We start from the raw sequence: 109,875 nt of genomic DNA, 5'->3' as shown, positions 1-109,875 counted from the left end.
CCCCATGCTTTTCATGGTTGAAATGGACGTCAACATTCCCCTCGACTTCGACGCCGAGGAAGCCGCGCGCCTCAAGGCCGAGGAAAAGGCCTACTCGCAGAAGCTGCAGGCCGATGGCACCTGGCGCCACATCTGGCGCAAGACCGGGCTCTATTCGAACGTCAGCATCTTCGATGTCGCAAGCAATGAAGCGCTTCACGACGTGCTCATGGCGCTGCCGCTCTACCCCTTCATGGCGATGAAGGTGACGCCGCTCAACCGCCACCCCTCGGCCATTCGCGAAGACGACACCTGAGGGCGCCAAAAGCCCAATCAATTTCTATAATCGGGAGAGTTCACCATGGATGTGACCTTTGTAAAAACACCGGAAATTCAGAAGCTGCTCGATACCGCGGCGGGCATCGGCCAGGAGGGCGGCGACACGCGCCTCAAGGGCATCGTGCGCGACCTGACCGAGTCGATCATGGAAGTGATCGTCAAGCACGACGTGTCGGAAGACGAATTCTGGGGCGCCATCAAGTTCTTCGCCGATGGCGCGGGTGAACTCGGTCTGATTGCTCCGGGCTCGGGCCTTGAGCACTTCATGGACCTCTACATGGACGCCAAGGATGCCGAAGCGGGCCTTTCGGGCGGCACGCCGCGTACCATCGAGGGCCCGCTCTACGTCTCGGGAGCCCCGCTCGTCGAGAACGGCGCGAACCTCACCAGCGACCCCGATCCCGAAGCGGACAACCTCACCATGACGGGCGCCATCACCGGCCCCGACGGTGAGCCGGTCAAGGACGCCATCGTCCACGTGTGGCACGCCAACTCGCAGGGGTGGTACTCGCACTTCGACCCCACCACCGAGCAGACGCCGTTCAACAACCGTCGCCGCATCAAGCTGGGTGACGACGGCAAGTACGTCTTCCACTCGAAGATGCCGAGCGGCTACTCGTGCCCTCCGGGCGGCGCGACCGAAACGCTCATGTTCGCGCTGGGCCGCCACGGCAGCCGTCCCGCGCACGTCCACTTCTTCGTGGAAGCGCCGGGCTACCGTACGCTGACCACGCAGATCAACTTTGGCGATGATCCCTTCGCCAAGGACGACTTCGCCTTCGGGACCCGCGAAGGCCTGCTGCCGGTGCCGAGCCGCCAGGGCGACCGTGTCGACCTTGCCTTCGACTTCCAGCTGCAGAAGGCGACTTCGCAGGACGACGAGCAGCTCTCGACCCGCCGCCGCGCCAGCGCCGAGGCGGAAACCGAAGCCGCCTGAGAATAGCCCGTACACGGGCACCACGATCACGGGAGACAGGATCATGACGCATCATTTGAAAGAGAAGGTGGCGACCGCTGTCGTCGACAACCCGGAAACCGGCGAGTTTCGCTGCCGCCGGGATGTCTTCACCGACCCGGAACTGTTCGAACTGGAGATGAAGTACATCTTCGAGAGCAACTGGGTCTATCTCGCCCATGAAAGCCAGGTCGAAAAGAAGAACGACTACTTCACGACCTTCATCGGCCGCGTGCCCGTGATCCTGACCCGGGGCAAGGAGGACGCGCTCCACTGCGTCGTCAACGCCTGTGCCCACCGTGGTGCCCAGCTGTGCCGCAAGAAGCGCGGCAACCAGCCGCTCTTCGTGTGCCCCTTCCACGGCTGGAGCTTCAAGAACGACGGCTCGCTGCTGCGCGCCAAGGACGCCAGCACCGGCGCCTATCCCGAGAGCTTCAACCTGGATGGTTCGCACGACCTTACCCGCGTGAAGATCGAGAGCTACCGCGGCTTCATCTTCGGCTCGCTCAACCACGACGTGCTCCCGCTTGAAGAGCACCTGGGCGAGGCCAAGGTCATCATCGACCAGATGGTCGACCAGGCGCCCGAAGGCCTGGAAGTCCTCGTCGGCAATTCCAGCTACACCTTCGATGGCAACTGGAAGATGCAGATGGAGAACGGGTGTGACGGCTACCACGTCAGCTCGGTCCACGAGAACTACCAGTCGACCATGGGCCGCCGCGCCGAAGGTGGCACCAAGGCGGTCGACGCCAATGGCTGGTCCAAGGCCCCGGCCAGCGGCGTCTACGGTTTCGAGCATGGCCACATCCTGCTCTGGACGCAGACGCTCAACCCTGAAGTGCGTCCGGTCTGGAACCGCAAGGACGACCTGGAAGCCCGGCTTGGCGAACAGAAGGCCAAGTTCATCCTGGAGCAGACGCGCAACTTGGCGCTCTATCCCAATGTCTTCCTGATGGACCAGTTCTCCACCCAGATCCGCGTCGTGCGTCCGCTCGACGTGCACACCACCGAGGTGACGATCTACTGCTACGCCCCCAAGGGCGAGAGCGCCGAGGACCGTGCGCACCGCATCCGCCAGTACGAGGACTTCTTCAACGTCTCCGGAATGGGGACGCCCGATGACCTCGAGGAATTCCGCAGCTGTCAGCACGCCTACGAAGGCGCCGGTTCGCTCTGGAACGACCTCAGCCGCGGCGCGACCCGCTGGATCGAGGGCCCTGATGCGAACGCGAAGGCGATGGGCATGAACCCGCTCCTGTCCAGCGAACGCTCGGAAGACGAAGGTCTCTTCGTGCGCCAGCACGAGTTCTGGGCCCAGATCATGCTGGACGGGATCGAGAAGGATGCAACGCCCGCAGAAATGATGGAGGCGGCAGAATGACCATGACGCTCGAAAAGGACACCACCGCGCTTTCCTACCAGGATATCTGCGCATTCCTCTACCGCGAGGCGCGCCTGCTCGATGACCGCGAGTACGAGGAATGGCTCGAATGCTATTCGCCCGACGTCGAGTACTGGATGCCGGCCTGGACCGACGACGATGAGCTGTGCACCGATCCCCAGACGCAGATCTCGCTGATCTATTACCCCAACCGCAATGGCCTGGAAGACCGCGTCTACCGCATCCGCACCGAGCGCTCGTCGGCCTCGATGCCCCAGCCGCGCACGGCCCATTCGGTGAACAACGTCGAGGTGCTGGAGACGCGCGAGGGCGCGATCGATCTGCGCTACAACTGGCACACGCTCAGCCACCGCTCGAAGACGACGCTGCAGTTCTTCGGCACCACCTTCCTCACCCTGGATGTCTCGGGCGAGGCCCCGAAGATCGTGAAGAAGAAGATCGTCCTCAAGGACGATTACATTCATCAGATCATCGACATCTACCACGTCTGAGGAGGCCCCCCCGTGATTTTCGAAGGACGTTTTGCCGATAAGGTCATGATCGTGACCGGGGCTGCGCAGGGCATCGGGGCGGGGGTCGCCACCCGCGCCGCGGCCGAAGGCGCGCGCGTGGTGCTTGTCGACCGCGCCGAGTTCGTGGCGGACGTCGAGGCGGAAATCACGCAGGCGGGCGGCACCGCGATCTCGGTCGTGTGCGACCTTGAAACCTACGAGGGCGCACGTTCGGCGGCCGAGGCGGCGGTGGCCGCGTTCGGCCGCATCGACATCCTCGTCAACAACGTGGGCGGTGCGATCCGCATGCGCCCCTACGCCGAGTTCGAGCCTGCGCAGATCGACGCGGAAATCCGCCGCTCGCTCATGCCCACGCTCTATGGCTGCCACGCGGTCCTGCCCGCGATGCTGGAGCAGGGGGCGGGCACCATCGTCAATGTCTCGTCCAATGCAACGCGCGGCATTCGCCGGGTGCCCTATTCGGCGGCCAAGGGCGGGGTCAACGGCCTCACCATGAGCCTCGCCATGGAATATGGCGAACAGGGCATCCGCGTCGTTGCCACTGCGCCGGGCGGGACCTCTGCGCCGCCGCGCAAGGTGCCGCGCAACGCCTCGGGCGACACCGCGCAGGAGCAGGCCTGGATGGCCGAGGCGGTCGAACAGGTGACGACCTCCACCTTCGTGAAACGCTACGGCACGCTCGAAGAGCAGATCGCCCCGATCCTGTTCCTGGCCTCCGACGAGGCCAGCTACATGACCGGCTCCGTCCTGCCCGTTGCGGGCGGTGACCTGGGATAAGGAAGACCATGAGCAAGATTTACGAGAGCCCCGCAGCCGCGCTCGACGGCGTGCTGTTCGACGGGATGACGATCATGTCGGGAGGCTTTGGCCTCTCGGGCAACCCGGAGAGCCTGATCCCCGAGATCCGCAAGTCGGGCGTGAAGGACCTCACCGTCGTCTCGAACAACGCGGGCGCCGACGGCTTTGGCCTCTGGATGCTTCTGGAAAGCCGCCAGGTGAAGAAGATGATCTCCTCCTACGTGGGCGAGAACAAGCTCTTCGAAAGCCAGTACCTTTCGGGCGAACTGGAGCTGGAACTGAACCCGCAAGGGACGCTCGCCGAGCGCATCCGCGCAGGCGGCGCCGGGATCCCGGCCTTCTACACCAAGACGGGCGTGGGCACCGTGGTCGCCGAAGGCAAGCCGGTCGAGACCTTCGAGGGCGAGGACTACGTGCGCGAGACCTGGCTGCGCAGCGACCTTTCGATCATCAAGGCCTGGCGCGCGGACCCGGAGGGCAACCTCATGTTCCGCAAGACCGCGCGCAACTTCAACCCGAACATGGCGACCGCGGGCAAGGTGACCGTCGTCGAGGTGGAAGAGATCGTGCCCGAGGGCACCTTCGATCCCGACTGCATCCACACGCCCGGCATCTACGTCGACCGCGTGGTGCTCTCCACCATCAACGAGAAGCGCATCGAGAAGAAGACCGTGCGCGAAAGGGAGGCCGTTTAATGACCCAGGAAAGCAAGGGCTGGGACCGCAACCAGATGGCCGCGCGCGCGGCCAAGGAACTCAAGGACGGTTTCTACGTGAACCTGGGCATCGGCATCCCGACGCTCGTCGCCAACTACGTGCCCGAGGGCATGAAGGTGACGCTCCAGTCGGAGAACGGGATGCTGGGCATTGGCCCGTTCCCCTATGACGGCGAGGAAGACCCCGACCTCATCAACGCGGGCAAGCAGACCGTCACCGCGCTGCCGACCTCCAGCTTCTTCTCCAGCGCCGACAGCTTCTCGATGATCCGCGGCGGCCACATCGACATGGCCGTTCTGGGCGCCATGGAAGTGAGCGCGAACGGCGATCTTGCGAACTGGATGATCCCGGGCAAGATGGTCAAAGGCATGGGCGGCGCGATGGACCTTGTCGCGGGCGTCAAGAAGATCGTCGTGGTCATGGATCACTGCACCAAGAAGGGCGAATCCAAGATCCTGCCCGAATGCACCCTGCCGCTGACCGGCAAGGCGGTGGTCGACATGATCATCACCGACCTGTGCGTCTTTGCCGTCGACCGCGCCGAAGGTGGCCTTAGCCTGATCGAACTGGCGCCGGGCGTCACCCTCGACGAAGTGCGCGAAAAGACCGCCGTGCCTTTCGATACTTCCGCGCTGGAAGAGGTGGCCTGATGCCCTTTACCAAGGTTTCGGGCGCGCAGATCTACTGGAAGATGGACGGGCGCGAAGGCGCGCCGGTCCTTGTCCTCCTCAATTCCATCGGTTCGGACATGGACCTGTGGGACCCCGCGCTGGCGCATCTGCGCGATCAGTTTCGCCTGCTGCGCATCGACACGCGCGGCCACGGCGCCTCGCAGGCCGAACCGGGCGACTATACGCTCTCGCTGCTGGCCGAGGACATCCTGGCGGTCGCCAGGGATGCGGGCGTCGAGAGCTTTGCGCTCGCGGGCGTCTCGCTGGGCGGTATGATCGGCATGGAGATCGCGCTCGCCCACCCCGGCGTGCTGGAGAAGCTGGTGCTCGTCTGCACCTCGGCCACCATGGACGCGGCCTCGTGGGACCAGCGCATTGCGACGGTGCGCGAAAAGGGCATGGTCGCGATTGCCGAGATGGCGATGGGCCGCTTCCTCTCGCCCGAATTCCGTGCCGAAGAGCCTGCTGTCTACGACGCCGTGCTGCGCCAGCTTATCGCGACCGACGCGCAAGGCTACGCGGGCTGCGGCGCAGCGATCCGCGACATGGACCTGGCGGGCCGTATTTCCGCCATCACCTGCCCGACGCTGGTCGTCACCGGCACGCGCGACACCTCGACCCCGCTCGAGGGCCACGGTGAAAACCTCCTCGAGACGATCCCCGGCGCGCAGCATCTCGCGCTCGAGGCCGCGCACCTGGCGCCCCTCGAAGCGCCCGAGGCGCTGGCCGCGGGCATGACGTCCTTCCTTACGAACTGAAGCCGAGACCTGACGTGACCCAAGCCTTCATCTGCGATGCCATCCGTACCCCCGTCGGCAAGCTCGGCGGCTCGCTCTCGGGCATCCGCGCCGACGATCTGGCCGCCGTGCCACTGGCCGCACTGGTTGCGCGCAACCCGGACGTCGACTGGGCGCGCGTCGACGACGTGATCCTGGGCTGTGCGAACCAGGCGGGTGAGGACAACCGCAATGTTGCGCGCATGGGAGCGCTGCTGGCTGGCCTGCCCGAGAACGTGCCGGGCGTCACCGTCAACCGCCTGTGCGCGTCCGGCCTCAACGCGCTGGGCATGGCCGCGCAGGCGATCAAGGCAGGCGATGCAGACCTGATGATCGCGGGCGGGGTCGAGCACATGACCCGCAGCCCCTACGTTCTGGGCAAGGCGGGCAGCGCGTTCGGGCGCGACCAGAAGATCGAGGACACGACGCTGGGCTGGCGCTTCGTCAACCCGAAGATGAAGGAACTCTACGGCGTCGAATCGATGCCGCAGACCGGCGAGAACGTGGCCGAGGACTACAACGTCAGCCGCGAGGACCAGGACCTCTTCGCCTTCAACAGCCAGGAAAAGGCCGCCGCCGCGCAGGCCAGCGGGCGTCTGGCAAAGGAGATCGTCCCGGTCACGATCCCGCAGCGCAAGGCCGACCCGATCGTCTTCGACACCGACGAGCATCCCCGCCGCTCCAGCCTCGACGTGCTTGCCAAGCTCAAGAGCGTGGTAAAGCCGGGCGGCACGGTGACGGCGGGCAACGCGTCGGGCCTCAACGACGGCGCGGCCGCCATGCTGGTCGCCTCCGAAGAGGCCGCCAAGGTTCACGGGCTGACCCCGCGCGCGCGCGTCCTGGGCATGTCGGCGGCGGGTATCGCGCCGCGCGTCATGGGCGTTGGCCCCATCGAGGCCGCGCGCCGCGTTCTCGCGCGTCAGGGCATGACCATGGACCAGGTCGGCGTGATCGAACTCAACGAGGCGTTCGCCAGCCAGGCCATCGCCACGCTGCGCGCGCTCGACATCGACCCGCTTACCGACACGCGCGTCAACCGCAACGGCGGCGCCATTGCGCTGGGCCATCCGCTCGGCATGTCGGGCGCGCGCATCGCGATGAGCGCCGTGGAGGAACTGCACGTGACGGGCGGCAGGTACGCGCTCGTCTTCCTGTGCATCGGCGTCGGGCAGGGCCTTGCGCTCCTGCTCGAGCGCGTCTGAGCGCCGCCCACCCGAATACCACGCGAAAACAAGAAGGAGAGGTCGCATGACGGATCAGTCGTCTGTCGTTATCGTCGGAGCCGGACACGGGGGCGCCCAGTGCGCCATTGCGCTGCGGCAGAACGGTTTTGAAGGCGCGATCACCGTCATCGGCCGCGAACCCGAACTCCCCTATGAGCGCCCGCCGCTCTCCAAGGAGTACTTCGCGCGCGAAAGGACCTTTGACCGTCTCTACATCCGCCCCGAGACCTTCTGGGCCGAGAAGGACGTGACCTTCCGCCTCTCCACCGAAGTCACCGGGGTCGACCCGGAGGCGAAGACGGTGGCGCTCTCGGATGGCGGGACGCTGGGCTACACGCACCTCGTCTGGGCGACCGGCGGCGATCCGCGCCGCCTGACCTGTGCGGGCGCGGACCTGGCGGGCGTTCACGCCGTGCGCACCCGCGAGGACTGCGACCGCCTCATGTCCGAAGTCGACGCAGGGATACGCCGCGTGGTCGTGATCGGCGGCGGCTATATTGGTCTGGAGGCCGCCGCGGTCCTCTCCAAGCTCGACCTGGAAGTTACGCTTCTCGAAGCGCAGGACAGAGTGCTCGCGCGTGTTGCAGGGGAAGAACTTTCCGCCTTCTACGAGGCCGAGCACCGCGCGCACGGCGTGGACCTGCGTACCGGGACCCTGGTCGAGTGCCTCGAAGGCGATGGGCACAAGGTGACGGGCGTGCGCCTGGCCGACGGTTCGGTCCTCCCCGCCGACGCGGTCATCGTGGGCATCGGTATCGTGCCTGCCGTCGCGCCGCTGCTGAGCGCAGGCGCCAAGGGTGCGAACGGGGTCGCGGTCGATGACCACTGCCAGACGAACCTGCCCGGCGTTTACGCCATCGGCGACTGCGCGCAGTTCGCCTGCGCCTATGCAGGCGGCGCGGATATGCGCGTGGAATCGGTCCAGAACGCAACCGACATGGCGACCTGCGTGGCCAAGGCCATCTGCGGCAATCCCGCCCCCTACAAGGCCTTCCCCTGGTTCTGGTCGAACCAGTACGATCTGCGGCTGCAGACGGCGGGGATCAACGCGGGCTACGATGAAACCGTGCTGCGCGGCGATCCCGAAGCGCGCAAGTTCTCGGTCGTGTACCTGCGCGAAGGCACCGTCGTTGCGGTCGATTGCGTGAACAACGCCAAGGACTTCGTGCAGGGGCGCAAGCTGGTCGAAGCGGGCGCCAAGGTCCCGGTGGAATTCCTGGCCGATCCGGCAAAGCCGCTGAAGGAACTGCTGCCGGCCTGATCGGACAGGGCTATCGAAAAGATGGCGATCCGCTTGCGCCTGTTATAGCTTCTCTCGATCATTCGGGAGGAGCGCAGGCGCGATGGATATTCGGCAACTGGAACGCTTCGTGGAAGTCGCGAGCCTTGGCAGCGTGAACCGCGCGGCCGAGGCCCTCAGTGTGTCGCAGCCTTCGCTTTCGCGCAGCCTGCAGATGCTGGAGGAGAGCCTGGGAGCGCCGCTCTTCACGCGGGGGGCACGCGGGGTGGAATTGACGCCGCACGGTATCGAACTCCTGCCGCGCGCGCGGCTGATCCTCGCCGAGCGCGACCGGGCGGTCGAGGCGGTGCGGGCCGGGGCCGGGCAGGGCCGCGAGACCCTGCACATCGGCACCGATGCGGCCTTTGCCATGCTGCGCCTGCCGCGCGCGCTTGCCGCGCTGGCGCGCAGCCATCCCCAGGTCCAGGTCCAGGTGCGCGAGGGGCCGCTCGGCGCGCTGCTCGATGCCTTGCGCGAAGGGGCGGTGCGCCTCGTCTTCGGCGCGCGCGGGCCCTATGTCGATCTGGAAGGTCTGGCGTTCGAGACGCTGGCGATGGAGAGCGCGGGCGTCATCATGCGCGCCGACCATCCGCTGGCGGGTCGGGCGCGGGTGGGGCTAGCCGACCTAGTGCAGGAACGCTGGATCGTGCCCGACCACCCGGCGCTGGTCGCCGGCTGGCGCGAGATGTTTGCGCGCGCCGAGCTGATCGAGCCGCCCATCGCGCTGCGCACCTCTTCGCTCCACGTGGTCAAGGGATGCCTGCTTGAAGGGCCCTTCGTCTCGCTGGGCGATCGCAGCAGTTTTGCCGCCGAGATTGCTTCGGGCCAGTTGGTCTCGCTCGACCTCGGGCTCTCCCGCTACGAACGCCCGACCGGCCTCTTCACGCGGCCCGAGGGGCGCCTTTCAACGGCCGAACACGCGCTGGTCGCGGCGCTGCGCGAAGCCTGATTACAGGCCTGGAATCGCGACGGCGCTGGGCGTTTCGGCCTCGAAGCTGGCAATCGGATAGGCGCAGTAATCAGCCGCGTAGTAGGCGCTCGGACGGTGGTTGCCCGAATCGCCAAGGCCTCCGAAGGGCATGTTGGCCGCCGCGCCCGTGGTCGGGCGATTGCGGTTGACGACGCCGGCGCGGCTCTCTTCCACGAAGCGCTGCCACAGGTCTGCATCGGCGCTGACAAGTCCGGCGGACAGCCCGAAGCGCGTGGCGTTGGCCTCGGCCAGCGCCGCGTCGAAATCGGGTACGCGGCGCACCTGCAGGACCGGGGCGAAGATCTCCTCGTCGGGGACCTCGATCCCGGTGACATCGAGGATCGCGGGCGCGACGAAGGCAGGCGTGCGGCCCTCGATGCCATGAAAGGCGCGGATCGAGGTGGCGCCATGGTCGATCAGCGCGCCAACCTGGCGGTGGGCCTGCTGCGCGGCCGCGGTGGAGGCGAGCGGGCCCATGAAGGCCGCTTGCGCAGGCTCCTCGTTCCAGGCCGCGATGCCCAGCTTGTCAGTCAGCGCGTCGAGCGCCTCGATGATGGCATCGCCCTTGGGGCCCTCGGGCACGATCAGGCGGCGCGCGCATGAGCAGCGCTGGCCCGAGGTGACGAAGGCGGACTGGACGATGATCGAGGCGGCTTCCTCGGGGCTGTCCCAGGCGATCAGCGGGTTGTTGCCGCCCAGCTCCAGCGCAAGGATCAGGTGGGGGCGCTCGATGGTGGCGTGCTTGAGCGCGCGGCCCGCATGGGCCGAACCTGTGAAGAGGAGGCCGTCGATGTCGCCCGCCACCAGCGCTTCGCCAGTCTCGCGACCGCCCTGGACGAGGTTGAAGACGCCTTCGGGAAGTCCGGCCTTGTCCCAGGCCGCGGCCATGCGTGCGCCGGTGGCAGGCGCGATTTCGCTGGGCTTGAAGACCACCGTGTTGCCCGCGAGCAGGGCGGGCACGATGTGGCCGTTGGGGAGGTGCCCGGGGAAGTTGTAGGGGCCCAGGACCGCCATCACGCCGTGGCCGCGATGGCGCAGCACCGCTTCGCCAAAGGGCATGTCCTGGCGACGCTCGCCCGCCCGTTCGGCCTGCGCGCGGATCGAGACGGCGACCTTGCCGACCATGCCCTTGGCCTCGGTGCGGGTCTCCCACAGGAGCTTGCCGGTCTCGCGCGAGATCGTTTCGGCAAGGCCCTCTTCGTCTTCGCCGATGGCGCTCGCAAAGCGCTCCACGGCGGCGATCCGTTCGCTGAGCGGCGCGGCGCGCCAGCCGCCAAGAGCCTTGCGGGCCTTGGCGATGGCGGCCTCACAATCGGCAGGCGTGGCGCTCGCGCCCTCCCAGACCACCTCCCCGGTGGCCGGATCGAGCGAGGTGAAGGCGGAGCCGTTGTGGGGCGTTGTCATGTGCTCTCTCTCCCGGAAAATTCAGCGCGTGGGGCCAAAGCGCACCCGGCCCATCGGGCGCGGGGCGATCAGGTCCTGGATCTGTCCGGACAGCGCGCGCACGTCTTGGGGAATGAAGCGCGCGTACCAGTCCGCGTTGGCCGGCCCCACGCCGTGTTCGGCGCTGAAGCTGCCCTGGTAGTCCTCGACGACGGCGGCGAAGATGGTCTCGCGCGCGGCGTCGGCAACGGCGGGATCGAAGGCGCCTGCGCTTTCGGGCCAGACGCTGTTGCAGTGCAGGCCTCCGTCGCCGATGTGGCCGAAGTCGCACAGCTCAAGCTGCGGGGCCACCTTGGCAAGGCGGGCGGCAATGTCGGTGCGAAAGCGCATGACATCGCCGCGCTTCATCGCGATGTCGCAGGCGACGACCTTGCCCGACTTGCGCAGGCCCTCGGGCACCGCGTGGCGCACGGCCCAGAGCGCGGTGCCGCGGTCGATGCGGGTGTCGGCGATGGTGCCGTCCTCGAACAGGGGCTCGAGCGTCTCGGCAAGCTTTTCCTCCAGCCATTCGGCCTCGATCGCCGCGCCGCCCGAGAGTTCAAGCAGCACGCAGTATCCCGGGATCTCGCCCGCGAAGGGATCGCGCAGCGAGGACACGTGGGTGATGGCTGCGGTCAGTGCGGGCTTGGAGATCCCCTCAAACGCGGTCAGCAGTGTGCCAAAGGCGCTTTCCATGCGCGCGAGGACGTCGAGCGCGGCCTCGGGATGTGGGAGGGCGAGGAGCGCGGTCACGGTGTTGACCGGCTTCGGGCTGAGCGCAAGCGTCGCGCCCGTCACGACGCCGAGCGTCCCCGAACTGCCCGCGACAAGATCCTGAAGCGCGAGCGCGCTGTTGTTCTTCCAGAGTTCGGAGCCGAGCGAGAGGATACGGGGGGCATCCTCGGACGTGACGAGTTCGAGGCCCATCAGGTTCTGGCGCACATCGCCGTAACGCAAGAGACGCGCGCCGCCGGTGTTGGCCGCAACCATGCCGCCGATGGACGGATCGGCGCCCAGATCGATGGGGAAGAACAGGCCATGTTCCTCGGCCGCCGCGTTGAGCTCGGAGAGGAGCACGCCTGCGCCCACGCGCGCCGAGCGGTTGACCGGATCGATGGCGATCTCGCCCTTCAGCCGTTCGAGGCTGAGCACGATCTGATCCTCGGCGCTGGCGGCAAGCCCGGCCGCGACAAGGCCGGTGCGCGCGCCCTGCGGGATGACGGTCACGCCATGGGCATGGGCCGCTTCCAGAACGTCGCGCACATCCTCGGCACTGGCGGGGCGCACCACGCAGGCCGCAGCCCCGCGCGTGCCGCGTCCATCTTCGGCGTAGGCGTCGATGTCGGTTTCGGCGCTGAGGACATTGGCCTCGCCGACAATCGTCTCAAGAGCAATCCGGGCGTCGCTGGAAAGGGTCATGGGGTCCGTGTCATGGCAAAGATGCCCGTGGCATTGCCGCTGTCGAAACCGAGGTCGAGGGCCTCGCTGCCGGGCAGGGTGTCGCGGGTGATGAATTCGAAGAACGAGCCGGGCACTGTGCGGGTGACCGGCGTACCGTCGGCGCGGCGGAAGGGACGCTCGACCATGTCGGCGCGAAAGGCGGTCTGGTGGACGCGGCCCGAGGCGGAGTGCTCGACCGTGTCCTTGATCGGCTTGCCCGCCGCGCGCAGGGCCTCGGCCAGCGCGGCGACATCGGCCACGCGGTCGGTCGCGTGGTTGAAGGCGTTGCCCTCGGTGGCGATCCAGGCGGCTTCCTTGGACTGGGCCAGCAGCGTCTCGTAGTCGTCTTCGAAGGCGGGCTCGTGCGCGCGGTCGAAGGCGGAGACGAGGACGGGGAGAAGCGCCTCGGCTTCGGCAAAGGGCACGCTGCCCTCGGCCGCAAAACGGTCGAGCGCGGCCTTGGCCTGTGCGCTCAGCGGATCGGCCGACGTGTCAAAGACGCGGTGCGCGGCGGCTGCAAATTCGGCGTCGAACTGGTCGACATGAAGTTCGCTGACGAAGTATTGGAGGATGTCCTCGGGATAGTCGAGGTGGCACCAGGCGTGGCCGGTCATCCGGAGGCGCGGCAGCGGATACTGCGCGGCCTCGACATAGCCGAGCGGGTGCAGGATGCGCGCGAAGGCCTCCTGCCCGCCGGGAAGGGCGCCGGTGGGGCCCTCGGGAAAGAGGATCGTGCGCAAGGCGCCGTGGTCGAGCGTGATGCGCTGATCGATTTCCAGGCGCTCGCCGACATATGCGGACGCGCTCGGCACGCCGTCGAGAACGGTGCGGAACAGCGCCGCGCCTAGCGCGGTGGCCATGCTGGCCCGCGAGACGCGCTCGCCTTCCTCGCTCAGCAGCGCAGGCGCGATGTTAAGTGCGGCGAGCGTGACCGCGCCGATCTCGTCACCCAGGTGCGCGCGAACTAGGCGTGCAACGGTCGATGTGTGCAGATCCTGCATCGATTGTCTCCTCTGCCCTTGCGCTTACCACGCGAAATTCTTGCCCTGCAAACGACAAGCTATCATCAATGCATGATGAAATGGAATGATCTCGCCGGCGTGCATCTGCCTTCCTCGCAATCCTTGCGCAGCTTTCTGGCCGCCGCCCGCCACGGCAGCTTTTCCGAGGCCGGGCGCGCGGTCGGGCTGACCCAGAGCGCGATCAGCCGTCAGATATCCCAACTCGAGGCGCGGCTGGGTGTTCCCTTGTTCGTGCGGACAGGGCGGCGGGTGGAGCTGAACGCGGCCGGGCGCGCCTATGCCGAGGCGGTGGAGCCTGCGCTCGCGCAGATCGTCCGGGCCAGCGCGCGGCTGGGCGAACAGCGCGGGGACAACAGCCTCACGATTGCCTGCCTGCCCAGCCTGGGCATGCGCTGGCTGGCGCCGCGCCTGCCCCGCCTCTCGGCCCGGCACCCTGAACTTGTCATCAATATCGCGGCCCGCAGCTGGCCTTTCGGCGAGGATGAGGAGGCAGGCGAGTTCGATGCCGCCTTCGATTTCGGACAGCCGCCCTGGCCCGGAATGAACCACGCGTTCCTGTTTCGCGAGGAAGCGGTCCCGGTCTGCGCGCCAGGCTGGCTGGAGGCCAACCCGCTGGAACGTCCGGCGGATCTGGCGGACAAGCCGCTGCTCTTCCAGTCCTCGCGCCCCAGGGCCTGGGACCAGTGGTTCGCGGCGTGCGGCGTGGAACTGGCGCGCCCTTGCGAGGGGCCTCGCATCGGGCACTTCCTGATGCTGGCGCAGGCCGCGGCGGCGGGCGCCGGTGTGGCGCTCATCCCCAGCTTCCTGATCAAGCCCGAACTGGCCGCGGGAACCCTGGTCATCCCTTTCGAGACCGCGCTGTCGACCCGCGAGGCCTACCATCTTGTCTGGCGCGGCGACCCTGAGGGCGGATCGCCGCTCGGCCGGTTCGTGGCCTGGGTGCGTGACGAGGCTGACGCGCCGACGCCAGGCTGAGGCGCGTCAGTCCCCCGTGAGTTCCCCGTGGCAGGCCGTTTCGGGCCTCAGGCGCCTTCGGGAATGAGCATGCGCAAGGTGCGCTTGCACAATTCCATGCCCCGCTCGCGCGAGAGGCGGTTGGGCGAGAGGCAGTACTCGAACCACAGACCGTCCATGGTGGCGGCCATGATCGCGACGGCATCGTCCATCGACGAGCCCAGCGGGCGCTCGGAAAGGCGTGACATCGCATCGGCCAGCAGGCGCCGGACTTCATTATTGAGGGCATCGTTGCGCGCTGCAAATTCGGGATCGCTGCGCACCAGCGACCAGAAGGCGAGCCAGGCGCCGAGATTCTGGGTGTTGGCCCATTCGTCGGAGAACAGCTTGTCGAAGAAGGCGTCGAGCGAGGCCCAAGCGTCGCGATCGGGCACTGTCAGTTCGGCAGCAAGGCCCGTGATGACCTGGTTGCAGAGCTCTTCGTAGGTTTCGAGCAGCAGGTTCTGCGGATTGGTGAAGTAGTGGCGCAAGAGACCATGCGAGACCCCGGCCTGTCGGCAGATTTCGCGTCCCGTGGTGCCCCGTGGCCCCAATCTGGCAAGGCATTCGAGGGTCACTTGCAGCAGATCCTGCCGCCGCACGCCGGGTTGCTGGCGCTTGATAGTGCGACGTGGCCGCTGTGCCCCGGCCTGCGGCGTCTCCGTCGGACGAGTGTTCATTTTTATGGTCCCGCTTCTTCTTGTTCTGTTTCGTATCGCGCCCAAAGGCCCCAGTGTTATATTGCAATCGATTCAACGCTAGGCAAGTGGCCATTTGTTGCGCGCCAGAGTGTCTCTTAGTGGTACAGACAAGTGTTCCAACGCGCTTTGCAGCGGTGGCTTGCCACGCGGATAGATCCGGGCCAAGACGGGCGGATGAGCCAGAGCGCACCAGTCTTGAAGATCAAGTTGCAGATCTATTCAGGGGATGAGATCGCCATGGGGCCGGGCAAGGCGGACCTGCTCGATGCCATTGGCGAGGAAGGTTCGATCTCGGCCGCCGCGCGCAAGATCGGCATGAGTTACCGCCGGGCCTGGCTCTTGGTCGATACGATGAACCGCTGCTGGCACGAACCGCTGGTGGAAACCGCACCGGGCGGTTCGGCGCGCGGCGGTGCGCGGATGACCCCCTATGGACGGGGCATCCTTCAACTCTACCGCAGCCTCCAGGAGGAGAGCCGCGGCCTCAGGGACTGTGCGGAGTGGACGGAACTGGGCGCAGCGCTGCGCGACGCGCCGCTGGCCCATCAGAAGTCCTGATCCCGGGGGTGACCCGCGCTCCATCCGGGCCCAGCGTCACGACATGATCGGCAAGCCGGTCCACCTCGCGCCGGTCGTGGCTGACGTAGAGGATGGGCAGGGCCAGTTCGTCGCGGATGCGCTCGATCACCTGCATCACCCCGCCGCGCCGTTCCTCGTCGAGCGAGGAGAGCGGCTCGTCCATGAGCAGGAAGCGGGGCCCGGAAAGGAGCGCGCGGCCGATTGCGACACGCTGCATTTCGCCGCCCGACAGCGTGCGCGGCATGCGCTTCAGCAGATGCGCGATGCCGAGGAACTCGCTCGCTTCCTCCAGCGCCATCCAGCGCCGCGCGGCGGGCGCGAGCTTCCAGCCGAACAGCAGGTTGTCGCGCACGTTCTTGTGGGGGAACAGGCGGCTGTCCTGGAAGACGTAGCCGCAGGCGCGCTTCTCGGGCGCAAGGTGCAGGCGCGCGGCGCCGTCGTAGAGAATGTCCCCGCCCACCGCGATGCGGCCGCTCTGTGGGCGGATGAGCCCGGCAACGGCGTTGAGCACGCTCGTTTTGCCCGCGCCCGAGGTGCCGAACAGGGCGGTGAGGCCCGGCCCGACGCGGAAGCGGGCCGCGATGTGCGCGCTGCCGCGCTGGAGAGCGATGTCGACGTCAAAGGGCATGGCCGGCCTTCCTCTGCCCGGAGCGCCGGGTCAGTGTCTCGGAAATCACCAGCGCGGCAAGCGAAAGCAGTACCGAGATGATCGCGAGGCGCGCCACGTCGCCTTCGCTGCCCGGGATCTGCAGCGCGGTATAGATCGCGAGCGGCAGCGTGCGGGTCTCACCCGGAATGTTCGAGGCAAAGGTGATCGTCGCGCCAAACTCACCGATGGAACGCGCAAAGCCCAGGACTAGCGCGGCCATCACGCCGGGAAGGGCAAGGGGCAGGGTGACACTGGCGAAGGTGCGCCAGGGGCCAGCGCCCAGCGTGCGCGCGGCACTTTCCAGGCGCCGGTCGACTTCCTCCAGCGAGAGCCGGATCGCGCGCACCATCAGCGGCAGGGCCATGATCGCGGCGGCAAGCGCCGCGCCGGTCCAGCGGAAGATGAGGCCAAGCCCGAAGGTGTCGAGCAGGAAGCGCCCGACCGGCCCGTTGCTGCCGAACGCGAGCAGCAGCATCCAGCCTGTCACCACCGGCGGCAGGACGAGCGGGAGGTGGACGATGGCATCGAGCAGCACCTTGCCGGGAAAGCGCCCGCGCGCGAGCAGCCAGGCCAGCGCAAAGGCCAGCGGCAGGTCGATCAGGATCGCCACGCCGCTCACCTTGAGCGAGAGGACGACGACCTGCCATTCCTCGGGGGAGAGGAGGCCTGCCATGCTCAGTTCGTGCGGAACCCGAAGCGGGCGAAGACGGCCTTGCCCTGGCGGGAAATCAAGAACTTGCGGAAGGCCTCGGCCTCCCGGTTGGCGGCCTTTGCGGTCAGCGCGACGGGGTAGCTGATCGGGGTGTGGCTGGCGCGCGGGAAGGTGCCGACGACGCGCACGCCCGGATCGGCCTTGGCGTCGGTGGCATAGACGACACCCAGCGGGGTCTCGCCCCGGCTGACGAAGGCGAGGGCGACGCGCACGTTCTCGGCGCTGGCGACCTTGCCCGAAACGCTGTTCCACACGCCCAGCTTCTGGAGCGCTTCCTTCCCGTAGCGCCCGGCGGGCACGGCGTTGGTGTCGGCCATGGCGAGACGGCGGTTGCCAAGCGTGCGGGCGAGCGGGAAGCCGGGCTTGATCGCCAGCTTCACCGGGCTGGCCTTGGGTGCGATGAGGACGATGTCGTTGGCAAGAAAGGACGTGCGCGTCGCGGTGCGGATCAGCTTGCGGGCCTGGAGGTAGTCCATCCACTTCTCATCGGCCGAGACAAAGATGTCGGCAGGCGCCCCGGCCTCGATCTGGCGGGCGAGCGCGGAGGAGCCGGCAAAGGAGATCACCGGGCGTGCATGGCCCTTGGCGGCCCAGGCATTGGCGGCCGCGTTCATCGATTCGCGCAGGCTTGCGGCTGCGAGCACAGTGGGCCCCGCGGCCCATGCGGCCTGGCCGGGAAGGCCGAGGGCCAGCAGCAGCGCGAGGGCCGCGCACCAGCGGCCGATTCGGTTCAACATGATCCCTCCGGAAATTGCTATATCCATCTGTATATTGAAATGCGGCTGCGGGAAAGATGCGAAACCCGTGATCGCTGCGTTGCAGCATGGGGCGAAGACTATCCGCTGCCCGGATGTCAGGCCAAGAAATGCGGATAAGTCGCGAGGAAAGCGGGTGTTCCCTTTCCGCTCGTCCGCGGATGAAAAATGCTCTTCGCACCGGCGAGCCGTACCCGGTCTGGACTTTCCGTACCATCTATATACCATAAGATATAGAAAATAGCGCCGCGACCGAAGCGGTTGTCCCGTGCTAGGCACAGGAACATGTCGCGCGCATTCTCCAGGGAGTTTCCGATGACGATGATGGTGCGGGGCGCGCGCGGCGCCCGATACGCGGGCCTGTTCCATGCGCTGGCCCTGAGCCTTCTGCCGGGCGTGGCCCAGGCCGGAGAGGAGGACGCGCCGAGCCTCCAGAAGGCTCTCGGCAATCCCGAGGGGCTGACGGTCGAGGGCCATGTGCGGGCCCGCTACGAGGCGATCGACAACCAGTTTCGTCCCGGCCGCGCGCGCAGCAGCGACGCGCTCCTTTTGCGCAGCGATCTGCAGGTGACTTATGACGCTGGGCCGGTGGAGGTGGGCGGGGAGATCACCGATTCGCGCGCCTATGGCGGGGGCGAGGGCAGCTCGCTCGGCACCACCGAGGTCAACGCGCTGGCGGTGACGCAGGCCTATGTCGCCTTCGATTTCGGCGCGGCGCTGGGCAAGGGAACCTCCGCGCGCCTCCAGGCCGGGCGCTTCACCATGGACCTGGGCTCGCGCCGACTTGTCGCGCGCAATCGCTTTCGCAACACGATCAACGCTTTCACAGGCTTCCGTGCGGACTGGACGGGCACGGGCGGAGAGGCCGTCTCGGCCTTCTACACGATGCCCGTACGGCGCCTGCCGGGGGACCGGGACGGCATTCTGGACAACCAGGTGCACGCCGATAGCCAGGGGTTCGATCAAACCTTCTGGGGCGCTTTCGCGCGCACGCCCATCGGCCTTCGCGGGGCGGCACTGGAGGGCTATTTCTACGGCCTCGACGAGGACGACACCCCATCGCGTGCAACGCGCAACCGGCACCTGCGCACAGCCGGAGCGCGGCTTTCGCGCAAGAGCACGCCGGGGCGCATGGATTTCGACGTGGAAGGAGCCTACCAGTTCGGCAACACGCGTGTGACGGGCACGCCGGATGCCTCCAAACGCGACGTCTCGGCCTACTTTGCGCATGCCGAGGTGGGCTATCGCTTTGCTGGTGGCTGGAGTCCGCGCGTGGCGCTCGAACTCGATCTCGTCTCGGGCGATAAGGGGGAAGGTTCCTACAACCGCTTCGACACACTGTTCGGCGCGCGCCGCTTCGAGTTCGGCCCGACCTCGCTCTACGGTGCGCTGGGCCGTGCCAATATCCGATCGGTGGGGGCGCTGGTTCAGGCCAGCCCGGCCAAGCGGCTCACCCTTGCGGCGATGGGCCGGGCGAACTGGGCCGACAGCCACGAGGACAGTTTTTCCGCGACCGGCGTCTCGGACGCCGAGGGGAACGCGGGCCGTTTCGCGGGTTACCAGCTGGAGGCACGCGCGGGCTATTGGCTGGTGCCCCGGGTGCTGGAAGTCGATACCGGCGGGGCGGTGCTGTTTCGCGGCGATTTCCTGAAGAATGCGAGCGGTGCCAACGGCTGGGGCGATACGCTCTATGGCTATACCAGCGCGACGGTCCACTTCTGACACGCGCCTGCACGATGGGGGAAAGCGGACACGTTTGTCGGGTCCCTGACATCCTGATGTAGTTCCAACGCGCTATAAGTCCTCGACTTTCTGGCTGGCACGCTTCCTGCTTTCACTCGAGCGGACACAGGCAGGAGGACAACCATGGCCTACAAGATCATCGCCTCGCAGTGCACCGGGTGCAGCGCGTGCGAATTCGAATGCCCCAACGCGGCGATCTCGATGAAGGGCGACACCTTCATCATCGATCCCGCCAAGTGCACCGAGTGCGCGGGCGAGTACGACCATCCGCAGTGCGACACCGTCTGCCCCGTCCCCAAGACCTGCGTGCCGGCCTGACCGGCGCGCAAGGGGCATGGGACGGGCCGTGGCCTTCGAGGACAACGCCTTCGAGGACAATCTGGGCGCCGCGCTCGACTGGAAGGGGCGTCCGGTGCGCTGCCGTGAGTGCGACCACCAGGCCATCAACGCGATGGGTCTGTGCGCCAAGGGCCGCGCCTGCATCCGCGACCGCCGCGCGCGCCGGGTGGAGACGTTCCTGCGCGCCAACCCCGAGCTTGCCGACCAGTATCTCGACCATCCCTATTTCGAGGTGCGCGCAGGCGCCGCGCGCCACGCCACGGTGTTCCGCCTCGTGCCCCTGCTGGACGATCCCGAACCCGAGGTCCGCGCGATGGCAACGCTGCGCCTGCCTGTGGAGAGGATCCGCAACATGATCCACGACGAGGATATCGACGTGCGCATCGCGGCGGCCTCGCGGCTGACCGGGGCGGACCTGGTGCCCGCGATCCGCGACGAGGCCTACATGGTGCGCATCACCGCAGTGCGGCGCATGCCGGTCGAAATGCTGCCGCTGGTGCGCCACGACCCTGACCCCGAGGTGCGCGCCTGGGTGGCCCGGCGGATCGATCTGCGCGCGCTGCCCGACATGGCCTTCGACCCCGACCCGCTGGTGCGCCGCGAGGTCGCCGGGCGGCTGCCGCCCGATCCCTTGCGCTTGCTGGTCGAGGACAGCGACATGCGCGTGCGCTTCACCGTTGCCGAGCGGCTGGCCGAGGAGGACCTTGTCGCGCTGCTCGATGACGAGGAACCCGCCATCCGCGAACTTGCGCGCACGCGCATCGAGGCCGTGCCCGAACTGGCGCGCCGGCTCGAGGAGGAGGCGCAGGACGAGGGCGCCGCAGTCGTCGCCTTTCCCGCGCCCCATGATCCCGCAAAGGAGACCTAGCCTGTGAAAGTCATGATCCGCCGCGCCGAGGGACAGCTCTCGGCCTACGTGCCCAAGAAAGACCTGGAGGAGCCGATCGTGGAGGTCGAGAAGGAAAGCCTGTGGGGCGGCTGGGTGCGCCTTGCCAATGGATGGGTGCTCGAGCTGCCCTGGCTGGCCGAGGACACGCGCCTGCCGATCACCGTCGAGGCGAAGAAACGCGCCACCGTGGAAGAGGACTGAGCCCATGGCGACACATGTTCTGGACAATCCCGAGGTGCTGCTCGACGAAGTGGGCGAGGGGTTGCGGGCCGGGCAACTGGTGCCTTTCGTGGGGCCCGGCATCTCGGCGCTGGGCGCGCATGCCGTGCCGCTCTCGACCGAGGCTCTGGCGGAGTTCTTCGCGACCAAGACCACGCTTCCGCGCCGCGCAAAAGGCAATTGCTGGGCCGCCGCGCAGTACATTGAGAGCACGCGCTTTCGCGACACCGTGACGGCCTGGATGAAGGAGGCCTTTTCCCAGGGCGTGCTGCCTTCGGCCTTTCACCGCTGGCTTGCTGGCCTGCCGCTGCCGCTCGTCGTCGATGCCTGGTATGCGGGCGAGATGCGCACCGCGCTCCTTGCCGCGGGCCGCGAGGACTGGGCCGAAGTGCAGGGGATCACCCGCGCGCACATCGGCGAGGACCGCTGGTTCCGCTTCTACACGCCCGGCGGCGATCCGGCGAAGGCGCAGGAGGCCGAGGCCGCAACGACGCTGCTCTACACGCCCCATGGCGGTATCGCGCCCGATGCGAACTTTCTCATCACCGATGCGGACTATGTCGAGGTCCTCACCGAGATCGACATCCAGACCCCGATCCCCGAGGAGGTCCGCCATCGCCGGACAGGTCTTGGCTTCGTCTTCCTGGGCTGCCGCTTCGACGACCAGCTTCTGCGCACCTACGCGCGCCAGATCATGAAGCGCTCGGCCGCGCGGCACTATGCCGTGCTCGACGTGGAAACACTTACCCGCAACGAGCGGCGCTTTCTGGAGGAACAGAACATTGTGCCCATCGCCAAGCCTCTGGGCGAGGCGCTGGGGCAGCTGATGGGCTGACGGGCGGGCGCTCTCAGTCGCGCGCGGCGCGGCGTTCGGGCGCGGCGGCGGGCGCGGGGGTCTTCATCCGCGTTGCGGCCTCGGCGCGTCGGCGCGAGAGTTCGCGGGCGTATTCCTGCAGATCGTCGACCGCGTCGAGTTCGTCCACGATCTCGAAGCCGAAGATCGTCTCCAGCACGTCCTCCAGCGTCACCAGGCCCAGGAAGCTGCCGTATTCGTCGACCACCATCAGGATGTGGTGGTGCTCGGAGATGAAGCGGTGGAACAGCCGGTCGACGCTCAGCTGGTCGAGCACGCTGGGCAGCGGGCGGATCAGTTCAGCAAAGCCCTGCTCGTCGCAGTCCTCGTCCATGAGCAGGTCGAGCACGTCGTGCTTGATGACGAAGCCGCGGATCTCGTCGACACCCTCGCCCGAGACGGGAATGCGGGTGAAGGGGGACTTGCGCACCTTCTCGGTCAACTCGTCCAGCGCGATGTCCTGCGACAGGCTGAAGACCACCGTGCGCGGCGTCATCACGTCGGCCGTCTTGATCCGGTCGAGCTGGAGCATGTTGTTGAGAAAGCGCGCTTCGGCGGTGTCGATCTGGCCCGAGGCCTGGCCCAGGCTGGTGACCGCGAGAAGCTCTTCGCGGTGGCGCGGGGTTTCGGCGGTGCGGCCCAGCGCAATGACCTTGGTGATCTGGCGCGAAACCCACACCAGGGGCGCCAGCAACGCGATCATCGGCGGCAGGATCCAGGCGCAGAACGGGGCTAGACCCGTGGCGTAGCGCGCGCCGATGGTCTTGGGGATGATTTCGGTGACGATCAGGATCGCGACGGTCAGCAGCGCGGCGAACACCGCCTCGCTGCCACTGCCGTAGAGCTTGGCGTACTGCGCGCCCGCACCCGCGGCACCCATCGTGTGGGCAATCGTGTTGAGAGTGAGGATCGCGGCCAGCGGGCGGTCGACATCGTCCTTCAACCGCTTGAGCTTGCGCGCCCAGGGCGCGCCGCGCTGCTCGAAGGTGCGTACCTGCGAGGGCGTGAGCGTCAGCATCGAGGATTCGAGCAGCGAACACAGGAACGAGACGCACAGCGCCAGGGCGACATAAAAGACCAGCAAGGCCATGCGGCTATTCGTACTCCGTTGCGCGAGTGTGCGCGAACCCGTTCTGGTAACGGGGATTCTCCGCCTTGCCTAGGTGCCTGATCGTGCACGACCTGCACCTTGTCGTGTCGCGAGCCGGACAAAGTCGGCGTACCAAGCCTGACAATCGCGACAGGGACCTTCGTGTACGGCGTGCTGCGGTGCGGCATGAAACGCCTGCAAATCGGTAGTTTCCGATATTTGGCACGCAGTTTGCTGAGCCTCTCCCATCAGCAGAAAGCCGGTGGTGCCCCCTCCGCCGGCTGCGACTTGGGGAGTTTTCCATGACCGACACCCTTTTCAGCCAGGATCCGGACAGCACACGTGAGGCCAGTTCCGCAGACGGCGTCGTCGATATTTCCGACGTCATGCAGAAGGTGGCCGAGCACAAGGGCTGCGGGACCGAAGGCGGTTCGGGCAAGGCGAGCTGCGGATCGAGCGCAGGGCCGGCCGACATGCCGCCCGAGATCTGGGAGAAGGTGAAGAACCACCCGTGCTATTCCGAAGAAGCCCACCACCATTACGCACGCATGCACGTGGCGGTCGCGCCTGCCTGCAACATCCAGTGCAACTACTGTAACCGCAAGTACGACTGCGCGAACGAGAGCCGGCCGGGCGTCGTCTCGGAGCGCCTGACGCCCGAGCAGGCGTCGAAGAAGGTGCTCGCGGTCGCCTCCACCATTCCGCAGATGACCGTGCTGGGCATTGCCGGGCCGGGCGATCCGCTCGCCAACCCGCAAAAGACCTTCGAGACCTTCCGCCTCATCAGCGAGGTCGCCCCCGACATCAAGCTGTGCCTTTCGACCAACGGCCTCGCGCTGCCCGATTGGGTCGACGAGATCGCCAAGTACAAGGTCGACCACGTCACCATCACCATCAACATGGTGGACCCCGAAGTGGGCCAGCACATCTACCCCTGGATCTTCTGGGAGAACAAGCGCCTGCAGGGCTATGAAGCCGCGAAGATCCTGACCGAGCGACAGCTGCTGGGCCTCGAAATGCTCACCGAGCGGGGCATCCTTGCCAAGATCAACTCGGTGATGATCCCGGGTATCAACGATGCGCACCTTGTCGAGGTGAACAAGGCGGTGAAGAGCCGCGGCGCGTTCCTGCACAACATCATGCCGCTCATTTCCGCGCCCGAGCACGGCACCGTGTTCGGCCTCAACGGTCAGCGCGGTCCTTCCGCGCAGGAACTGAAGGCACTTCAGGATGCCTGCGAGGGCGACATGAACATGATGCGCCACTGCCGCCAGTGCCGCGCCGACGCGGTCGGGCTTCTGGGCGAAGACCGCTCGGCCGAGTTCACCACCGAGAAGATCATGGCGATGGACATCGAATACGACGCCGAAGGCCGCAAGGCCTACCAGCAGGCCGTAGAGGGCGAGCGCCAGGCCAAGGTCGCGGCCAAGGCGAGCGAACTGGACGGCCTTGAAAAGGCAGGCGATATCTCGGTCCTGGTCGCGGTTGCCACCAAGGGCCACGGGATCATCAACGAGCACTTCGGCCACGCCAAGGAATTCCAGGTCTATGAGCTCAACGCCAAGGGCGCCAAGTTTGTCGGCCACCGCCGCGTCGATCTCTACTGCCAGGGCGGGTACGGCGAGGAGGACGCGCTCGACACCGTGATCGCGGCCATCAATGACTGCCACGCGGTCTTTGTCGCCAAGATCGGCGGCTGCCCCAAGGCGGATCTTGAGGCCGCCGGCGTCGAGCCGGTCGACCAGTACGCCCACGAATACATCGAACAGTCCGCGCTGGTCTGGTTCAAGGACTACCTTGGCAAGATCGAGCGCGGCGAGATCGTCCACCAGCAGCGCGGCGATGCGGCCATCCGCCAGGGCGCGCTGCTCAGCCAGGCGGGGTGAGCGGCGATGGCCTACAAGATCGTCGCCAGCCAGTGCACCAACTGCACGGCCTGCGAGGCGCTGTGTCCCAACATGGCCATCTCGGAGGCGAAGGGCACCTTTGTCATCGACCCGGCGCTGTGCACCGAGTGCATCGGCCACTTCGAGGACCCGCAGTGCGTCGCGATTTGTCCGGTCGATGACACCTGCGTGCTCGACGCCAGCGTGCCGCGGTATCAGCCAGCATGAGCGGGGCGCGTGAAACGCTGCCGTTCGAGGGCTTTGGCGGGGCGTCGGACGCGTTCGAGCGTTCGATCCTCGCCAGCCCCCTCCTGGGAGGGGGCCTGCCCGAGGAGGCGCGCTCTCACCTCGAACGTGCGGCCACGCGCTATCACCTGACCGATGTGGCCGAGACGCACCTGTTCGAAGCCGAGAAGATCGCGCCCGACCACGCCGCCGTCCTGATCGCGCTCTACCGCTTCTATTTCTACAAGGGACGGCTGAACGAAGCTCTCGACGTGGCGCGCGCCTGCGTTGCCAAGGCCCTGCGCCTCAACGTCCTGGGCGAGGACTGGCGGCGGGTGCAGGCGGGCGATGCCGCCTTCGGGGAGTGGGAGGCGCTTTTGCCGCGCTTCTTCCTCTTCAGTCTCAAGGGCTACGCCTATCTTTCGCTGCGCACCGGCCATCTCGAAGCGGGCCGGGAGGCGGCCGAGAAACTGCTCGAACTCGACCCGCGTGACCGCATCGGGGCGCAGGTCCTTGTCGATGTCCTGAACCGCATGGAGGATGAGGAGGAGGCCGATGGCGAACATCGTTCGTGACAGCGAGGTCGTTGAACTCAATGGCCCGCCCGCCTTCCGCTATGGAGAACGCGTGCGCGCGCGGCGTCTTGTGCGCAACGATGGCACGTACGCGGGCAAGGAGATCGGCGAACTGCTGGTCCGAAAGGGCGAAGAGGGCGTCGTCGTCTCGATCGGCACCTTCCTCCAGCAGTTCTACATCTATGGCATCGAGTTCTTCGAGAGCGGCCACCGCGTGGGCATGAAGCGCCGCGAGCTCGACCCGGTCTGGGCGAGCGAGGAGGACGAGGACGAACTGCCTGTCGCACGGCCCGCAAGCCCGGCTCCGGCCCATTCGAGTGCCCGGCCATGATGGACATTCGGGAACCCGTCTACGGCTGGGGCGAGGCCGTGCGCGCGGTGGTGGACCTTGTCAATGACGGCTCGTTTCCGGGCGCCCGGCCTGAAGCGATCCTGGCCCCGCGCGGGACGTGCGGTGAAATCGTCAACGTGGGCCACCACGAGGAGAGCAACCAGCCGGTCTACCTCGTCGAGTTCGCGCGCGGCGAAGGGGCAGGTTTCCCGCTCGTCGTCGGCTGTCTCGAAGAGGAGATCGAACGCGCCGAGACGGGAGGGACGTTGGCATGAGCCTTGCTGCCGCCCCCGCCGAGGCCCCCGCGCCGCGCGCGCTTCTCGCCCGCCAGCCCAACGAGTTCGACCTGGCGCGGATCGAACGCCTGCTCGTTCGGCGGCGGCGCTACCGCTACGTCGAGCCCGTGGTCGTGCCCATCGAGGACGGCTACCTCGTGCGCGCGCCGTGCTGTTCACGCACCGTCGATCCCGAAGGCGGCGAAATCGACATCGCGCGCCTCCTCTGGGACGAACGCGCGCGCGAATGGAGGCTCTACCGGCGCGATCACGGCACGCACAGCTGGATCGAGGACGGCCCGTTCGCGCGCCTTGGTGAGCTGATGGGCTGGCTCAACGCCGATCCTGCCCGCGTTTTCTGGCAATAGAGGAAGGAGGCGAAGGCCCATGCCGCTCAGCGAAATCGATCTCGCGCGCATCGACGCGCTGGTACAGGCGCTGGGTGACAGTGCGCTCCCGGAGACTCTGGGTGTCGCGCTGCGGCGTCTCGTCCCAAATCTCGCCCTGCGCCAGTGCGATGCGGGCGACGTGCTGGAGGAACCCTACCGCTCGGCGGGCACCTGCGACCTGCACCTGCTCGACGTCTCCGCCCACTGCATCCGCGTGACCGGCGATCCGGCTGAGGCGAGCGGGCTTCTGGTTGCCGGGAGGGCTCCGGCATGAGCGGGCAGGTCGTCTCGATCGCCACGGGCGAGGCGCTGCAGATCCCGATGAGCGACCCCGACCTGACGCTGGAGGACGTGGTCGCGGTCGAGCAGGTCCTGCGCGGCGCGCAGCTGGGGCCGGGCGCGCTGGTCGAGGAGCTGGAGCAGGCCTTCGCCGCTCAGTGCGGCCGTGCGCGCGCGGTTGCGACCTCCAGCGCGGCGATGGCGCTCCTCATGGTCCTGACCGCCAAGGGCATCGGGCCGGGCGACGAGGTGATCCTCTCGGCCCACTCCTTTCACGAACTGGGCCACGCGGTCCTGCGCTGCGGGGCGACCCCGGTCTTTGCCGATATCGATTACTGGTCGGGCTGTCTTTCGGCGAAGAAGAGCGCGGACAAGGTGACGAGCCGGACCCGTGCGATCCTGGCGGGCAACACCTGCGGGCACCCCGCCGACTGGCCGGGCCTTCGCGCGCTGGCCGAGGCGCACGGCCTCTTCCTCATTGAGGATTCGAGCGAGGCGATCGGCTCGCGCCACAAGGAAGGCGTGGTCGGCAGCTTTGGCGATGCCGCGCTTTTCGACTTTGCCCAGCCCGGCGTCATCGCCTGCGGGGAGGGGGGCATTGCGCTCACCGACGATACGCAGCTGGCCATGGCGCTGCGGCGCCTGCGCAGCCGCAGCCTATCGGACCGCGCTTCGGTTTCGGCCGGGGTGGATGCGCCTTTCGGCGCGCCGATGGGCGCGATGGTGGCCGCCCTTGCGCTGGCGCAGCTGCGCCGCCTCGACGTGCTCCTGGAACGCCGCCGCGGGGTGCAGGCCATGTACGATGGCTTCATGCAAAGCTTCGAGGGGATCAAGCCGCCTTACATCTCGCCCGATGTCGAGGAGGTCCACTGGTTCCTCTACACGGTGCACCTGGGGACGCGCTTCACCAAGGGATCGCGCGACGCGATCCTGGAGGACATGCGCACCGAGGGGGTGGAGGCCCACGCCTATTCCAGCCCGCTCCACCTCCAGCGCGCCTACCGGGCGCTGGGCTGGACGCGCGGCGACCTCTTCGTGACCGAGAAGGTCGCCGACCGCGCGGTCGTGCTGCCCTTCCACGCCCACCTCACCCCCGAGCAGATCGCCTTCATGGTTGCGCGTCTCAAGGACGCCTCGATCAACGCGGGCGCCGGGGCCGCCATTTACTGACCAACCAAAGAGACACTGAAAGAACGCCATGACCACGCTCACCATCCTTCCGACCGCCACGTCCGTTGCTGTTGCCGAGGGCGACAGCCTGCTCGCCGCCATGCTCGCCAGCGGCGTGCCTCTCGCCCACAAGTGCGACGGTGAAGCCTCCTGCGGCCAGTGCCATCTCTTCGTGATCGAGGGGCGCAAGGGCCTCTCGCGCATCAGCCGGGAGGAGAACGAAATTCTCGACACCATCGTCGGCGTTGGTTCCAAGTCGCGCCTTGCCTGCCAGGCGACGCTGACCGGCACCGAGGACGTGACCGTCGAGGTTCTGAGCTTCGTCTGACGACGTGCCTAGGAGAGACAGCCCATGCCCATGGATGCCACCGAGATCGAACGCCGCATCACCGCGGCCTTTCCCGACGCGGACGTGCTGATGGTCGATATGGCCGGTGACGGCGACCACTGGGCCGCGCGCGTCACCTGCGCCGCCTTTGCGGGCAAGAGCCGGATCGTCCAGCACAAGATGGTCTACGCCGCGATCGGGGCGGACATGGGCCATGAACTGCACGCGCTGGCGCTGCAGACTTTCGTCCCCGCCACCACCGACACTACCCCTGCAACCTGAGGAGAATGGCCATGGCCACGTCCGACCGTATCCGCGCGCTTGTCACCGACAACGAGATCGTCGTCTTCATGAAGGGCGTGCCCGCCGCTCCGCAATGCGGCTTTTCCGCAGGCGTGGTGAAGGTGCTCGAGGCCATCGGGCGCCCTTATGTCGGGGTCAACGTGCTCGACGATCCGTTCCTGCGCGAAGGCATCAAGGAATATTCCGACTGGCCCACGCTGCCCCAGGTCTACGTGCGCGGCGAGTTCATCGGCGGCTGCGACATCGTGCGCGACATGTACGCGGCGGGCGAGCTTCAGGCGCTCCTCGCCGGGCAAAGCGCATGAGCATGGCCTCCGCGACGGGAGCGGCCGGAGCCGCTGTCGTACCCTTCGTCCCGCCGGGCGGACGCCGCCTGCGCGCGAGCGAGCGCAACATGCTGGAGGGCATCGTGACCGCCATCGTCCACGGTGCGGTGAGTGCGGAAGTGGGCCTGCTCGTCAACGAGCGGATCGTGATCGACGCGCTGGTTCCCAACTCCACCGTCGCCGCGCTTGGGCTGAAACCGGGAGGGCGCGCGGTTGCGCTTATCAAGCCCAGCTTTATTACCCTGATCGACGACGTCCCGGGTCTCGCGCTTTCGGCGCGCAACCTCATCGGGGGCACCGTCGTCAACGTGCTGACAGGGCCGGTCGAGGCCGAATGCGTGCTCGACATTGGCGAGGGGCGCGAGCTGACGGTGCTGGTGACCAGCCACAGCGCGCGGGCGCTGGGATTGGAGGCCGGGCGCCAGATCCTCGCCAGCTTCAAGGCCTCGCACATCATCGTCTGCGCGCTCGACGGGTAACGTTCCCGCATGGGCCAGGGGACCAGTGATAGGTATGCCCCATTGCAATCGGTGACAGGGCGCCTACATTCCTTCTTGCAAGTTTATCGCAATAAGGAAGCCCCCGCCATGGCCAAGCCCCAGCCGCGCACGCTGACCGTCCTCGCCCGCCAGCAGGTCTCGCCCTCGATGATCCGCCTGACGCTGGGCGGCGAAGGGCTGGCCGACTTCCCGCACGGGCAGGAAGGGGGCTATGTGAAGCTGATGTTTCCGCCTGTGGAAGGCAAGGCCAAGCCGACCTTGCGCACCTACACCATCCGCGCCCAGCGCGAAGGTGAGATCGACGTCGATTTCGCGCTCCATGGCGTGGAGAACGGCGTCTCGGGCCCGGCGACCAACTGGGCGGTCAATGCCGAGATCGGCTCGACCATTGAGGTCGGCGGTCCGGGGGCGGCCAAGCCCCTGCCCGAAGGCTTCGACTTCTACCTCATCGCCGGAGACATGACCGCGATTCCCGCCATTTCGGTGAACCTCGAAGCCCTGGGGCGCGAGGCCAAGGGCTACGCGGTGATCGAGATCCAGCAGGAGGATGACCGCGTGGAGATCGACGCGCCCGAAGGCGTGGAGATCCGCTGGGTCGTGAACCCTGAACCCGGCCAGCAGCCCCAGTGGCTGGTTGAAGCGCTGCGCGCCTACGGCTGGCCCGAAGGCCGGGTCTACGCCTGGGCGGCGAGCGAGTTTTCGGCCATGCGCCTCATGCGCACGTACCTGCGCGAGGAGAAGGCGCTGACGCCCGCCGAACTCTACATCTCCAGCTACTGGAAGCAGGGCCTCGACGAGGAAAGCCACAAGGTGGTCAAGCGCGAGGACGCCGAGGCGACCGCCGCCTGAGGGAAGAAGTTAAGTCTCTTTTCAAGGGGCCATCGCCCCTTGACCCCCAAATGGGCAACCTCACCTCTCTCAAGCCACGTGGCGCGCGCAAGGTGAGGTCGATGGTATGGGGAGCCCGAGGGCAATGGCCCTCGGAAATCTCCTTCCTTTTATAATCCTCCCAACTGCACCAGCGCAGCGCCGCCCGCGCGCCCGAGGATCGTGTCGACCTTCTGGCGCACCGCCTCCATGCGCAGCGGCTTGATGAGCGCGCCGTGGGCGCCCGCTTTCAGCGCGGCGATGCCCAGTTCCTCTTCCTCCGGGCTGGCGACGATGAGGACGCGCGCGGCCGGGTAGCGCGCGGCGATCTCGGCCAGCACCTCCAGCCCGTGCGCGCGCAGGATTGAAAGACCCAGGATCAGCACGTCGGGCAGCAGCCAGTCCTGCCCCTTGGCATAGGCTTCCTCCAGGCTCGCCAGTTCGTGGGTCTCGATCTCGTCGTGCAACATGAACTGCAAGGCGGCGCGGGTGATCTCGTCCTCGTCGACAACGAAAATGCGGCGCTGGTCGACGGCCTTGGCGGTTTCGACACCGATCTGCATGGGGCTTCTCCTGTGCATGGGAACTCATCGCTCCCCCACGCAAGAAGCGTTCCATCCCAATCGGCCGCGCAAATGCGCGGCTCTGCCGCTGGCCGGGCCGGGCGAACGTGTGTCCTTTGCGACATGCAACGCCCCATTGTTCGCTTTGCCACATGCCCGTGCGGGCCCCGACATTCCGGCCAAGTACCCGATTGAACGCGATTTTAGGCAGGCGCGCTGCGTTTGGCACGCCCCGTGCAGAGAGGTCGGCACAGCGGGCAGATCCTGCTGGCCCGCCGCAACGAGAGAGGACGCGTCGGGGAGAGAACCGGTCCGGGCCGACCCCCTGTCCGATCCGGAGCACACGGCTTTAACAGCTTAGGAGCCAAGCAATGTCACTTCGTCAAATCGCCTTCTACGGCAAGGGCGGCATCGGCAAGTCCACCACCTCGCAGAACACCCTTGCCGCGCTCGCCGACCTTGGCCAGCGCATCCTCATCGTCGGCTGCGATCCCAAGGCCGACTCCACCCGCCTGATGCTGCACGCCAAGGCGCAGGACACCATCCTGTCGCTCGCGGCCGAGGCCGGCTCGGTCGAGGACCTCGAACTCGAGGACGTCATGAAGATCGGCTACAAGGACATCCGCTGCGTGGAATCCGGCGGCCCTGAGCCGGGCGTCGGCTGTGCGGGCCGCGGCGTCATCACCTCGATCAACTTCCTCGAAGAGAACGGCGCCTACGAGGACATCGACTATGTCTCGTACGACGTGCTCGGCGACGTGGTCTGCGGCGGCTTCGCCATGCCGATCCGCGAGAACAAGGCCCAGGAAATCTACATCGTCATGTCGGGCGAGATGATGGCCATGTACGCGGCCAACAACATCTCGAAGGGCATCCTCAAGTACGCCAACTCGGGCGGCGTGCGCCTGGGCGGGCTCATCTGCAACGAGCGCCAGACCGACAAGGAGCTGGAGCTGGCCGAGAACCTGGCCGCCAAGCTGGGCACCTCGCTCATCCACTTCGTGCCGCGCGACAACATCGTGCAGCATGCCGAACTGCGCCGCATGACCGTGATCGAGTACGCGCCGGAATCCAACCAGGCCGCGGAATACCGCAACCTTGCGCAGAAGATTCACAACAACTCGGGCAACGGCATCATCCCCACCCCCATCACCATGGACGAGCTTGAGGACATGCTGATGGAGCACGGGATCATGAAGGCGGTCGATGAATCGCAGGTGGGTCTCACCGCCGCGGATCTCGCCGTCTGACCTGAGCCTTCGCGCCAGTCCCCCGAACGTCCGGTCCTCCCACGCGCCTCTTGTTGGCATGCGAAGCGGGGGGAGGGCCGGACAACCGGTCCAGTTCGATCTGAGCCCAAATTCGATCTGCGCAAGGACGGATCAACCAGGAGTGCATCCAAATGAGCGTCTCAACCCCTACCGACATCGCACAAGTCAAGGAACGCAACCGGGCGTTGATCCAGGAAGTCCTTGAAGTCTATCCGGCCAAAGCCGCCAAGCGCCGCGCCAAGCACCTCAACGTCTCTGAAGAGGGCAAGAGCGACTGCGGCGTCAAATCCAACATCAAGTCGATCCCCGGTGTCATGACCATCCGTGGCTGCGCCTATGCAGGCTCCAAGGGCGTGGTCTGGGGGCCGATCAAGGACATGATCCACATCAGCCACGGGCCGGTCGGCTGCGGCCAGTATTCCTGGGCCGCGCGGCGCAACTACTACATCGGCACGACCGGCATCGACACCTTCGTGACCATGCAGTTTACCTCCGACTTCCAGGAGAAGGACATCGTCTTTGGCGGCGACAAGAAGCTCGCCAAGATCATGGACGAGATCGAGATGCTGTTCCCGCTGAACAAGGGCATCACGGTCCAGTCCGAATGCCCGATCGGCCTTATCGGCGATGACATCGAGGCGGTCTCCAAGTCCAAGAGCAAGGAATACGGCGGCAAGACCATCGTGCCCGTGCGCTGCGAGGGCTTTCGCGGGGTCTCGCAGTCGCTCGGCCATCACATCGCCAACGATGCCGTGCGCGACTGGGTCTTCGACAAGGTGGGCGACAAGGAACCCAGCTTCGAGCCATCGCCCTATGACGTCGCGATCATCGGCGACTACAACATCGGCGGCGATGCGTGGTCGAGCCGTATCCTGCTGGAAGAAATGGGCCTTCGCGTCATCGCGCAGTGGTCGGGCGACGGCTCGATCGCCGAGCTTGAGGCCACGCCCAAGGCCAAGCTCAACGTCCTCCACTGCTACCGCTCAATGAACTACATCTCGCGCCACATGGAAGAGAAGTACGGCATTCCCTGGGTGGAATACAACTTCTTCGGGCCCTCCAAGATCGAGGAATCCCTGCGCAAGATCGCCAGCTACTTCGACGAGTCCATCCAGGAAAACGCCGAGAAGGTGATCGCCAGGTACCGCGCCCTGACCGATGCGGTCATTGCCAAGTACAAGCCGCGCCTCGAAGGCAAGACCGTCATGCTCTATGTCGGCGGCCTGCGTCCGCGCCACGTCATCGGCGCCTACGAGGACCTGGGCATGGAAGTGGTCGGCACCGGCTACGAGTTCGGCCACAACGACGACTACCAGCGCACCGCCCAGCACTACGTCAAGGACGGCACGCTGATCTACGACGATGTCACCGGCTACGAGTTCGAGAAGTTCGTCGACAAGATCCAGCCCGACCTCGTCGGCTCGGGCATCAAGGAGAAGTACGTCTTCCAGAAGATGGGCGTGCCCTTCCGCCAGATGCACAGCTGGGACTACTCGGGCCCCTACCACGGCTATGATGGCTTCGCGATCTTCGCGCGCGACATGGATATGGCGATCAACTCGCCGGTCTGGTCGATGGCGCCCACGCCCTGGAAGGCCGGCGAGAGCGACACCATGGCCATCGCGGCGGAATAACCGCGGCTTTTTCCAACCCCATCCAGTTCAAGGGAGGCACCCATGCCCCAGGACGCAGACCAGGTAAAAGACCACTTCGAGCTGTTCCGCGGTGACGAATACAAGGACATGCTCGCCAAGAAGCGGTCCGAGTTCGAGAACCCCCATCCCGACGCCGAGATCGCGCGCGTCAAGGAATGGGCCAAGACCGAGGAATACAAGGACCTCAACTTCTCGCGCGAGGCGCTGACGATCAACCCGGCCAAGGCCTGCCAGCCGCTGGGCGCCGTCTTCGCCGCGGTCGGTTTTGAATCGACGCTGCCCTTCGTGCACGGCTCGCAAGGGTGCGTGGCCTATTACCGCTCGCACTTCTCGCGCCACTTCAAGGAGCCGACCTCGTGCGTCTCCTCCTCGATGACCGAGGATGCGGCGGTCTTCGGCGGGCTCACCAACATGGTTGACGGGCTTGCCAACGCCTACAGCATGTACAAGCCCAAGATGATCGCAGTTTCGACCACCTGCATGGCCGAAGTGATCGGCGATGACCTCAACGCCTTCATCAAGACGGCGAAGGAAAAGGAATCCTTGCCCGAGGAATTCGACGTTCCCTTCGCGCACACCCCGGCCTTCGTGGGCAGCCACATCACCGGCTACGACAACGCCATGAAGGGCATCCTGGAGCACTTCTGGGACGGCAAGGCCAAGACCGCGCCCAAGTTGGAGCGTGTCCCCAACGGCTCGATCAATTTCCTCAATGGGTTCGATGGCTACGCGGTCGGAAACCTGCGCGAGGTGAAGCGCATCTTCGACATGATGCAGATCGAGTACACGATCCTGGGCGACCAGTCGGACGTGTGGGATACGCCGACGGATGGCACCTTCCGCATGTACGATGGCGGCACCACGCTGGAAGATGCAGCCAATGCCATCCATGCCAAGGGCACGATCTCGATGCAGGAATACTGCACCGAAAAGACGCTGCCCTTCATCGCCGCGCACGGGCAGGAAACCGCCGCCTTCAACCACCCCATCGGCATCGAGGCGACCGACAGCTTCGTGATGGAAGTGGCGCGCATGGCGGGCGTCCAGATCCCCGACGAACTGGCGAAGGAACGCGGCCGCCTGGTCGATGCCATCGCCGATTCCAACGCCCACATCCACGGCAAGAAGTTCGCGATCTATGGCGATCCGGACCTTGCCTATGGCCTCGCCAAGTTCGTGATGGAACTGGGCGGTGAGCCGGTGGTCGTGCTCTCCACCAACGGGGGCAAGGCCTGGGCGGCCAAGATGCAGGAACTGTTCGACAGCTCGCCCTTCGGGGCCAACTGCAAGGCCTATCCGGGCAAGGACCTGTGGCACATGCGCTCGCTCCTCTTCACCGAGGCGCCCGATTTCCTGATCGGCAACACCTACGGCAAGTACCTGGAGCGCGACACCGGGGTCCCGCTGATCCGCATCGGCTTCCCGATCTTCGATCGCCACCACAAGCACCGCTACCCGGTGTGGGGCTACCAGGGTGGTCTCAACGTCCTCGTCACGATCCTCGATAGGATCTTCGAGCACATGGACGCGACCACCAACGTGCCCAGCAAGACGGACTACAGCTACGACATCATCCGCTGAGGTCCCTTGGTCTCCCCGCCGCTGCGCCATGTCGCGGGGAGACCCCTTTTTCCCCATCCCCCACCCGCCGGAGTGCCTGCCATGACCAGCCTGAACCAGACGATCCAGGACGTGTTCAACGAGCCGGCCTGCGGGAAGAACCAGGCCAAGTCCGAGAAGGAGCGCAAGAAGGGTTGCACCAAGCAGCTCCAGCCCGGCGGGGCGGCGGGCGGCTGCGCGTTCGATGGCGCCAAGATCGCGCTCCAGCCGATCACCGATGTCGCCCATCTCGTTCACGGGCCCATCGCGTGCGAGGGCAATTCCTGGGACAACCGCGGCGCGGCGTCCTCGGGCTCCACGCTCTACCGCACCGGCTTTACCACCGACATGACCGAGAACGACATCGTCTTCGGCGGCGAGAAGCATCTCTTCAAGGCGATCCGCGAGATTGTCGAGAAGTACGCCCCGCCCGCCGTCTTCGTCTACGAGACCTGCGTGCCCGCGATGATCGGCGATGACATCGACACGGTCTGCAAGAAGGCCGTCGAGAAGTTCGGCACGCCCTGCATCCCCATTCACTCGCCCGGCTTCGTGGGCCCCAAGAACCTGGGCAACAAGCTGGCGGGCGAGGCGATGCTCAAGCACGTCATCGGCACGAAGGAGCCGGAATACACCACGCCCTACGACATCAACGTGATCGGCGAATACAACCTCTCGGGCGAGCTGTGGCAGATCAGGCCGCTGCTGGATGAGCTGGGCATCCGCATCCTCTCGTGCATCTCGGGCGATGCGCACTACGAGGAAGTGGCCTGGTCGCACCGCGCGAAGGCCGCGATGATGGTTTGCTCCAAGGCCATGATCAATGTCGCGAGGAAGATGGAGGAGCGCTATGGCATCCCCTTCTTCGAAGGCTCGTTTTACGGCATCGAGGACATGTCGGATACGCTGCGCGAGATGGCGCGGCTGCTGATCCAGCAAGGCGCCGATCCCGAGCTGATGGAACGTACCGAGGCGGTCATCGCGCGCGAGGAAGCGCGTGCCTGGGCCGCCATCGAACCCTACCGACAGCGCCTTTCGGGCAAGAAGGTGCTGCTGGTCACCGGCGGCGTGAAAAGCTGGTCGGTCGTCGCCGCGCTGCAGGAGGCCGGGCTTCGCATTGTGGGCACCTCGGTCAAGAAGTCCACGCGCGAGGACAAGGACAAGATCAAGAAGCTGATGGGCGATGAGGCCCACATGTTCGACAACCTCGCCCCGCGTGAGATGTACCGCAAGCTGAAGGAGGCCGAGGCCGATATCATGCTTTCGGGCGGGCGCTCGCAGTTCATCGCGCTCAAGGCCTCGATGCCCTGGATGGACATCAATCAGGAGCGCCACGTCGCCTTTGCCGGCTACCACGGCATGGTCGCGATGGTGGCCGAGATCGACCGCACGCTCGCAAACCCCGTCTGGCAGGAGGTGCGCCGGGCCGCCCCCTGGGACGAGGTCGAGGCGCCCCGGCAAGCCGGACGGGAGGCCGCATAGCCATGGCTGCCATCGTCAAGTCGAAGAAGGCCTGCACGGTCAACCCGCTCAAGATGAGCCAGCCTATCGGCGGCGCGCTCGCCTTCATGGGGATGCGCGGCGCGATGCCGCTGCTCCATGGTTCGCAAGGCTGCACCAGCTTCGGCCTTGTCCTCTTCGTGCGCCACTTCCGCGAGGCTATCCCGCTGCAGACCACCGCCATGTCCGAGGTGGCGACGGTCCTGGGCGGCTTCGAGAATGTCGAGCAGGCCGTGCTCAATATCGTGGAGAAGACCAGGCCCGAACTTATCGGCATCTGTTCGACCGGCGTTACCGAAGTGAAGGGCGATGACCTCAAGGGCTTCGTGCAACAGATCCGCGCGCGCCATCCCGAACTGGACGGTGTCGAGATCGTCCAGTGCGCGACCCCGGACTTTGCAGGCGCTTTCCAGGACGGCTGGGCCAAGGCGGTGACCGCGATGATCGAGGAGATGGTCGTCTCGCCCGAGCCTGCAATCCGCGATCCGCGCCGCATCAACGTGCTGCCGGGCTGCCACGTGACGCCGGGTGACATCGACGAGCTGCGCGCCCTGTTCGAGGACTTCGGCCTTGTCCCGACCTTCCTGCCGGACCTGTCGGGCTCGCTCGACGGGCATATTCCCGAGGACTTCACCCCCACGACGCTGGGCGGCACCGGACCCGAGGAGGTGCGCGCGATGGCGCTTGCGGGCTGGACCATCGCCATCGGTGAACAGATGCGCACCGCTGCCGAGGCGTTGGAAGCGCGCGCGGGTGTGCCGTTCCGGTTGTTTGAACGCCTCACCGGACTTGCGCCGTGCGACGAACTGATGGCCTTCCTGTCCCGGATCTCGGGTAAGCCGGTGCCGGTGCGCTACCGCCGCCAGCGCGGCCAGCTGGTCGATGCCATGCTCGATGCGCACTTCCACATCGGCGGGCGCAAACTCGCCATTGGGGCCGAACCGGACCTGCTCTTTGCGCTCGTTTCGGCGCTGGGCGAAGTGGGTGGGGAGGTCGCCTGCGCGGTTACCACCACGACCTCGCCGATCCTTGCGCAGACCCCGTGCGCGGAAGTCCTGCTGGGGGACCTGGAAGACCTGGAAGCCGGGGCGAACGGCGCGGACATCCTCATCACCCACAGCCATGGCCGGCAAGCGGCGGCGCGCCTGCACATTCCGCACTTTCGCATCGGAATTCCCATGTTCGACACACTGGGCGCCGCGCATCTCGTGACCGTGGGCTACCGCGGCACACGAGACCTGCTCTTCGCTGTCGGCAACATGTTGATGCACCATCACCAGAGCCACGCCCCCGGTCCCGAGGACTGGCGCGATGCCTGGCCCGAACCCCACGCTACCTCCCATCAAACCGCACAGGAGCTCGTGCCATGAAAGTCGCTTTCGCCACGCAGGACCTTGCGCGCATCGACGCGCACTTCGGCTGGGCCCGCAACATCGCGATCTACGACCTGACACCCGAAGGCTGGTCGCTCGACCGGGTCGAGGAATTCTCCGGTGAACTCAACGAGGACGGCAACGAGGACAAGCTCGAACCCAAGCTCAAGGCGCTCGAGGGCGTCGCCATTCTCGTCGTGGCCGCCATCGGCGGATCGGGTGCCGCGCGCGTCGTCGCGCAGAACATCCACCCCATGAAGGTGGCCGAGCCCGAGCCCATCGAAGGCATGCTCGCCAAGCTGCAGGAGGTCTTGAAGGGCACGCCTCCACCCTGGCTGCGCAAGGTCATGGCTAGGAGCGGCGAGCGCGTTGCCGACCTGGAAGACGATTTCGAGGAAGAGGAGGCCTGAGCGATGCCTGAAGACGTGATCGATCCGCCCGTTCTTGACGGTTTCGCCGCCGCCCTGGTGCGCCAGGTGCGCGCGCAGGACACGCACGGCCACTGGGAGAAGAAGGGGGATGCTGAACTGCTCGCGCCCTACATCCTCGACAAGGACGCGCGCCGCGCGATCCCGATCATCGGCGATCCCGACCCGGATACGCTCTGGCGTCTGGAACTCTACTATGGCGCGCTGTGCCTCGAGATCGAGCGGCGCACCCGCCGCATGGTCCAGCCGATGATGAAGATGAGCCACGAGGGCTTTGGCCGCATGGTCCTCATCGCCGGGCGTCTGGTCGTGGTGAACAAGTCGCTGCGCGATGTGCACCGCTTCGGTTTCGACAGCCTGGAAAAGCTCAACGCCGAGGCGGAGAAGCTGATCGTGCAGGCGAGCGACATGATCGGGAAGTTCCCCGAAGTCGCCGACTACTGAAAAGGAGCGCAGGGCCCATGTCCGATCTCGAAGCGATGAAGGCCGAGGTGAAGAAGCTCTCGGCGCGCGCGATGCAGGCCAAGATGGACCTGCACGACCTCTCCGAAGAGCTGCCCGTGGGGCTGGAGAACGTCATGGCGACGGCGACCCGCGTGTGCGAGAGCTACGCCGCGCTCGCCGCCAAGAAGGCCGAGATGAAGGCGCTGGAGAGCGCTTCGTGAGCGTCGCGGCCCTGACCCGCGGTGGACGCGCGTGGGTGCCCGAGTACCTGCTCTCGATCGACCCCGACCTGTGCATCGGTTGCGGGCGCTGTTTCAAGGTCTGCGGGCGCAATGTGATGACGCTGAAGGGCGTCAACGAGGACGGCGATGTGGTCGAACTCGATGAGGACGATGACGACGACGAGATCGAGAAGCGCGTCATGGCGATGAACGATGAAGACGCGTGCATCGGTTGCGGCGCCTGCGCGCGGGTATGCCCAACCAATTGCCAGACCCACGCCAAGGCGGCCTGAGAGCAAGCTGGCGTCACACCGCCCGGGAGAGGGTGCCGACAACAGGAGCAGGACCGGACAATCAGACCCGAAGGAGACACAGACGATGGGACGTGGCGAAGAGATCTATGCCGAACTGCTCTGGCAGGGCGCACGCTCGGACGTGCCGCCGGTGGACGTGCACCTGGCCGCCTCGATCCTGGCCTTGTCCTTCTTCGAGGCGGAACGCGACGGGTCGACACTGGCCGACGCGACAGGACTCGATGGCGAGGAACTGGCCGAGCTGTGCCGCATTGCCTTTCCCCACGTGACGCTGCCCGAGGCGGGGACGCCGGTCGTGGCAAGGGAGGAGCAGGCGCTGCGCGACATCCTATGGATGAACTGCGGCGCGGCTTCGGTCTTCGAACTGCTCCTCACCCGCCTGGTCGCACGGCGCTGCCAGCGGCCCAATCACCTGTGGCAGGATCTGGGTTTTGCCAGCCGGGATGAACTCTCGATGCTGATGCAGCTCCACTTCCCGCGTCTTGCCATGAAGAACGCGAACGACATGAAGTGGAAGAAGTTCTTCTACCGCATGATGTGCTCGTCCGAGGGCTTCCGGCTCTGCTCGGTGCCGGTCTGTGCCGAGTGCGACGATTTCGACGCCTGCTTCGGGCCCGAGGACGGCGAGGCGCTGCTCGCGCGTATCGCCAACGGCAAGATTGCGCCCCAGCAGATGGGGCACGCATGAGCGGGTGCGACATCGGACCCGCCCTCGCCAAGGGGGAGAGTGCGGAGATCGCGATCGATGCCATGGTCCGCCGCTTCTACGCGCTGTGCAACGAGGACGACCGGCTCGGCCCGATGTTCGCCGCGATGATCCCAGACTTTCCCGAGCACTATGGCTTCGTGCGCGATTTCTGGTCGCACGCGCTGTTGGGCACCGAGCGCTACCAGCGCGGTACGCCCTATAGCCATCACCTCAAGCTGACCGTCGAGGAGGAGGACTTCACGCGCTGGATGGCCGCTTTCGGCCAGGCGGTGGAGGAGTGCCTTCCCGATGCACTGGCGCGCGCGGCGATGCAGCGCGCCGCGCATATGACGCAGAGCTTCAAGATGGGCATGCTGCCGCTTCCCAAGCCTGTCGCCAAACCGGCAGGTGCCGCATGAGCGGGGGGACGCAGACGATGACCCTGCCGCCTTTCGCCATCTGCGCGGTTGCCGACATTCCCAACCGCCGTGCAGTGCCGTTCGTGCTGGCCCGGCGCGAGGAGGACGGGCGGGTCGGGCCCTGGCCGATCTTCGTCCTTCGCTGGGGGCGCAACGTGCGCGCCTTTGAAAACCGCTGCCCGCACCAGAACACCAACCTCGATTGGGAAGAGGGCGAGTTCCTCGACGGCGAGGGCACGCGCATCCAGTGCGGTAAGCACGGCGCGCTGTTTGATTTGGGCTCGGGGGAATGCGTGGCGGGGCCCTGCCTTGGCGAACGGCTCACCGCCATCGAGGTGGAGATCGATGCGGACGAGGACATCTGTCTGCGCGCACCGGGCCTTGTCGAGGACGACGATGTCGACAGCGGCGAGGGCCTCGAATAGCGCCGCTTGCCGCGCCTTAGAGCGTCATCGGCCGGGCCAGCATCCAGGGCGCGGTCGCAAAGGTGCCGGTAAGCCATTGCGGGAGGTCGAGCACGGTCGCGGCCTGCGCGTTCGTGTTGGTGGGCCGCTTTTGCGTGCCCAAAAGCGGCAGCACGGTCTTGAGGACCTTTGTGACGTTGATCCCCATGCCCATCGGGAAGTTCGGGTTGGTCGAATGCCAGGCACCCGGGACAAGGTAGTCGGCCTTGATGTCGGGGCGCGAATTGAGCGCGCCGAAGCTGTCGAACTGGCCCATCACGTCAAAGACCTTGCCGATGAACTCGCGCGGCATACCCACCTTGGCGCTGATCGTGACGATCTGCGTGCGCTTGGCTACAGGCCCCAGTTTTTCCTGCTTGCGCAGCGCGTAGAGCGCTTCGGAAAGGACGAGATTGCCTTTGGAATGGCCGACCAGCAACGGGATCGTGCAATGCGGGCTTTCCAGCAGTGCGATCAGCGTCGCGGTGTCCTTGGACAGCCGGAGGAAGCTGTCCGCCTCGATCGAGGTGAGCGAGGGTGAACGGTCCGAAAGCGTGCGCGCTGTGCGGTCGAGCCCTTCAAAAGCATGGCGCATCGAATTGAGCGCGCCGAACCAGAAGAAGCCGCCCAGCGCCTCGGTCAGGGCATCGGAGAGGCCGTAGCCCGACACGACCGCCGCCACCGGACCGCCCAGAGCCTCGGCAATGTCGCGCGCGAAGGCGGCCGAGCCGATGGCGGAACTGCCCACACCGGCGACCGCGAGCGCCCTGGCTTCGCCGCCGCCTGCATCAAGGAAGGCCTGAAGCTCGCTGAAGACCTGCACCTCGCCCTTGCCCGCGGGCGGTACGAGGAGCAGCGCGCCCTCGGGCGCATCCCAGGCCGCAAGCCTGGCGACGTCCTCGCTTTCCAGTCCTTCGATGTCGTAGAACAGCGCGTCAAGCGCGGCGTTGCGCCATTCCAGCCCCAGGAGCGAGGCGGTCATCGGCGCGCGCAGTGCCTTGGCGGGCGCGCTTTGCAGTTCGGCCTGCTCGGCCGTGACGAGATGGGACACCGTGGATGCCATCGCCTCTCTCCCTTGCGATTCGCCTGCGCAGGCTACCACGACCGGGGCCGGATGCGATAAGGGGGACACCGCATCCGGCCCGGCGGGCCCGCCCGGTCCGGTGCGGGCGTCAGACGGGGCGGTTCTCGTTGCGGTTGCGCACCGGCTCCATCGCGGCGACCCCGTCCTCGTAGGAGATCGCGGGGTAGTCCATCTTCGTGGCCGCCAGCTGGGCGAGCACGTATTCAAGCTTTTCGGGCCCGCTCATCTTCTTGACGTCGGTCTTTTCGACGCCCGCCAGTTCCAGCACTTCCTTCCACACCGTCGATTCGTCGAGGGGCAGGACCTTGGCGGTGGCGCCGCCCGGCAGGGCCACGCTGTAGGTCTTCAGGAAGTCGATGTTGTTGACGAAGAAGACATAGGTGCCCTCGGGCACGAGATAGTCGGCCAGCACTTCGCCTGCATCCTTGAGCCACGCGAAGTTGTGGAGGTAGCCGGCCAGCACCGGGATCTTTGCGCTCGTCGCATCGCCAACCGCGAGCACCTGTTCGAGCGAATAGGCGGGCGGGCGGGCTTCGTCTGCCACCTGGTCCTGAAAGGCGAGGGCAATGTCCCCGCGAAAGCCGAAGGTGCCGGGAGCAGGCATCGGTTCCTTGAGGACGGCGTTGTGGAGGCGGTGCTGCGCGGCAAGCGCGCCGAAGGGGGTATCGCTGATCACAGGGGCCGTAAGCGTCGACATGACTTCACTCCTTGAAAGGGGGCGCTCGCGTCATGCACGAAGCGGGCCGTTTGCCGTTTCGTGTGCGCGAAGGCGCGCGCCCGGGCGCCTTTGTGTGCAACGCAACACCGACGCTGTCCGAAATGTGACGAAACCGACAGGAATGGGCTCCTGAGGACGCGCGGGTGCGCGCGCCCATCCTGCAATTGCGGGCTTTTGCGCAACTGGCACGCGCCTTGCTGATGGTCCTTCGCAACATCTGCGAGGAGAAGCCTTGTGATCGTTCTCACCGACAGTGCCCAGGACGCCGTGCGCAGCGCCATAGCCAAGGCCGACAGCGCGCCAGCCGGCCTCAGGATCCAGGTCGAGGCCGGGGGATGCGCGGGCTACAAGTACATGATGGGGCTCGTCGCCGAGCCCGAGGCCGATGACGCCGTGGTCGAGAAGGAGGACCTCAAGGTCTTCATCGACCCCGCCAGCCAGCCGCTCCTTGCAGGCACCACCATCGACTTCGTCGTGGCGCTCGAGGGATCGGGCTTCACCTTCGAAAATCCGAACGCATCGAACAATTGCTCGTGCGGCAAGTCATTCGGCTGAGGGAGACCGGCACATGTGGGAATACAGCGAGAAGGTCAAAGACTACTTCTTCAACCCCAAGAACAGCGGGGTTCTGGAGGACGCGGACGGCGTGGGCGATGTCGGCGCGATCAGCTGCGGGGACGCGCTGCGCCTGATGATCAAGGTCGAACCGGTCAGCCAGGTCATCACCGAGGCCAAGTTCCAGACCTTCGGCTGCGGCTCGGCGATTGCCAGCTCCTCGGCGCTGACCGAGCTCATCATCGGCAAGACCATCGAGCAGGCGATGCAGATCTCCAACCAGGACATCGCCGATTTCCTCGGCGGCCTTCCGCCCGAAAAGATGCACTGCTCGGTCATGGGCTACGAGGCGCTGCAGGCGGCCGTCGCCAATTACCGCGGCGAGGAATGGGTCGATGACCACGAGGAAGGTGCGCTCATCTGCAAGTGCTTCGGCGTCGATGAAGGCATGATCGAGCGCACGATCCGCGCCAACACCCTGACCGCGGTCGAAGAGATTACCAACTTCACCAAGGCGGGCGGCTCGTGCGCGACCTGCGCCGAAGGCATCGAGGCCGTGCTCGAACGGGTCAACGCCGAGATGGTCGAGGAAGGCATCCTTTCCGCGCACGAAGCCTTCGTGCCCGGCGCCGTTCCGGTGCTCGCCAAGCCGAAGAAGGTTGTCGTCAAGGCGCCGGAAAGCAAGGCGCCGCTGACCACGCTCCAGAAGATCCGCCTGATCGAGGAGACCATCGAGGAAATCCGTCCCTCGCTCCAGCGCGATGGCGGGGACTGCGAACTCATCGATGTCGAGGGCAACCGCGTCATCGTCAAGCTGACGGGCGCGTGCGTGGGCTGCCACCTCTCCGGGGCGACCATCGAAGGCGTGCAGGCACGGCTGGTCGAAGCCGTTGGCGTGCCGCTCCTCGTCATTCCCGCCGCCCCTGTTCACTGAGCACATGAACCGACGCGAAGGAGCCCCCACCATGGCCAACGACCCGGTCTACCTCGACAACAACGCCACCACCCGCTGTGATCCGCGCGTGGTCGAGGCGATGATGCCCTACTTCTCGGAACAGTTCGGCAACGCCTCCTCGATGCACGCCTTCGGCTCGGAAGTGGGTGGGGCGCTCGCCAAGGCGCGAAAGCAGCTCCAGGATCTGCTCGGCGCTGAGTTCGACCACGAGATCGTCTATACCTCGGGCGGGACCGAGGCGGACAACATGGCGATCCTTTCCGCGCTTGAAACCCAGAAAGGGCGCGATGAGGTCATCACCTCGGCGGTCGAACATCCGGCCGTCCTCAGCCTTGTCGCGCATCTTGAAAAGACCGGGCAGGCCAAGGTCCACATCATCCCGGTCGATGCCAAGGGCCGTCTCGACATGGAGGCCTACCGCAAGGCGCTGGGTCCACGGACCGCCATTGTCTCGATCATGTGGGCCAACAACGAGACGGGCACGATCTTCCCCGTCGCCAAGCTGGCCGAGATGGCGCACGAGGCGGGCGCGCTGTTCCATACCGACGCGGTGCAGGCGGTCGGCAAGATCCCGATGAACCTGAAATCGACCGAGATCGACATGCTCTCGCTTTCCGGCCACAAGCTGCACGGGCCCAAGGGCGTGGGCGCGCTCTACGTGCGCAAGGGCGTGCGGCTTCGTCCGCTCGTGCGCGGCGGCCACCAGGAGCGGGGTCGGCGTGCCGGGACCGAGAATGCGCCGGGCATCATCGGCCTTGGCCGCGCGGCGCAGCTTGCGGGCGAGTACATGGCCGAGGAGCAGACCCGCGTCGCCGCGCTGCGCGACCGGCTGGAGGAGGGGCTGCTCGGTGCGATCAGCCATTCCTTTGCGACCGGCGATGTCGAAAACCGCCTGCCCAACACCGCCAATGTCGCCTTCGAGTACATCGAGGGCGAGGCGATCCTGCTCCTGATGAACCGCGAAGGCATTGCGGCAAGCTCGGGTTCGGCCTGCACGTCCGGCTCGCTCGAACCCAGCCACGTGCTGCGCGCGATGAACGTGCCCTACACCGCCGCCCATGGCGCGATCCGCTTCTCCTTCAGCCGCGAGAATACCCAGGCCGATGTCGATCGTGTGCTGGAGGTGATGCCCCAGATCATCGCGCGCCTGCGCGACATGAGCCCCTTCTGGCGCGAACGCGAGAAGGAAGGGGCCTTCAACCCGACCTACGCCTGATCTTGTCCATTCCCCCTTATTGGAGTTGACTGCCATGTCCGGTTTCCTGCCCAATTTCCCGCCTGTCGTCGTCAATGACAGCACCTTGCGCGATGGTGAGCAGTCTCCGGGCGTGGCCTTCAGCTTCGCCGAGAAGATGGCGATTGCCGCGGCTCTGGAAGCTGCGGGCGTCGACGAGATCGAGGCGGGCACCCCGGCCATGGGCATGGAGGACGAGGCCGCGATCCGGGCCATGGTGGAGCAGGCCAGGACAGCCCAGATCATCCCCTGGTGCCGCGCGACGCGCAGCGATGTGGACGCCGCCGCGCGCACCGGGGTGGAGCGCGTGCATCTTTCGGTCCCTGTCTCGGACCGCCAGATCCGCGCCAAGTTCGGCACCGGCCGCGCCGATGTGCTGGCGCGCATCGAAGAAGTCGTGGGCTACGCGCTCGACCGGGGGCTTCGCGTCTCCATCGGCGGCGAGGATGCCAGCCGGGCCGATCTTGATTTCCTGAAGCGCGTGGTCGTCGCCATCGAGGAGGCGGGCGGTCACCGCTTCCGCTACGCCGACACGCTGGGCGTGCTCGACCCGTTCGGCACCCACGAGATCTTCCGCGAGCTTGCGCGCGAGACCGACATCGAGCTCGAATTTCACGGCCACGATGACCTGGGCCTGGCCACGGCCAACACGCTGGCGGCCGTGCGGGGCGGCGCGAGCCACGTTTCGGTCTGCGTGCTGGGGCTGGGCGAACGGGCGGGCAACGCGCCGCTCGAAGAAGTGGTGACGGCGCTGGGCGAAACGCTCGGGCGTACCACGCGCATCGACTTTCTCCAGCTCGCGCGTCTTGCCGAAACGGTGGCGCTCGCCGCCGGGCGTCCGATCCCGGAGAACAAGCCCATCGTCGGCTCGATGGTCTTTACCCATGAAAGCGGCATCCACGTCTCGGGCCTCCTGCGCGATGCAGAGACCTACGAGGCGCTCGACCCGGCGCGTTTCGGGCGCGAGCGGCGGATCATGCTGGGGCGCCATTCGGGGCGAGCGGCGATCACCTCCAGCCTGCGCTCGATTGGCCTTGAGGCCGATCAGGAGCGGCTGGGGCGTATTCTGGCCGACGTGCGCGCCAAGGCGCTCGACACCAAGAAGGGCGTGGAACTCGCTGATCTGGCGCTGATCTATTGCCGTACCGGCATGGCTGAAAGGGCGCTGTGATGCCCGTCGCCACGCCCTTCGACACGCTTGGCGCACCGCCTGTAAGGGCTAGGCCCTCGCTCCTTGTCCTCCTGCGCGAGGACGTAGGGTGCGTGGCCGCGCGCGATCCGGCGGCGAACGGGGCGCTGGAAGTCCTGCTGACCTATCCGGGCGTCCACGCGATCATCTGGCACCGGCTCGCCCATGCGCTGTGGCAGATGGGCTTGCGTTTCCCGGCCCGGTTCCTGGGCTGGCTGGCGCGCCTCCTCACCAATGTCGACATCCACCCTGCCGCAACCATCGGCCGGCGCTTCTTTATCGATCACGGCGCGGGCGTCGTCATCGGTGAGACCGCCGAAATTGGCGACGATGTGACGCTCTACCACGGCGTCACGCTGGGCGGCACGAGCTGGGCGCCGGGCAAGCGCCACCCCACGCTGGAGGACGGCGTGCTGGTGGGCTGCGGTGCCAAGATCCTGGGCCCGATCACTGTGGGCAAGGGCGCGCGCGTGGGGGCGAACAGCGTGGTCGTCGATCCCGTTCCGCCCGCCATGACAGTCGTCGGCATTCCCGGGCGCGTGGTGCGCGGGGCCACCGAACGCCGCCGCGTGTCGGGCCGGATCGACCTTGACCATCATCTCATGCCCGATCCCGTGGGCGAGGCGGTGGCCGAGCTGCTCGACCGCATCGAGTTTCTGGAGGCGCGCCTTGCTCACAGGGACGCCCATAGAGAGGGGCGCGCGCCGGTCTGCCCCGATTTCGCTCTTCAGGAGGACAGCCATGAGCCTGCTTGACGAACTGCACCAACTCTCGAGCGCGGAGGACTTCTTCGAACTGCTCGGCGTCGATTACGACCCGCAGGTGGTCCAGGTCGCGCGGCTCCACATCCTGCGCCGCATGGGCCAGTACCTGCGCGGCAGCGAGGTCGAGGGCGCGCTGGAAAGTGCCGACGATACCGAGCTTTACGCGCTTTGCGGCGAGCACCTCGCGCAGGCCTATGCCGACTTCGTGGCCTCCTCGCCCATCGCGGAGCGTCTGTTCAAGGTCCACAAGGACGCGGTCGCGCCCAAACCCGAACCCAACCGGCCCTTCGTGCCGCTCGACGCCCTGACAGGAGGCTGAGACAATGCATATCGTGGTGTGCATCAAGCAGGTGCCCGACAGCGCGCAGATCCGTGTCCATCCGGTCACGAACACGATCATGCGCCAAGGCGTGCCGACGATCATCAACCCCTACGATCTCTTTGCGCTGGAAGAGGCGCTGCGCCTGAAGGACCGCCTCGGCGCGAGCGTCACGGCGCTGTGCATGGGCCCGCCCACGGCCTCGGAATCGCTGCGCAAGGCGCTGACTTTCGGGGCGGACCGCGCGGTACTCCTGACCGACCGCTACTTCGCGGGTTCCGACACGCTGGCGACGAGTTATGCGCTCTCGATGGCGCTGACGAAAATCGGCGAGGAATTCGGCACGCCCGAGATCGTCTTTACCGGCAAGCAGACCATCGACGGGGACACCGCGCAGGTCGGGCCGGGCATCGCCAGCCGCTTGAAGCTCAACCAGCTGACCTACATCTCGAAGATCGTCGCGACCGACCTTGAGGCCGGGCGCATCACCGTGGAGCGCCGCGCCGAGACAGGCACGCAGGTGCTGGCAACGAAGCTGCCCGTGCTCATCACCATGCTCGAGGCGACCAACGAGATGCGGCGCGGCACGATCGCGCAGGCACTGGAGGCCGCGCGCGCCGAGATCATCACCTGGAACGCGTCCGATGTTGGCATCGAGGACCTCACCAAGTGCGGCCTGCGTGGCTCGCCGACCATCGTGAAGAAGGTCTTTGCGCCCACCGCGCGCTCGGAAGCCGCCGCGATGATCGAGGCCGAAGGCACCATGGATGCGAAGGCGCGGGCCGTGGTCGATGCGATCTTCGCAAGGGCACCGGGCGTCGAGGACGACCTCACCGCCCAGGCCCTCCACCACTACGTCTGAGAAAAGGAGCCGGACCGATGGCCGATGCAGCAAAGCCCGCTCCCACCAAGGGAGGCCGTGCCAACACGAAGAAGGAACTGCCCGAGCACTTCAAGGCGTACAAGCACGTCTGGGTGGCGGTGGAGATCGAGCACGGGGCCGTCCATTCGGTCTCTTTCGAACTGCTGGGCGAAGGGCGCAAGCTGGCCGACAAGCGCGGCGTGGAGCTGGCCGCGGTTCTCATGGGCGATGACCGCGAGGCGCTGGGCAAGGCGGCGCAGGACTGCTTCGAATACGGCGCGGACTGTGTCTACATCGCCTGCGATCCGGCCCTGAAGCACTACCGCAACGAAACCTCGACGCAGGTCCTGACCGACATCGTCAACACCTACCAGCCCGAGATCCTGCTCCTGGGCGCGACCAACCTCGGCCGTGACCTGGCGGGTTCGGTGGCGACCACGCTCAAGACCGGCCTCACTGCGGATTCGACCGAGCTTGCCATCGACGAGGACGGCTCGCTTGCCGCGACCCGGCCCACCTTTGGCGGTTCGCTCCTGTGCACCATCTTCACGCTCAACTTCCGCCCGCAGATGGCGACCGTGCGCCCGCGCGTCATGGCCATGCCCGAGCGCGAGGAAGGGCGCAGCGGACGCATTGTCGAGTTTACGCCGAATATCGCCGAGGACGATGTCGTCACCAAGGTGCTCGACTTCATTGCCGATCGCGACAGCGACAAGGCCGCGCTGCCCTATGCGGATGTCGTCGTGGCCGGTGGCCTGGGCCTGGGCTCGGTCGAGAATTTCCAGCTGGTGAAGGACCTCGCCGCGGTGCTGGGCGCTGAATATGGCGGCTCGCGCCCGCTGGTGCAGAAGGGCTGGATCACCTCGGACCGCCAGATCGGCCAGACCGGCAAGACCATCCGGCCCCGCCTCTACATCGCGGCGGGCATCTCGGGCGCGATCCAGCACCGGGTCGGGGTGGAAGGCGCCGACCTGATCCTTGCCATCAACACCGACCCCAAGGCGCCGATCTTCGAGTTCGCGCACCTGGGTATCGTTGCCGACGCGGTCACGCTGCTGCCCGCATTGACCGAGGCCTTTGCGCGGCGCCTGCGCGTCACCCGGATGGCCAGCTAAGAAGGAGAGAGACCATGGCCGAGATGGAGGACACGTTCGATGCGATTGTCGTGGGGGCCGGGCCTTCGGGCAACGCGGCGGCCTATACCCTGGCGAAGGAGGGGCTGAGTGTCCTCCAGATCGAGCGGGGCGAGTACGCGGGCTCGAAGAACGTGCAGGGCGCAATCCTCTATTCCGACGCGCTCGAGAAGATCATCCCGGAATTCCGCGAGGAAGCGCCGCTGGAACGCCACGTGATCGAGCAGCGCATGTGGTCGATGGACGACACCTCGCACACCGGCATGCATTACCGTTCAGGCGACTTCAACGAGGAGAAGCCCAACCGCTACACGATCCTGCGCGCGCAGTTCGACAAGTGGTTCTCGGCCAAGGTCAAGGAAGCGGGCGCGCTGGTCCTGTGCGAGACGACCGTGACCGAACTGGTCAAGGATCTGACCGGTCGGGTCATCGGCGTGCGCACCGATCGACAGGGCAACCCGATCTTCGCGCCTGTCGTGATCCTGGCCGAAGGGGTCAACGGCCTGGTCGGCCAGCGCTCCGGGCTGCGGCCCGAGATCGCGCCCGAAAGCGTCGCGCTGGCGGTCAAGGAGATGCACTTCCTGCCCCGCGAAACCATCGAGGCGCGCTTCAACCTGAAGGGCAACGAGGGCGTGGTGATCGAGGCCATGGGCACGATCACGCGCGGCATGACCGGCACGGGCTTCCTCTATACCAACGAGGAATCGATCTCGGTCGGCATCGGCTGCATCGTCTCCGACTTTGCCGAAGGCGAGGCAACACCGGCCGAACTGCTCGAAGCCTTCAAGGCGCACCCCTCGATCGCGCCGCTGCTCGAAGGCTCGGAAGTCAAGGAATACGCCGCCCACCTGATCCCGGAAGGCGGCTACAAGGCGATCCCGCAGCTGACCGGGGATGGCTGGATCGTGGTCGGCGATGCCGGGCAGTTCGTGAACGCGGTCCACCGCGAGGGCTCGAACCTGGCCATGACGACGGGGCGCATCGCGGCCGAGACCGTGGTCGCGCTCCACCGCAAGGGCGAGGCGATGGATGGCTATACCCTCAAGGAGTACGAGCGGCGCCTCGAAGCGACCTTCGTGATGAAGGACCTCAAGAAATACAAGGGGATCCCCGGGCTGCTCGACGCCAACAAGACGACCTTCTTCGGTACCTATCCGCGCCTCTTCAGCCAGGCCATGCAGACCTGGTTCCGGGTCGATGGGGTCGACAAGAAGACCAAGGAAAAGGCCATCCTCAAGAGCTTTCGCGACAGCCGCAGCCTGCGGGGCCTGCTCGGCGATGCCTGGCGCGTGGCCCGCGCCTGGCGCTGAGGGGACCTCACGTTCTGCCCAACCATGAAAGGAGACGCGCAATGACCGAAATCGCCACCGCTCCCAAGGTCGAGGAGAAGCTGTTTCAGAACCGCTACCTCGTCGACGCCGGCAAGCCCCATATCCGCGTGCGTGAGCACGAAGTGCCCTCGGCCAGCCTGCTGGCGATGACCCGCCTGTGCCCGGCGGGATGCTATGCCGTGACCGAATCCGGTCAGGTCGAAGTGGCCGCCGATGGGTGTCTGGAATGCGGGACCTGCCGCATCGTCACGCGCAAGACGGGCGAAGTGGAGTGGAACTATCCGCGCGGCGGTTTCGGGGTGCTCTACAAGTTCGGATAAAGTCATGCAGAGGCATGGTTTTGTCAGATTACTGTAAGGAAGTCCTGGGGGAGGGCGCTTATTCTCTTGTCGAATCGCTTGGGATTTGAGACGTTTGTCCAAATCAAGACACGTCGAACCACGAAGAGACGCGGGCCCGACTCCGCAAGGGAGCAGTGCCGGAACCGGGAAATGGAGAGGAATGCGCTGACGGCAGAAAGGCTTCCGTCATGGGTACGCATGCATCGACAGTCGCCCCCGCTACGGCCGGTTACTCCGTGAGCAGCTACAGCCGCGGCCCGAGCCACACGCGCGCGGATATCGCGCTGCGCGGCGTTTACGAGATTTCCAAGGTCCTGGCCGTGCCGGGACGGCTGGAGGCGACGCTCACCAACGTGCTGACGCTGCTCTCCAGCTTCCTCGACATGCGCCACGGCCTCGTGACCCTGCTCGACGAGGAGGGGGCGCCCACCAGCGTCGTGGGGATCGGCTGGAGCGAGGAGCGCGCGCACTTGTGGATGGGGCGCCAGCCCGAACGTGCGGTCGCCCAGATCTACGACACCGGGATGCCGGTGGTGGTCCACAACATGGAGCGCAGCGCGCTGTTTCCCGACTGGGCCTTCGATGGGCCGCTGCCGCCCGGCGCGCGGGTCTCCTTCATCGGGGTGCCGATCAAGGACCGCCTGAAAGTGGTGGGCACGCTCACCATCGAACAGATCTGGGACGAGACGACGACGTACCACGCGGCGGATGAGGACGTGCGCTTCCTGACCATGGTCGCCAACCTGATCGGCCAGACGGTGCGGCTGCTCAAGCTCGTCCAGCGTGACCGCGAGCGGCTGATGGATCAGCACCGCCTGCTCGAAAAAGGGCTCGAGGACGGCTCTGCCCGCCGGGCACGCAGCGCCGAGGCCAAGGCCGAGGACACAGACGAGCAGGGGGACATCGTTGGCTCCAGCCCGGCGCTGCGCGAGGCATTGCAGCGTATCCGCCGGGTGGCGCGCAGCCACTCGGCGGTGCTGCTGCGCGGGGAATCGGGCACGGGCAAGGAGCTGTTTGCCCGTGCGACCCATGATTTCAGCCCGCGCGCGAAGAAGCCGTTCATCAAGCTCAACTGCGCCGCGCTTCCCGAATCCGTCCTGGAGTCCGAACTTTTCGGGCACGAGAAGGGCGCCTTCACCGGCGCGGTCGCCCAGCGCAAGGGGCGCTTTGAACTGGCCGATGGCGGTACACTCTTCCTCGACGAGATTGGCGACACCTCGCAGGCCTTTCAGGTCAAGCTCCTGCGTGTGCTGCAGGAAGGTGAATTCGAGCGCGTCGGCGGCACGCAGACGATCAAGGTCGATGTGCGGCTCGTCTGCGCGACCAACCGCAACCTGGAGGAAGCGGTCGCCAAGGGCGAGTTTCGGGCCGATCTCTACTACCGCATCAATGTCGTCTCGGTGCGCCTGCCCGCGCTGCGCGACCGGCGCGAGGACATCCCCCAGCTCGCGCGCGAATTCCTGCGCCGCTTCGACCAGGAACACCACACCGAGCACGAACTGAGCCCCTCCGCGCTCGATGTTCTGGAAAGCTGCTACTTTCCCGGCAACGTGCGCGAGTTGGAGAATTGTATCCGGCGCACCGCCACGCTCTCGCTCGATGACCGGATCGACGCGCGCGACTTTGCCTGCCGCAACGACGAGTGCCTGTCCGCGATGCTCTGGAAGACCGCGGTTTCCGATCCCTTCCCCATCGTCCAGCCGGGCCCGCGCGAGGAGCAGGGCGGCGTGGCCCCCGAGCGCGGGGGCGAGGCCCCGGCCATTCCCCTCCACCGGCGCGAACCGGACCGGGACCTGCCGCTCGACAACGTCAAGGTGAGCCGGGCCGAACTGCTCGATGCGCTGGAAGGGGCGGGCTGGGTCCAGGCCAAGGCGGCGCGGCTGCTGGGACTGACCCCGCGCCAGATCGGCTATGCCATCCGCAAGTACGACATAGAGGTGCGCAAGTTCTGATAATGCCTCTGTTTTCCGGGATTTCCACCGGTTTTGTTAGACAAGTATACATTGGGTTAACCCTTGCTGGATTATCGGGGCGAGGATGGTGAACTCAGGCCCCGAATCGCGTGCTGTGCTCGAGCGACGTGCCGATGCCGCGATCATCGCGGCGGTGGGGTATTTCGTGCTCGCCACGTTCGCCATCCAGCTGACCAGCAAAGGCTACGACGTCGCCACGATCTGGCCCGCCGATGCCATCATCCTGATGCTCCTCCTGCGGGAACCGCGCGCCAACTGGGGGTGGGTCCTGGCGGCCGGATGGGCCGCAAACCTGGCGGCGAATACTGTCGCACGCGGCTGGTCTCCCGTTCTCGTCACCTACGGCGTGATCAACATGGGGCAGACCTTGCTCGCGGCCTGGCTGGTGCTGCGCCACACGCCAAGGTCCGAGATCTTTGCCTCGAACCGGGCGATCTGGCGCTTTGTCCTCTACGCTGGCGGGGTCGCGGTGCTGATCGCCGCGCTTATCGGATCGGCGGTGACGGCCCTGGCCTTTGGCGCGCCGTTTCTCGTTTCGGTCGGCAACTGGTATTTCAGCAATGCCCTTGGCCTGCTGGTCCTCACCCCGTTCCTGTGTGCGCTGTTCGATGGCAGCTATGTGCGCTGGCTGCGCTTTGCCAACCGGCGCGAGATGTGGAGTGCGCTCGGCGGCTACGGGCTGCTGCTTCTGACCACCGCTGCGGTCTTCACACAGTCCTTCGTGCCGCTCCTGTTCCTCCCGATGTGCCTGGTGACCTACCTGTCGTTCCGGCTCGGCCGCCTTGGCACCAAGCTGGGGGTCATGCTGGTGGCCTTCACGGGTCTCGCGGCGACACTCGCGGGTCATGGACCCGTCGCGGGCATGCCGGTGTCTGCGCAGCTTCAGACGCTGTTTTTTCAGCTCTACCTGGGCGCGCTGCTCCTGACCTGCCTCCCGGTCGCCTCGCTGGTGACTTCGCGGCGGCATCTGGCGATCCGTCTGGCCGAACGCGAGGAAGCCTTGCGCCAGGTGCTGGAGAGCGCGGCCACCGCGTGCCTGGGTTTTGACAGTTCGGGCCAGTGCAAATGGGCGACGGGCCCCGTCCAGGCGCTCCTGGGCATTTCGGCCGAGGAGATGATCGGGCGGTCCTGCGAGACGGTCTCGCTGCAGGTCCACGATCTCATGGAAGATCTCGGGAAGGCCTGTCGCAGTCAGGATTTCGGGGCGCAGGGCGCGACCCGGCTGATCGAGTTCTCGCCGATGCGCCGTCCCGCTCTCGTCCTGGAGGGGACTATCGGACTTCTGCGCAAGGGGCGCGCGCATTCAGGCTGGGTGGTGACCTTGCGCGATGTGACCGAACGCCGGGCGCTCGACCTGGCGCTGATCGGCCGTTCCGAGACCGACCGCCTGACAGGCGTCTGCGCGCGCGAGAGCTTCCTCGTCCACCTCGACCGGGCGATGGAGGACGTGGGGCGCCCGATTTCGCTGGCGCTCGTCGATCTCGACAGTTTCCACACGATCAACGACGAGCACGGCCTGGTCGTGGGCGATGCCGCGCTTGTCGAAGTGGCGCGGCGCATCAAGCGCAATGCGCGCGATACCGACGTCGTCGCGCGCCTCGGGGCCGACCAGTTCGCCTTGCTGCTGCGCTGCGACATCCTGACCGCGCGCAGCATCTGCGAGCGTATCGCCGAGGCCGTGCGGCAAAGCCCGGTCTGCCGTGCAGGCGATGTGGCCGTCCTCTCCTCGGTCAGCTGCGGGGTGGTGCAGCTGCGTTCGGGCATGACGCCCGAGGATGCGCGAGGGATCGCCGACACCGCGCTCCAGGACATGAAGCAGTCCGGGCGTAACGGGGTGCGTGTCGCGGCCTGACGGGCAGGACCTGCGGGTGCCTGGACGCGGCCGAGGGCGCTTGCGTCCGGGCCCCGGTGTGATATTCCAAGGTGCGAGGGCCATCCCGGGAAAACAGCCGTTTACGCGCTGTCGCCTGACGGAATGGGGGATACTGCACATGCGGCCGAGGCGGTGTCTGGACGGGTCATGGGGTCGCTTGGGATGAATGCGCCACAGCCATGAGGCAAGAGGACGCCAGTGCCGCGCCGCAGGATCGCTACCGCGCCTTCCTGAGCTACAGCCACGCCGACGAGCGGGAGGCGGGGCGCCTGCACCGCTGGCTCGAGAATTACCGCATCCCTGCTCGCCTTGTCGGCTCTGAAACGCCGCGCGGTCGCGTGCCCCGGCGTCTTGCGCCGATTTTCCGCGACCGGGCCGAACTGCCGGCGGCGAGCAGCCTTGATTCCGAGGTCGAGAAGGCTCTGGCCGGTTCGGCCGCGCTGCTTGTGCTGTGTTCGCCCGAGGCGGCGGCCTCGCGCTGGGTCAACGCCGAGATTGCCCTGTTCCGGCGTCTCCACCCCGAACGTCCGGTGATCGCCGCGCTGCTGCGCGGAGAACCCTCGGAGAGCTTTCCGGCCGCGCTTGTCATGCCGGGCCGCGATGGCAAGGTGCGCGAGCCCATCGCCGCCGACTTTCGGCCCGACAAGGACGGGCGCCAACTCGCGCGCCTCAAGATCCTGGCCGGCCTGTCGGGCCTTGCTCTCGATGAAATTATTCAGCGCGATGCCCAGCGCCGGATGCGCCGTGTGATCTCGATCACGGCGCTGGCCTTCGCTCTTGCTCTAGTGATGGGCCTCATGCTGGTGTTCGCCATAAGGGCGCAACGCGAAGCGGACGAGCAACGCAGGCAGGCCGAGGGGCTGATCGAGTTCATGCTGACGGATCTGCGCGAGAGGCTGAAGGGCGTGGGCAGGCTGGACGTGCTGGAAACGGTCAACGCGCGCGCGCTCGACTATTACGCCGAGCAGGCCGATCTCGATGCGCTGCCTGTGGATTCGCTCGAGCGCAGGGCCCGTATCCTGCACGCCATGGGCGAGGACGATCATCGCCGCGGCGACGTAGAGGGCGCCGTTGCCAAGTTCCAGGAAGCTAGCCGCGCCACGGCCGCGCTGCTGGCGGCGGCACCGGACGATCCGTTGCGGATCTACGGCCAGGCGCAGAGCGAGTTCTGGGTGGGCTACGCGATCTTCATGCGCAAGAAGCCGCTTCAGGCCTTGCCGCACTTCACGGCCTACAAGGCTCTTTCGCAAAAGCTGGTGCAGCTTGAGCCAGACAATCCCGAATACCGCCATGAGCTGGCCTACGCGCAAGGGAACCTGTGTTCGGTCGGCCTGGACGAGGCGGGAAATCCCGATCTCCTGCCGGAATGTCACGAGGCTCTGGAGACATTGCTGCGCGTGCATGCGATGCAGCCGGACAATCTGGAGGTCACGCGCGATCTGGCCAATCGCTACGCCTGGTATGCCGATGCGCTGCTTCGGCAGGGGCGCGAGGAAGACGCGCTGGACCAGCGCCAGAAGCAATTGGAAATCTCCCGGGACCTGCTCGATACCGATCCCAAGAATGCGACCTATCGCCAGGCCTGGATGCTGGCGATGAATTCCACCTCGCGGCTGCGCCATGCGATGGGATTTCGCGCGATGGCCCAGCGCATGCGCAGCCGGGCCCAGGAGGAACTTGATCGGCTGATTGCCTCAGACCCGGAAAATCATGACTGGAAGGTCTGGAAGAAGCGCTTTTCCGAACCCTGGCCACAGGCCGGCTCGGACTAGCGAGTGCGTCAGAGCAACGCCTTGCAAGAGACTGCTGCAGGAGAGAAAGGAAGAGCTGCGATGTCGACGATAAACTACAAGCAATATGGGCTGGCCCCATTCTTCGATAGCCTGAGCCTGGAGCAGAGCGCGCGCTCTGTCGTGTACAAGGTCACGCTTGCGGTCCGTGAGGGACAGGTCGTCCTGTCCTGCCGCGATGCCGACACCGGAAAGGACTACATCGCGATCACCGAAGACTGCTACGTGACGATCCAGCTGGATGGCGATCAGCTCTTCTTTTCCGATGCCTACGAGGCGATCACCACCAAGGAGGAACTGTCGTCCTATTACGGTGGGCTGGTCTACGCGGACTACGACAAGGCTTACGGCCGCTACAAGACCGTCCAGTTCAAGGCGCGCTTCAACGCGGGGGGCAAGTACGGCACGATCCATCCCTTCAACATCAACGTCGATCTCCTCCAGGAGGATGCGAAGGGGAACCGTCGCTGGACCGGCATCGCGATCGATCCCGACATCACCAATCCGCCGCCGATCGACGGCTGAGGTAACGGCAGGGCCATGTTTCCCACTCTACTCACCCGCATCCGCCAGACGGCCCGCAACGGCGATACGTCAAAGGCGTGGCACATGTTCGAGGAGGCCGGACTTTGCGAGGACTCTTCGAGTGAGGTTCTCGCTCTCAAGGGGCGTCTCCTGAAGGACCGGTCGCTGCGCTGCCGGGGAAGAGCGCGTCTCGCTCTTGCTCGGCAGGCCGCAGCGGCCTACCGCGCCAGTGCAGGTGAGCGACGTGCCACTTATCCTTTGATCAATGCTGCAACGACGGCATTTCTGTGCGGGGACGTGATTGAGGCCCGGGAGGACGCACGGCGCATTCTCGCAATTATTGAGAGTGGTGACTACGAGCCGGAAACCGGCTTCTGGCTGAATGCGACAGTCGCAGAGGCTCGTTTGCTCCTAGGGGACAAACACGGAAGCCGGGAGGCTCTGCTCGCGGCGCTGGCGTCCGCGCCACAGGCCTGGGAGGACCGCGCCGCCACCATTCGCCAGTTTCGGGAGATTCTTCAGGCTACTGGCGACAGCTTCGAGATGCTGGACGGGCTCTCTCCTCCGGCAACTCTGCATTTCAGTGGAATCATGAATCTTACGGGGCACGAGGACGAGGTCTGTGCCCAGATCGGAAAGGCTCTGCACGAGATCGGGCCAGGTGCGGCCTATGGCGCGCTGGCAGCCGGGGCCGACATCTTTATTGCGGAAATGGCGCTTGAGCTTGGCATCCAGCTGCATGTCGTATTGCCTGGATCACTTGAGCAATTCCGCGCAACCTCCGTGGCGCGATTCGGGCGTAGCTGGCTGCCGCGGTTCGAGGCACTGGTCGATAGGGCCGATAGCCTGATTGACCTGCCCGAACAGGGAGAGGTGACCCATTCCGGAATCATTCAGGCCACCGCGATTGCGATGGGCCTCGCGATACGCCGGGCCAATCAGTTGGCGACCGATGCCGTTGCGCTTCACGTGGGGCGCAGTGAGGATGAGCTGGCGCTGGCCCTGTCTTGGTGGAAGGAAAGTGGTCGCACAATCTACCAAGTCCGTCGGGATGTCCCGCGCGGCGTACCCTTTGAGACGGTCGGCGTCGGGGCCAGCCGCGCGATCCTGGCCTGCGATCAATCGTTTCCCGATCGGCCCGGTCGCTGCGGAGATACCTGGCAGACCGAGGAGGGCTATTGGTTGCGTGCCTTCGACGACGTGCTTGAGGCGGTGCGCTATGGGCGTGAGATCCTGTCCTGCCAGACCGGGGCCCGCCTTGGCCTCGACTACGGTACCATGGGCTCGGAAATCTCGCTTGAGGTAGCTGGCCAGAGGGCGATCTACTTCGCACGAGCGGCGCAGGGCAACGACATCTGCGGAGCCTGGCCCCACGTCTGCGTGTTCGATGTTCTCGATCCGGAGGTCCGCTTCGAGCCATCCGGTGAGCTCGTTACTCCCTTTGGTGACATTCCGATCGCGCGCTATTCGCCACTGCAACCGGAGTAGGTCTCGGGCCGACGCCCCAGTTTCTTTCCTGGCATGGGCGAGATGGTCAGCAGATCAGTTCTTCGATCATGCGAGCGGAATGAATAACGAGTTTCTCCTCATCGCGCGAGATGATGCCGCGGCGGACCAGGACGCCAATGGCGCGCGAAGCCGTTTCGCGTGTCGTATTCGCCGCCAGCGCCAGCGAGGTGATTCGTGGCGGCGGCGCGATCGCCTGCGAGGTCTGAGCCAGTGCGAGTAGTTCGGCGTAAACCCGGCCCGCTGCGGAATAGGTGGAGCGTATGACCATCTGGTCCAGTATACGGTCGAGTTGTCGGGCGAGGAGGCGGGCCATGCCAGTGGCCAGCTCAACATTCCTGTCGACAGCGTTGGCAAGTCGCACGGTCTCGGTACCGAGGAGGAGTGAACGGGTGGCTGCGATGATTTCGGCGCGGTGTTGCGTCTCTGTCGGGTAGGCTCCGAAGAATTCGCCAGGTCCATAGTGCGAGAGCTGCTGGATCTGTCCGTTTACGCCGAACGCATCGACACGGATTGCGCCATTGATGACGATCCAGCACATTTTCGAGGGGGCGCCCTGGCTGGCGAGAACCTGCTTTGCCACGAGCTTGCGCGCAGAGAAGATCGGCGCGAGCTCGCGCGCCACTGTAGCACTGCAACGGAACACCGCCTGGACGACATCTTCGATTTCGTCTTCGGTCACGTTGGGGTGGCTCCGTCCGGCGATCTGTCTTCAGCTGGCACCTATGTTTTGATCTGCGCCGAAATTCCAGAAAATTCAACTAGGGTGTCCGGCCGGCGTCAAGTGTGATCTGGATCACGGTCGCCGCGCAATATTTGGCCTATGAGGGTTTTGCGACCCGAAGGTGGCTCTGCTTGAGCAACCTTTTTTACTTGGCCCGGCGGCTACGTGCTGCCGGGCCATTTTTTGTTTGGCTTGTCTGCTTGACGCGTGACGCCCATCGTTCACCTCCCAAGCTCACCTGCGGAGAGGTGCGTGACCTTCCAGGCCACGGGGGGAAGGGCGGAATATTCGCATGCGCAGCAATCGGTCGCTTGTACAACAATGCCGCCCACGTTCCTTCGCGAACGATGCGATTCTTGCGATGCGCTTGAAACCTGAAGAAAGTCCGGTGGTCAGCGCCCTACCTTCCGGCAACCGCTTGCCGAAGCCGGAAAACGTTCGGGCGCTTTGCAATGCGGGATGCAACGCGACTATGCCACTGAACCGGTTCCGACAGGGGGTGGGGGCTGCGGGCTCCTGCCAGCCTAAGGTGTCAAATACTGTTTATCTTGACTTGGTCTATGGGGTCGACAATTTATCTTGTGCAATTGCAGCATTGGGGCGTTGACTGATTGCGTCTCAGGCTGCCAATGCTGCACCGGCTAAGGATGTTGCGCCGTGTTGCCTTCAACCTTCGATGGTGTAGCTAGAGTAGGTTCTCTTAGAATGAAGATTGCTGTTTTCGGGTTGGGGTATGTGGGGCTGTCCAATGCAGTTCTTCTTGCGCAACATCAGCATGTCGTCGCCGTCGATATTTCGGCAGAGCGTGTCGCGATGCTCAATGCCAAAAAATCGCCGATCGTTGACGCGGAAATCGAGGACTTCTTGAAGACGCGATCATTGGATCTCGTCGCGACGCTGGATCCCGAAGAGGCGCTGGCCGAGGCTCAATACGTTGTCGTCGCGACGCCGACGAACTACGATCCTGAGACGAACAAGTTCGATACCTCCTCCGTCGAAGCTGTCATTCAGATGGTCTTGGACGCGAAATGCGATGCTACAATCGTGGTCAAGTCGACGGTGCCTGTCGGGTTTGTGCAGGAGGTCCGGACCAAGTACCAGACCTCTCAGGTCATCTTCAGCCCGGAATTCCTGCGCGAAGGTCGCGCGCTCTACGACAACCTCTATCCCTCGCGCATCATCGTGGGCGAGCGCTCGCAGCGGGCATCCACCTTTGCGGACCTGCTTGTGGAAGGCGCCTTGAAGGAAGAGATCGAGGTTCTTTTTACGGACGCCGAGGAAGCCGAGGCTATCAAGCTTTTCGCGAACACCTATCTTGCGATGCGAGTGGCTTTCTTCAACGAACTGGACAGCTACGCCATGGCCCGTGACATGGATGCGGGGCAGATCATCAACGGTATCGGCCTCGATCCGCGCATAGGCTCGCACTACAACAATCCCAGCTTCGGCTACGGCGGCTATTGCCTGCCCAAGGACACCAAGCAGCTTCTCGCTAACTATTCCGAAGTCCCGCAGAACCTTATTCGGGCCATCGTGGATGCGAACCGTACGCGCAAGGACTTCCTTGCCGACCGGATCATCGCGCGCAATCCGAGCAAGGTCGGCATCTACCGGCTGGTGATGAAGGCGGGCTCGGACAACTTCCGCCAGTCTTCGATCCAAGGCATCATGAAGAGGATCAAGGCCAAGGGCATTGAGGTCGTCATCTTCGAGCCTACGATGAAGGACGAGAGCTTCTTTGGCTCGCGCGTGATGCGGAATTTCGATGAGTTTGCGCAGGATTGCGATGTCATTATCGCGAATCGCATGACGCCGGATATCACATTTGTGAAGGACAAGGTCTTTACGCGAGATATCTTTGGTTCGGATTGAAGCTGATCGCGGCGAACGCTGTGTACCTGTTAGAGTCCGAGTGAGATGCGAGTGAATGATATGCCTGTGAATGAGAAGACTGCTCCCGCTCGGCGCTGTTTCGGCGACTTTGAAATCGATTGCCTTTCGCGCGAGGGGCTGGTCGATGCATGTCTTGAAGATATCGCTTCGGGGGATGGCCGCACCAAGACGGTGATGGACGTCAATGGCCACGGCCTTTCGCTCGCGCGCACCGACGAGCGCTATCGCGAGATGGTCGGCCAGGCCGACATCATCCATGCCGATGGCGGATTTCTTGTCACGCTTTCGCGTTGGTTCGACGGAGCCGCGATTCCCGAACGTTCGGCCACCACGGACATGCTGCACGACTTCGCCCGCCGGTTCGAGCAGACCGGCCACAGCTTCTATCTTCTGGGCGGGAGCGAGGAAGTCAACGCGCTTTGCGCTGCCGAACTTCGCCGCCTCTATCCTCGGTTGCGCATTGCCGGGCGACGCAATGGATATTTCAAGCCGGAGGACGAGGCGCAGATTGTCGCTGAGATCAACGCGGCGAAGCCTGACGTCGTGTGGCTCGGCCTGGGTAAGCCCAAGGAGCAGGAGGTCGCCCTGCGCTGGCGCGATCAGCTGCAGGCAGGATGGATCGTGACCTGTGGCGGCTGTTTCAACTATGTGACGGGACACTATCCGCGCGCGCCGGAGTGGATGCAGCGCAACAACATCGAATGGATACATCGCCTGGTGACGAACCCGCGCAAGCTGTTCTGGCGATATGCGGTGACGACACCGCATGCGCTGTTCGTTGCGCTGACGCGACATTGAGGGCAGATTTCGAGACCGGAGGGTCTTTGCTCCATTCGCAGGACAAGGGTAGTGGCTCGCTCATGCCACTAGGACTCAAGTGAAAGGCATCGCATTTCCGTGCCACGCGTTCTGATCTATCGTTCTCGATTGCTGCCCATCTCGGAGACTTTCATCCGGCAGCACTACGACAGCATGTCGCGCTACGAACCGACCTTCGCAGCTTTGCGCGAACTCGATGAACTCGATATCGCGGACACCCGACGGGTCGTCATGAGCAAGGGCGGCAAGGTGCCCAAAATGCGGATCGGGTTGTTCAAGGCGCTGGGGGTCGGCAAGGCCTTCGTGGATGCGGTCGCGCAGACCAAACCCGATCTGATCCACGCCCATTTCGCTGTTGATGCCGCCGACATGTTGCCGGTTGCACGCCGATTGGGGATTCCGCTCGTCGTCACGCTGCATGGTTACGATGTCACGTTTACCGATGCGGCGTTCAAGGCAATGGGGCCGGAAGGTCGCATCTATCTCGCCAAGCGCGCTCGCCTGTTTCGCGAAGCTTCCCACTTTCTCCCGGTGTCACGGTTTATCGCCGGACAGGCCGCGCAGGCTGGCGCCGCGCCCGAGAAGACGACATTGCACTACCTCGGCATCGCTCTCGACAAGTTTCGTCCCAACTACGAAGCGCGCGAAAACGTGGTGCTCTACGTCGGCCGACTGGTCGAGAAGAAGGGGCTGAACCTGCTCATCGAGGCGCTCGAACGCGCAGGAGCGAACGAGCAGGGCACGACCTTGCGGATCATTGGTGATGGCCCCATGCGGGACACCTATCTCGCTCTCGCGAAGGCGAAACTGGCCAATGTCGACTACCTCGGTGCGCAGCCGCATTCGCGTGTCGTCGAGGAATTGGGGAAGGCTCGCGTTTTTTGTGTCCCTTCGGTTCCCTCCTCAAATGGTGATAACGAGGGGCTTCCGATTTCCTATATGGAAGCTTCTGCCGCAGGTGTACCCGTTGTCTCGTTCGCCCAGGGAGGCATCCTCGAAGCGGTCAAGGACGGGCAAACCGGTCTGCTGGCTCCGACGGGGGATGTCGATGCCTTGGCTGAGCGGCTCGAACGTCTGCTGCTCGACCCCGAACTCGGACTGCGGCTCGGCCGAGCGGGGCGCGACCATGTGGAACAGGTTTTCGACGTACGTCGCCAGGCAACCCATCTGGAAGAGATTTATGACCGAATTCTGGAGGGATAAAGCAATGGGCTCGGGGAGCGAGGCATGGCGCGCTTGGCGATTGCTGGCGTGCGCACGCTTCCTGTCGCGACAGAGCGAGGTTTGATGGCGTACAAAGCTACATTTCCACCGCAAGCCGGGATGGCAGGGGCGGGCTTCCGGAATGGCTCGAGGAAGCGAAACTCGCCGCGCGATCTGGAACGGGAGGCGGGATCCGCGCGTGCTGCGATTTCGGGGCGGATGTCCCGGTCCACGCGCGGTGGTGCGCGGCCTTCGCAACGCAGTTGGTCGCTGTTTCCGCAGGCGCTGCTGTGGGCCTATATCTTCGTGGTCGGTACGAATCTTGATCCGTTTCCGATGGAAAACGATGCCTATGCGGTGCGCGAGGCGGGCGGCTCTTCGCTCACGCAGATCGTGTTCCTGACCCTGCTGGTTCTTGCCGGGGTGAATTTCGCGCTCCATATCTCTCGGGCGTGGCGCAACTTCCGCCAGGCGCTGCCCGTTGCCCTGCCGATCCTGGCGAGCATGGTTGTTTATGCCATGAGTACGGCACTGAGCCCGGACGCGGGTCTGCTGGTCACCAAATACGCCCTCTTCCTGATCTCCAACGTGATCTTCATCATGATCATCGTGACCGCGCCGAGTGCGCGCAGTCTGATCGACAGCGCCATGAAATGCCTCGTGGTCTTCATGTTGATCAGTCTGGCCGGGGTCTTCCTGCTTCCTGAACGGGCGGTTCACCAGGCCTATCTCTATGAGGGCGCATGGAGGGGGCTGACCTCGCACAAGAACTATATGGGCGCGATCCTCAGCCTGACCACGCTGTTCCTCCTTGCCAGCCTGCGCAAGTCCAATTTTCCAGTCATCGTGGGGCTGATCGGCGTCGCGCTATTCTTCATCTACATGACGCAATCCAAGACGTCTCTTGCTGGCCTCTTCGTGGTCTGCGGTCTCAGTTTGGTCTTGGGGAACAAGGGGCGAATGAACTTCTATGCGTTCCTGAAGCTGGCCGTGATCGCGTTCTTCGTGATTACGATCGCGCTCTTCTTCCTCTACGCGCAACCCCTTTTCAACCTGCTGGGAATCCAGTCCGACCTGACCGGGCGTTTGCCCTTGTGGGCGCTCGTACGCAGCGTCATGGAGCGTCCCTTGATCGGGTACGGGTACGAGGGGTTCTTCGATCTGGGCATGCGTTCGCCGCTCTACGGCGTTGGCGGTGCTTGGAGCCGCTTTGCGGCCCATGCGCACAATGGCTATCTCAATACGTACGTCTTCGGGGGAACCCTCGCGTTTCTGTGCTGCGTGGCCTTCTACGTGATGGCGGCGATGACCGGGGGGCATATCGCGAAGGTTTCGCGTGCCGGACGCTTCATGTTCGCTGTCGTGCTCTTCGAGGTGATCCGCAACGTGACCGAGGTCGATGCTCTTGGCAGCTCGCGTCTGACCTGGAGCCTGACTGTCCTTGCCGTATTCGCGGCGGTTCGGATCAAGGGGGAGCTTGGCGAGGCGCGTCGTCAGCAACGATTAGCACGGAAGGTAGATCGGTGAGCCAGATTACGGTCCTTTATGTGGGCGGCGTTGGCCGCTCGGGGAGCTCCCTGATCGAGCGACTGCTCGACACCCATCCGGAAGTGGTCTCCTTGGGCGAAATCCATCAGATATTCAGCACCTGGCTTGATTTCGACAAGCGCCAGCTGTGCGGGTGTGGGGAAGAGTTCCAGAACTGCCCGTTCTGGGGCGAGGTCCTCCAGCGGGCTTTCCCGGGTGGCATGCAGGGCTTTGACCCGGCCGAATGGCGCGCACGTCGTGCGGCCGTCGCCGATGACCGGCACCGTCGCCAGCTCCTGCTGGGGCTGGGGGGGCGGGAGTACTACGACCAGCTCGATGCATTCCTTGAGCCTATCGGCCGTTTTTACCGTGCGATCGCCGAGGTCTCGGGGGCTCGGGTCATCGTAGACAGTTCGAAGACGGCGAACTGGGCGCTTGCGCTTCAGCGCATTGACGGCATCGATGTCCGCTTCCTGCATTTCATCCGCAATCCCTATGCCACGGCCTATTCCTGGCAGCGGCGCAAGAAGATGCCCGAAGTCTGGTGGGAAGAGCGGGAGATGCCGATTTTCGGGGCTGAGGAAATTGGCCGTCGCTGGCGTTCGACCTATCTGATGGCCCGCCTCGGCAGCCTGCGTTTCGGAGCCTACAAGCGGATTCACTATGAGGATTTCGTGAAGGATCCGGCGCGTACGCTGGATGAGATTGTGTCCTTCGCGCAGTTGCCGCCTTTCGCGACGCCGCCCATCGATGCTGAGGGCAAGGCACAGATCCAGCCCGGTCACACCATCATGGGCAATCCCATGCGGGTCCAGAAGAATGTGACTGTCCGTGAGGACGACGAGTGGCGCCGGACGCTGTCGCAGGCGGACCGCGCGGCGGTGAAGCGGTTGGTCTGGCCGCTTCGTCCATGCTTTCGGACCTGACGTGGTAAGGGACCGGGCCAATGGCTAACTTTGGGAAGGCGGCGTTCAGCGCTACGCTATGGGCTGGTGCGGGGCGCGCGGGCCGTTCGATCGCGCAGGCCGTATTCATGCTGGTGCTGGCCAACGCCATCGGTCCGAGCGGCTTCGCCGCGTCGTCAATTGCGCTGATCGGCTACCAGCTTTCCTCGACGCTCGCCACGCAGTCGTTCTCGATGGCGCTGGTGCGCTACAGCGAGCCCGATGATCGGCGCGATGCCGCCGCGTTCTGGCTGAATCTGGGGCTCACGTTCGTCTCCTTCGTATGTGCCGCCCTCGTCGGTCTGCCGGTGGCCGAATGGCTGAGCCTGCCGAGTCTGGTCTGGTTGCTTCCGCTGATGACAGGCTTGGGGCTGATTGCGGCACCGACTGTGCTGGCCCAGGCGCAGATGTCGCGGATGATGGCGTTCCGCCCGCTCGCTCAGATTGAGACGGTGTCGAGCATCGTGAGCGCGGCCTGCGGCTGCCTTGCGGCGATCGGGGGGCTGGGGATCTACGCACTGGTCGTCTATGCAGGAATGCAGCGCCTGATTGAGGTCGTGGGCTTTGTGCGGCACGCGCCCGTATGGCCGAAAGCCTTGCCGGAACGTAAGGAGGTCCGCGCGCTCGTGCATTTCACCTTGCCATTGGCCGGAATGCAGGTGCTGACCTTCGCCAACGGCAGTATCGATCAATTCTTCGTGGGACAGGTCGGAACCCCGACCAGCCTTGGCTACTACGGCCTGGCGCGCCGCTTCAGTCAGCAGCCGACGCAGATGATCACCTTTGCCATCAATCGCGCGATCTACCCTGCGTTCGTTCATCTCGACAAAGAGCCCGAGGAACAGGCGGCGTTCTTCATGCGGTCGATCCGCCTGAGCCTGATAGTGGCGAGCCTGCCTCTCTTCCTTCTGGCATTGATTGCAGGGGACCTGCTTTCACTGCTCATGGGCAGCACCTGGCAAGCTGCGGGCCCCTATCTTGCGCTTTTCGCTGCGACCTCCTCGGTCCTTCCGCTAGGTGGTGTGCTCGCTGCGGCGCTGCGGGCGAAGGGGCATACCGCGCTGCAGATGCTGTTCCAACTGGTCCGGTTGGTCGTCATCACTCTGGCCCTGGGCATCATGGTCTGGCTCGAGGCCGATATCTGGACCCTCGCGTTGACGGTGGCCCTGCTGTCGGTGATGGCCCTGATTCTGCCCTTGTGGGAAGTTGTCCGGGTCTTCGACCTGTCCTGGCCAAGGGTCGGGCGCGAGATCCTGGTGGGCCTCGCCCCAGCGACGATCATGGTGCTGGGGGTTCTCCTTCTCGACAGGTATGCCGTTGCAGGAACGCCCGTCTTCGCTCAGATCGCCTGCGAAATCGCGATCGGAGCGCTGCTTGGTGGCCTGGCGGGTCTGGCTGTCCTGAAACGTGTAAAAGTCTTAGGAATTCCATCATGAAAATGCCCCTGATGTTGAAGAAGGCGCTGGTTGCTAATGGGATCGATCGCGAGACATTCGGCAAACGGGTCCAGTTTCCCCTGCGGCGGCTGGCAAGGCGACATGGGGACCTGCCGGGAATCTTGATCGTAGGTGCGCAGAAGGCGGGCACGACGACGCTGCACGGCCTGCTTTCGCAGCACCCAAAGATCCGTGACGGGCTGTTCAAGGAAAGCCATTTCTTCGACAAACCGCGCCTCCTGGAAGAGGGGATCGGCTACTATCGGTCGATTTTCCCCGTCCTTGGGGAAGGCGAATATACGATCGATTCCACGCCGATGATGTATCACGAGGCGGTGCCACAGATCGCGGCCGGAGTGGTGCCGCAAGCGCGGGTGATCATGATCCTGCGCGACCCGGTGAAGCGCTCGTTCTCTCACTATCTGCACAACGTCGCACGCGGACGTGAGAAGCTTAGCTTCGAGGAGGCGATTGCGCAGGAAGAAGAGCGCATCCGCCATACGGCCGAAGAGCTTCGCACCGAAAATGCCGTGACCTACAACTACCGCGCCTTCTCCTATAAGGAACGCAGTCGCTACGATGGGCAGATCGAACGATGGCGGGCTGCATTCGGCCCGGACAACGTCAAGATTCTCATCTTCGAGGAGTTCATCAAGGCGCCCGAGCAAACCACGAATGAAGTGCTCGCGTGGATCGGCCTTTCGCCGATCAGCTTGCCGACCAGCAGCAACCGCGCGCGCAATACCGCGCTGGTTCGTGAAACGCTGAATCCAGAGACCGAGGCGGCGCTGCGTATCGAGATGGCGCCCTCGGTCCAGCGCGTGCGCGAACTGCTCGGGCGGGACGTGCCCTGGTCTTACCCGCGCCCGGAATCGGCGCTGCCCTGCAACTCTGTAAACGGGGAGGAACTGTCATGAAGTTCTCTGTCGTTATTCCCGCTTATAACCGGGCCCACTCTATTCGCCCGACGCTGGAGAGCGTTCTCAAGCAAAGTTGGGACAATTGGGAGTGCATTGTCGTCGACGATGGTTCGGCCGACGGCAAGGAACTCGAACAGGCCGTGGCAGGCATGAACGATCCGCGCTTCCGCTATGTCTGGCGTGAAAACGGCGGTGGCGGCGCGGCGCGCAACACTGGAATCGATGCGGCGACGGGAGACTACATCGCCTTTCTCGACAGCGACGATTTCTTCCTGCCCGAGAAGCTCGCGACGTTTGCGCAAGCGATGAGCCCCGATCCGAACATTGCCTGGTACGCGCCGACCTACGTTGATCGTGGGGTGGAGAAGCAGTGGGTCCGTCCGGACCGGCCGATCGGCGAGAGCGAGGACGTGGGGGAATATCTCTTCGTCTCGAACCAGTTCATCCAGACCTCGACCCTGGTTCTCAAGACCGAGACGGCGCGGCGCATTCCCTTCGATCCGACCTTGCGCAAGGGGCAGGACCTCGACCTTTGCGTGCGCCTGCAGGCGGGCGGCGTGCGCTTCCGGATGCTTCCCGAGCCGTTGACGGTCTGGATCGACATCTCGGAAGACAACCGCACCTCGCGCCATCGCGGCTGGGAAGCGCCGACGGCCTGGTTGGAGAAGGCGCAACCGATCCTGTCACCCAAGGCGTTTCGCGGATATCGTGCGACGGTTCTGGCCTATTACCTCGCCGGGGCGAAGCCGATGCGCGCGCTCGGCTACATCGTCGATGGGCGTTTGCGGGCGGGGGTGCCGATGGGCATCTGCCTGCGCCAGGTCGCCCGGAGCTTCGTGCCACGCAGCACCTACCGCCGGGCGGTGAACGCCTACGTGGCCATGCGCGGACGCTGAACACGCGAAGCCCCCCGTGCGAGGGCTCGCACGGGGGGCTTCGCCTGACAGGCCGCCGCCCGGTCAGGTCGTCGGGCCCAATGCCGTTCCGTCGACGGCGGAGGTGGGATTGCTTCCCTGCTTCACGTAGATGACGCCGCTGTTGTTCCACATGCGCAGCGCGCCAAGGCGGAATGGCGCGGAATAGGTGCCCATCACCTGGACTGTTCCCGTGCGGGTCATGCTGAGCGGTGTGGCCAGGAAAGCGCCGGTGTCGTCGTAGCTGTCGAAATCGAAGTCCGCTCCGGAGTTGTTCCCGGACACGGAGGAGTTGTCCTTGCCGAGGCGCCAGAGCGACTTGTCGTTCTCGTCATGGAGGATCATGCTGGCGCGCTGGCCAGCGGGCGATCCTGCGCGGAACTCGGCTCCGTAGGCCCCGCTCGTACGGATGCTCTGGCCCGCCCAGTTGCGCCGGGACGAGACTGTCGTCACCGCGCTGTAAGCGAGCCCGAAGACGGTGGAGGTGTCCGAGGGGGCAATTGCGTTGAAGTCGTAGCCGAGGTTGCGCAGGCGTACGCCGATGATGGTGATCTGGTGGGGCATGTCGAAGCGGAAGGCTTCCGCTTCCGGGGTGTACCCCAGTGCGCCGATGTTGGCGAAGACCTTGCCTCCGATGATCTGCGTTCGTTCGCCTGTGATCAGGTAGCCGGCAATTCTTGGCGTGTCGGCAAAGCAGCCGATGAACTCGCATTCGCCACCTGCCACGAACGAATAGTCGCAGGGGCCATAAACGTGGGCGGACGCGATGCAGTTGTTCCCGCCACTGCTGTTGTCGATGCCGTAGTCCGAGACATAGGATACCACCGGTGCCCAGAGCTTGTTGTCTGTGGCTCCGTCGAGGAAGCCTATTCCGCGCTTGGGATGCGTGCCTGCCTGGGCCTTCGCAATTCCGCCATCGATGGTGAGGCGGCTGATCTGGTGTTCGTAGCAATAGGCACCCGAAGCGCCGTCCTTGCCCAGGATCATTCCGGTATCAAGGAAGCCGGTGACGTCGATGTCATCGATGATCCAGGCCTTGCCGCGCTGGATGACGAGGCCGTGCGCGGCGAAGTCGTTGCAGTCGAGGTGAAGCCCCTGGAGCCCGGTGCCAATGATGAGATTTGTATCCGCTTGGGTGATGAGCGCGTCCATTTGCGCCGTGGCACGAATGCTGGCGCGGCCGCGCGGATGGCTCATCAGCGTGATCGGGCGGGACACGGGCAGTTGAAGTCCCACATCAAGCGCGAAGCCGCTGCCTTGAGGGTCATGAAGGACTACGAGGTCGGCGTTGTCGAGGGCGTCTTGAAGCGTGAAGTCGAGGTTCAGATCGTCCGGCCGGATCGTCATCGAAGTCTTGCCGACGGCAAACGCGGCCTTGGCATCGGCGCGTTCGACGTCGGCGCGGCTGGCCGGGTCTGCAGCCGGGCCCAGCCAGCGATAGTAGGGCGCTTCGTTCGTCCGGATACAGCTACGCAGGGTTTCGGAGGTATTCGCTTCGCCCTCGTTCAAGGCTACCGCAGGATCGGTCGTCGTGAAACTGGCGCCTTCGGGCGTGGAGGCCAGCGCCCGTTCGAGCGTATCGAAGTAGTTCGCTGCAGCAAGGGCCGCGACTGCAGCAGTCGAAGCCTGGTCGGCCAGGGTCCTTGTCCGGAGTTCGTGCGCGCCAGCGACGAGGGCCTGCCGGCGAGCTTCCAGCGCGTTGTTTCCTTGCGTGACGACAATATTTCGCGGGCCGCGTTCAACATGGATGGTCATCAGTTGGGAGCTCCCTGCATGATCCTGAAATTTCCGGCGAATTCGGCATGCTTGAGGCCGCTGTCGCGGGTCAGGTAGAGTGTGTGGAAGAGGACGATGTCGGCGCCTGTCTCGCCTGGCGTGTCGAGAGCGAGCAGGGTTTCGCGGTCAATCTGGGGGATGAGCAGTGTGGCTCCGACGACGGCGCCGCTGACAGGGTGGACGTAGTCCGGCTCGTAGCGGGCGACGAGGCCCTGAAGCCCTTCCGTCGTTGCCTCGAGCGTGAGGAGGACGTTGCCTCCTGCGCGATCTGCAAACGACCATGCGAAGTGTGCCTGTGTAAGGTCCTCGCCGAGAAAGGCGACGATCTCGGACCCGTCACTGCCGCCCCAGTCGGCGTGACGGTAACTCGTCAAGTTTATGCTGGGTGTCATCTTGCCTCCAGTCGCTCTTTGGTGAGAGAAATCGTGCCTGGCGCGTGCTGGGGGACGAAGGGCTTACAGACAGCCCGCGCCACGAAGGGGCGCTTTCGGCCATGGCGTGCAGATGCACGAACGCCAGGCGCCATTGGCACAGGCGGCCACAGTGCATTTCCGGCGCGTGCATGGGCGCGACGAAAGGCGGTAGGGCGCTTGGTAAAGGGATTGCATTGGGTGAAGGATGCGCACGGGCATGCCGGCGTCTTCACAATGCGCGCAGGATACGACAGACCTGAGCCTGTAGGAAAGTGTTTTGTGCAAAGGTGCCCCGCGAAGACGCGGGGCGGCGTCGTGCTCGCTGGCGGCAATAGATCCGCTACGAGGGAGCCGGTGGGTCGTCCCTCAAGGCGAAACTCTTGCATTCAAGCTGCGTGAGGGCGCACCTGGCGAGCCTAAAGGGCGCGGTGTCACGCTTCCTACGGGGAGGTTCCGGACGTTCTCGTTCCCCTGAGTTGGCGCGCGCGGTCCGTTATCGCCTAGCATGTCGGGGATGGGTCAATCTTGGGAAGAGTGCTTCCGTACGGCCAGACGTACGTCGCGATATTCGGCTGTGAAGGCGTCCAAGATCCCTTTCTTCTCAGCCGCGCTTTCAGCTCGGTACACGCCGAATTTGAACGTGATGCCGTTGTCGCGATCGTAGCCCAGACTGCCGACGTAGTCGATGCAAAGGGCGCCATCGACCCAGATTTTCAGGGAGCCTTGCTGACCCTTACCCCAGGTGATCGCTTCGTCAATGTGATGCCAGCTTCCGGGTGTCACGGGCAGTTTACCCAGGTCGATAAACCGTACCTCGGGGCTCCCGGGTTCTGTCTGCTGGTTCAGGATGACATGCAGTTCGCCCGGATTTTTGGCCGGTATCTGGAGCGAGATCGGGGGTTCTCCCGGAGCCTTCGCGGTCGGTCCGCCCGCATGCCATTGCTGAACGATTGTCCATGTCTTGGCCTCAAGGGTAGGCAGCCGCAGATCCAGCGAAGCGTTGACCTGATCGGTTGGTCGGATCGGTGCCATCACCTGGACTTCGGCTCTTGCCTTGTTCTTGGTGCGATCATTTGAATACACATAATCATGAGTCGCAGCGGTCAGGGTGATGACGCCTCCATCGTATTGAAGTGGAGGGCCGCTCTCATCGCCTCCGCGAGGGATCAGAACCGCGCTGGGAAGGCCGAAAATGCGTGTTCGCTCCAGGGTCGATAGGGCGGCGTCGGGTTCTGCATGGCTCGCATGGCTGACAAGCGTAGCCATTCCGATGATGGAAAGTGCAGTGGTTCCGCGAAAGATCGTGGGAAGCGCGAACCGGGGCATGCCAATCCTTTCAGCAAGTTCGGGGCAAGAGCGGGTTGCGATCGGATTCCATCGGAGCAATGGCTCCTGCTCGTGGGTTTGCGACGTCTTCTGAGCCATCAGATGACGCCATTTGATGCAGAATACTCTAGGCTGGGCTGAATGTCTCAACCATGAAGCACGATCTGGCTCTGCTGCACTAGCTGGGTACGAGCCTGGCAGGTGCCAAAGCGCCGAGGCGTCATTTGCTTCTGCCGCAACTTGCGGCTTCCATCAGTTTGCGGATGCTGGCTCCAGATTGAATTGGCCAATTGTCCCGCTGCCATGCGCGACCAATAGCGCAAATTCCTGCCCGTTACATCCCTCGTCGGGTATCCTGATGACCTGGGCTTCGTCCTTCATCCATAGGCGTGCCGCAGGACCGTTCTGTCCATCCTGCGTGTAGCACGTCAGTTTGAGGACGATCGGTTGCTTATTCATCGCATCGCCCGACAAATAGTCGAGGCTCAGCACGTATTCGCCTGGCTTCAAGGCCGTGATCCGCTGGGCCACGGAAACTCGCATGTGCTCGGTGTTTCTGTAGTCGAGGCCAATCCCTGCAGGCCCACTGACGAGCGAGGTGGTAAGGCCTGCATGGCGAGGGAAGGCCCAGTCGCTGGGTCCTGGTGGGGCAGAGGACTTGCGGAAGGCGAATTCGCCGACTTCGGCACGTGCGTTGTCGTCGGGACAAGACCGACTCCAAACAGTTTGGGCCGCCTCACCGGCGCCGCGCCGCGCCATGGTTCGGAGCGGGCCGGAAATCAACGAACAGTCCACCGGCACGCTCTTCTCCGCGATCGCGTCGGCAATTGTCTCGAGACTCGTGGAGGGCACGTTTTGGGTAATGGCCCATGTCAGGAAGGGAGTGATCCACAGGTCGGCCTTGTCCAAGCCGTTGGCGAATGCTTGAGGGCCGCCGGGCATGGAAAGTAGGTTGGCGGTAAGGTCCTGCGTCGGTCCCTCGCGATGTTGTAGGCGCCACAGCGCGAGCAGGCGCTGGCTCGCCACTTCGCTTTCGCCAACCTGCTCGGCTGAACTGGTAATCAGCAACTGGGTGTACGTGTCGCGCCATCCTCTCTGGCTGGCGAGGAGGAGCGCGGGGAGGGCCTCGCGCTCCTTGTCTTCACCAAGCAGGTTCATGGTCAGGAGCGAGAGCCCCTCGGCAGGAATTGGGCGGCGGCGCACATAGGTGCGCGCGTAGGCCGCGCCGTCCTCGAATTCGCCACGTGCGTAAGCTTCACGGGCCAGTGGGGCTGCGGCATAGGCTTGAAATGCCGAGGGCACCCAGGGCGCGACTGCTGGATTCTTGCGGGCCTCTCGGTCCAGCTGCAAGCCCGTTGCAGCCACCGCCGTAGCCATGGCTGCCATGGCCCAGACTACACGCATTACCCTAGAAGTGGCTCGCCGGCGCATGGGTCAGCCCTGGTCATGCCCATAGTTGTAGTACTTATAGCCATAGTACGCATCTTCATCCGAACCGGACTTCGGGGCGAAGCGGTTGAGGACGACGCCGAGCATGTTCGCGTTGGACATGGAAAGGCGGCGCATGGCGGACTTGACCGCTCCGCGATGGAAGCTCGACGCATCGATCACGAAGAGCACGCCGTCGACGTGCTTTACGACCAAGGGCACGTCCGACAGGCCCAGGAGCGGGGGGCAGTCGAGGACCACGACATCGTATTTGCTGCGCGCTTCCTGAATGAAGCGGGTGAGGTTGTCCCCCGCCAGGATGATCGAGGGGTTGGGGGGGATCGGCAGAGCGCTGACGTAGTCGAGGGTGTCGATGCTCTTCGAGCCGTGGACGACTTCGCTGAGTGTCTTCTGGCCAGTCAGGATGTCGGTCAGGCCTGATTGCGACCTGTCGTCCATGATGCGATGCAGCGTGGGGCGGCGCATGTCGGCGTCGACAAGAAGGGTCCGCTTGCCAAGGCGAGCGATGTCCATGGCAATGCTGGAAGCCGTTGTCGACTTGCCTTCGCCCTCACCGGAGCTCGTAATCATCAGCACTTCGGGCAAGCCATTGGCCGTCGAGTAGCCGAGGTTCGTGACCAACGAGCGGAACGCCTCGCTCAGGCTCGAGCGGCTGTTGGCCAACTCGGTCTCAATCTGATTCTGCGAGCTCTTGGGAATGAGACCCAGAAGCGGCAGGCCAAGCTTCTTTTCGACGTCCGTCGGTGAGTGAATCGCGTCATCGAGAAGTTCACGCAGTGTCACGATCGCGGCGGCAAGACCGAGACCCGCCACGAGGGCAAGGAACAAGTTGAGCAGAAGGTTCGGGGAACTCGGCTTGAGGGGGACAACTGCCCGGTCGACGATGGTGATGTTGTTGGACGACGCGCCAGCCGAAGCGTTCAACTGGTTGTAGCGCGACAGCAGACTCTCATAGAGCGTGCGGTTGGTGTCTGCGATGCGCTTGAGGACCGAATACTGGACGCCGCGGTCCTGCTCCTTAAGAGCCTCCTCACGAAGTTCCTCGACCCGCTGGCCCAGCGTTTCTTCCTGCTTGACTGCGGCTTCGTAGCTGAGCTTGGCGGATTGCTTGATCGAGTTGGCGATGCTGTCGATGCGGCGATCGAGTTCCGCGATCTTGGCGCGCTTTGCCTTGACCGTCGTGAAGCCATCCTGGTGACGCGAACGCTCATCGGCCAGTTCACTTTCGGCCGTGGCCTTCTGAGCAAGCAACTGCATGATCGCGTTGTTGGAATTAACGACGCCGAGCGTGAGCGGAGGCTGGTTGGCTATGGTCCTCCAGCGATCCTGGGCGGCGATGCGCTCGGCTGTGGCTTGCGCGGCCGCCGCGTTCACCTGCATCAGTTGGCTGTTTGTCACCGAAACCGTTGACTGGCCGCCGCCGTTCTTCTCGTCATCGGTGATCCGGATGAGGCCGGCAAAGCGGGCATAGCGGTTGAGTTCCTCTTCCGACTGGGTCAGCTTGTTGCGTGCTTCCTGGAGCTGGTCGCCGAGGAATTTTCGGGCGTAGCTGGAGCTGTCGTACTTCTGATTGAGATTGTACTCAATGAAGCGTTCGGCGTAGACGTTCGCAAGCTTGGCCGAAAGCTCAGGATTACGGCTGGTAACCGTGACCGAGGCGATGCGGCTGTCGGTTGGGATCGCCACGTACAAGTTTTCCAAGAGCAAATCGATCGCGGCGTTTTTGCGCACGACGTCAAGCTTCTGCCCCGGCTCTTCGACTTCGACCGGCATCTCGCTGCCGAAGGCTTCGAAAAAGCTGGGATCGGTGTCGAGCTTAGCGCTTTCGATGACCGTAGCGGTCAGGGCGCGGCTCTTGATGATCCCCAATTGGGTCTGGAGAAAGCGCTCGACCTCGTTGCTGGTGATCGCTTCCTGCAGATCGCCACCCTCGATAATCTGATCGGCCTGATTCTCGATCAGAATATGGGAACTCGCCTGATACTTGGGCGTGATGAGCAAGGTCAGGATGCCGCCCACGACTATGGCGCCAAGAACGATCCCCGCAATGAGAAGAATATTCTGCCGGACTATGCTGATGAGCTTCTTGACGAGGTCTGAAATATCGACTTCGAAGCCATCATTCTCAGGGTATTCGTCCTGATTTGGCGGGGGGAGCATGGTGTCTGTCAAGTCGTTTCTGCCATCTTATTGCGTTCCGTTTGCGCGGATCTGCAAAATTTAAACTTTCATCGAAGAGGGCGGTGTCTGCTCAAGATGCGCTCAGTTCCAATGCATATTCGTTCCAGGAAGAAATGTCCCCGTCTTATCGCCCTTAATCCGCAGTTTCTTGGGTGGGGGAATTTCGTGATCTGAGGCGCGGCGTTTGGGCTAGGGCAGCCAAAATGAAGCCCGCAATGCACAATATCGTCTGATTGCGCATAGGGTAGTCCGAAATGGACTGAAAAGTAATCAAAATCAGAATGGCGAGAGCCGCTTGTGTGGCGGGGCCCCGTTGCAGTGCTCTGATGGCCAGAAGTGCGAGGTATACAACCCAGGCGCTGAGCAAGGCGATTCCTATCGCTCCGGATTCAAGGGCAACTTCGAGGTAGTCGTTGTGCGCGCGTGCCGCACGGCCTGGGCCGAGAAACTCGAGCGATTCGTCGAGTTGAAACACCTCGTCGAAGGTCCCAATGCCACTGCCTACCGGCCAGAACCGCTGGATTGCGCCGAGGCTATCTTTCCAGATCTCGGGGCGGCGATCGTCCAAATTCTCGAAGCGGGTGAAGCTTGCCTGAAGCCGGTCGTTCATCAGTCCGGCCGCGGTTGCGGTGCCGGCTAGGAGTACGCAGGCCCCGAGTATCGCGAACCGTTGCTTGCGCGACGCGGAAATGCCTGCCCCTTTCCGGGCTCTCAGAATTCTGTAGCTGGCAAAGACGAAGGGAATGACGGCTAACGCCATCGAAGAGCGCGAGCGTGTCAGGACTAGGCCCAGGATCAGGAGTAAGGCCAGGCTTGCCGAGGCCGCTATCCATTTGGGGGCGGGGCGTTGGCTGGGAATGCTTCCGATGAGGGCGCAAAGGGCCATGTCGAGGAACAGGCCGGCGGTATTGCGGTTGGCGAAGAATCCATGAAGATCGTCCGAGCCCAAGGCTTCGGCGTAGAAAACGAAACGATGGTTTCCCGATGCGAGCTGAGGAATGCCGGCCAGGACCAGCGCGCCACCGGAAAGCGCGAGGCCCGCCATGACCATCTGCTTCTCTCGGCTCGTCATGGACCAGCTCAGCACCAGGGCGGTAGCGGCAGGGATAAGCGACAGGAAGGCGATGAGGGTGCGATGCACTTCAAGAGACAGCGGACGCCAATCCTCGCTGGCGTCGACCAGTTTCAGCGACTGGACGGCCAACTCGCGTCCCGGCAGGGACTGCCACACAAAGGGAGGGAGCGGCAAGCTTTGCAGGAGTGGGAGTAGCAGGCTGATTCCGACGAGGCTCGTCAAAAGGCGCGGAGCTGTGCGGAAGAAGTCTATGAATGCATCGAGATTGAGCGCCGCGAGCGTGAGAGCTGCAAGCTGCACGCAGAGGTTGGCAAGGCCAGTGCCCGAACCGCCGCCTCCGAAAGCGAGCGCTGCAATTAGCAGAAGGCAAACTTGGAAGGTCTTGTTCTTCGGGTGCATGAGTGAACTCATGCCCTCTCTCATCGTCAGCGAACTAGACAGACGAGCCCCCCAAATTAATAATTTGAACTTTCAGAAGACAGGCTGTCATCGACATTAAAATGGCCCTGCCGCGGTTGCCCCGCGGCAGGACCATCTTTTTAACGTCGGTCAGTCTTAGCTGCCGCTCGACGTGTTGTCGTCGCTGTCCGTGGCTTCGATGATGCCATAGGTGGCAGCACCAGCAGCAACGACGCCAAGGACGATGATGCCGGCTTCGGCCTTCTGCTTCTTCGCGACCGGGGTCGATGCACGCGTGCCGACACCGGACAGGCTTGCAATCTTGCCGGCAGATTCGGCGGCAGTGGTGTTGGCCTGGGCGACGGCCGGGGCCAGAGCAGCCGAACTGATGCTCGCAGCAATAAGAGCGGTTTTCAGATTCATATTCATTCCTCCTTTGGGGAATAGACTAGACTACGGCTCTTAATGTCGGATATCGCATTGCACAATGCAATGCAAAGATTTTTATGTTCGCGCGCGTTCTCTTGTAGCTGCGCTTGGCTTTGCACTGGTGGGTGCATTCGTTCTTGGCGCGGTGCCCGGCAAAGCGGGAGCTGAAGAGGGAAGGCCTTGGCCTCTTCAGCTTCGAGGTCAAATGGAGCGCCTTGCAGAGGTTGGCTTTCGTCTTCAGCGGGCGGCGGCTCCCCTCTGTCGGGAGCAGGCCTCAGGCACTGGCATCGTTCTCGATTTCATCGGGGCCTATCAGGAGAAGGATCGTCCTGCGGTTTCGGCCCTTTTGGGCATGTCGCAGTTGCCGCAGATAGCGGCTGTTGTGGAGGGCAGTCCGGGAGAGAAGGCTGGGCTCATGCCTGGCGATGACGTGGTCGCCGTCAATGGCAAGCCGGTCTTGGAGTTGCTTGCGGAGCAGAAGGATGCCGCGCTTTTCGCTGATTTTCTCGCTGGCTACCTGGCTGATCAGGCACGGGATACGCCTATTATGCTCCAGATCTCGCGAGATGGACGGCGCAGTATGGTGGCTGTCGTGACCGTTCCTGTGTGTCGGGCCAATGTGGTTATCAAGACGGATTCAGGGGTCTCGGCTTACACGGACGGGAAGGGTGTCGCGGTATCTTCTGGCCTGATTGAATTCACCAGGAACGATGACGAGCTGGCGCTCGTAGTGGGGCATGAACTTGGCCATCTGGTGGTGGAAGACGGGGATGCGCGCAGTCTTTCCGAGCGGCGCTGGATGGAAGATCGGGCCGATATCCTTGGTGTGCGCTTGTCGCATTGCGCGGGGTATGATCTGGAGCAGGGCTTGCAGTACTGGTTGCGCCGGGATGCCGGGGATTGGCTGCGCTGGTTTCGTGATCCGACGCACCGGTCGCGCAAGTCACGAGTGCGGCGGATGCGCGCCGAGGGGAGCCATCTGCTTTGTCCGCCATCTGCGCAAGTGAGTCGGGTCGGCCGTGCAAATTGAGATGGGGGGCGTGGCTGGCTGTGCTTGCTTATGCTGCACTGCGCGATTAAGCATCGGTGTAATTGAAACAGGCCTTGGAGACGTTCGGGCAGTGCAAAAGACTAAGACACTTTTTCCCGTTGCCCTCATGCTTTCGGGTTTGGCTCTGACCGGCTGCAGTCACACCACCTCAAACCCCAATCTGCCTGTCGGAGAAGCAGCCTATCGCGCGATTCCTGAAACCGTTGTGGAGCCTTCCGAGTACCTCGTACGTCCTCTCGATGTGCTTTCCGTAACCGTATTTGGCGAGCCTGATCTTACCCTTGAGGAGGTTTTTGTCAGCGAAACGGGAAGTATTCAGTTCCCGCTCGCGGGGGCACTGAAGGTCGAGGGCATGGAAGTGGGGCAGATCTCGGATGTGCTCGCCCAGCGTCTTGCTGCAAAGTACCTGGTTGACCCGCAAGTGACTGTGTCGGTGACGAAAATTGCGCCGCGCTACGCGTCCGTCGAAGGCGAGGTCGAGAAGCCGGGCGTGTACGAAATTAACGCTGATGCGAGCCTTCTTTCCACGATTGCCCGGGCAGAAAGCCCCACAAGCACGGCCAAGCTTGATGAAATTGTCGTCCTGCGCAGCATTGGTGATGAGCATCTCGTGGCGCGTTTCAATCTCAAGGACATCCGTACCGGCGTTAGCCCTGATCCGCACATTATCGATGGCGATGTGATCATGGTTGGCTTCTCGATACCGCGTGGCCTTCTGGAAGATATTCTTAAGGCTGCACCGTTGTTTAACGCTTGGTCGCGTTACTGAGTTCTCGCATCGGGGCCGGTTCCTGGTTGGGCCAGGGGCCCCTCCCAACCTTTGCGTTTTCTCTACGCTGCAGCGCAGACAGGCCCGCCCGGGAGGGGCGGGCCTTGGTCCCAGAGACCGTTACGGGCGCAACGTGGTTAGCTTCTGTTCCCATGCAAGCGCATGCTCGACGATGGTATTCAGGTCGGCGTATTTCGGCGTCCAGTCCAGGGTTCGCATGATCCGCGAATTGTCCGATACCAGTGCAGCCGGGTCGCCTGCCCGGCGACCTTCGAGATGCCGATCGATCTTCATGCCGGTGACCTCGTCAACGGCGTCGAGCACTTCGAGAACGGAGAAGCCGCGGCCATAGCCGCAGTTCATGGTCATTGATTCTTCGGGATTTTCCAGCAATGCCTGGAGGGCGAGGACGTGCGCCTGGGCGAGGTCGGAGACGTGGATGTAGTCGCGAACGCCCGTGCCATCCGGGGTGTCGAAGTCGGTTCCGAAAACGGCAACGTGCTCGCGCTTGCCAAGGGCGGCCTCCACGGCAACCTTGATAAGGTGGGTGGCGCCGATGGTGGCTTGGCCCGCTCTTTGCTGCGGGTCGGCGCCCGCGACGTTGAAGTAGCGCAGCACGCCGTAGTTGAACGGCTTTACGCGGGCCACGTCAGCCAGCATGGTCTCCGTCATCAATTTGGACATGCCGTAGGGGTTGATCGGTTTCTTCGTAGTGTCTTCGGCTATGGGGGAGGTCTCGGGGGTTCCGTAGACTGCTGCGGTCGAACTGAAGATGAAGTGCGCAACGCCGGCCGCAAGGGCCGCTTCGATCAGCGCGCAGCTCTTTGCAGTATTGTTGTGGTAATACTTGAGCGGGTTTTCGATGGATTCGGGTACGATGATCGAGCCGGCAAAGTGCATGATGGCGCCAACCCCTTGCTCCTTGCAAATGCGTGCAATCAGATTGGCGTCCGAAATATCGCCTTCATAGAAGGGGACATCGTCGGGGACGACGAACCGGAAGCCAGTCGTAAGGTTGTCAATCACGCAAACGGCCAACCCGGCGTCGCGAAGAGCGAGCACGGCATGGCTGCCGATATATCCAGCGCCACCTGTTACGAGAACGGTAGTAGTACTTTTCATATCTATGAGGTCCATTGTTCAGTGATATTGGCTGGTGTCGTCAATATCCACCTCGCCCTATCCAAGTCGCAAGGCTATATGAGGCGTCCTTTGCGATATCGCAATGCAGCATTTGGAAGGGTCGCTAGGTATCTGGACCTTCTCTTGAGGGGATATGGTCTGGAGCTGGCCCGGGCCCCTCTACGCTATCCGGCAGCAGCCTTGCGGTGATGCGGGCGAGCCGCGTGCCGGGCGTGCCTGCATGGGGCAATCCCCAAGCTGCGCCCGCGCGAGCTCGCCTTGAAGTCATGGAACCCACGCCTTGGTCAAAGTTCGAGGCCGTATCTTAAAGGAGCTTCCCCAGACGGCCCAGCTCAGTTGGAGGCGTCTTGCGCGGATAGATCTTGCGCTTCCATGCAGGGGGCGCCGAAAAGAACCTTCACGAATTGCTCTCGCCAGAAGTCCACATCCGCGTCTCTCACTGAAGCGAGCAATTTGGAATGGCGCGAGCGCCGCTCCTCCAGAGGCATGACGAGTGCGCGTTTGATGGCCTCGCTCACGTCTTCGAGTGAGTGTGGGTTGACGAGCAGGGCATCATCCAGTTGCAAGGCGGCTCCGGCGAACTGGGACAGGATCAACACACCAGGATCGGCTTCATCTTGTGCGGCTACGTACTCCTTCGCAACGAGGTTCATCCCGTCGCGCAAAGGCGTGACCAGTCCGACGTCGGCTGCACGATAGAACCCGGCCAACTGGCGGCGCGGATACCCTCTGTTGACATAGCGTATCGGCACAAAGGCAACGTCAGCATGTGCTCCGTTGATGTGCCCGGTCTTGCGTTCCAGATCTTCGCGGATCTGTTGGTAGCTTTCAACGTCGCCGCGCGAGGGGGGGGCAATCTGAAGCAGGACGGATTGGGACGACTGGTCCGGATTGTCGGCCAGGAAGCGGCTGAAGCTCTCGAAGCGTTCGCCCAGGCCCTTGGAATAGTCAAGCCGATCCACGCCGATAAGAATCTTGCGGCCGCGCACACTGGCTTTCAGCTTGTCATGGGCTTCGCGCGCTTCGTCGCTGGACGCCCCTTCGGTGAACTCTGCAAAGTCGATACCGATGGGGAAAGCCTGCGCGATGATGCGGCGCCCCTGGTATTCCACGCAACCGTCCGCGCCGATTTCCAGCCCCATTTCCTTTTCGAGGTAATGCAGGAAGCTGCCCAGCCACTCCTCGGTCTGGAAGCCGATCACGTCGTAGGCGAGCATCGATTCCACCAAACGCTCGTGGAAAGGGAGCGAGACCAGCAGGCGCGTGGGCGGCCAGGGCGTGTGAAGGAACAGCCCTATGCGGTTTTTCACCCCTTGCGTGCGCAGCATCGAGCCGAGCGGCAGGAGGTGGTAGTCGTGGACCCAGACCAGGTCGTCCTGGTCGATCAGCGGGCGTAGCGAATCGGCGAAGCGGCGGTTTACACGCTCATAGCCCTCGCCGAAGTTGCGGTCGTATTCGGTGAGATCGATGCGGTAATGGAACAGTGGCCAGAGCGTCCGGTTGGCATAGCCGTTGTAGTATTCTTCGATGTCCTGGGGCTCGAGGTCGATCGTGGCGGTGGTCACTCCGTCGTTGCGCTGCATGTCGAGGTGACCAGTGAACTCTTCGGTTTCCTGCCCCGACCAGCCGAACCAGATCCCGCGGTTTTCGCGCAGGGCCGAGTTGAGCGCGACGGCAAGACCTCCTTGTGCGCCCGCAGCCCCGGCGGCCTTGGGCACCGAGACGCGGTTGGAAATCACAATCAGTCGGCTCATCTCAATTCCCCTGTAAGGCGTTTGAAAACGCCTGAAAATCTTATCGCCAGTCGCGCCAGGAACGCGACAGTTGCCCGGCGCAGTTGATTATCCCGACAAGCGAATAGGTCTGCGGAAAGTTCCCCCACAGCTCGCTCGTCTCGAAGTCCATGTCCTCCGAAAGCAGGCCCGATTCCGTACGGTGGGCAAGCATCGCTTCGAACAGGCGACGGGCCTCCTCGTCCTGGCCGGAGCGGTGCAGGGCTTCGATCAGCCAGAAGGTGCAGATGTTGAAGGCCGTCTCGGGCAGGCCGAAGTCGTCCTCGTTGGCGTAGCGCAGCATGTGCTCGCCGCGCCGCAAAGTTTTCTGCACGGCCGCGAGGGTGGCCTGGAAGCGCGGGTCGCTCGCTTCCACGAAGCGCAATTCGACCATCTGGAGCAGGCTGGCATCGAGCTGGTCACCGCCGAAACTTGCCGCATAGTGCCCGCCTGCGCCGCCGTCGTCGAAGTCGGGCCCTTCGATCTTGTGCCAGGCCTGCTCTTCGATGGTTGACCGGATCGCGTCCGCGCGTTCGCGCCAGTAGGTCTGACGGTCGGAAAGCCCGAGGTATTCGGCGGCATTCGCCAGGCGGTCGCAAGCAGCCCAGTTCATCACGCTCGAATACGTGTGGACGGCCGTGCGCGTGCGCAGCTCCCACAGGCCGGCATCGGGCTGGTCGTGGGTCTTCCAGGCCATTTCGCCGACTTTCTCGAGGCTTTCGAAATCGTCGTGGTTGGCCATGCGGATGAGGCGCATGTCGGAGAAGGCCTGGATCGCGGGCAGGACGATCTGGCCATAGCAGTCGTTCTGGACCTGATAGTAGGCCGCATTGCCCACACGCACCGGGCCCATGCCGCGATAGCCGACGAGGTCATCGGCCACCCACTCGATGATCTCCTTGGCGCCGCTGACGGCGTAGAGCGGCTGGATGAAACCGCCCTCGGCATCGTCGATGATGTTGCGCAGGTACCCGAGGTACTTCTCTAGGACGTCGAGCGCGCCCAGGTGGTTGAGCGCCTGGACAGTATAGTAGGCATCCCGGATCCAGCAGTAGCGGTAGTCCCAGTTGCGCTGCGAATGGGGCGCTTCGGGGATCGAGGTGGTGAGCGCGGCGACAATCGCGCCGGTTTCCTCGTGCTGGCACAGCTTGAGCGTGATCGCGGCGCGGATCACCGCCTCCTGCCAGTCGAGCGGGGTGGCAAGGCTGCGCACCCAGTTGCCCCAGTAGGCGTCGGTCAGCTGGTGCATCATCTCCAGTTCGTGCTCGACATTGCCGTTGAACGGCTCGTCGGGGCCGAGGAAGAAGTGCATCGGGCTTTCCAGCCGGAAGTAGCGCTCGTCGAGGATGTAGCCCACCGGCGCATCGGTGGTGAGGCGCAGCGCGTTCCTCTCGACCAGGTAGCGGATGTGGTTGGAGCCGCGCGTGATGGGGGCCAACTGCGCGCCGTAGCCGCTCATCGGCGTAAGCACGCAGCGGATGCGCGGGCTGCCCTTTACGGGGCGCACGATGCGCGCGTAGGCAACCGGGCGGTACATGCGCCCCGAGCGCTCGAAGCGGGGGCAGAAGTCGATCACCTCGACCGCGCTGCCGTTGTTGTCTTCCAGCCGCGAGACGAGAATCGGGGTATTGCGCACGTAGCGCTGCGTGACCGAGACCTGGTTTTCCAGCTCGAAGCGCCAGGTGCCCGCGTCCTGCCCTTCATCGCCGCGCATCAGCGCACAGAAGGCCGGGTCGCCGTCGACACGGGGTACGCAGCCCCAGACCAGTGCGGCGTTTTCGTCGATGAGGCCGTTTACCTGGCAATTGCCGATCGGCCAGAGCTCGAGCGAACTTTGCCGCGCGGACGTTGGGGGGGCTTCGTTCTCGTCCTTGGGTGAGCGCAGGGGCGGCTCGGAGGTGTCGGGCGTGGTCGATCCAGTCGCAGTCATGCCTGTTTCAATTTCCCTCGGATTGATCGTGTGTGCGAAGCGCAGCGGACAGCCAGTCGTGGACGGCGGCAACGTCGGGCAGGCGCCGGTGTGCGGCGGTGGGGCGCATGGGGCCCACGAGAACGCCGTGCCCGCCGAGCCCCTCGAGGACGCGGAAGGCGTCTTCGTCGGTGACGTCGTCGCCCAGAAACAGCGGTTGGGTGCCCGCAAACTCGGCCCGCTCCATGAAGGCGGTCAGTGCGGCCCCCTTGTCGGACCCGGGCATGACCAGTTCGACCACCTGCTTGCCGTGCTTGAGCTTGAGGTTTTCCTCATGCGCAAGTGCTTCCGCCTTTGTGAGGAGGGCCTTCAGGGCTTCGGGGTGGCGGCGGTAGTGCACGGCCACACTGTAGGGCTTGGGCTCTACCAACATATTGCCGTTGGCGCTGGCAAAGTCGCTGAGGTGCGCCACGACACGGTCGGGCAGTGGTTCGGCGAGTGGGGCCACCGTGTCGGTTCCGGCAGGTCGGAATTCACCGCCGTGGGAGCCTGCAATCGCGACATCGAGCGGGCCGAGCATGGCTTCGAGCGCGGCGATCGAGCGCCCGCTAACAAGGGCCAGGCGTCCTTCCAGGGCCTGGGCCAGCGAGGCGATGACTTCGGGCAGGGTGTCGGGCACGATGACATCGTCGGGATGGTCGGCGATTTCAACCAGCGTTCCGTCGAAATCGAGGAAAAGTGCCGTCTGCGGGGCGATGCGCAGCGGGGCGGGCGGCGGAAGATCAGTGGGGCCAGAGCCCTGTTCCGCCAGCGAAAGACTGTCGCTTGGATCGGTCATTGTGTTCAGTCTTGCACCATCGAATGGGATTAGGCCAGCCCTAAGGTAGGCACAGAAGCGTGGCGGGGCGCGATCCGCCTGTACGGTCCTTGCGCAGGTCCCGGGCAGGGCATGATCGCGGCGTGCGTTATGCAGAACAATCGGCGCAGGGCAGGGTTCCGGGCGTTGACCACAGAGGGGAACTTGAAATAGGCGGCGGGCTACAGGAGACCGGCATGTCAGTAGTGGATCGATGGGGTGTTGCCGTGGCGGAGCTGGGCATTTTCGATGAGGCCTGGGTCGAGGCGCTCGCCACCCTGATCGGCCTGTTTCTGCTCGCGGGCGCGGCCAACTGGCTGACCAAGCGCCTGACGGTGCATCCGGTCGAGCGGCTGATCGCGCGCACGCCGCTGCGCAACGAGGCGGGCGATGTGAAGGCGCTGGTGCGCCATCTCTCGAACGTCGTGCCTGCGGTCATCGTGCTCCAGGGCATTGCGGTAATCGCCCATCTGCCCGGCGAACTGGTGACCGTGGTGCAGGCAATTGCCCGTGCCTTCATCGTTCTGACGCTCGCGCGGGCACTGGGTGACCTGCTCGAGTTGGGCAACGATGCCTATGAATTGAAACCCGAGGCGGCGAGCCGTCCGATCAAGGGCTATGTCCAGATCGGCAAGATTGCCGTTTTTGCGGCCGCGGCGCTGCTCATCGTCGCGATCCTGATCGGCCAGTCCCCGGTCATCCTGCTCTCGGGTCTTGGTGCGGCGGCGGCGGTCCTCATGCTGGTCTTTCGCGACACGATCCTCTCGCTCGTTGCTTCGGTGCAGCTGCGTTCGAACGACATGGTGCGCGTCGGTGACTGGATCGAGATGCCCCAGCTCAACGCCGACGGCGACGTGATCGATATCGCGCTGCACACCATAAAAGTGCAGAACTTCGACAAGACCGTGACTTCGGTCCCGACGGCCAAGCTCATCACCGAATCTTTCCGCAACTGGCGGCACATGCGCGAATGGGGCGGACGGCGGATCAAGCGCGCCTTGCTGATCGACCAGACGACGGTGGACTTCCTCTCAACCTCGCAATGGGATGCGTTGCGGGACTTTGCCATCCTGCGGCCCTACATGGAGGCGAAGGAGACGGAGCTGCAGACCTGGAATGCACGGCACTCTTTCGATGAGGGGGGGCAGGCGCAGGTCAATAGACGTCAGCCGACTAACATCGGGACGTTCCGGGCTTACGTGCTCGCCTATCTCGAGGCTCACCCCAAGGTGGCCCAGCGTGGGACACTGCTCGTGCGTCAGCTCGATCCCACCGAGAAGGGGCTTCCTCTCGAGATCTACTGTTTTACAACCACGACCGAGTGGGAGCAGTACGAGGCCATTCAGGGCGACATTTTCGACCACCTTCTGGCAATCCTGCCGAAGTTCGGGCTGCGTCTCTTCCAGTTTCCAAGCGGCGCCGATCTGACGCAATCGCTCGGTGGGCCAAGACCAACGGCCGGTGGGGAGTGATCCTTTGAGGCCCGTGAAACAGGCGATCTGGGGCACTCGGACGGCAGTTCGCCTTGATGCGCGAGATACATCGGAAATGAATTTATTTACTATTGAGTAAAATTGCCGATTAAGTATTCTGCGCAAGTTGTCGATCAATTAGATCAATTATTATTCTATATTTATTAATAGTGCATTATTCGCTTTGGAACTTGATATGACAGAAATTGTGCCTGTGATATTGTGTGGTGGAAGTGGAACGAGGCTTTGGCCGCGTAGCCGCGCCTCGAAGCCCAAGCCATTTCTTCCCTTGATCGGCAGCCAGACTCTGTTCGAGCAGGCGGTCGCGCGCTGTCCGGCATCGGCTGGCTTCGCGCGCCCGATGATCGTGACCGGTCATCTGCATCTTGAGCATGTCGAGGCGCAACTCAAGGTGGCAGACAAGGCGCGCATCGTGGTGGAGCCGGCCGCCAGGAACACGGCTGCGGCGATCGCCTTGGCTGCCTATAGCCTTTCCGAAGACGCGATTATGTTGGTGTGCCCAAGCGATCATCACATCGGCCGTCCCGAGGCGTTCGTGCAGGCCGCGCACTCGGCGGCCGCGCTGGCGGCTGAGGGCTGGATGGTCTCTTTCGGTATCGAGGCAACCTCGCCCGAGACGGGCTTTGGGTATCTGAAGCGCGGGGATGCAATCGAGCAGGATGGTGTGATTCTTGGCTACCGCACCGCGCAATTCGTTGAAAAACCCGACTTGGAGCGAGCGGGTGCCTTCCTCGCCGATGGTGGATATAGCTGGAATGGCGGCATCTTCGCCTTTCGCGTGCGCGATTATCGTGAGGAACTGGAGCGCCACCGTCCCCAGATCGCCCGGGCTGTCCGGGCTGCTGTGGCCAACGGGACGTACGATGGCGTGCGCTTCCATCCCGACCGCGACCTCTTCGCGTCGGCGCCGAGTGATTCCGTCGACTACGCCGTCATGGAGAATACGACGCGCGCCGCCATGGTTCCGGTCGCGATGCAGTGGTCGGACATCGGTAACTGGCGTGCCCTTCATGAAGCACTCGAACACGACGAGGCGGGAAATACCAAGCGGGCGATGGGCGAAGTCGAATTGGTCGACTGCCGCAATGTCTTCGTAGACAGCGACGGCCCCCGTGTCTCCGTCATTGGTCTCGAGGATGTCGTTGTGGTTGTCGATGGCAACGATATCATGGTGACCAGCGTGGCCGGAACCCAGAAGGTGGGGGCTCTGGCCGGAGCAAAGAACCAGTAGCCAGGCCAAGAGGAGACACCATCATCTTGGAACAGGAAATGCGCGCAGCTCTGCCCATGCGCCAGGTCGAGAAGCCGTGGGGCTGCGACAGGCTTCCGGCGCCGTTCGTCGCCCCCGAAGGGAAACGGATCGGAGAGATCTGGTTTGAGCCTCCTGCGCAACTTCCTGAGTTGCTCGTGAAGTATATTTTTGCATGCGATAAACTTTCCGTGCAGGTCCATCCGTCCGATGCGCAGACCGAGGCGGAAGGGCTCGGTCGGCAGGGCAAGGAGGAGTGCTGGCTGGTGGTCGATGCTGAACCTGGGGCGCGGCTCGGAATTGGCTTTGATGCGCCGCTGGATAGTGCCGAGATGCGCGCGGCCGCGCTCGATGGTTCGATCGAGGATCTGATGACCTGGTATCCGGTTTCGGCCGGAGATTTCTTCTATATTCCGGCCAACACCGTACATGCGATTGGGGCCGGGGTGAGCCTGGTCGAGGTACAGCAGAACAGCGATATCACCTACCGTCTGTTCGACTATGGTCGCCCGCGCGAACTCCATCTCGACGAGGGAGTGGCCGTGGCCGATGGGGAAGTCTACGACCTCGCACGTTGGTCCTCGAAAGTGCCTGACGACGCGGCGCAGACGCTTGTCGATGGCCCTCTGTTCCGTCTCGACCAGGTTTGCGGCAAGCCGGCCAAGGCCGTATCTGTTCTGTACCCGGCGGAACTGCTGGTGATACCGCGCGAAGGGTCGGTGCAGGTGCGGGGTGAGATTATAGAGCCGGGGCAATGCGCCCTTGCGCGCAGCCTTGATGAAGTTGTTTTCAAAGATAGGACAGTTTGCCTTCTGGCACGTGGGTGCTGAGGGAAAAGGGCCGTTCACGTTTTCGGGTACGCGATGTGCAAGGAGCGTGAGGGCCGGAAGTGTGTGTATGTGTACCCGCTGCAGGCCCGTCGCGTCTGAGCGGGGCATGCCGATATGGCATGGTGAGGGAAGGCGAGAGGCTCGGAATGAAGGAAATAGTTGCGTTCGATCTCGATGGTACGCTGGCGCTGAGCAAGCAGCCTCTGACTGACGAGATGGCCGAACTTCTCGCTGGCCTCCTGGAGGTCACGCAAGTGGCGGTGATTTCAGGAGGGGACTGGCCGCAGTTCGAGAAGCAGGTGGCCTCGCGCATGCCCGCGCACGCGGACCTTTCGCGCCTGTGGATGATGCCGACCAGCGGCGCGAAGCTCTTCGTCCACCGCGACGGTACGTGGACCCCGGTTTACGCAGAACTCTTCACAGATGCGCAGAAGACCGAGATACTGGACGCCTTCGACGCTGCGCTCGAGGCCACCGGCTTCGTGCCCGAACAGACCTGGGGGGAGCGGATCGAGGACCGGGGCAGTCAGATCACCTTCTCCGCGCTCGGCCAGCAGGCCCCGCTCGAGGCCAAGGAAGTGTGGGACCCCGACTTCGCCAAGCGCAAGGTGATCCAGGCCGATCTGGTAAAGCGCCTGCCGGGCGTATCGGTGAATCTGGGCGGGGCGACCTCGGTCGACATTACGCAGCCCGGTGTCGACAAGGCCTGGGGCCTCAAGCGCCTCGCGGAACATTCGGGGGTGGCCGAGGACAAGATGCTCTTCATCGGCGACGCGATCTTTCCGGGTGGCAACGACTACCCGGCCAAGGCCATGGGCCTCGACACCGTATGCGTGCGCGATCCGGCCGACACCATCAATGTGGTGACCGCGATCATCGCCTGCCAGAAGTCGGCCTGAGCGTGCATGCGAGGGCAGGTGGGCAGGTGCGCGGGAGCCGAGTGACGTGCCCGCCTTCTACCTGACCCTGCTGGCGGTCCTCCTGTCGGGCATCGGTGCGCGTGATCAGGGCGTGGTCGCCATGCTCTCGGCGCGTCAGCAACGGCGACCGGCGATTCTGGTCATTGCACTGGCGACCGCGCTGGTCTGCGCCGCCGTCGCGGCCTATGCCGCGCACACCCTGCTGGAGAGCCTGCCCGCACCTGCGCGGATGATCTTCGCAGGGATCGCTCTGGGGCTGGCGGGCGCGGAGTCGCTTCTTCTCGGGCCTGTGCGGGCCTGGAAGGAGCCGACCCATTCGCTGGGCGCGCTGGGGCTGGTGCTGCTGGCGCACCAGATCGGTGATGCGGCGCGTTTCGTGATCTTCGGCCTGGGCGTGGGCATGGCCGCGCCACTGGCATCGGGGCTGGCAGGCTTCCTCGGCGGAGCGGTCCTGCTCGGTTTTGCCTGGGCGTTTCCGCAGGAGGCATCGCGGCCCCGCTGGCGCCTCGTGCGGCGAGGCGCGGGCGGGGGGCTGCTGCTTGTCGCGCTCTATCTGCTTATTGTGCAAATGCGTATTCTGTAATCGCCAATTCCGATTGAACAAACCCTTATAATCTGAGTTTCCTATCATATATCGAAGCTGCCGGACGATGGCAGCATGACAGTTAGGAGGGTTTTTCAATGGCAAGTAACGACAATGCACACGGTGCGCTGATCGACAGCCTGAACGGGCTTCTCGCGGACACGTTTGCGCTCTACATCAAGACCAAGAACTTCCACTGGCACGTCAAGGGCCCGCAGTTCCGCGACCTTCACCTGCTGTTCGACGAGCAGGCCGGCCAGGTCCAGGCTCTCATCGACGACATCGCTGAGCGCGTGCGCAAGCAGGGCGGCACCACGCTGACGAGCCCGGATTCGATCGTCGCGAAGACCAAGATCGCCCCGCAGGACGCCACTTCGATCGACGCCATGGCGATGGTCAAGGAGCTGATGGAGGACAACCTCTCCTACGTTGCGCGTCTGCGCGAGGTGAAGGCGGCGGCTGGCGAAGCGGGCGACAACGCCACCGATGGCATCGTCGATGACTGGACCGATCAGGCCGAGGAACGCGCCTGGTTCCTGCGCGAGATCCTCGCCTGAACCTATTGGAATACCGCGCAGGTTGCCTAAGGCGCCTCGCGGCGATGTCACAGGGCCCGGAAAGCACGTGGTGTTTTCCGGGCCCTGTGCGTTCTGTGTCCTGGGCACACATTGGTCTTGCAGCACGAACGCCAGGTGATAGACCCTCGTCCATGTCGCAGATCGAAATCATCGCCGGCGCCGAAAACGGCGCGATTGCCGCCTTCGTGGCGGAACGTCTCCATGCCGCGCTGGCCATTTCGGCCGAGGTCGCGATCACGGTTCCGGGTGGTTCGACGCCGTTCCCGATCTTCGAGATCCTGGCCCAGTCGGACCTGCCCTGGTCGCGTATCAGTGTGTGGCCGGGCGATGATCGCATCGTGGCCGAGGACCATGCCGCCAGCAACGTGGGCAAGATCCGCGCGCTGCTGGAGCCTGCCGGCGCGAAGATTGTACCGCTGACGGAGACCGCGCGTCCTCCGCATTTCGCGCTGGCCTGGCTGGGCATGGGCGGCGACGGGCACATCGCCTCGCTCTTTCCCAACACCGATCCGCAGGTGGACGATCCTTCGCCGGTGCGCCGCCTCACCCCCGATCCGCTGCCGCCCGAAGCGCCGTTCGACCGGGTGAGCCTGACCATTCCCTCGCTCGTGGCTTCGGACGAGGTGATGTTCGTGATCCGCGGCGCGGACAAGCGTCTTGTCTTCGATGCCGCCCGTGCGGGCGAGAACGATCTGCCCGTGGCGCGCTTCCTCTCGGCGTTCCCGCGCCGGGTGACATGCTTCTGCTGACATCGCTGGCACAGGCGCTGCCCGCCCCGCTCCACCGGTTGGGGCTGCGCGGGGCGCATGCGGTGCGCCGCCTGATCTGGAAGGTACGACGCCCGGTTGTCGAGGGCGTGCGGGTGCTTGCCTTTGATCCGGCCGGTGCGGTCCTGCTGGTTCGGCACAGCTATGGCTCGGATGCATGGATGCCGCCGGGTGGGGGCGTGACGCCGGGGGAAGACGTGCTGGAGGCCGCCCGCCGTGAGCTGCACGAAGAGACGGGGTGCCGCCTGGAGGCGGCGCGCCATCATGTCGTCACGCAAGAGAACCTGCATGGCGCGACCAACCGGGTACACATCGTTCTGGGCACGACCAGCGATCATCCGGTGCCCGACGAACGCGAGATTGTGGAGACGCGCTTCTTTGGCCTGGACCGGCTTCCCGAGGCCATGCCCCGGGGCCTGGCCACGCGGATACGTTGCTGGGCGCAGGAGGATGAGCGCGGGTAAAAAAGTAGTAAGCGTGTATTCTGGATGAAATCTCCCCATGTGGAAGGGTAAGGATACTCTCGTGCATGGGACCCGACATGCGCGTGGCTCTGGGGGTGAATATGCGTTTCCTGATTACCGGCACGGCAGGTTTTATCGGATACCATCTGGCGCAGCGCCTGCTGGGCGAAGGGCACGTCGTCACCGGCTTCGACGCCATGACCGACTACTACGACGTCACGCTCAAGGAGCGGCGCACCGCGCTTCTGGAGCGAGCTGAGAATTTCCGGTTCATCAAGGGGCGGCTCGAGGACTTCGCCGCGGTCGAGGCGGCCTTTGCCGAAGCGGCGCCCGATGTAGTCATCCACCTCGCCGCGCAGGCGGGCGTGCGCTATTCGATCGAGGCGCCTGAAACCTATATCGACAGCAACCTCAAGGGATCCTGGTCGATCCTGGAGATGTGCCGCCGCCAGCGCCCGCAGCACCTCATGCTGGCCTCGACCTCGTCGGTCTACGGGGCCAACGAGGCGATCCCCTTTCGCGAAGCAGACAAGGCGGACGAGCCGGTCAGCCTCTACGCGGCGACCAAGAAGGGCATGGAGGCCATGGCGCACAGCTATGCCCACCTTTACGGGATTCCGACGACGGCGTTTCGCTTCTTCACGGTCTACGGACCCTGGGGGCGCCCGGACATGGCGCTCTTCAAGTTCGTGCGCGCGATGCTGCAGGATACGCCCATTGACGTCTACGGTCAGGGCAAGATGGCCCGCGACTTCACCTATATCGACGATCTGGTCGAGGGCATCGTGCGCCTTTCCGAGGTGCCGCCCGTGGCTGGAGAGCCGGTTGAACGGGCAGGCCTCGTCGATACGCTCTCGCCCATCGGCCCTTATCGGGTGGTCAACGTGGGCGGTGGCCAGCCGATTGCGCTTATGGATTTCATCTCGACCATCGAGCGCTGTCTGGGGCGCGAGGCCAAGCTCAACATGATGGACATGCAGCCCGGAGACGTGCCGCAGACCTATGCCGATCCAGCCTTGCTGGACGCGCTGACGGGGTATGTGCCGCAGACGGACCTGGCGAAGGGCGTTGCCGCGTTTACCCAGTGGTACCTGGAAGAATACGCGCCGCAGGGCGTGTCACAGAAGGGATAGCTGCCCGTCCTTCTCGGCCTTGGCTTTCACCGTCTTCTCATCCTGTTCGAGCGCGGAGAGGGTGAGGCCCATCAGCCGGATCGGCTGCGGCAGGGGCAGAAGTTCGGCGAGGAGCGCATGGCCGAGCGCGGCGAATTCGGCCTTGTCGGCAACCCAGTGGTGGACTGAGCGGGCGCGGGTCAGCGTCGTGAAATCGGCATAGCGCAGCTTCAGTGTCACCGTGCGCCCGCGTGTCTGGGCGCGCTCGATCCGCTCCCACACCGTCTCGATGATGGCGTCCAGTGTCTCGCGCAAGGCGGCCGCATTTTCGATGTTCTCTGCAAATGTACGCTCCCCGCCCACCGATTTGCGCGGACGGTCGGCACGAACCTGGCGCAGGTCCACGCCGCGCGCGGCACGAAAGAGGTATTCGGCAAAGCTGCCGAAATGCGCGCGCAGGAAGGCAAGGTCCTTGGCGGCCAGGTCCGCGCCGGTCTCGATGCCGAGCCTGGCCATCTTCTCCGCGCCGCGCGGGCCCACGCCGTGGAAACGGCGAACCGGCAGCGAGGCGACGAAGGCCGCGCCCTGTCCCGGGCGGATCACGCACAGGCCATCGGGCTTGTTCTGGTCGCTGGCCAGCTTGGCGAGGAACTTGTTGTAGGACACCCCGGCGCTGGCGGTGAGGCCAGTGTCGGCCTTGATCCGGGCGCGGATCTGCTCGGCGATGCGCGTGGCCGAGCCTAGTCCTTTGCGGTCCTCGGTGACGTCGAGATAGGCCTCGTCAAGCGAGAGCGGCTCGACGTGGGGGGTGTAGTCGAGGAAGATCGCCCGGATCTGCTGGCTGACCGCGCGGTAGACATCGAAGCGGGCCTTGCGGAAGATGAGGTCCGGGCACAGCCGCACCGCGCGCGAGGAGGGCATAGCCGAGCGCACCCCGAAGGTGCGCGCCTCGTAGCTGGCCGCGGCCACCACGCCGCGTCCCGACGAACCACCCACGGCCACCGGTTTCCCGCGGATCTCGGGATCATCGCGCTGCTCGACGCTGGCGAAGAAGGCATCCATGTCGACATGGATGATCTTGCGCAGACCATCGGCCTCATCTTCGTCGTGCTCGCCTGGCGAAACCATCCGCCACATATAGGCATCTCCTTGTGAAATGTAGCGGGTCGGATGCGAATCTGCTGGCCTAAATTTCGCAACTGCGGCATGCGCGCGGCATGACCGGTGCTCACACTTCCAAGGATTCCTTCCCCATGGGGCAGGCCGAATTCGTCGGCCTGATGGCCTCGATGCAGGCGCTCATGGCGCTCTCGATCGACATCATGTTGCCGGCGCTGGGGCTGATTTCGGAGGATCTGGGCGTGCCCGACCCGAATCAGCGCCAGCTGATCATTGGGGTGTTCATGACCTGCGCAGGGATCGGATCGCTGTTTCCCGGCGCCTTGGCGGACCGGTTCGGGCGCCGCCGCGTTGCCCTTTTTGCAATTGCAGGCAATTTCCTGATGACCTTCGTGTGCGCGGTTGCGGGTAGCTTCGAGCTGCTGCTGATCGCGCGGGGTATTGCGGGGCTCCTGACCTCAGCGATGATGGTCATGCCCATGACGATCCTGCGCGACCGCTTCGAAGGCGATGCCATGGCGCGCACCCAGTCGCTGATCGCCACGACCTTCATGGTGGTGCCGATGGTGGCACCGATGGTCGGGCAGGCGATCATGCTGGTGGCGAGCTGGCGCTGGATCTTCGGGGTGACCTGCGCGATGGGCGTGGTCGTCTTCATCTGGGCAAGCCTACGCCTGCCCGAGACGCTGGAGCCGGAAAATCGCCAGGAAATCCGCCCGCGCGTGATCGCGGGCAACATGCGCCTGGCGCTTACCGAGCGTGCCGCCATCGGCTATTTCCTGGGCGGCGCGCTCGTCCAGGCAGGGCTCTTCGGCTATCTCAATAGCGCGCAGCAGCTCGTGGGCGAGACGCTGGGTGCGGGCGAGATGTTCCCCATCCTGTTCGGCATGATGGCGATGATCATGGCGGGCACCAACTTCATCAACGCGCGCATCGTCGTCGCTTTCGGCGCGCGCCGCGTGTCGCACACGGCGCTTATCGTCTTCATCGTGACAGGCGCGATCCACATGCTGGTTGCGCTGCGCGGTGAGGAGGACCTGTGGACCTTCGTGCCGTTGATGACCGTCTCGATGTGCATGCTCAGCTTCATCGCGGCGAACTTCCAGGCGATCTCGCTTCAGCCCTTCGGCCGCATTGCTGGCGCTGCGGCCTCGGTCATGTCGTTCGTGCGCATGGTGCTGGGCTCGGTGATCGGTGCGGCGATTGGTTTGGCCTTTGATGGAAGTGCGGTGCCGATCACGGCGGGCATGGCGATCATGGGCAGCATCTCGCTGGTGCTGATCCTCTATTCCGAAGGCGGCCGCTTGTTCCGCCGCGTCAATCCGCCGGAATATTACCTGCGCAACCAGCCCCCCAAGCAGCCGCCGCACGGCGGCTGAGGGGAGGCCCGGCTGGTCGGTGGGGCTAGACCCCGCCGCCGCGCTTGGCGAAGAAGAGCTGGTAGAGGCCGATCACGATGGCCACGAACAGCAGCACGTGGATCAGCGCGCCAGCGACCTTGAAGACGACAAAGCCCAGCAGCCAGAGCGCGAGCAGGATCAGGATGATGTATTTGAGCATCGAGCAAAACTCCTTGAAGAGGCTTTGCTTTTCCAACGCATGAACCGGCGCGGGGCTCCCTGCGCAGTGCAGATGGCGCAAGGGCTGCGGCGATGCCTCTTGTCCCGCAGGCGCAAGGACGCCACCTCGGGCCCGCATGAGCACGGCGAACGATAGAACCCGCAGGTCCAAGGGGCTCGAGGAACTTCTCGCGCGCATCGCGGCGTGCCGGGCCTGTGCGGACGCTCTGCCCCATGAGCCGCGCCCGGTTGTCCAGGCCGGGCGCTCGGCGCGGATCCTCGTCATCGGCCAGGCGCCCGGGAGCAAGGTTCACGCCAGCGGGCGGGCTTGGGATGATGACAGCGGAGATCGTCTGCGCGACTGGACCGGGCTTTGCGCCGAGGATTTCTACGATCCCGAACGCGTTGCGCACATGCCCAGCGGCTTCTGCTACCCGGGCAAAGGCGAGGGTGGTGACCTTCCGCCCCGGCCTGAGTGCGCCCCCTTGTGGCATGACGCCTTGCGGGCCGAGCTGCCGCAGGTGCGCCTCACCTTGCTGGTGGGGCTCCACGCGCAGAAGCGCTATCTTCCCCGTGGCTTTGCTCCGACCATGACGCAGGCCGTCGCGCGCTGGCGCGAGGCTCCGCCAGGATTGCTGCCTTTGCCGCATCCCGCCTGGCGCAGTCGCCTATGGATGGGCCGCAACCCCTGGTTCGCGGCCGAGCTCCTGCCCGATCTACGCGGTCGGATAGGGGCCGCGCTGGATCAGAAGGTGTAGGCGATCCCGACGCCGCCCATGAACTGGTCGGCCGACCCGCGCAGTGAGGTATAGGGCGTGTCCTTTCCATCGCCGAGCAGGCGGGTGTAGGTGGCGACGCCGATGAGCGAGACGCCGCCGTCGCGCAGGTCTCCGGAAAGGTCCCAGGCGACCAGTGTGCCCACGCCTGCCCGGTCCCAGCCGCCCTTGCCGGTGTACTGGGGCAGGCCGCTTGCCTCGCTCTGAACTGGGGAGACCGAATAGTTGTAGTCACCGAAATTGTCGTCCACGTGGCGGGCGTAGGCCAGCACCGTGACCAGCAGGCTCTTGCTGAGAGGGGTGTTGTAGCTGACAGAGGGGGACACGGTCATGCCGTCATGGGCGCCGGCAACGTCCCATTTGACGTCGGTGTTGAAGGTCATCCAGTCATAGTCATGTAGCACGCGATTGACGGTGAACCCGGCGCTCACGCCCACCTCGACGGGCATCTTGAGCCTTCCCGCTGCGGCCACCACCGGGTCCTTCACCTTGCGGGTGCGGTTGAAGGACACCGTGGCGACGGGGCCGAGCGCAAGGTCGATCTTGGCGCCCCGTTTGTCCGGGATGAAGTCAATCGCGGCACCACCAGCGCGGGTGTTGATGGTTACGCCCTTGATGCGTCCGCGGATCGCCGGAATGGGGGCAATCACGTAGTCATCGGAGCCGCTGTAGTCCGGCGTGGCAACAACCCCGGCGCCGATCGTGAAGGAATCGCCCTCGAACACGTTGCGGCCGGGCTCATCCAACTGCGTGGAAGTGTCCTGGGCGAAGGCGGCCGGGCTGGCCGTGGCGGCGGCCAGCGTGCTGGCGGCCAGCAACGCGGCCTGTATCGTCTTGTGCATGGGGCTCCCCGATTGAAATGCGTACCGGGCCCAACGTGCGAGAAGCCCAAACGTTTCCGAAGGTTTGCTCCGGTCCGGGGAGGCCAGCGTGCCGCAAGGGCCTGCCTTGTCGTCAGTTGCGGGGGATGAGGGGCTCGGGCAGCGTGTCGTTTCCTTCACCCAGCTTGCGCTGCATGAGGAAGACGTCGATCCACTGTTCGTGCTTCCAGCCCGCACCCTCGAGCGTCCCCACCGGCCGGTATCCCGCGCGCGCGTGCAGGATCACCGAGGCGGGTTCAGAAGAGGCGATGACCGCGAAGGCCTGGCGGAACCCGCGAGCCTCGCACTCGTCGATGAGGGCCTTGACAAGGGCCGAGCCGATGCCGCGCCGGACACAGTCCGCGCGGACGTAGACCGTTGTTTCCACGCTGTAACGATAGCCCACGCGGGGGCCATAGCGCTGGGCATAACCAAAGCCGAGGACCTTGCCGTTCGCGTCGCGCGAAACCAGATAAGGATAACCGGACTGGGTCAGGTCGGCGATGCGTTGACGAACCGCGTCGCAGCCTGGCGGCTCGGTTTCGAATGTCGCGGTGCTTTTCAGCACGTAATGCGAAAAGATCTCGGTGATCGATTGGGCATCCTTTGCGGAGGCCTCCTCGACTGTCAGTTCGTCATTTGTCATCGGTGTTACAATGCCGCAAGGTCGCAACTTTGCCAAGTTGTACTGTATGTCTCCTAGTACTGGGCGCTTTATAAATGGCTGACCGCACGTGTGATCTGGCAATTCTGGGGGGCGGACTGGCCGGGGGGCTGACTGCGCTGGCCTTTGCGCGCACGCGTCCCGATCTGCGTCTGTGCCTTGTCGAACAGGGCGCGCGTTTCGGCGGGGACCACGTCTGGTCGTTCTTTGATACCGACGTCGATCCGGCGGCGCGTGCGCTCCTCGATCCCCTGATCGCGGCGCGCTGGGAGGGGTATGCGGTGCGCTTTCCAGGATATGCCCGCGATCTTTCGACCCGCTATGCCAGCATCACAAGCGACCGGCTCGATGCGCGCCTGCGCGAAGCCCTGCCCGAAGAGGCGTTGCTGTGCGGTGCGCGTGTGACCCGCACAGCAGCGCAGCGGGTGGAGCTGGAGGACGGCACCACGATCACGGCAGGTGCGGTCCTCGATGCGCGCGGCGCAAAGGGTTTGCCGCATATGGCGGGAGGCTGGCAGACGTTCCTGGGGCAGATGGTCACGACCACGCAGCCCCATGGCCTGACCCGTCCCATCGTCATGGATGCGACCGTGGAGCAGGTGAACGGCTATCGCTTCGTCTATGTCCTGCCCTTCGGCCCCTCCCAGCTCTTCATCGAGGATACCTATTACGCCGACACCCCCGCAATCGAGCGCGAGGCACTGCGGGCGCGGATTGCACGCTATGCCGCTGGGCAGGGCTGGCAAATCGCCGAGGTCCTCTACGAGGAAACCGGCGCACTTCCCGTGATCGCCAAGGGCGATTTTTCCGCCTTCTGGAACGCCGATCCTGAGGGTGTTCCCGCTCGCGCAGGAACAAGGGCCGCGCTCGTGCATCCTTTGACATCGTACTCCCTTCCCGATGCTGTACGATTTGCCGTTCATCTCGCCGGCCTCGACAACATCGGCGGGGAGGCCCTAGGAAGGATCTGTCATGACTGGGCCGCACATCACTGGCGCGAGGGGCGCTTCTACCGAATGCTGACGACGATGCTGTTTGGCGCAGGCGCGCCCGAAGACCGCTGGCGTATGCTCGCCCGTTTCTACCGGCTTCCCGAGCCGCTGATCGAGCGTTTCTACGCCGGGCAGTCGCGGCTGGCCGACATGGCGCGGGTGCTGGCCGGAAAGCCGCCGGTGCCGGTCGGCGCGGCCATGGCCGCTCTTGCGGGACAGGGGCGCCCGCTCGCGGACCTCAGCCCATCGGGAGAGCGCGCATGAACCGCGCCTGCGTGATCGGGGCGGGCTTCGGCGGCCTTGCCCTGGCGATCCGCCTTCAGTCCGCCGGTGTCCAGACGACATTGGTCGAAGCGCGCGACAAGCCGGGCGGGCGCGCCTATTACTGGGAGAAGGAGGGGTTCACCTTCGATGCCGGGCCTACCGTTATCACCGATCCCGATTGCCTGCGCGAGCTGTGGATCGGCGCGGGACAGGACATGGCCGACGACGTCACGCTGATGCCGGTCATGCCCTTCTACCGGCTCAACTGGCCCGACGGCGTCAGCTTCGACTATTCGAACGATGAGCCCGCGCTCCACCGCGAGATTGCGCGCATCGCGCCGCAGGACCTGGCTGGCTATGACGAATTCCAGCGCTACGCGGCGGGCGTCTGGCAGGAAGGCTATGTCAAGCTGGGCCATGAGGCCTTCCTCGACTTCTCGAAGATGATCAAGGCCGCGCCCGCGCTGGCGCGCTATCAGGCCTGGCGCTCGGTCTATTCGATGGTCTCCAGCTTCGTGAAGGACGAGCACTTGCGCCAGGCGCTCTCGTTCCACACGCTGCTGGTGGGCGGCAATCCGATGAAGACAAGTGCGATCTACGCGCTCATCCATAAGCTGGAGAAGGACGGCGGCGTGTGGTGGGCCAAGGGCGGCACCAACCGTCTGGTCGCCGGGATGGTCGCGCTGTTTGAACGCATCGGGGGGAGCGTTCGTCTGGGCGACAAGGTGACGCAGGTCCATACCGTGGGCGACATGGCCACCGAGGTCGAGTGCGCGAGCGGCTGGCGCGAGCGGTTTGATGCGGTCGCCAGCAACGGCGACATCATGCACACCTACCGCGATCTCCTCTCCGATAATCCGCGCGGCAAGAAGGTGGCCAAGCAGCTTTCAGCCAAGCGTTTCTCGCCCAGCCTCTTTGTCGTCCACTTCGCGCTGGAGGGCACGTGGCCGGGCATCCCGCACCACACGATCCTGTTCGGGCCGCGCTACAAGGGCCTGCTCGACGACATCTACGAGCACGGCGTCCTGCCGCGTGATTTCTCGATCTACCTCCACCACCCGACCGTCACCGATCCCTCGATGGCGCCCGAAGGCAAGAGCACGTTCTACGCGCTCGTTCCCGTCGCGCACATGGGCAAGCTGCCGATCGACTGGGACGAGGTCGGCCCGGTGCTGGAAAAGCGCATCCTCGCCGAAGTCGGCCGCCGCCTGGTGCCCGACATCGAGGACCGCCTCATCACCAGCTTCCACTACGCGCCGACCGACTTCGAGACAGACCTCGCCGCCTACAAGGGCAGCGCCTTCAGTCTCGAGCCGATCCTGACGCAAAGCGCCTGGTTCCGTGGCCACAACCGCGACGACACGCTGCGCAACTTCTACCTCGTGGGCGCGGGCACCCATCCCGGCGCGGGGATCCCGGGGGTCGTCGGCAGCGCCAAGGCTACGGCGAAACTGATGCTGGAAAACCTGCTGTGAGCGCACGCGAACTGGCCGCTCTTCGCCAGGGCTGGGGCTGGACCGGGATCGAGTTCGCCGAGATCGTTGCCAACTCGCTCTTCGGGCACCTCCTCGTCACGGACCGTGTCGGCACGTTCCACTATGTCGATCCCGATATTCTTGCGCTGCGTACCTTGGGCGACGAGGCCGCGGCGAAGCTGCACATGGAACTGGGCGAGACGCAGGCGATCTGGCGCGCCGACGCGCACGTCGAGGCCGCCGACAAGCGCCTGGGCGCTCCGCGCGTGGGCGAGGTCTATGGCTTCACCCCGCAGGCGCTCGTCGCCGGGGACTACGCGCCGGAAAACATGGTGTGCGTCGAGCTCGCCGCCTACATTCGCATGACCGGCGATCTTGCCGACCAGATCAAGGACCTGCCCGAAGGGGCGCATGTCCGCATCAAGGTGACCGACTGAAATGAAACGTCTTGCTGTCTACTGTGGCTCGGCAACGCCCCAGGACCCGCGCTACATGGAACTGGCCCGCGACGTCGGGCGCACGCTGGCCGGGCTTGGCATCGGCACGGTCTATGGCGGTGGGCGCCTCGGCCTCATGGGCGCGGTCGCGGCGGGCGCGCTGGAAGCGGGCGGCGAAGTCATCGGCGTGATCCCCGAGGCGCTGACGGCCACCAACGGGCGCGGCGGCGAGGTCGCCAACCACGACTGCACCGAGCTTCACATCGTCAAGGACATGCATGAGCGCAAGGCCGCCTTCACGCGCCTGTCGGACGGCTTCATCGTCCTGCCCGGCGGGGTCGGTACCATGGACGAGTTGTGGGAGGCGGTCAGCTGGTCGCAGCTGGGCTACCACGACAAGCCGGTCGGCGTGCTCAACGCCTTCGGCTTTTACGATGGTCTCCTCGCCTTCAACCGCCACATGGCCGAAGTCGGCTTCGTGCGCCCCGCCCACCAGGGCATAATCCTGGCCGAGACCGAGCTTGACCTGTTGCTCGAACGCATGCGCGCGCACGAGCCGATCGTGCCGATCGTACGGATGGATCCGGGCACGCTGTGAGACCCCTTATCCGTTGCAGGACCATGACCCCGGCATGACCCGCCCTTCGCCTTACGACCGCGTGGCGCTCGTGCGCTTTGCCCACCAGTCGATCCGCAAGGGCTCGAAGAGCTTTTCCGCCGCCAGCCGCCTGTTCGACCGCGAGACGCGGGAGAGGGTCTGGCTGCTCTACGCCTGGTGCCGGGCTTGCGACGATATCGCCGATGACCAGGACCACGGGCGGGGCCGCACGCGCAGTGCGGACGGTGGACATGCCGGGCTCGATCCCGAATCGCGCCTTGCCACGATCCGCACGCTGACCGAACTCGCCATCGCGGGCGAACAGACCGGATCGCGGGCCTTCGACGCGCTGGGCCAGCTCCTGTGCGAAGTGCCGATCCCCCAGGTCATGCTCGAGGACGTGATCGCCGGGTTCGAACTCGACGCGCGCGAATGGCGGCCCCGCTCGGAAAGCGACATGCTGCGCTATTGCTACCACGTGGCCGGTGCGGTCGGCGTGCTGATGGCGGCGGTCATGGGCGTGTCGTGCGACGAGAACGATCCGGAAGCGGCGGACACGCTCGACAGGGCCTGTGATCTGGGCCTGGCCTTCCAGCTCTCCAACATCGTGCGCGATGTCTGGGAGGATGATGCCAATGGGCGCTGCTACCTGCCTGTCGAATGGCTGGTCGAGGCCGATATTCCACCCGGTGAACACACCAAGCCGCACTACCGCGCGCGGCTTGTCACCATCGTCGCTCGGGCCTGCGCGCTGGCGCGGGGCTACGAGGAATCCTCGCGCGCCGGGGCGATGCGTCTGCCCTTCCGACAGCGTTGGGCGATCCTGGCCGCCGCCAACATCTACGGCGGGATCGGGCGCGAGGTGGAGCGGCTGGGCGCCCATGCCTGGGACCACCGCGTCTCGACTTCCAGGCTGCGCAAGGCGGAATATCTTGCGGCCGCCTGGCACGAGGCGCGCGGCGGCATCGCCCCGGTGCTCGAACGTCCCGGACTTGGCCGGCGCGACCTGATGGAGCTTGCCCGCGCGGACTAGAGCGGTTCGGCGCATTTTCTGAACCATCAGATGATCCCATCTGATTGGAAAATGCTCCAGCTCTGGACAGGCGCGCGCGCTTGGCTCAGTCTCCCTGCCATAAGACAAAGGGGGAGATGCGCACACGATGCCAGATCTTGCACTCGCGCCGGCTTGGACGGCGATTTTCTTGGGGCTCTTCGCGCTCTTTGCCGGGATCGGTGAGCTGCGCCAGCCCGGCCATTGGCACAAGCTGATCGGCGAGATTGTCGGCTCGCCCGCGCTGCAGATGGTGACGGGCCTTTTGGAACTGTTCCTGGGCGCGGTGATCTACCTTGCGAACCCCTGGGCCTCGCCCGATTGGCTGTCGAGCGCGCTGAGCGTTGTCGGTGGGCTCATGTGCATCGAGGCGCTGATGGTTCTCGCCTTCTCGGACGTCTACATGGCCTTCTGGCTGCGCCGTTTCGGGCCGCTTTCGCGCCTGTGGTGCACCTGCTCGATCATCCTGGGTCTCGCGTTTATCGCGGCAGGGTTGTTCCACTTCGGTGTGTTTCCGAGCAGCTGAGCAGCGAGGACGAATAGGGCTGTATCAGCGCCTGCGCGCGGTCCCACCCGGCGCGCAGCCAGGTCTCGTGCGCCTTGGGATCGGGCGGCAGGATCACCGGCATCGTCTCACGCCCCTCGGCGCGCAGTGCGGCGTTGGCCGCGCAGGTCAGGAGGGCGAAGGCGGGCACCTCGCTGTCCTTCCAGACCCCGGCAAAGGCGAAGATCGGCTGGTCGGCGCAGGAGAGCCAGAGCTGGCGCCGCGTGCCATCGACGGGCGAGGGGCGCCCCCACTCCATGAAGGCGGTCGCGGGCACCAGGCAGCGAAATTCCGGGTTGCGCAGGTTCCCCGTCCAGAAGGGGCTCTCCAGATTACGGGCGGTCAGGATGCCGTGCGGGCGGGTGTCCGTCGCCGAACGTGGGGGCATGACGCCCCACAGGCGCGGGATCATCCGGCGCGGCTGACGCGTTTGGGGTACCGGCCCCGCGATTTCCTCACGCCCGGCGGTGAGAACGGGCGCGAACTGGCCGGGGCCGACATGGCCTGCCGCCCAAGGGTCCTCGCGCGTGTCGGTCTCGAAAGTGCGGCCCACGGCGGCGGCGGGGGCATCGAGGCGGTAGAGCATCGTCATGGTCTTCGCGCGCATCGTCCCTTCCCGCGCACGGGTCAAGGCGCGGCGTGCAACGCTGCGTTAGGTGAATGGGGCGTTGTGTGGTAGAGCATCGGCGCGACGTCGAATTTTGTGACGGACTTTGCCGGTTGATAGGCGCCCGACCCCGGGCCCGTGCGTATTTGCACGGGCAAGGCCATGGCGCACTTTGGGCGACGATCTCCATTCGAAAGATGAACAGACGCACCCTCCCGCGTGCATGTGGCACGGCGGGAGCCCATAGCTATTGCATTTAAGGACATCACCATGCCCATCGGCACTGTCAAATTCTTCAACACCGAAAAGGGTTACGGCTTCATCGCTCCGGAAAACGGCGGCGAGGACAGCTTCGTGCACATCAGCGCGGTGCAGGCTTCGGGCCTGGCGTCGCTCGAGCAGGAACAGCGCGTTTCCTACGAGGTCGAGACCGGCCGTAACGGCAAGAAGGCCGCGGTGAACCTCGCGCTCGCCTGATCGGCTTGCACGTATCCCGGACCGGCCTTTGCGCCGGTCCGGTTTTCGCTCCGACCTGCCATTCCAACCCGAGGAAACCCGGAGCATGAGTGTAAGCTACAAGTTCGCCACCGAGCAGGCCGATGCGGCCGCGAAGGCCGCTGACGAGGCGGTTCTTGGCAATGTCCGCGAGCGCGCGCTGCGGTCCGAAACCGCCTGGCGCACAATGGCCTCACAGGCCCTCAAGACCGAAGAAAGCCGCCGTCGGCGCGAAGAAGCCGCCGCCAGCGCACGCGACGAGGCCTGAGCCTTTTCGTACGGGCGCTATGTCGCGGCCCCTCTGGACGCATCTGCAAAGCGTCTCTACCATCCCACGCATCCCCGGGGAGCCAGCAGGGCGTTCGCGTCCACCGGCTGAGAGTTGTGGGTATGCTCCACAAGACCCGTCGAACCTGAACCCGTTAATACGGGCGGAGGGAGTGGACGGTGTGCCCGGAGCTTTACGCCGGAAATCCGTACTTCATCTCTCACGCCCTCGATCAGAGAGAAGCGTGTATGGCCGACATCAACAGCAAACTGGAAATCGGTGTGACCACCGGGCCCATCCGGGGCTCGCGCAAGATCCACGTTCCCGCACAGAGCAACCCCGCGATCCGGGTTGCGATGCGCGAGATCGACCTCGAACCTTCCAGCGGTGAGCCGCCGGTTCGGGTCTACGACACCTCGGGGCCCTATACCGACCCTGAAGCCACCATCGATATTTCGGCAGGGCTGGCCGCGCTGCGCCGCGACTGGCAGCTCGCCCGCGGCGATGTGGAAGAGTACGCGCCGCGCGAGGTAAAGCCCGAGGACAACGGCATGACAGGGCCGGATCGTTCGGGCGGCGTGCCCGCGTTCCCGACCGCGCTGAGAAGGCCCCTGCGAGCAAAGGCGGGGGGCAACATCTCGCAGATGCACTACGCTAGGCGCGGCATCATCACCCCCGAGATGGAATATGTCGCCGAGCGCGAGAATCTGGGCCGTGCACGCCTTGCCGAGTACTCCCGCTCGGGCGAGAGCTTCGGCGCCTCGATCCCCGACTACGTGACGCCCGAATTCGTGCGCGAGGAAGTTGCCCGCGGCCGCGCGATCATTCCCAGCAACGTCAACCACCCCGAGTGCGAGCCGATGGCGATCGGACGCAATTTCCTGGTCAAGGTCAACGCCAACATCGGCAATTCGGCGGTGGCCTCGGACGTTGCCAGCGAAGTCGACAAGATGGTCTGGTCGATCCGCTGGGGCGCGGACACCGTCATGGACCTCTCGACTGGCCGAAACATCCACGACACGCGCGAATGGATCATCCGCAATTCGCCCGTTCCCATTGGCACCGTGCCGATCTACCAGGCGCTCGAGAAGGTTGGCGGTGTGGCCGAAGACCTCAACTGGGACGTGTTCCGCGACACGCTGATCGAACAGGCCGAGCAGGGCGTCGACTACTTCACGATCCACGCCGGCGTTCGGCTTGCTTACGTACCGCTCGCGGCCAAGCGTCTGACCGGCATCGTCAGCCGTGGCGGTTCGATCATGGCCAAGTGGTGCCTGGCCCACCACAAGGAATCGTTCCTCTACGAACACTTCGATGAGATCACCGAGATCATGAAGGCCTACGACATCGCCTACTCGTTGGGGGATGGCCTGCGCCCGGGCTCGATCTACGACGCCAACGACGAGGCGCAGTTCGCTGAACTCTATACCTTGGGCGAGCTGACGAAGAAGGCCTGGGGCCAGGATGTCCAGGTCATGATCGAGGGCCCCGGCCACGTGCCGATGCACAAGATCAAGGAAAACATGGAAAAGCAGCTGGAGAGCTGCGGCGAGGCACCGTTCTACACGCTCGGGCCGCTCACCACCGACATTGCGCCCGGTTACGATCACATCACCAGCGGCATCGGCGCGGCGCAGATCGGCTGGTACGGCACCGCGATGCTCTGCTACGTGACGCCCAAGGAGCACCTGGGCCTGCCTGACCGCGACGACGTCAAGGTGGGCGTCGTCACTTACAAGCTCGCTGCGCACGCGGCCGATCTTGCCAAGGGCCACCCGGCGGCCCAGGTCCGCGACGATGCGCTGTCGAAGGCGCGTTTCGAGTTCCGCTGGCGCGACCAGTTCAACCTGTCGCTCGATCCTGACACGGCCGAGCTCTACCATGACCAGACGCTGCCTGCCGAAGGCGCCAAGACCGCGCACTTCTGCTCGATGTGCGGTCCCAAGTTCTGCTCGATGCGGATCAGCCAGGAGGTGCGCGACTTTGCCGCCCAGCAGAACCAGCCCTCAAGTGCCTTTCTCGCCGCCGAGGAGGCGCAGAAAGGCATGGAAGAGATGAGCAAGGTCTTCAAGGAGACCGGCTCGGAACTCTACATGGGCCAGGGTGATCGCGAGCACGATTGAGCTTTCGGTTAGCCCAGGTACGCCGGAGGCCGTGCCGTCATGTCCGATATGACGGCACGGCCTCCGGCACAGATCGGGTCCGGTCCGGAGTTATGAGGCGAACGTCGTCTCGAGTGTGATCTCGCACGTCAGGAGCTTTGAAATCGGGCAATTCGCCTTGGCCCCGGCGGCGATCTCCTCGAACTTTGCCTTATCGAGCCCGGGGACCTTCGCGCTCAGGGAAAGCGCGCTCTTGGACACCTTGAACCCGTCGCCATCCTTTTCGAGCGTGACTTCGCAGGTCGTTTCCAGGCTGCCGTCGGTATAGCCTTCGCCGGCCAGGGCGAAGCTGGTGGCCATCGTGAAGCAGGATGCATGGGCCGCGGCGATCTGCTCTTCCGGGTTGGTGCCGGGGGCATCTTCGAAGCGGGTCTGGAAACCATAGGGCGCGTCGAGCGCACCGGACTTCGTGGCGACATGGCCCTTGCCGTCCTTGCCAAGACCTTCGTAGCGGGCGGTGGCGGTATTGACGCTCATCTGGGGCATTCCTTCCTTTGCTGGGGTGGTGCTTCCCAAGCGCGTGAGGGCCGCGCGTAGTTCCCCGAATGGTGGATTCGGGCACGGAACTTGTTGCACTGCAGCATCGTTTGGGAGGATACTCCCCTGCCCACCAAGGAGTCGTCCCGATGCCCGCTGCCACACCCACTTCGAATGCGCCGCCCACCGCGGCGCTGCACTGGCTGCAACTGGCCGGTGAGGCCTGGTGGATGTGGGCGGAGGCCTCCAGCGTCATTGCCATGCGCACTGCGCTCATCGCGTTCGAGCGGCCGGGGCACGGGCGCGAGGCGGAGCGGATGGTGATTGAAAAGCTGGCGGCCGCCTTCAGCCTGTCGCAGCGCCTCGCGCGCGCAGGACCCATGGCGCCGGAACAGGTGATGCAGACGATGCTGGCGGTCTATTCGCCGCGCGTGGCGGCCAACCGCAGACGCCTGACGCGGCGCCTGCAGCGGGGTCATGGGCGCGTCAGGACCGCTTCCTGACGAACTCGGCGCGCAGGACCAGGCCCTTGATGCCCGGATACTTGCAGTCGATTTCCTGGGCATCGCCGGTAAGGCGGATCGAGGGGATCAGCGTGCCGCGCTTGAGCGTCTGGCCCGCGCCCTTGACGTCAAGATCCTTGATCAGCGTGACGGCATCGCCATCGGCCAGCAGGTTCCCTACTGCGTCGCGCACCTCGACGGTGTCCTGCGCCGCGCGTTTGGCGGCCAGTTCGCTCGCGGGCATCCAGTCGCCGCTCTCTTCATCGTACACGTAGTCTTCGTCGTCGCTCATGCGGGATCCTTCCGGGCAAGGTTCCGGCCATGGCAGAGTGAGCGGCAAATTGGGAGCGTAAAACGTGGGGCGCAGGTTGCGAAGCAGGGACAGGAGAGAGGGACACGTCGCTCCTGTCCCCGCTCCGCGCTCCTGCGAGGCGAAAGCCAGCAGGAGCGGTCACGCCGGACCGTGCGAGGCGCAAGGGGACAAGGCTCGACGCGCTCGCATGAAAACTCTTGGCCTCTTGGGAAAGGCCGTGGGGCAGATCGTAAGGGG

Annotated in this window: 119 protein-coding genes and 1 riboswitch; of the genes, 89 read left to right on the top strand and 30 right to left on the bottom strand. The window is 64.7% G+C overall.

What is annotated here, in order from left to right; translation table 11 throughout:
* Window positions 1–4 precede the first annotated feature (4 nt).
* The 11 genes from catC (at window position 5) to LC060_RS08895 (ending at window position 9,599) form a co-directional block, all read left to right on the top strand.
* Window positions 5–295 (top strand): muconolactone Delta-isomerase, encoded by a 291-nt coding sequence (catC, locus tag LC060_RS08945; protein WP_039390789.1) that lies wholly within the window; start codon window positions 5–7, stop codon window positions 293–295.
* A gap of 45 nt (window positions 296–340) precedes the next feature.
* Window positions 341–1,255 (top strand): dioxygenase, encoded by a 915-nt coding sequence (locus tag LC060_RS08940; RefSeq protein WP_226634667.1) that lies wholly within the window; start codon window positions 341–343, stop codon window positions 1,253–1,255.
* A 43-nt stretch (window positions 1,256–1,298) separates the two neighbouring features.
* Entirely contained in the window at window positions 1,299–2,654 is a 1,356-nt protein-coding gene (locus tag LC060_RS08935) for a Rieske 2Fe-2S domain-containing protein (RefSeq protein ID WP_226634664.1), read from the top strand.
* Window positions 2,651–3,166 (top strand): benzoate 1,2-dioxygenase small subunit, encoded by a 516-nt coding sequence (gene benB, locus LC060_RS08930; protein ID WP_226634662.1) that lies wholly within the window; start codon window positions 2,651–2,653, stop codon window positions 3,164–3,166. The genes LC060_RS08935 and benB overlap by 4 nt, the downstream gene beginning before the upstream one ends.
* Window positions 3,167–3,178: 12 nt before the next feature.
* On the top strand, window positions 3,179–3,964 hold the full coding sequence (gene benD, locus LC060_RS08925) for a benzoate diol dehydrogenase BenD (protein WP_226634660.1): 786 nt from the start codon (window positions 3,179–3,181) through the stop codon (window positions 3,962–3,964).
* A gap of 8 nt (window positions 3,965–3,972) precedes the next feature.
* Window positions 3,973–4,680 (top strand): CoA transferase subunit A, encoded by a 708-nt coding sequence (locus LC060_RS08920; RefSeq protein ID WP_039390797.1) that lies wholly within the window; start codon window positions 3,973–3,975, stop codon window positions 4,678–4,680.
* A complete protein-coding gene (locus LC060_RS08915) occupies window positions 4,680–5,351 on the top strand; it encodes a CoA transferase subunit B (RefSeq protein WP_226634658.1) in 672 nt (223 codons plus the stop codon). The genes LC060_RS08920 and LC060_RS08915 overlap by 1 nt, the downstream gene beginning before the upstream one ends.
* Entirely contained in the window at window positions 5,351–6,130 is a 780-nt protein-coding gene (gene pcaD, locus LC060_RS08910; RefSeq protein WP_226634656.1) for a 3-oxoadipate enol-lactonase, read from the top strand. The genes LC060_RS08915 and pcaD overlap by 1 nt, the downstream gene beginning before the upstream one ends.
* 14 nt (window positions 6,131–6,144) lie before the next feature.
* Entirely contained in the window at window positions 6,145–7,350 is a 1,206-nt protein-coding gene (pcaF, locus tag LC060_RS08905; RefSeq protein ID WP_226634654.1) for a 3-oxoadipyl-CoA thiolase, read from the top strand.
* A gap of 46 nt (window positions 7,351–7,396) precedes the next feature.
* Complete coding sequence (locus tag LC060_RS08900) at window positions 7,397–8,632, top strand: NAD(P)/FAD-dependent oxidoreductase (protein ID WP_226634652.1); 1,236 nt, start codon at window positions 7,397–7,399, stop codon at window positions 8,630–8,632.
* Between the two features lie 82 nt (window positions 8,633–8,714).
* Window positions 8,715–9,599, top strand: coding sequence for a LysR family transcriptional regulator (locus LC060_RS08895; RefSeq protein WP_226634650.1), 885 nt, complete (start codon window positions 8,715–8,717; stop codon window positions 9,597–9,599).
* Here LC060_RS08895 and astD read toward each other — a convergent pair whose 3' ends face one another.
* The 3 genes from astD to LC060_RS08880 are packed head-to-tail and all read right to left on the bottom strand — an operon-like array spanning window position 9,600 to window position 13,483.
* A complete protein-coding gene (gene astD / locus LC060_RS08890; protein ID WP_226634648.1) occupies window positions 9,600–11,024 on the bottom strand; it encodes a succinylglutamate-semialdehyde dehydrogenase in 1,425 nt (474 codons plus the stop codon).
* Between the two features lie 21 nt (window positions 11,025–11,045).
* Window positions 11,046–12,461, bottom strand: coding sequence for an FAD-binding oxidoreductase (locus LC060_RS08885; protein ID WP_226634646.1), 1,416 nt, complete (start codon window positions 12,459–12,461; stop codon window positions 11,046–11,048).
* On the bottom strand, window positions 12,458–13,483 hold the full coding sequence (locus tag LC060_RS08880; RefSeq protein ID WP_226634644.1) for a 2-oxoadipate dioxygenase/decarboxylase family protein: 1,026 nt from the start codon (window positions 13,481–13,483) through the stop codon (window positions 12,458–12,460). The genes LC060_RS08885 and LC060_RS08880 overlap by 4 nt, the downstream gene beginning before the upstream one ends.
* 99 nt (window positions 13,484–13,582) lie before the next feature.
* Here LC060_RS08880 and LC060_RS08875 point away from each other — a divergent pair, with 99 nt between their 5' ends.
* Window positions 13,583–14,479, top strand: a complete 897-nt coding sequence (locus LC060_RS08875) for a LysR substrate-binding domain-containing protein (RefSeq protein ID WP_226634642.1) — start codon at window positions 13,583–13,585, stop codon at window positions 14,477–14,479.
* A 47-nt stretch (window positions 14,480–14,526) separates the two neighbouring features.
* Here LC060_RS08875 and LC060_RS08870 read toward each other — a convergent pair whose 3' ends face one another.
* Entirely contained in the window at window positions 14,527–15,177 is a 651-nt protein-coding gene (locus tag LC060_RS08870; protein WP_226634641.1) for a TetR family transcriptional regulator C-terminal domain-containing protein, read from the bottom strand.
* Window positions 15,178–15,372: 195 nt separating this feature from the next.
* On the opposite strand from LC060_RS08870, the gene LC060_RS08865 reads away from it, so the two are divergent.
* Window positions 15,373–15,756 carry a winged helix-turn-helix domain-containing protein gene (locus LC060_RS08865; protein ID WP_039390810.1) on the top strand — a complete coding sequence of 128 codons (384 nt, stop codon included), beginning with the start codon at window positions 15,373–15,375 and terminating at the stop codon, window positions 15,754–15,756.
* Here LC060_RS08865 and LC060_RS08860 read toward each other — a convergent pair.
* The 3 genes from LC060_RS08860 to modA are packed head-to-tail and all read right to left on the bottom strand — an operon-like array spanning window position 15,683 to window position 17,875.
* Window positions 15,683–16,405: a molybdenum ABC transporter ATP-binding protein gene (locus LC060_RS08860; protein ID WP_226634639.1), complete on the bottom strand. Its 723-nt coding sequence runs from the start codon at window positions 16,403–16,405 to the stop codon at window positions 15,683–15,685. The two genes, LC060_RS08865 and LC060_RS08860, sit on opposite strands and share 74 nt — an antisense overlap.
* Window positions 16,395–17,099, bottom strand: a complete 705-nt coding sequence (gene modB / locus LC060_RS08855) for a molybdate ABC transporter permease subunit (protein WP_039390811.1) — start codon at window positions 17,097–17,099, stop codon at window positions 16,395–16,397. The genes LC060_RS08860 and modB overlap by 11 nt, the downstream gene beginning before the upstream one ends.
* 2 nt (window positions 17,100–17,101) lie before the next feature.
* Window positions 17,102–17,875 (bottom strand): molybdate ABC transporter substrate-binding protein, encoded by a 774-nt coding sequence (gene modA, locus LC060_RS08850; protein WP_226634637.1) that lies wholly within the window; start codon window positions 17,873–17,875, stop codon window positions 17,102–17,104.
* A gap of 333 nt (window positions 17,876–18,208) precedes the next feature.
* On the opposite strand from modA, the gene LC060_RS08845 reads away from it, so the two are divergent.
* The 5 genes from LC060_RS08845 (at window position 18,209) to LC060_RS08825 (ending at window position 21,918) form a co-directional block, all read left to right on the top strand.
* Entirely contained in the window at window positions 18,209–19,615 is a 1,407-nt protein-coding gene (locus LC060_RS08845; RefSeq protein WP_226634635.1) for an alginate export family protein, read from the top strand.
* A gap of 144 nt (window positions 19,616–19,759) precedes the next feature.
* The gene (locus LC060_RS08840; protein ID WP_039390815.1) at window positions 19,760–19,954 is read left to right on the top strand and encodes a 4Fe-4S dicluster domain-containing protein; all 195 of its coding nucleotides are present in this window, start codon (window positions 19,760–19,762) and stop codon (window positions 19,952–19,954) included.
* 16 nt (window positions 19,955–19,970) lie between these two features.
* Complete coding sequence (locus LC060_RS08835) at window positions 19,971–20,843, top strand: 4Fe4S-binding leucine-rich repeat protein (protein ID WP_226634628.1); 873 nt, start codon at window positions 19,971–19,973, stop codon at window positions 20,841–20,843.
* A 12-nt stretch (window positions 20,844–20,855) separates the two neighbouring features.
* Window positions 20,856–21,065 (top strand): putative nitrogen fixation protein NifT, encoded by a 210-nt coding sequence (nifT, locus tag LC060_RS08830; RefSeq protein WP_226635292.1) that lies wholly within the window; start codon window positions 20,856–20,858, stop codon window positions 21,063–21,065.
* 4 nt (window positions 21,066–21,069) lie between these two features.
* Entirely contained in the window at window positions 21,070–21,918 is an 849-nt protein-coding gene (locus LC060_RS08825) for an SIR2 family protein (RefSeq protein ID WP_226634626.1), read from the top strand.
* 13 nt (window positions 21,919–21,931) lie between these two features.
* Here the strand turns inward: LC060_RS08825 and LC060_RS08820 are convergent, their stop codons facing one another.
* Window positions 21,932–23,026: a CNNM domain-containing protein gene (locus tag LC060_RS08820; RefSeq protein ID WP_226634624.1), complete on the bottom strand. Its 1,095-nt coding sequence runs from the start codon at window positions 23,024–23,026 to the stop codon at window positions 21,932–21,934.
* Between the two features lie 302 nt (window positions 23,027–23,328).
* Here LC060_RS08820 and nifB point away from each other — a divergent pair, with 302 nt between their 5' ends.
* From nifB to LC060_RS08755, 13 genes are all read left to right on the top strand, one after another.
* Window positions 23,329–24,912 carry a nitrogenase cofactor biosynthesis protein NifB gene (gene nifB, locus LC060_RS08815; RefSeq protein WP_226634622.1) on the top strand — a complete coding sequence of 528 codons (1,584 nt, stop codon included), beginning with the start codon at window positions 23,329–23,331 and terminating at the stop codon, window positions 24,910–24,912.
* 6 nt (window positions 24,913–24,918) lie between these two features.
* Window positions 24,919–25,140 (top strand): 4Fe-4S binding protein, encoded by a 222-nt coding sequence (locus tag LC060_RS08810; protein ID WP_039390827.1) that lies wholly within the window; start codon window positions 24,919–24,921, stop codon window positions 25,138–25,140.
* Entirely contained in the window at window positions 25,137–25,712 is a 576-nt protein-coding gene (locus LC060_RS08805) for a tetratricopeptide repeat protein (protein WP_226634618.1), read from the top strand. The genes LC060_RS08810 and LC060_RS08805 overlap by 4 nt, the downstream gene beginning before the upstream one ends.
* Complete coding sequence (locus LC060_RS08800) at window positions 25,693–26,043, top strand: nitrogen fixation protein NifZ (protein ID WP_226634616.1); 351 nt, start codon at window positions 25,693–25,695, stop codon at window positions 26,041–26,043. Before LC060_RS08805 ends, LC060_RS08800 begins: the two co-directional genes overlap by 20 nt.
* Entirely contained in the window at window positions 26,040–26,318 is a 279-nt protein-coding gene (locus LC060_RS08795; RefSeq protein ID WP_226634614.1) for a nitrogen fixation protein NifZ, read from the top strand. The genes LC060_RS08800 and LC060_RS08795 overlap by 4 nt, the downstream gene beginning before the upstream one ends.
* Window positions 26,315–26,686 (top strand): DUF3024 domain-containing protein, encoded by a 372-nt coding sequence (locus LC060_RS08790; RefSeq protein WP_226634612.1) that lies wholly within the window; start codon window positions 26,315–26,317, stop codon window positions 26,684–26,686. The genes LC060_RS08795 and LC060_RS08790 overlap by 4 nt, the downstream gene beginning before the upstream one ends.
* A 19-nt stretch (window positions 26,687–26,705) precedes the next feature.
* A complete protein-coding gene (locus LC060_RS08785; protein ID WP_226634610.1) occupies window positions 26,706–26,981 on the top strand; it encodes a hypothetical protein in 276 nt (91 codons plus the stop codon).
* Window positions 26,978–28,156, top strand: coding sequence for a DegT/DnrJ/EryC1/StrS family aminotransferase (locus LC060_RS08780; RefSeq protein ID WP_226634608.1), 1,179 nt, complete (start codon window positions 26,978–26,980; stop codon window positions 28,154–28,156). Before LC060_RS08785 ends, LC060_RS08780 begins: the two co-directional genes overlap by 4 nt.
* A gap of 28 nt (window positions 28,157–28,184) precedes the next feature.
* On the top strand, window positions 28,185–28,484 hold the full coding sequence (locus LC060_RS08775) for a 2Fe-2S iron-sulfur cluster-binding protein (protein ID WP_226634606.1): 300 nt from the start codon (window positions 28,185–28,187) through the stop codon (window positions 28,482–28,484).
* 24 nt (window positions 28,485–28,508) lie between these two features.
* A complete protein-coding gene (locus LC060_RS08770; RefSeq protein WP_226634604.1) occupies window positions 28,509–28,766 on the top strand; it encodes a BolA/IbaG family iron-sulfur metabolism protein in 258 nt (85 codons plus the stop codon).
* A gap of 5 nt (window positions 28,767–28,771) precedes the next feature.
* Complete coding sequence (grxD, locus tag LC060_RS08765) at window positions 28,772–29,092, top strand: Grx4 family monothiol glutaredoxin (protein WP_413465097.1); 321 nt, start codon at window positions 28,772–28,774, stop codon at window positions 29,090–29,092.
* Window positions 29,089–29,592 (top strand): TOBE domain-containing protein, encoded by a 504-nt coding sequence (locus LC060_RS08760; protein WP_226634599.1) that lies wholly within the window; start codon window positions 29,089–29,091, stop codon window positions 29,590–29,592. The genes grxD and LC060_RS08760 overlap by 4 nt, the downstream gene beginning before the upstream one ends.
* 108 nt (window positions 29,593–29,700) lie before the next feature.
* On the top strand, window positions 29,701–30,462 hold the full coding sequence (locus LC060_RS08755) for a siderophore-interacting protein (RefSeq protein WP_226634597.1): 762 nt from the start codon (window positions 29,701–29,703) through the stop codon (window positions 30,460–30,462).
* A gap of 149 nt (window positions 30,463–30,611) precedes the next feature.
* On the opposite strand, the gene LC060_RS08750 is transcribed toward LC060_RS08755, so the two are convergent.
* Window positions 30,612–31,043 carry a response regulator gene (locus LC060_RS08750; RefSeq protein ID WP_226634595.1) on the bottom strand — a complete coding sequence of 144 codons (432 nt, stop codon included), beginning with the start codon at window positions 31,041–31,043 and terminating at the stop codon, window positions 30,612–30,614.
* 371 nt (window positions 31,044–31,414) lie between these two features.
* On the opposite strand from LC060_RS08750, the gene nifH reads away from it, so the two are divergent.
* The 12 genes from nifH to LC060_RS08690 all read left to right on the top strand — a co-directional run bounded on the left by nifH (window position 31,415) and on the right by LC060_RS08690 (window position 41,380).
* A complete protein-coding gene (gene nifH / locus LC060_RS08745; RefSeq protein ID WP_226634593.1) occupies window positions 31,415–32,293 on the top strand; it encodes a nitrogenase iron protein in 879 nt (292 codons plus the stop codon).
* A gap of 152 nt (window positions 32,294–32,445) precedes the next feature.
* On the top strand, window positions 32,446–33,948 hold the full coding sequence (nifD, locus tag LC060_RS08740; protein ID WP_226634585.1) for a nitrogenase molybdenum-iron protein alpha chain: 1,503 nt from the start codon (window positions 32,446–32,448) through the stop codon (window positions 33,946–33,948).
* A gap of 42 nt (window positions 33,949–33,990) precedes the next feature.
* Window positions 33,991–35,550, top strand: a complete 1,560-nt coding sequence (nifK, locus tag LC060_RS08735; RefSeq protein WP_226634583.1) for a nitrogenase molybdenum-iron protein subunit beta — start codon at window positions 33,991–33,993, stop codon at window positions 35,548–35,550.
* Window positions 35,551–35,631: 81 nt separating this feature from the next.
* The gene (nifE, locus tag LC060_RS08730; protein WP_226634582.1) at window positions 35,632–37,050 is read left to right on the top strand and encodes a nitrogenase iron-molybdenum cofactor biosynthesis protein NifE; all 1,419 of its coding nucleotides are present in this window, start codon (window positions 35,632–35,634) and stop codon (window positions 37,048–37,050) included.
* A 2-nt stretch (window positions 37,051–37,052) separates the two neighbouring features.
* A complete protein-coding gene (gene nifN / locus LC060_RS08725; protein ID WP_226634580.1) occupies window positions 37,053–38,438 on the top strand; it encodes a nitrogenase iron-molybdenum cofactor biosynthesis protein NifN in 1,386 nt (461 codons plus the stop codon).
* Window positions 38,435–38,851, top strand: a complete 417-nt coding sequence (gene nifX, locus LC060_RS08720) for a nitrogen fixation protein NifX (protein WP_226634577.1) — start codon at window positions 38,435–38,437, stop codon at window positions 38,849–38,851. Before nifN ends, nifX begins: the two co-directional genes overlap by 4 nt.
* Before the next feature lie 3 nt (window positions 38,852–38,854).
* Entirely contained in the window at window positions 38,855–39,313 is a 459-nt protein-coding gene (locus tag LC060_RS08715; RefSeq protein ID WP_226634576.1) for a NifX-associated nitrogen fixation protein, read from the top strand.
* A gap of 17 nt (window positions 39,314–39,330) precedes the next feature.
* Window positions 39,331–39,534, top strand: coding sequence for a CCE_0567 family metalloprotein (locus tag LC060_RS08710; RefSeq protein WP_226634574.1), 204 nt, complete (start codon window positions 39,331–39,333; stop codon window positions 39,532–39,534).
* On the top strand, window positions 39,531–39,827 hold the full coding sequence (gene fdxB / locus LC060_RS08705; RefSeq protein ID WP_226634572.1) for a ferredoxin III, nif-specific: 297 nt from the start codon (window positions 39,531–39,533) through the stop codon (window positions 39,825–39,827). The genes LC060_RS08710 and fdxB overlap by 4 nt, the downstream gene beginning before the upstream one ends.
* Window positions 39,828–39,912: 85 nt before the next feature.
* A complete protein-coding gene (locus LC060_RS08700) occupies window positions 39,913–40,536 on the top strand; it encodes a nitrogen fixation protein NifQ (RefSeq protein ID WP_226634570.1) in 624 nt (207 codons plus the stop codon).
* A complete protein-coding gene (locus LC060_RS08695) occupies window positions 40,533–40,955 on the top strand; it encodes a group III truncated hemoglobin (protein WP_226634568.1) in 423 nt (140 codons plus the stop codon). The genes LC060_RS08700 and LC060_RS08695 overlap by 4 nt, the downstream gene beginning before the upstream one ends.
* A 17-nt stretch (window positions 40,956–40,972) precedes the next feature.
* On the top strand, window positions 40,973–41,380 hold the full coding sequence (locus LC060_RS08690) for a Rieske (2Fe-2S) protein (protein ID WP_226634566.1): 408 nt from the start codon (window positions 40,973–40,975) through the stop codon (window positions 41,378–41,380).
* 16 nt (window positions 41,381–41,396) lie between these two features.
* Here LC060_RS08690 and LC060_RS08685 read toward each other — a convergent pair whose 3' ends face one another.
* Both LC060_RS08685 and LC060_RS08680 read right to left on the bottom strand, forming a co-directional pair.
* A complete protein-coding gene (locus LC060_RS08685) occupies window positions 41,397–42,461 on the bottom strand; it encodes a hypothetical protein (protein WP_226634564.1) in 1,065 nt (354 codons plus the stop codon).
* A 109-nt stretch (window positions 42,462–42,570) separates the two neighbouring features.
* Window positions 42,571–43,179, bottom strand: coding sequence for a hypothetical protein (locus LC060_RS08680; protein WP_226634562.1), 609 nt, complete (start codon window positions 43,177–43,179; stop codon window positions 42,571–42,573).
* A 255-nt stretch (window positions 43,180–43,434) separates the two neighbouring features.
* Here LC060_RS08680 and LC060_RS08675 point away from each other — a divergent pair, with 255 nt between their 5' ends.
* From LC060_RS08675 to LC060_RS08605, 15 genes are all read left to right on the top strand, one after another.
* On the top strand, window positions 43,435–43,755 hold the full coding sequence (locus LC060_RS08675) for a HesB/IscA family protein (protein WP_226634560.1): 321 nt from the start codon (window positions 43,435–43,437) through the stop codon (window positions 43,753–43,755).
* A 13-nt stretch (window positions 43,756–43,768) separates the two neighbouring features.
* A complete protein-coding gene (gene nifU, locus LC060_RS08670; protein WP_226634558.1) occupies window positions 43,769–44,689 on the top strand; it encodes a Fe-S cluster assembly protein NifU in 921 nt (306 codons plus the stop codon).
* Window positions 44,690–44,720: 31 nt separating this feature from the next.
* On the top strand, window positions 44,721–45,926 hold the full coding sequence (gene nifS / locus LC060_RS08665; protein WP_264191789.1) for a cysteine desulfurase NifS: 1,206 nt from the start codon (window positions 44,721–44,723) through the stop codon (window positions 45,924–45,926).
* A gap of 34 nt (window positions 45,927–45,960) precedes the next feature.
* Window positions 45,961–47,115, top strand: a complete 1,155-nt coding sequence (gene nifV, locus LC060_RS08660; RefSeq protein WP_226634547.1) for a homocitrate synthase — start codon at window positions 45,961–45,963, stop codon at window positions 47,113–47,115.
* Window positions 47,115–47,888, top strand: coding sequence for a serine O-acetyltransferase (cysE, locus tag LC060_RS08655; protein ID WP_226634545.1), 774 nt, complete (start codon window positions 47,115–47,117; stop codon window positions 47,886–47,888). The genes nifV and cysE overlap by 1 nt, the downstream gene beginning before the upstream one ends.
* The gene (gene nifW, locus LC060_RS08650; protein ID WP_039390871.1) at window positions 47,875–48,216 is read left to right on the top strand and encodes a nitrogenase stabilizing/protective protein NifW; all 342 of its coding nucleotides are present in this window, start codon (window positions 47,875–47,877) and stop codon (window positions 48,214–48,216) included. Before cysE ends, nifW begins: the two co-directional genes overlap by 14 nt.
* Before the next feature lie 4 nt (window positions 48,217–48,220).
* Window positions 48,221–49,078, top strand: coding sequence for an electron transfer flavoprotein subunit beta/FixA family protein (locus LC060_RS08645; protein WP_226634543.1), 858 nt, complete (start codon window positions 48,221–48,223; stop codon window positions 49,076–49,078).
* Window positions 49,079–49,095: 17 nt separating this feature from the next.
* Window positions 49,096–50,193, top strand: coding sequence for an electron transfer flavoprotein subunit alpha/FixB family protein (locus tag LC060_RS08640; RefSeq protein WP_226634542.1), 1,098 nt, complete (start codon window positions 49,096–49,098; stop codon window positions 50,191–50,193).
* Between the two features lie 14 nt (window positions 50,194–50,207).
* Window positions 50,208–51,521, top strand: coding sequence for an FAD-dependent oxidoreductase (locus LC060_RS08635; protein ID WP_084592051.1), 1,314 nt, complete (start codon window positions 50,208–50,210; stop codon window positions 51,519–51,521).
* A 41-nt stretch (window positions 51,522–51,562) separates the two neighbouring features.
* Entirely contained in the window at window positions 51,563–51,862 is a 300-nt protein-coding gene (locus tag LC060_RS08630; protein ID WP_039390877.1) for a ferredoxin family protein, read from the top strand.
* Between the two features lie 209 nt (window positions 51,863–52,071).
* Window positions 52,072–53,835, top strand: coding sequence for a nif-specific transcriptional activator NifA (gene nifA, locus LC060_RS08625; RefSeq protein ID WP_226634540.1), 1,764 nt, complete (start codon window positions 52,072–52,074; stop codon window positions 53,833–53,835).
* 115 nt (window positions 53,836–53,950) lie between these two features.
* Window positions 53,951–55,708, top strand: coding sequence for a diguanylate cyclase domain-containing protein (locus LC060_RS08620; RefSeq protein WP_226634537.1), 1,758 nt, complete (start codon window positions 53,951–53,953; stop codon window positions 55,706–55,708).
* A 200-nt stretch (window positions 55,709–55,908) separates the two neighbouring features.
* A complete protein-coding gene (locus tag LC060_RS08615; RefSeq protein WP_226634531.1) occupies window positions 55,909–57,501 on the top strand; it encodes a toll/interleukin-1 receptor domain-containing protein in 1,593 nt (530 codons plus the stop codon).
* A gap of 60 nt (window positions 57,502–57,561) precedes the next feature.
* Window positions 57,562–58,044, top strand: a complete 483-nt coding sequence (locus LC060_RS08610) for a nucleotide synthetase (RefSeq protein WP_226634529.1) — start codon at window positions 57,562–57,564, stop codon at window positions 58,042–58,044.
* A gap of 15 nt (window positions 58,045–58,059) precedes the next feature.
* Window positions 58,060–59,532 (top strand): TRAFs-binding domain-containing protein, encoded by a 1,473-nt coding sequence (locus LC060_RS08605; protein ID WP_226634527.1) that lies wholly within the window; start codon window positions 58,060–58,062, stop codon window positions 59,530–59,532.
* A 46-nt stretch (window positions 59,533–59,578) separates the two neighbouring features.
* On the opposite strand, the gene LC060_RS21030 is transcribed toward LC060_RS08605, so the two are convergent.
* Window positions 59,579–60,232, bottom strand: a complete 654-nt coding sequence (locus LC060_RS21030; protein WP_226634526.1) for a Crp/Fnr family transcriptional regulator — start codon at window positions 60,230–60,232, stop codon at window positions 59,579–59,581.
* Between the two features lie 747 nt (window positions 60,233–60,979).
* On the opposite strand from LC060_RS21030, the gene LC060_RS08595 reads away from it, so the two are divergent.
* The 8 genes from LC060_RS08595 (at window position 60,980) to LC060_RS08560 (ending at window position 69,912) form a co-directional block, all read left to right on the top strand.
* The gene (locus LC060_RS08595; protein WP_226634524.1) at window positions 60,980–62,146 is read left to right on the top strand and encodes a nucleotide sugar dehydrogenase; all 1,167 of its coding nucleotides are present in this window, start codon (window positions 60,980–60,982) and stop codon (window positions 62,144–62,146) included.
* Between the two features lie 195 nt (window positions 62,147–62,341).
* On the top strand, window positions 62,342–62,965 hold the full coding sequence (locus LC060_RS08590; protein ID WP_226634522.1) for a WecB/TagA/CpsF family glycosyltransferase: 624 nt from the start codon (window positions 62,342–62,344) through the stop codon (window positions 62,963–62,965).
* Window positions 62,966–63,064: 99 nt separating this feature from the next.
* On the top strand, window positions 63,065–64,189 hold the full coding sequence (locus tag LC060_RS08585) for a glycosyltransferase (RefSeq protein WP_226634520.1): 1,125 nt from the start codon (window positions 63,065–63,067) through the stop codon (window positions 64,187–64,189).
* Window positions 64,190–64,213: 24 nt separating this feature from the next.
* Window positions 64,214–65,716 carry an O-antigen ligase family protein gene (locus LC060_RS08580; RefSeq protein ID WP_226634519.1) on the top strand — a complete coding sequence of 501 codons (1,503 nt, stop codon included), beginning with the start codon at window positions 64,214–64,216 and terminating at the stop codon, window positions 65,714–65,716.
* Window positions 65,713–66,642, top strand: coding sequence for a sulfotransferase (locus tag LC060_RS08575; RefSeq protein ID WP_226634517.1), 930 nt, complete (start codon window positions 65,713–65,715; stop codon window positions 66,640–66,642). The genes LC060_RS08580 and LC060_RS08575 overlap by 4 nt, the downstream gene beginning before the upstream one ends.
* A 20-nt stretch (window positions 66,643–66,662) precedes the next feature.
* Window positions 66,663–68,096, top strand: coding sequence for an oligosaccharide flippase family protein (locus LC060_RS08570; RefSeq protein ID WP_226634515.1), 1,434 nt, complete (start codon window positions 66,663–66,665; stop codon window positions 68,094–68,096).
* Entirely contained in the window at window positions 68,093–69,013 is a 921-nt protein-coding gene (locus LC060_RS08565) for a sulfotransferase family protein (protein WP_226634513.1), read from the top strand. Before LC060_RS08570 ends, LC060_RS08565 begins: the two co-directional genes overlap by 4 nt.
* Window positions 69,010–69,912 (top strand): glycosyltransferase family 2 protein, encoded by a 903-nt coding sequence (locus LC060_RS08560; RefSeq protein WP_226634511.1) that lies wholly within the window; start codon window positions 69,010–69,012, stop codon window positions 69,910–69,912. The genes LC060_RS08565 and LC060_RS08560 overlap by 4 nt, the downstream gene beginning before the upstream one ends.
* A 63-nt stretch (window positions 69,913–69,975) precedes the next feature.
* On the opposite strand, the gene LC060_RS08555 is transcribed toward LC060_RS08560, so the two are convergent.
* From LC060_RS08555 to LC060_RS08525, 7 genes are all read right to left on the bottom strand, one after another.
* Window positions 69,976–71,685, bottom strand: a complete 1,710-nt coding sequence (locus LC060_RS08555; RefSeq protein WP_226634509.1) for a hypothetical protein — start codon at window positions 71,683–71,685, stop codon at window positions 69,976–69,978.
* Complete coding sequence (locus tag LC060_RS08550; protein ID WP_226634507.1) at window positions 71,685–72,098, bottom strand: hypothetical protein; 414 nt, start codon at window positions 72,096–72,098, stop codon at window positions 71,685–71,687. Before LC060_RS08550 ends, LC060_RS08555 begins: the two co-directional genes overlap by 1 nt.
* A 540-nt stretch (window positions 72,099–72,638) precedes the next feature.
* The gene (locus LC060_RS08545) at window positions 72,639–73,544 is read right to left on the bottom strand and encodes a heparin lyase I family protein (protein WP_226634505.1); all 906 of its coding nucleotides are present in this window, start codon (window positions 73,542–73,544) and stop codon (window positions 72,639–72,641) included.
* A gap of 153 nt (window positions 73,545–73,697) precedes the next feature.
* A complete protein-coding gene (locus tag LC060_RS08540) occupies window positions 73,698–74,831 on the bottom strand; it encodes a hypothetical protein (RefSeq protein ID WP_226634503.1) in 1,134 nt (377 codons plus the stop codon).
* Between the two features lie 48 nt (window positions 74,832–74,879).
* The gene (locus LC060_RS08535) at window positions 74,880–77,066 is read right to left on the bottom strand and encodes a GumC family protein (protein WP_226634501.1); all 2,187 of its coding nucleotides are present in this window, start codon (window positions 77,064–77,066) and stop codon (window positions 74,880–74,882) included.
* A gap of 142 nt (window positions 77,067–77,208) precedes the next feature.
* Entirely contained in the window at window positions 77,209–78,561 is a 1,353-nt protein-coding gene (locus LC060_RS08530) for an O-antigen ligase family protein (RefSeq protein WP_226634499.1), read from the bottom strand.
* A 144-nt stretch (window positions 78,562–78,705) separates the two neighbouring features.
* Window positions 78,706–78,972, bottom strand: coding sequence for a hypothetical protein (locus tag LC060_RS08525; RefSeq protein ID WP_226634497.1), 267 nt, complete (start codon window positions 78,970–78,972; stop codon window positions 78,706–78,708).
* Window positions 78,973–79,036: 64 nt separating this feature from the next.
* On the opposite strand from LC060_RS08525, the gene LC060_RS08520 reads away from it, so the two are divergent.
* Together LC060_RS08520 and LC060_RS08515 are read left to right on the top strand one after the other, a co-directional pair.
* Complete coding sequence (locus LC060_RS08520) at window positions 79,037–80,008, top strand: M48 family metallopeptidase (RefSeq protein ID WP_226634495.1); 972 nt, start codon at window positions 79,037–79,039, stop codon at window positions 80,006–80,008.
* 91 nt (window positions 80,009–80,099) lie between these two features.
* Entirely contained in the window at window positions 80,100–80,798 is a 699-nt protein-coding gene (locus LC060_RS08515) for a polysaccharide biosynthesis/export family protein (RefSeq protein WP_226634493.1), read from the top strand.
* A 120-nt stretch (window positions 80,799–80,918) separates the two neighbouring features.
* Here the strand turns inward: LC060_RS08515 and galE are convergent, their stop codons facing one another.
* The 4 genes from galE to otsB form a co-directional block, all read right to left on the bottom strand.
* Window positions 80,919–81,920, bottom strand: coding sequence for a UDP-glucose 4-epimerase GalE (gene galE, locus LC060_RS08510; protein ID WP_226634491.1), 1,002 nt, complete (start codon window positions 81,918–81,920; stop codon window positions 80,919–80,921).
* A 353-nt stretch (window positions 81,921–82,273) separates the two neighbouring features.
* The gene (otsA, locus tag LC060_RS08505; RefSeq protein WP_226634489.1) at window positions 82,274–83,695 is read right to left on the bottom strand and encodes an alpha,alpha-trehalose-phosphate synthase (UDP-forming); all 1,422 of its coding nucleotides are present in this window, start codon (window positions 83,693–83,695) and stop codon (window positions 82,274–82,276) included.
* Between the two features lie 40 nt (window positions 83,696–83,735).
* Window positions 83,736–85,643, bottom strand: coding sequence for a glycoside hydrolase family 15 protein (locus LC060_RS08500; RefSeq protein WP_226634482.1), 1,908 nt, complete (start codon window positions 85,641–85,643; stop codon window positions 83,736–83,738).
* A 7-nt stretch (window positions 85,644–85,650) separates the two neighbouring features.
* Window positions 85,651–86,460, bottom strand: coding sequence for a trehalose-phosphatase (gene otsB, locus LC060_RS08495; RefSeq protein WP_226634480.1), 810 nt, complete (start codon window positions 86,458–86,460; stop codon window positions 85,651–85,653).
* Window positions 86,461–86,675: 215 nt separating this feature from the next.
* Between otsB and LC060_RS08490 the strand changes: the two genes are divergently transcribed.
* The 9 genes from LC060_RS08490 to LC060_RS08450 all read left to right on the top strand — a co-directional run bounded on the left by LC060_RS08490 (window position 86,676) and on the right by LC060_RS08450 (window position 94,495).
* Complete coding sequence (locus LC060_RS08490; RefSeq protein ID WP_226634473.1) at window positions 86,676–87,950, top strand: mechanosensitive ion channel family protein; 1,275 nt, start codon at window positions 86,676–86,678, stop codon at window positions 87,948–87,950.
* 196 nt (window positions 87,951–88,146) lie between these two features.
* Window positions 88,147–89,202, top strand: a complete 1,056-nt coding sequence (locus LC060_RS08485) for a mannose-1-phosphate guanylyltransferase (RefSeq protein ID WP_226634472.1) — start codon at window positions 88,147–88,149, stop codon at window positions 89,200–89,202.
* Between the two features lie 38 nt (window positions 89,203–89,240).
* On the top strand, window positions 89,241–90,050 hold the full coding sequence (locus LC060_RS08480) for a class I mannose-6-phosphate isomerase (RefSeq protein ID WP_226635290.1): 810 nt from the start codon (window positions 89,241–89,243) through the stop codon (window positions 90,048–90,050).
* A gap of 146 nt (window positions 90,051–90,196) precedes the next feature.
* Entirely contained in the window at window positions 90,197–90,949 is a 753-nt protein-coding gene (locus LC060_RS08475; protein ID WP_226634470.1) for an HAD-IIB family hydrolase, read from the top strand.
* 46 nt (window positions 90,950–90,995) lie between these two features.
* Entirely contained in the window at window positions 90,996–91,553 is a 558-nt protein-coding gene (locus LC060_RS08470; protein WP_226634468.1) for a hypothetical protein, read from the top strand.
* Window positions 91,554–91,651: 98 nt separating this feature from the next.
* Complete coding sequence (locus tag LC060_RS08465) at window positions 91,652–92,110, top strand: Dps family protein (RefSeq protein WP_226634466.1); 459 nt, start codon at window positions 91,652–91,654, stop codon at window positions 92,108–92,110.
* A gap of 152 nt (window positions 92,111–92,262) precedes the next feature.
* Complete coding sequence (locus tag LC060_RS08460; RefSeq protein ID WP_226634464.1) at window positions 92,263–92,880, top strand: 6-phosphogluconolactonase; 618 nt, start codon at window positions 92,263–92,265, stop codon at window positions 92,878–92,880.
* Window positions 92,868–93,362: an NUDIX domain-containing protein gene (locus LC060_RS08455; protein ID WP_226634462.1), complete on the top strand. Its 495-nt coding sequence runs from the start codon at window positions 92,868–92,870 to the stop codon at window positions 93,360–93,362. Before LC060_RS08460 ends, LC060_RS08455 begins: the two co-directional genes overlap by 13 nt.
* Before the next feature lie 65 nt (window positions 93,363–93,427).
* A complete protein-coding gene (locus tag LC060_RS08450) occupies window positions 93,428–94,495 on the top strand; it encodes an NAD-dependent epimerase/dehydratase family protein (protein ID WP_226634459.1) in 1,068 nt (355 codons plus the stop codon).
* Here LC060_RS08450 and dinB read toward each other — a convergent pair.
* A complete protein-coding gene (dinB, locus tag LC060_RS08445; RefSeq protein WP_226635289.1) occupies window positions 94,481–95,602 on the bottom strand; it encodes a DNA polymerase IV in 1,122 nt (373 codons plus the stop codon). The two genes, LC060_RS08450 and dinB, sit on opposite strands and share 15 nt — an antisense overlap.
* Before the next feature lie 125 nt (window positions 95,603–95,727).
* On the opposite strand from dinB, the gene LC060_RS08440 reads away from it, so the two are divergent.
* Window positions 95,728–96,972: a multidrug effflux MFS transporter gene (locus LC060_RS08440; protein WP_226634457.1), complete on the top strand. Its 1,245-nt coding sequence runs from the start codon at window positions 95,728–95,730 to the stop codon at window positions 96,970–96,972.
* 25 nt (window positions 96,973–96,997) lie between these two features.
* On the opposite strand, the gene LC060_RS08435 is transcribed toward LC060_RS08440, so the two are convergent.
* A complete protein-coding gene (locus LC060_RS08435; protein ID WP_144400902.1) occupies window positions 96,998–97,153 on the bottom strand; it encodes a lmo0937 family membrane protein in 156 nt (51 codons plus the stop codon).
* Between the two features lie 136 nt (window positions 97,154–97,289).
* On the opposite strand from LC060_RS08435, the gene LC060_RS08430 reads away from it, so the two are divergent.
* A complete protein-coding gene (locus LC060_RS08430; RefSeq protein ID WP_226634455.1) occupies window positions 97,290–97,910 on the top strand; it encodes a uracil-DNA glycosylase family protein in 621 nt (206 codons plus the stop codon).
* On the opposite strand, the gene LC060_RS08425 is transcribed toward LC060_RS08430, so the two are convergent.
* Together LC060_RS08425 and LC060_RS08420 are read right to left on the bottom strand one after the other, a co-directional pair.
* Window positions 97,898–98,770, bottom strand: coding sequence for a MipA/OmpV family protein (locus LC060_RS08425; RefSeq protein WP_226634453.1), 873 nt, complete (start codon window positions 98,768–98,770; stop codon window positions 97,898–97,900). The two genes, LC060_RS08430 and LC060_RS08425, sit on opposite strands and share 13 nt — an antisense overlap.
* Before the next feature lie 112 nt (window positions 98,771–98,882).
* Window positions 98,883–99,434, bottom strand: a complete 552-nt coding sequence (locus LC060_RS08420) for a GNAT family N-acetyltransferase (protein WP_226634451.1) — start codon at window positions 99,432–99,434, stop codon at window positions 98,883–98,885.
* A gap of 74 nt (window positions 99,435–99,508) precedes the next feature.
* Here LC060_RS08420 and crtY point away from each other — a divergent pair, with 74 nt between their 5' ends.
* The 6 genes from crtY (at window position 99,509) to LC060_RS08390 (ending at window position 104,795) form a co-directional block, all read left to right on the top strand.
* Complete coding sequence (gene crtY / locus LC060_RS08415) at window positions 99,509–100,708, top strand: lycopene beta-cyclase CrtY (RefSeq protein ID WP_226634449.1); 1,200 nt, start codon at window positions 99,509–99,511, stop codon at window positions 100,706–100,708.
* Window positions 100,705–102,183: a phytoene desaturase gene (locus LC060_RS08410; RefSeq protein ID WP_226634447.1), complete on the top strand. Its 1,479-nt coding sequence runs from the start codon at window positions 100,705–100,707 to the stop codon at window positions 102,181–102,183. Before crtY ends, LC060_RS08410 begins: the two co-directional genes overlap by 4 nt.
* On the top strand, window positions 102,180–102,620 hold the full coding sequence (locus LC060_RS08405; protein WP_226634445.1) for a T6SS immunity protein Tdi1 domain-containing protein: 441 nt from the start codon (window positions 102,180–102,182) through the stop codon (window positions 102,618–102,620). The genes LC060_RS08410 and LC060_RS08405 overlap by 4 nt, the downstream gene beginning before the upstream one ends.
* A 1-nt stretch (window position 102,621) precedes the next feature.
* A complete protein-coding gene (locus LC060_RS08400; RefSeq protein WP_039390935.1) occupies window positions 102,622–103,218 on the top strand; it encodes a TIGR00730 family Rossman fold protein in 597 nt (198 codons plus the stop codon).
* Between the two features lie 34 nt (window positions 103,219–103,252).
* The gene (locus LC060_RS08395) at window positions 103,253–104,251 is read left to right on the top strand and encodes a phytoene/squalene synthase family protein (protein ID WP_226634443.1); all 999 of its coding nucleotides are present in this window, start codon (window positions 103,253–103,255) and stop codon (window positions 104,249–104,251) included.
* Window positions 104,252–104,378: 127 nt separating this feature from the next.
* On the top strand, window positions 104,379–104,795 hold the full coding sequence (locus tag LC060_RS08390; protein ID WP_226634441.1) for a hypothetical protein: 417 nt from the start codon (window positions 104,379–104,381) through the stop codon (window positions 104,793–104,795).
* Here LC060_RS08390 and LC060_RS08385 read toward each other — a convergent pair.
* Window positions 104,749–105,420, bottom strand: coding sequence for an SOS response-associated peptidase family protein (locus LC060_RS08385; protein WP_226634439.1), 672 nt, complete (start codon window positions 105,418–105,420; stop codon window positions 104,749–104,751). The genes LC060_RS08390 and LC060_RS08385 overlap by 47 nt on opposite strands.
* 270 nt (window positions 105,421–105,690) lie before the next feature.
* Between LC060_RS08385 and LC060_RS08380 the strand changes: the two genes are divergently transcribed.
* The 3 genes from LC060_RS08380 (at window position 105,691) to thiC (ending at window position 108,306) form a co-directional block, all read left to right on the top strand.
* Window positions 105,691–105,897 carry a cold-shock protein gene (locus tag LC060_RS08380; protein WP_039390941.1) on the top strand — a complete coding sequence of 69 codons (207 nt, stop codon included), beginning with the start codon at window positions 105,691–105,693 and terminating at the stop codon, window positions 105,895–105,897.
* 85 nt (window positions 105,898–105,982) lie between these two features.
* Window positions 105,983–106,183, top strand: coding sequence for a hypothetical protein (locus LC060_RS08375; RefSeq protein WP_148628893.1), 201 nt, complete (start codon window positions 105,983–105,985; stop codon window positions 106,181–106,183).
* Between the two features lie 65 nt (window positions 106,184–106,248).
* A riboswitch (TPP riboswitch) is annotated at window positions 106,249–106,373 on the top strand.
* Between the two features lie 58 nt (window positions 106,374–106,431).
* Window positions 106,432–108,306, top strand: coding sequence for a phosphomethylpyrimidine synthase ThiC (gene thiC, locus LC060_RS08370; RefSeq protein WP_226634438.1), 1,875 nt, complete (start codon window positions 106,432–106,434; stop codon window positions 108,304–108,306).
* 90 nt (window positions 108,307–108,396) lie between these two features.
* Here the strand turns inward: thiC and LC060_RS08365 are convergent, their stop codons facing one another.
* Window positions 108,397–108,822 (bottom strand): OsmC family protein, encoded by a 426-nt coding sequence (locus LC060_RS08365; protein ID WP_226634436.1) that lies wholly within the window; start codon window positions 108,820–108,822, stop codon window positions 108,397–108,399.
* A gap of 149 nt (window positions 108,823–108,971) precedes the next feature.
* On the opposite strand from LC060_RS08365, the gene LC060_RS08360 reads away from it, so the two are divergent.
* Window positions 108,972–109,325, top strand: coding sequence for a hypothetical protein (locus tag LC060_RS08360; protein ID WP_226634434.1), 354 nt, complete (start codon window positions 108,972–108,974; stop codon window positions 109,323–109,325).
* Here the strand turns inward: LC060_RS08360 and LC060_RS08355 are convergent.
* Window positions 109,309–109,617, bottom strand: a complete 309-nt coding sequence (locus LC060_RS08355; protein WP_213503609.1) for an alkylphosphonate utilization protein — start codon at window positions 109,615–109,617, stop codon at window positions 109,309–109,311. The genes LC060_RS08360 and LC060_RS08355 overlap by 17 nt on opposite strands.
* Between the last annotated feature and the right edge of the window lie 258 nt (window positions 109,618–109,875).

The sequence above is a fragment of the Novosphingobium profundi genome (assembly GCF_020524485.1).
Classification (GTDB): Bacteria; Pseudomonadota; Alphaproteobacteria; order Sphingomonadales; family Sphingomonadaceae; genus Novosphingobium; species Novosphingobium profundi_A.
This window is presented reverse-complemented; position numbering and strand designations above follow the sequence as displayed.

Excerpts from the sequence above, each read along its gene's own strand:
- astD (WP_226634648.1), bottom strand. The coding sequence starts at position 11,024 with ATGACAACGCCCCACAACGGCTCCGCCTTCACCTCGCTCGATCCGGCC.
- LC060_RS08440 (WP_226634457.1), top strand. The coding sequence starts at position 95,728 with ATGGGGCAGGCCGAATTCGTCGGCCTGATGGCCTCGATGCAGGCGCTC.
- LC060_RS08790 (WP_226634612.1), top strand. The coding sequence starts at position 26,315 with ATGAGCCTTGCTGCCGCCCCCGCCGAGGCCCCCGCGCCGCGCGCGCTT.
- LC060_RS08485 (WP_226634472.1), top strand. The coding sequence starts at position 88,147 with ATGACAGAAATTGTGCCTGTGATATTGTGTGGTGGAAGTGGAACGAGG.
- LC060_RS08880 (WP_226634644.1), bottom strand. The coding sequence starts at position 13,483 with ATGCAGGATCTGCACACATCGACCGTTGCACGCCTAGTTCGCGCGCAC.
- nifW (WP_039390871.1), top strand. The coding sequence starts at position 47,875 with ATGAGCCTGCTTGACGAACTGCACCAACTCTCGAGCGCGGAGGACTTC.
- LC060_RS08800 (WP_226634616.1), top strand. The coding sequence starts at position 25,693 with ATGGCGAACATCGTTCGTGACAGCGAGGTCGTTGAACTCAATGGCCCG.
- LC060_RS08895 (WP_226634650.1), top strand. The coding sequence starts at position 8,715 with ATGGATATTCGGCAACTGGAACGCTTCGTGGAAGTCGCGAGCCTTGGC.
- LC060_RS08410 (WP_226634447.1), top strand. The coding sequence starts at position 100,705 with ATGAACCGCGCCTGCGTGATCGGGGCGGGCTTCGGCGGCCTTGCCCTG.
- dinB (WP_226635289.1), bottom strand. The coding sequence starts at position 95,602 with ATGGTTTCGCCAGGCGAGCACGACGAAGATGAGGCCGATGGTCTGCGC.
- LC060_RS08400 (WP_039390935.1), top strand. The coding sequence starts at position 102,622 with ATGAAACGTCTTGCTGTCTACTGTGGCTCGGCAACGCCCCAGGACCCG.
- catC (WP_039390789.1), top strand. The coding sequence starts at position 5 with ATGCTTTTCATGGTTGAAATGGACGTCAACATTCCCCTCGACTTCGAC.
- LC060_RS08570 (WP_226634515.1), top strand. The coding sequence starts at position 66,663 with ATGGCTAACTTTGGGAAGGCGGCGTTCAGCGCTACGCTATGGGCTGGT.
- LC060_RS08520 (WP_226634495.1), top strand. The coding sequence starts at position 79,037 with ATGCAATGCAAAGATTTTTATGTTCGCGCGCGTTCTCTTGTAGCTGCG.
- nifU (WP_226634558.1), top strand. The coding sequence starts at position 43,769 with ATGTGGGAATACAGCGAGAAGGTCAAAGACTACTTCTTCAACCCCAAG.
- nifT (WP_226635292.1), top strand. The coding sequence starts at position 20,856 with ATGATCCGCCGCGCCGAGGGACAGCTCTCGGCCTACGTGCCCAAGAAA.
- LC060_RS08595 (WP_226634524.1), top strand. The coding sequence starts at position 60,980 with ATGAAGATTGCTGTTTTCGGGTTGGGGTATGTGGGGCTGTCCAATGCA.
- LC060_RS08630 (WP_039390877.1), top strand. The coding sequence starts at position 51,563 with ATGACCGAAATCGCCACCGCTCCCAAGGTCGAGGAGAAGCTGTTTCAG.
- LC060_RS08615 (WP_226634531.1), top strand. The coding sequence starts at position 55,909 with ATGAGGCAAGAGGACGCCAGTGCCGCGCCGCAGGATCGCTACCGCGCC.
- LC060_RS08825 (WP_226634626.1), top strand. The coding sequence starts at position 21,070 with ATGGCGACACATGTTCTGGACAATCCCGAGGTGCTGCTCGACGAAGTG.
- LC060_RS08610 (WP_226634529.1), top strand. The coding sequence starts at position 57,562 with ATGTCGACGATAAACTACAAGCAATATGGGCTGGCCCCATTCTTCGAT.
- cysE (WP_226634545.1), top strand. The coding sequence starts at position 47,115 with ATGCCCGTCGCCACGCCCTTCGACACGCTTGGCGCACCGCCTGTAAGG.
- LC060_RS08645 (WP_226634543.1), top strand. The coding sequence starts at position 48,221 with ATGCATATCGTGGTGTGCATCAAGCAGGTGCCCGACAGCGCGCAGATC.
- LC060_RS08915 (WP_226634658.1), top strand. The coding sequence starts at position 4,680 with ATGACCCAGGAAAGCAAGGGCTGGGACCGCAACCAGATGGCCGCGCGC.
- LC060_RS08835 (WP_226634628.1), top strand. The coding sequence starts at position 19,971 with ATGGGACGGGCCGTGGCCTTCGAGGACAACGCCTTCGAGGACAATCTG.
- LC060_RS08900 (WP_226634652.1), top strand. The coding sequence starts at position 7,397 with ATGACGGATCAGTCGTCTGTCGTTATCGTCGGAGCCGGACACGGGGGC.
- crtY (WP_226634449.1), top strand. The coding sequence starts at position 99,509 with ATGGCTGACCGCACGTGTGATCTGGCAATTCTGGGGGGCGGACTGGCC.
- LC060_RS08885 (WP_226634646.1), bottom strand. The coding sequence starts at position 12,461 with ATGACCCTTTCCAGCGACGCCCGGATTGCTCTTGAGACGATTGTCGGC.
- LC060_RS08685 (WP_226634564.1), bottom strand. The coding sequence starts at position 42,461 with ATGGCATCCACGGTGTCCCATCTCGTCACGGCCGAGCAGGCCGAACTG.
- LC060_RS08555 (WP_226634509.1), bottom strand. The coding sequence starts at position 71,685 with ATGACCATCCATGTTGAACGCGGCCCGCGAAATATTGTCGTCACGCAA.
- LC060_RS08870 (WP_226634641.1), bottom strand. The coding sequence starts at position 15,177 with ATGAACACTCGTCCGACGGAGACGCCGCAGGCCGGGGCACAGCGGCCA.
- LC060_RS08795 (WP_226634614.1), top strand. The coding sequence starts at position 26,040 with ATGATGGACATTCGGGAACCCGTCTACGGCTGGGGCGAGGCCGTGCGC.
- LC060_RS08805 (WP_226634618.1), top strand. The coding sequence starts at position 25,137 with ATGAGCGGGGCGCGTGAAACGCTGCCGTTCGAGGGCTTTGGCGGGGCG.
- LC060_RS08820 (WP_226634624.1), bottom strand. The coding sequence starts at position 23,026 with ATGGCCTTGCTGGTCTTTTATGTCGCCCTGGCGCTGTGCGTCTCGTTC.
- LC060_RS08435 (WP_144400902.1), bottom strand. The coding sequence starts at position 97,153 with ATGCTCAAATACATCATCCTGATCCTGCTCGCGCTCTGGCTGCTGGGC.
- LC060_RS08940 (WP_226634667.1), top strand. The coding sequence starts at position 341 with ATGGATGTGACCTTTGTAAAAACACCGGAAATTCAGAAGCTGCTCGAT.
- LC060_RS08455 (WP_226634462.1), top strand. The coding sequence starts at position 92,868 with ATGCTTCTGCTGACATCGCTGGCACAGGCGCTGCCCGCCCCGCTCCAC.
- LC060_RS08635 (WP_084592051.1), top strand. The coding sequence starts at position 50,208 with ATGGCCGAGATGGAGGACACGTTCGATGCGATTGTCGTGGGGGCCGGG.
- LC060_RS08565 (WP_226634513.1), top strand. The coding sequence starts at position 68,093 with ATGAAAATGCCCCTGATGTTGAAGAAGGCGCTGGTTGCTAATGGGATC.
- LC060_RS08380 (WP_039390941.1), top strand. The coding sequence starts at position 105,691 with ATGCCCATCGGCACTGTCAAATTCTTCAACACCGAAAAGGGTTACGGC.
- nifE (WP_226634582.1), top strand. The coding sequence starts at position 35,632 with ATGACCAGCCTGAACCAGACGATCCAGGACGTGTTCAACGAGCCGGCC.
- LC060_RS08375 (WP_148628893.1), top strand. The coding sequence starts at position 105,983 with ATGAGTGTAAGCTACAAGTTCGCCACCGAGCAGGCCGATGCGGCCGCG.
- LC060_RS08550 (WP_226634507.1), bottom strand. The coding sequence starts at position 72,098 with ATGACACCCAGCATAAACTTGACGAGTTACCGTCACGCCGACTGGGGC.
- nifX (WP_226634577.1), top strand. The coding sequence starts at position 38,435 with ATGAAAGTCGCTTTCGCCACGCAGGACCTTGCGCGCATCGACGCGCAC.
- nifB (WP_226634622.1), top strand. The coding sequence starts at position 23,329 with ATGACCGACACCCTTTTCAGCCAGGATCCGGACAGCACACGTGAGGCC.
- grxD (WP_413465097.1), top strand. The coding sequence starts at position 28,772 with ATGGCCATGGCCACGTCCGACCGTATCCGCGCGCTTGTCACCGACAAC.
- LC060_RS08700 (WP_226634570.1), top strand. The coding sequence starts at position 39,913 with ATGGGACGTGGCGAAGAGATCTATGCCGAACTGCTCTGGCAGGGCGCA.
- LC060_RS08920 (WP_039390797.1), top strand. The coding sequence starts at position 3,973 with ATGAGCAAGATTTACGAGAGCCCCGCAGCCGCGCTCGACGGCGTGCTG.
- LC060_RS08355 (WP_213503609.1), bottom strand. The coding sequence starts at position 109,617 with ATGAGCGACGACGAAGACTACGTGTACGATGAAGAGAGCGGCGACTGG.
- LC060_RS08755 (WP_226634597.1), top strand. The coding sequence starts at position 29,701 with ATGGCCAAGCCCCAGCCGCGCACGCTGACCGTCCTCGCCCGCCAGCAG.
- nifV (WP_226634547.1), top strand. The coding sequence starts at position 45,961 with ATGTCCGGTTTCCTGCCCAATTTCCCGCCTGTCGTCGTCAATGACAGC.
- LC060_RS08450 (WP_226634459.1), top strand. The coding sequence starts at position 93,428 with ATGGGACCCGACATGCGCGTGGCTCTGGGGGTGAATATGCGTTTCCTG.
- LC060_RS08750 (WP_226634595.1), bottom strand. The coding sequence starts at position 31,043 with ATGCAGATCGGTGTCGAAACCGCCAAGGCCGTCGACCAGCGCCGCATT.
- LC060_RS08590 (WP_226634522.1), top strand. The coding sequence starts at position 62,342 with ATGGACGTCAATGGCCACGGCCTTTCGCTCGCGCGCACCGACGAGCGC.
- LC060_RS08560 (WP_226634511.1), top strand. The coding sequence starts at position 69,010 with ATGAAGTTCTCTGTCGTTATTCCCGCTTATAACCGGGCCCACTCTATT.
- LC060_RS08460 (WP_226634464.1), top strand. The coding sequence starts at position 92,263 with ATGTCGCAGATCGAAATCATCGCCGGCGCCGAAAACGGCGCGATTGCC.
- LC060_RS08860 (WP_226634639.1), bottom strand. The coding sequence starts at position 16,405 with ATGCCCTTTGACGTCGACATCGCTCTCCAGCGCGGCAGCGCGCACATC.
- LC060_RS08695 (WP_226634568.1), top strand. The coding sequence starts at position 40,533 with ATGAGCGGGTGCGACATCGGACCCGCCCTCGCCAAGGGGGAGAGTGCG.
- LC060_RS08525 (WP_226634497.1), bottom strand. The coding sequence starts at position 78,972 with ATGAATCTGAAAACCGCTCTTATTGCTGCGAGCATCAGTTCGGCTGCT.
- modB (WP_039390811.1), bottom strand. The coding sequence starts at position 17,099 with ATGGCAGGCCTCCTCTCCCCCGAGGAATGGCAGGTCGTCGTCCTCTCG.
- LC060_RS08360 (WP_226634434.1), top strand. The coding sequence starts at position 108,972 with ATGCCCGCTGCCACACCCACTTCGAATGCGCCGCCCACCGCGGCGCTG.
- nifN (WP_226634580.1), top strand. The coding sequence starts at position 37,053 with ATGGCTGCCATCGTCAAGTCGAAGAAGGCCTGCACGGTCAACCCGCTC.
- LC060_RS08580 (WP_226634519.1), top strand. The coding sequence starts at position 64,214 with ATGGCGCGCTTGGCGATTGCTGGCGTGCGCACGCTTCCTGTCGCGACA.
- LC060_RS08390 (WP_226634441.1), top strand. The coding sequence starts at position 104,379 with ATGCCAGATCTTGCACTCGCGCCGGCTTGGACGGCGATTTTCTTGGGG.
- LC060_RS08385 (WP_226634439.1), bottom strand. The coding sequence starts at position 105,420 with ATGCGCGCGAAGACCATGACGATGCTCTACCGCCTCGATGCCCCCGCC.
- LC060_RS08465 (WP_226634466.1), top strand. The coding sequence starts at position 91,652 with ATGGCAAGTAACGACAATGCACACGGTGCGCTGATCGACAGCCTGAAC.
- otsB (WP_226634480.1), bottom strand. The coding sequence starts at position 86,460 with ATGACCGATCCAAGCGACAGTCTTTCGCTGGCGGAACAGGGCTCTGGC.
- nifS (WP_264191789.1), top strand. The coding sequence starts at position 44,721 with ATGGCCAACGACCCGGTCTACCTCGACAACAACGCCACCACCCGCTGT.
- LC060_RS08420 (WP_226634451.1), bottom strand. The coding sequence starts at position 99,434 with ATGACAAATGACGAACTGACAGTCGAGGAGGCCTCCGCAAAGGATGCC.
- otsA (WP_226634489.1), bottom strand. The coding sequence starts at position 83,695 with ATGAGCCGACTGATTGTGATTTCCAACCGCGTCTCGGTGCCCAAGGCC.
- LC060_RS08500 (WP_226634482.1), bottom strand. The coding sequence starts at position 85,643 with ATGACTGCGACTGGATCGACCACGCCCGACACCTCCGAGCCGCCCCTG.
- LC060_RS08365 (WP_226634436.1), bottom strand. The coding sequence starts at position 108,822 with ATGAGCGTCAATACCGCCACCGCCCGCTACGAAGGTCTTGGCAAGGAC.
- LC060_RS08865 (WP_039390810.1), top strand. The coding sequence starts at position 15,373 with ATGAGCCAGAGCGCACCAGTCTTGAAGATCAAGTTGCAGATCTATTCA.
- nifA (WP_226634540.1), top strand. The coding sequence starts at position 52,072 with ATGGGTACGCATGCATCGACAGTCGCCCCCGCTACGGCCGGTTACTCC.
- LC060_RS08810 (WP_039390827.1), top strand. The coding sequence starts at position 24,919 with ATGGCCTACAAGATCGTCGCCAGCCAGTGCACCAACTGCACGGCCTGC.
- modA (WP_226634637.1), bottom strand. The coding sequence starts at position 17,875 with ATGTTGAACCGAATCGGCCGCTGGTGCGCGGCCCTCGCGCTGCTGCTG.
- nifD (WP_226634585.1), top strand. The coding sequence starts at position 32,446 with ATGAGCGTCTCAACCCCTACCGACATCGCACAAGTCAAGGAACGCAAC.
- galE (WP_226634491.1), bottom strand. The coding sequence starts at position 81,920 with ATGAAAAGTACTACTACCGTTCTCGTAACAGGTGGCGCTGGATATATC.
- LC060_RS08490 (WP_226634473.1), top strand. The coding sequence starts at position 86,676 with ATGTCAGTAGTGGATCGATGGGGTGTTGCCGTGGCGGAGCTGGGCATT.
- LC060_RS08935 (WP_226634664.1), top strand. The coding sequence starts at position 1,299 with ATGACGCATCATTTGAAAGAGAAGGTGGCGACCGCTGTCGTCGACAAC.
- thiC (WP_226634438.1), top strand. The coding sequence starts at position 106,432 with ATGGCCGACATCAACAGCAAACTGGAAATCGGTGTGACCACCGGGCCC.
- LC060_RS08775 (WP_226634606.1), top strand. The coding sequence starts at position 28,185 with ATGACCACGCTCACCATCCTTCCGACCGCCACGTCCGTTGCTGTTGCC.
- LC060_RS08680 (WP_226634562.1), bottom strand. The coding sequence starts at position 43,179 with ATGTCGACGCTTACGGCCCCTGTGATCAGCGATACCCCCTTCGGCGCG.
- LC060_RS08475 (WP_226634470.1), top strand. The coding sequence starts at position 90,197 with ATGAAGGAAATAGTTGCGTTCGATCTCGATGGTACGCTGGCGCTGAGC.
- LC060_RS08540 (WP_226634503.1), bottom strand. The coding sequence starts at position 74,831 with ATGGCAGCCATGGCTACGGCGGTGGCTGCAACGGGCTTGCAGCTGGAC.
- LC060_RS08785 (WP_226634610.1), top strand. The coding sequence starts at position 26,706 with ATGCCGCTCAGCGAAATCGATCTCGCGCGCATCGACGCGCTGGTACAG.
- LC060_RS08395 (WP_226634443.1), top strand. The coding sequence starts at position 103,253 with ATGACCCGCCCTTCGCCTTACGACCGCGTGGCGCTCGTGCGCTTTGCC.
- LC060_RS08480 (WP_226635290.1), top strand. The coding sequence starts at position 89,241 with ATGCGCGCAGCTCTGCCCATGCGCCAGGTCGAGAAGCCGTGGGGCTGC.
- LC060_RS08840 (WP_039390815.1), top strand. The coding sequence starts at position 19,760 with ATGGCCTACAAGATCATCGCCTCGCAGTGCACCGGGTGCAGCGCGTGC.
- LC060_RS08690 (WP_226634566.1), top strand. The coding sequence starts at position 40,973 with ATGACCCTGCCGCCTTTCGCCATCTGCGCGGTTGCCGACATTCCCAAC.
- benB (WP_226634662.1), top strand. The coding sequence starts at position 2,651 with ATGACCATGACGCTCGAAAAGGACACCACCGCGCTTTCCTACCAGGAT.
- LC060_RS08780 (WP_226634608.1), top strand. The coding sequence starts at position 26,978 with ATGAGCGGGCAGGTCGTCTCGATCGCCACGGGCGAGGCGCTGCAGATC.
- nifK (WP_226634583.1), top strand. The coding sequence starts at position 33,991 with ATGCCCCAGGACGCAGACCAGGTAAAAGACCACTTCGAGCTGTTCCGC.
- LC060_RS08770 (WP_226634604.1), top strand. The coding sequence starts at position 28,509 with ATGCCCATGGATGCCACCGAGATCGAACGCCGCATCACCGCGGCCTTT.
- LC060_RS08845 (WP_226634635.1), top strand. The coding sequence starts at position 18,209 with ATGACGATGATGGTGCGGGGCGCGCGCGGCGCCCGATACGCGGGCCTG.
- LC060_RS08715 (WP_226634576.1), top strand. The coding sequence starts at position 38,855 with ATGCCTGAAGACGTGATCGATCCGCCCGTTCTTGACGGTTTCGCCGCC.
- LC060_RS08640 (WP_226634542.1), top strand. The coding sequence starts at position 49,096 with ATGGCCGATGCAGCAAAGCCCGCTCCCACCAAGGGAGGCCGTGCCAAC.
- LC060_RS08430 (WP_226634455.1), top strand. The coding sequence starts at position 97,290 with ATGAGCACGGCGAACGATAGAACCCGCAGGTCCAAGGGGCTCGAGGAA.
- LC060_RS08545 (WP_226634505.1), bottom strand. The coding sequence starts at position 73,544 with ATGGCTCAGAAGACGTCGCAAACCCACGAGCAGGAGCCATTGCTCCGA.
- LC060_RS08530 (WP_226634499.1), bottom strand. The coding sequence starts at position 78,561 with ATGAGTTCACTCATGCACCCGAAGAACAAGACCTTCCAAGTTTGCCTT.
- pcaD (WP_226634656.1), top strand. The coding sequence starts at position 5,351 with ATGCCCTTTACCAAGGTTTCGGGCGCGCAGATCTACTGGAAGATGGAC.
- nifH (WP_226634593.1), top strand. The coding sequence starts at position 31,415 with ATGTCACTTCGTCAAATCGCCTTCTACGGCAAGGGCGGCATCGGCAAG.
- LC060_RS08605 (WP_226634527.1), top strand. The coding sequence starts at position 58,060 with ATGTTTCCCACTCTACTCACCCGCATCCGCCAGACGGCCCGCAACGGC.
- LC060_RS08760 (WP_226634599.1), top strand. The coding sequence starts at position 29,089 with ATGAGCATGGCCTCCGCGACGGGAGCGGCCGGAGCCGCTGTCGTACCC.
- LC060_RS08425 (WP_226634453.1), bottom strand. The coding sequence starts at position 98,770 with ATGCACAAGACGATACAGGCCGCGTTGCTGGCCGCCAGCACGCTGGCC.
- LC060_RS08710 (WP_226634574.1), top strand. The coding sequence starts at position 39,331 with ATGTCCGATCTCGAAGCGATGAAGGCCGAGGTGAAGAAGCTCTCGGCG.